Here is a 115,343-nt window from a genome sequence, read left to right on the forward strand (position 1 = left end):
AAGGTTCCCCGGTGATTCCAAGACTGTATGAATACGGAGATCGTTATATTGTGATGGAATATGTCCAAGGCACCTCTCTTGCCCGCCATATCAGAAAAGAAAAATCTCTGTCCGTCAAACTGACTGCTGATATTTTAAATATGCTGGATGAATTAAAAAGAATCGGTTTTACCAGATGGGATGCCGAAATCAGGCACATTCTGATTAACGAACACGGAAATCTTAAGGTCATCGACCATAAAAGAGCTTTTTCCGCCATTACCCGGTTTCCCGTAAAACTATTAAAAGGACTGGACAAATACGGCTTGGCAGATGAGTTTTTGAACACTATAAAAAAATTAAATCCGTCACGTTACCTGGAATGGCAGCCGCACATGTAAGTTTCTGAAAATCCGCATATGTAAGTTTCCTTTTTTTAGGGTCGTCATATGATATTTGTAACATTTGTTTGGTGGAGTGTGGAAAAAATGGCAGAATACATTATGGTTATCGGCGCTCATCCCGATGATGAACTATTGGGAGCAGCGGGCACCATAAAACGGCTGATCAATGAAGGATATAAAGTGATTTCCATTATTACGGCATTAGGAAGAAAAGAAGAAGCTCATCATATTAAACAATTAGGCGAACGCGCGAATCAAGAGCTTGGAATTGAGAAAGTCATCTTTTTGGAGCATACGAATTTAGAGCTGGAATGTATCCCTCTTCATAAGCTTGTCAAAGAATTAGAGCAGCTCATTCGCGTCTATCAGCCTGATAAAATCTTTACACATCATTACGGCGATATCAATATGGACCACCAGAGAACATTCCAAGCAGTTTTAACAGCCGCCAGACCGCTTCCGAATCAAAAACCTATCGAACTGCTTACGTTCGAAACGCTATCTTCAAGCGAGTGGGAGAGGAATACGGCTGATAAACTCTTCAAACCTAATTACTTCGTTAACATCACAGACACAATGGATGCTAAACTCGCGGCGCTTCACCACTATGACGTAGAAATGAGGGATTACCCTCATCCCCGTTCATATGAAGGCGTTAAACATTTAGGAAGAGTCAGAGGGATGACGGCGGGTGTGGAATACGCCGAAGCTTTTGAAGTCGTGCGGAGGATCTGGAAATGATCAAGACATTTTCCGTCCCGTATCCGTATATGGTCCAGACGCTTGACCGCTACTACGGGGTCAAAACGCGCCCTCAAAAAAAGGCGGCAGTAAAGACACAGTTGAAACATGAACATCATATTCCGCGGTTATACAGGAAAAAAAAGAAGTTATCCATTTTGATTGCCACGTTTTGGGACTACCCGCACACGGGCGGTTTATCAAACTATATTAAAACGCTTAGTGAAGGCCTGAAGAAGAGAGGTCATAAGGTCGATGTCATCTCCCCTAATCTGTTTCCGTCCGCACAGGTAAAAGAACTGCGGGCGGCTGTTGTTCCGAAGTTAAAAGATTTCTTTAAGGACAGATATGGGGATTATAACAATCATATTTTGAAAAATAATCGGCTGATGTTTATATACGAGCAAATGCTTCAAAAGATTCATTTGGAAAGATATGATGTGTTTCATGCTCAAGATTTATTTACAGCCAATATATTAGGCAGATTCAATCAAATCTATAAGAAACCTTTATTTTTCACACCGCATGGCATGTTTACTTTCAACAGACTTAAATTTCACATCTTTAAAAAAGGATCGGTAGAAGAGTTTTATTATAAAAAACTAGAGATGAAAGCCATTGAATACGCAGATCGCCTGATTATTATCAGCGATACGTTCCGCAGCCCGCTCATGAAGCTCGGAGCCGAACAGGAAGACATGACAACGGTAATCACAGGAATCGATTACGATGCAAAAACAGGCGGGAAAAGAAAAATCCCGCTGCCGAAAAATAAGATCATCATCTCGTGTATTGCAAGATTAGGCCCGAGAAAAGGACATAATCATTTGCTTGACGCACTTTCACGAATTCCGTCTGATGTGCTTGAACATGTTCAAGTGCTGATCGCGGGCGACGGAGAGATGAGGAGCGCCTTAGAGGAACAGGCTCGAAAACTGAATCTATCTATGGTCTCCTTTTTAGGAAAAAGAGATGATGTTCCCGCTATTTTGAATATGACGGATATATTCGTACTGCCGACCATTAATGATAGTCTGCCCATCTCGATTATTGAAGCGATGTTCAGCGGCTCGGCTATCATTGCGACCGATTGCGGGGGTATTCCGGATCTGATCCGCCATAACAAAACGGGACTTATTGTCGAGCCGGGAAATGCAAAGGTTCTTGCCCGGGCTTTAGCGTTTTTTATCACTAACAAATCTGCGCGGGAGAAGGCTGCTTCAAACGCAAAGGCCTACGCGGAGAAATATTTAAGCAGTGAGACGATGATAAAAAATATCGAATCGATTTATCAAAATACCAACAGCTCGGAGGGAGATCATGAAACATGAACATGCAGCCGTTGTACTTGATTTCAGTGCAAACGGGATTGGGATCATTCGCAGCCTGGCCCGAAGAGGAATCGATGTTTACGCGTTTGACACGGAGGGACCTTATCGTATCGGAAAATCAAGGTTGGCAGATTGCGGGATATGTCCCAGCCCTTTAACACAAGAAGAAGAACTGCTGACATTTCTGACTGATTTCGGGAAGCGATTCCAAGCAAAGCCGGTTCTGTACGCAGGATCTGATGATTATGCGGGATTTATATCTAAATTCCGCGAGACATTAGCCGGTTTTTTTTTATTTTTGCTCCCGAGCCGCTCTCTGTTAGAAACGGTCTTAGATAAAAGCAAAGCATATGAATTAGCGGTCAAGCATAACATCCCCTGCCCGAAAACCTTTTTTCCGAACAACCGGGATGAACTGGAAGAGGCCATCGCCAATATTGACTTCCCGTGTATTTTAAAACCGGTGGCCGGCCATGAATACAGAAAAAAAGTAAACAAAAAAGCAATTGTAATGAAGGATGCCGCACAATTGCGCAAGGAGTTCAGCTCCTACAGAGAAAATGGAGAACTGCTTGTGCAGGAGATCATCCCCGGAGACAACCAGTGTTTTTATAAAGTCGCCACTTTTTATGATGACCAAATGAAATTAATGGGCTTATTCTCTCTGCAAAAGAACCATCAATTCCCTGCTGATTTTGGCGCGGGGGCCCACGTCGTCAGCAAACGGCTTCCTGATTTAATCGAGAAGACCCTGCCGTTTTTTGAAGCGATTCAGCTGAAGGGAGTAGGCATGGCGGAATTTAAAAAGGATCCCCGGGACAATGTTTACAAGTTTATCGAAATTAATCCGCGCTTTTGGCTCAGCCATAGCCTGACAGAACCGGCAGGCATTCATTTCGTTTACATGTACTATCTGTATTTGACCGGACAACAGGTGAAGCCCCAGCTCGAACAAAAAGACGGAATCAATTGGATTTATGAGGTGCGTTACTTCTTAACGTTTTTGAAGAAACGAAAAAGAGGAGAAATGACGTTCCGGGATTTTTGGAAAGGATGTAAAGGAAAAAAAGAGTACGCTCTTTTTGCTTGGAATGACCCGATGCCATTTATCAGAAACACTTGGTCTCATCTCAAAAACAGCTGGAAACGGAAGCGGAAGGAAGATCGGCATGTATGAAAAGGATCTTTTGTATGACGCATTTCAAAAACTGAGAATTGACGAAAAACTGTCGTATTCGTTCGGTGAAAGGGCTGCGGTGAATCCGGTTGACATCACATGCCTGAAATCAACAGACAGAAGCGCCATTTATAAACTGTTTGTAAAGAAAAAATCCGGCACTGTTCCGCTGATATTGAAGGTGTATAAATCTTCCCGTGAAAAAAACAAGGTCGAGATTAATATATACGGGAAAGCCCGTTCTGTTTTAGGGGATTTGCTGCCGGACATCTATCTTATAGAGGAAAGTGACCATGAAACGTGGATATTTATGGAGTTTGTCAGCCAGATCAGAGGACAGCTTACATTTCACCCAAAGCATTTCAAGTATATTATTCCGTCTGTCGCGGAACTGCACAGCCGCACCTTTGAAAACAAGACTATTTCTGACGGTAAATGGCGGTCGTGGCTGCCGGTATACGAATCGGAAATCATGAGAAAAGGGCGTAAAAAGCAGATCAAAAAGACAGCGGAATTATTGGATAGAGCTCTTAAAGATGAGCGCACAAAGGATATCGTGAAGCCTCATTATCGGCAAATCACAAACTTGCTGGAGCAGGAGGAGCCGGATTTTTTCCCTGAATTGATACAAAACGGCTCAGCCATCACACACGGTGATCTTCATATGCAGAATATCTGCACCCACGATGCGTCCGGACATGAACCGTGGGATATTCAATTCATCGATTGGGAATCCGCAAAGTACGCGCCGGTTTGGTTTGATATGACGGTGCTGGTCGAAATTCTGCTCGGCTTCAGAAAAGATTGGAGCCGGCACGCAGAAGATATTCGGACGTATTGCGTAAAAGTGTATACGAAAGAAATGAAAAAGCGGAGCATGCATTTTCAGACCCCTCCTATGACGCTTTATAAAATGGCTTATTTGCAGAGAACACTTGAGAAAGGGCTTCATACCCAATTGCGGAGAATCTTCGACAATCGGGGAGGAGAACTGCTGCCGTATCATGTTGACAAAGTGTCAAAATGGGGACGGGAATTAGGATTATAAGTTTAAGAGAGGGGGAGCGGATTTGAAAGAAGAGATCGGCAAGCCGAACGGTCTGGTGCCTCTTGCCTTATTGCGCGTCATGGATCAATTTTACGGGATCGAACATCAAAGTGAGCCGGAGATGCTGTATTCGTTCTGTGCGGAAGGAAAAAGCTCCCCCAAACGAAAAAAGCCATTGCGTATTCTGTACGCAACCTTTCTCCGTTACCCGAATGTCGGAGGACTGGCGAGTTATATCACGTCAATTAAGACGGGTTTTGAGCGCATCGGTCATCAGGCGGATGTCATCTCGCCGCTCCAAATGCCGCCAGCTTTTTTTCAGGAAGATATCCCGCGGGCCGCTGACGAGATCAGAGCGTTTCTTGTTGGCAGATACGGCGCCGCAAACGAAAAGTTTGTGAAGAATCTCAGCTATTTACATGTCTTTCAAAGATTTTTGAAGGAGAAAGACTTAGAACAATATGACCTGTTTCACGCGCAGGATTTATTTGCGGTATTTTTGCTGGGATACCTTAATCAAACGTATCGGCGTCCGCTTTTTTTTACGCCGCACGGACATTTTACGAAAAGCCGGATGAAGTTTCATAAAATCCAAAAGGGTTCAATAGAAGAGGCATATTTCAGTGAAATAGAAAGGCAGGGTATTCGGGCTTCGGATAAAATCATTACAATCAGCGACTCCTTTCACGAGCCCTTGCTGGAGTACGGAGCGAAGGAGGCTCAGCTGACGACTGTTCATACCGGCATTGACATCCGGGATGCACCCGAGCCAAAACGTGCTGAAAAGCTCGTGATTGCGTGCGTTTCCCGTCTGACCGAGCGAAAAGGACATGATGTGCTGCTGGACGCCCTCGCCCGCATCCGGCACCATTTATCCGGAGTGGATATATGGATCATCGGAGACGGAAACATGAAAGGGTTTCTGGAAGAGAAGAGACGGAAACTGGGCCTCTCAAATGTGTTTTTCCTCGGAAAACGACATGATGTGCCGGCGCTTTTGGCTGAATCATCTATATTTGTCCTGCCGACATTGAATGATAATTTCCCCATAGCGATCATCGAAGCGTTGTTCTCAGGTCAAGCCATTGTCGCAACTGACTGCGGAGGAATCCCTGAGATGATCCGGCATGAGGACACAGGGCTTATCTGTCAGCCCGGCAACAGCCGCGAACTTGCTGATGCCCTCGTAATGCTGATTACGGATCAGTCTCTCAGGGAACGGCTTGGAAAAGAAGCGCGCTCCTATGCCGGCCGGCATCTGCGTCAGGAACTGATGGTTTCAAAAATAGAAAGGATTTATCAATCATTTTTCTGAATGATACCGGCGCCGCATGGCAGGTGCTTCAAGAGCAGAATAAAGAGGCCGGCGTTTAACTATCCAGCCTCTTTCCGAGCTGTTTTTTCATCTCACACAGAGTCTGCTGGCTTTGTCCGCCCGGGCCGCCTGTCATTCCTCGCCGGGCTGAGCGTGTTTTTCCGGTGCTGTATCGGTCAGCTGAGATTTTTGTGCCGTTCTTTTTAATTCATGAGACAAGCTTTGTGTTGCCTGAATTGTTTCCGGATTATAAGAAATAGTTCACTTTTCTTTCGTCAACAAGTTTTTTCAGCTGTGAGACGGTTTTACCGAAATTTTCTTCACGGAAAAAAGAGGCGGAAAGCCATCGCTTCCGCCTCCCGCACATATATATGAGAGAGCGGCCTTTATTTGTGATCGTTCTCTTTTTGGATTTCAGCTAATTTGGCAAGCAGAATGTGCTGAGGCATGTGCATGATTCTCTCAAGCGGCATATTCAGTGATTCTGCGAGCTTTTGCGCCGTTTCGGCGGAAATTTGCAGCGGTTTCATGTGATCACTCCTTCCGTTTCTTTATTGTACTAAAATCAGAAATCTATCGTAAGGGGATATGACAAAGGAATGGAGGTTTGAAAAGCGGGGCTTTATAACAGAATGGGGGAGGTTTTTTATGCAATCGCCATTGATGTTATTACAGCTGAAGCTGGCTGATTATCAGAAAAAAGCCGCAGAACTGCGGACAATTGACGAATTTATCATACTGAAACAGACATTGCAGGACATGATGAAAGTATTCGCCGCCTTTGAAGAATGGGAGCTGTATCAAAAAACGGCCGATCTCATGGCGCAGACGGTGCTGCACATCCGTTTCATCGAATAAGGAAAAGCCCTCGCTCGGGCGAAGGCTTTTCTTAAAAGGACCGTTCTTCTTCAATGTTTTTATGCTGATCATAAATGACAAGCTTAGACGGGCTGTTCTCTTTCGCCGTCTGCTCCGCTTTCTCGATCGCCGCGTCCTTTGATGTATAAAGAGCCGTCGGCGCCACATTTTCCACCTTCACAAACCATCCGTCCGCATCAACACTGGGTGTTACAGCATATGTTTTCATCCTTCTTACCTCCCGGTTTCGGTTTATTTATTTGTTTCCCGGCATTCGGAACGGCAAAACACATAACCCTCTCCTCCAAATACAGGGAAAGTGATATTTTTCTATTCTTTTTCATGAGAAATGGTAAAATGGAGTTTGGATATTTTTTAAGGAGAGGACGGTGCTTAGCATGACAGACCTTCTGAATGATCGGCTGCCGCCGCAAAACATAGAAGCTGAGCAGGCCGTGTTAGGTGCTGTTTTTTTACAGCCGTCTGCGTTGACACTGGCTTCTGAAGTGTTGATTCCGGATGATTTCTACAGAATGTCACATCAAAAAATTTACAATGCCATGCTCGTGCTCGGAGACCGCGGTGAACCGGTTGATTTGGTCACGGTAACGTCAGAGCTTGCGAATACCGATTTGTTAGAAGAGGTGGGCGGCGTTTCTTACCTGACGGATATCGCGAATTCCGTTCCGACAGCGGCTAATATAGAATATTACGCGAAAATCGTTGAGGAAAAATCCATTCTCCGCCGTTTAATCAGAACGGCGACCTCGATCGCTCAAGACGGGTATACGCGCGAGGATGAAGTTGAAGATTTATTAAGCGATGCGGAAAAAACGATTATGGAGGTCGCGCAGCGAAAAAATTCGGGCGCCTTCCAAAATATTAAAGACGTGCTTGTGCAAACATACGACAACATTGAGCAGCTTCACAACCGGAAAGGCGATATAACCGGGATTCCGACCGGCTTTATCGAGCTTGACCGGATGACGGCGGGTTTTCAGCGGAATGATTTGATCATTGTCGCAGCCCGTCCGTCCGTGGGGAAAACGGCGTTTGCCTTAAATATTGCGCAAAACGTGGCCACCAAAACGGATGAGAGCGTCGCGATATTCAGTCTTGAGATGGGTGCCGAGCAGCTTGTCATGCGTATGCTCTGCGCTGAAGGGAATATTAACGCCCAAAATCTCAGAACGGGTAATCTGACGGAAGAAGATTGGGGCAAGCTGACGATGGCGATGGGAAGCCTGTCAAACAGCGGTATCTTTATAGATGACACCCCCGGCATCCGCGTCAGCGAAATCCGTTCAAAATGCCGCAGGCTGAAGCAGGAGAACGGATTGGGCATGATTTTAATTGACTACCTGCAGCTCATTCAGGGAAGCGGCCGTTCGAGCGACAACCGTCAGCAAGAGGTATCGGAAATTTCACGGGCGCTAAAAGCGCTGGCGCGGGAGCTCGAAGTCCCGGTCATCGCCCTGTCTCAGCTCTCCCGGGGTGTTGAGCAGCGGCAGGATAAACGTCCGATGATGTCAGATATCCGTGAGTCGGGAAGTATTGAGCAGGATGCCGACATCGTCGCCTTCCTGTATCGTGATGATTACTATGATAAAGAATCCGAAAACAAAAACATCATCGAAATCATTATTGCCAAACAGCGTAACGGCCCGGTGGGCACCGTCTCACTGGCTTTTGTGAAAGAATACAATAAGTTCGTAAACCTGGAAAGGCGCTTTGATGACGGCGGTGTTCCGGCAGGTGCGTAAAGCCTCAAGCAATGTCTTGAGGCTTTTTTTCATCCGAAAGAATGAGAGAATGCCGTCCGTTCGGCAGACGAAAAAAAGAAAGCGCTTTTATATAATGGCATTAAGGGAGGGATGATGATGACAATTGAATTTCCGCAATTCCAAGCGGCGCAAATCCGGATTGCCCGGCCGACCGGACAGCTCAAAGAAATCATCAGGTTTTATGAAGAAGGCCTCGGATTGAAGAGAATCGGCAGTTTTTCCGGACATGAGGGCTACAGCGGCGTCATGTTCGGCCTGCCGCATACGCAATATCACTTAGAATTCACCGAAGAAACCGGCTCGTCTCAGCCGGCGCCCGTTCCGCACGGCGACAGCCTGCTTGTCTTTTACATCCCTGATCAGCAGGAGGTCATTCGCATCAGCACGAAATTAAAGCAGATGGGATATGAGGAGAAAGAATCCGAAAATCCGTACTGGGAAGAAAAAGGCGTGACCATCGAAGATCCTGACGGCTGGCGGATCGTCCTGATGAATACAAGCGGAATATAAATGACTGTCTGAAGAACCTGGGATACGGGTTCTTTTTCGTGTTAAAGTATGAAAGTTTCGGGAGTAATAGATAGCAAATGAAAGAGAAAACGCTTTTAATCAGGTTTAAGGCGAACAAATATAGAATAATAAGATTTTAATGTTCGGATTTACGATTGACTTTCTGTTTCGGCACTGATACACTTAATTTGTTTGAATGAGATATCGTTTTGAAAGGTTAACGGAGGTGCACGGATATATGTCTTCAGTAGTCGTAGTAGGTACGCAGTGGGGCGATGAAGGAAAAGGTAAAATTACAGATTTCCTATCAGAAAATGCAGAAGTGATCGCACGTTATCAAGGCGGAAACAATGCAGGACATACCATCAAGTTTGATGGCGTCACGTACAAGCTTCATTTAATCCCATCAGGAATTTTTTATAAAGAAAAAGCGTGTGTCATCGGGAACGGAATGGTTGTTGATCCGAAAGCGCTCGTAACGGAGCTTGCGTATCTTCATGAACGCAATGTGAGCACGGATAACTTGAGAATCAGCAACAGAGCCCACGTCATTCTTCCATACCATCTGAAACTGGATGAAGTAGAGGAAGAACGCAAAGGGGCCAACAAGATCGGCACAACGAAAAAAGGCATCGGACCTGCTTATATGGACAAAGCGGCGCGGATCGGCATCCGGATCGCAGACCTGCTAGATCGTGACGTGTTTGCAGAAAAGCTTGAACGGAACCTTGAAGAGAAAAACCGTCTGCTGGAAAAAATGTATGAAACGGAAGGCTTCAAAATTGAAGATATTCTGGATGAGTATTATGAATACGGCCAGCAGATTAAAAAGTATGTATGCGATACATCCGTCGTTCTGAATGACGCGCTGGATGAAGGCCGCCGCGTTTTATTTGAAGGCGCTCAAGGGGTTATGCTTGATATCGACCAAGGGACATACCCGTTTGTCACTTCATCCAACCCGGTCGCCGGAGGGGTGACGATCGGTTCAGGCGTAGGCCCGACAAAAATTCAGCACGTCGTCGGTGTATCGAAAGCGTACACAACCCGTGTCGGTGACGGTCCTTTCCCGACTGAGCTGAAAGACGAAATCGGGGATCAAATCCGTGAAGTCGGACGCGAATACGGCACAACGACAGGACGCCCTCGCCGTGTCGGCTGGTTTGACAGCGTTGTTGTCCGCCACGCCCGCCGCGTCAGCGGAATCACAGATCTTTCTTTGAACTCAATTGATGTGCTGACTGGCATTGAAACGCTGAAGATCTGTGTCGCTTACCGCTACAAAGGTGAAGTGATTGAAGAATTCCCGGCAAGCCTGAAAGCCCTCGCTGAGTGTGAACCGGTATATGAAGAAATGCCTGGCTGGACGGAAGATATCACAGGCGCAAAAACATTGAGCGATCTTCCTGAAAATGCGCGCCATTATCTGGAACGCGTATCTCAGCTGACAGGTATTCCGCTTTCTATTTTCTCTGTCGGTCCCGATCGTTCACAAACGAACGTCATCCGCAGTGTATACCGCGCTAACTAAGAATTTGCAGCAAACAAGCCTCCGGTCACGGAGGCTTGTTTTTTTATGTAGGAAAAAAATAATAGATTTTTTTCAAAAAAGTAGTTGCCACTTTCGAATGTTCTATGATATTATAAATCTCGTTGTTACGGAACAGCTTCAATAGAGTACTGCAAGAAAGCTTTTGTCTCAATGCTCTATGATACATAATCCGACACATCAAGAGCCATTAGCTCAGTTGGTAGAGCATCTGACTTTTAATCAGAGGGTCGAAGGTTCGAGTCCTTCATGGCTCACCACTTTTTATGGCCCGTTGGTCAAGCGGTTAAGACACCGCCCTTTCACGGCGGTAACACGGGTTCGAATCCCGTACGGGTCATTGATTTACTTTAGCGTTATTGCTAACTCCTTATTTGTCCTCGGAGGGCCGCCACGATACGGTTCTCCGGACAAATTACTGTAAGGTCCGGTAGTTCAGTTGGTTAGAATGCCTGCCTGTCACGCAGGAGGTCGCGGGTTCGAGTCCCGTCCGGACCGCCATTTTACTTTACTTTATAGTATAGAAAAGAAACATCTGGCTCGGTAGCTCAGTTGGTAGAGCAACGGACTGAAAATCCGTGTGTCGGCGGTTCGATTCCGTCCCGAGCCACTTACCCAAACGCATCTGCAATAGTAGGTGCGTTTTTTCTTTGTTATAAAAAAGGGAGAGCCGGCTTTTCAGCCGGCCCAGAAGAAGACGTCAAACAATAGACGGCGTTTATTTTCGTGAGGTTTCAAAAAAATATTATTTTTTAAAAGAAAATAAAAAACATGACAAAAGGATGGCAGTTCAATACGTTTTTGCGCTGTTCTCTTTAATTTTTTTATCTTTTGACCTGAAACCGTTATAATAGACGGGGAACGTTTTTCATGATCCGAATTGTGATCATCATGAAACATCAATAGATGAAATGAAGTCATTCTGGCAGGAGGAAAATCAAGATGATGGATAAGAAAATCCTTGTAGTCGATGATGAAAAACCGATTGCAGATATATTAGAGTTTAATTTAAGAAAAGAAGGCTATGACGTGCATTGTGCGTACGACGGAAACGAAGCCGTGGAAATGGTGGAGGAGCTTCAGCCTGATTTAATTCTTTTAGATATTATGCTTCCGAATAAAGACGGAGTTGAAGTGTGCCGGGAAGTCCGGAAAAAATATGATATGCCGATTATTATGCTGACGGCAAAAGACTCGGAGATTGACAAGGTCATCGGGCTTGAAATCGGAGCGGATGACTATGTCACGAAGCCTTTCAGCACGCGTGAGCTTCTGGCCCGCGTCAAAGCGAACCTGCGCCGCCAGCTTACGGTTGCGCCGGCTGAGGAAGAATCAGCTTCTAATGACATTCATATCGGTTCTCTCGTCATCTTCCCTGACGCTTATGTCGTATCAAAAAGAGAAGAAACGATCGAGCTGACTCATCGTGAGTTTGAATTGCTTCATTACTTAGCCAAACATATCGGACAGGTTATGACGCGTGAGCATCTGCTGCAGACTGTGTGGGGCTATGACTATTTCGGTGATGTGAGAACGGTGGATGTAACAGTGCGCCGTCTCCGTGAGAAAATCGAGGATAATCCGAGCCATCCGAACTGGATCGTCACAAGACGGGGTGTCGGTTATTACTTGAGAAATCCTGAACAGGACTAACCGGCGATGAATAAGGTTGGTTTTTTTCGGTCGATTCAGTTTAAGATCACGCTGATCTATGTGCTTCTCATTATCATCGCCATGCAGATTATCGGCGTGTACTTTGTGAAACAGGTGGAGAATTCTCTTCTCAAGTCCTATGAATTATCGTTAAATCAGCGGATTGACAATCTATCCTATTATATTGAGCAGGAATATAAAGGAGATAATGACAGCACCGTCATTAAAGATGACGTCAAACGGATTTTGAATGATTTTACGAAAAACAATGAAATACGGGAGATTACATTTGTTGATAAAAGCTATGAGGTCGTCGGTTCTTCGAGGCCTTATGGCGAGGAAATAGCGGGGAAACAGACGACTGACCCGATTTTTAAACGGATTTTCTCAACAAAACAGGCCTATTCAAAAAAATATTATGATCCTAAAAGCAAAAACAGAGTGCTGATTTCAGCAAAACCTGTCGTCACAGAGAATCAAGAAGTTGTCGGCGCGATTTATGTCGTGGCCAGTATGGAAGATACCTTTAACCAGATGAAAACCGTCAACTCGATTCTTGCTTCAGGAACAGGCTTAGCCCTTGTTCTGACGGCCCTTCTCGGTATTTTTCTCGCCCGCACCATCACCCATCCGCTGTCGGATATGCGGAAGCAGGCGATGGAACTGGCAAAAGGGAACTTCTCCAGAAAGGTGCGGAAATACGGGCATGATGAAATCGGTCAGCTCGCAACGACGTTCAACCATCTGACGAGAGAGCTTGAAGATGCCCAAGCCATGACGGAAGGGGAGAGAAGAAAGCTTTCTTCCGTTATCGCGTATATGACGGACGGTGTCATCGCTACGAATCGCAACGGGGCTATTATTCTTTTAAACAGCCCTGCGCTTGAGCTGCTGAATGTTTCACGTGAAACGGCTTTAGAGATGCCGATTACGTCTTTATTGGGCATAAAAGAGAACTTTACATTTGAGGATTTAGTAGAACAGCAGGATTCAATGCTGCTGGAGATCGAACGTGACGATGAAACGACTGTACTGCGGGTGAATTTTTCCGTTATTCAGAGAGAGCACGGAAAAATCGACGGTTTAATCGCGGTTCTTTATGATGTCACCGAACAGGAAAAACTCGATCGGGAACGCAGAGAGTTCGTTGCCAATGTGTCTCATGAGCTGCGGACACCGCTGACGACCATGCGAAGCTATTTAGAGGCGCTTGCGGAAGGCGCGTGGGAAAACAAAGATATCGCTCCGCGTTTCTTAATGGTGACCCAAAATGAGACTGAGCGCATGATCAGATTGGTGAACGACCTGCTTCAGCTTTCTAAATTCGACAGCAAAGATTATCAGTTTAATCGGGAGTGGATTCATATGATCCGCTTTATGTCACTGATTATCGATCGTTTTGAAATGACGAAAGAACAGCATGTCGAATTTATCCGCGAGCTTCCGGACAGAAATCTGTACGTGGAGATTGATCAGGATAAAGTGACGCAGGTTCTCGATAATATCATTTCTAACGCACTGAAATACTCACCGGAAGGCGGGCATGTCACTTTCTCAGTCGATGTGAACGAGAAAGAAGAGCTGCTTTATATCAGCGTAAAAGATGAAGGTATCGGCATTCCGAAAAAAGATGTGGAAAAAGTCTTTGACCGTTTCTACAGAGTGGATAAAGCGCGCACGAGAAAACTCGGCGGCACCGGGCTCGGCCTTGCGATTGCAAAAGAGATGGTTCAGGCGCACGGCGGAGACATTTGGGCCGACAGTGTAGAAGGCAAAGGAACGAAGATTACATTTACTCTTCCATATAAAGAAGAGCAAGAGGATGATTGGGATGAGGCGTGAAAATATAAAAACAGTCATACTGTCAGTGCTGGTCGTCATTAGTCTTGTTTTAACATGGGGAATTTGGACATTCCAGCCCAATTTTTCAGAAGGCACGGCCTCAACCAAATCGACTGTCCGGGAAAAGCATAAAATTGATAAAACGAGCCAAAAAGTGTCGCAAACGGTAAAACCCCGGGATATGTTTATTCATACAAACGGCTCTCATTATAAAGTGGATGATGAGACGCTCTTTAATGACCTGTGGGCGGATTTGCCGCAATGGGAAGTAAAAGGGATGAAGGATATTTCCGATCAATACGACAAGCTCGGTTTTAAAAATTGGCTTTACGGCAGAAACGGCAATTCGGCAAAGCTCGATCTGCAATTCAATGACACCATTCCGATTGATTTCTTCCAATCGATGTTTAAATGGTCAAATCCGTCAATGGAATACAGCTCATTTGACCATATTGTTATTCCGTTTAATGAGAATAAGACGAATAAGAAGATTTACATGGTCTCGTACAGCAAGCAGCTGATTTTAGAAGTGACTGTGGAATCGGCGAATTACCGCAATCTGATGAATGAGCTGTACAGCAAAAAGTCGAGTATGCCGTTATACCACCTCTATTCGGTCGGAAAAAGCAAAGAATTTCTCATGCCGAATGCGCGGTTTAATATGAAGGAAAAAGAATTTATCACTGAAACCATTAAGACGAACCTGTTTAAGCAGACGCTTTTTAATGATCCGAGCACGGTCAGAGAGGACCCGAATTACAATCGGAATGTGCTGACTGACGGAATCAGCCGTCTGGAAATCAATTCGACACAGCGGCAGATTCAATTCCAGCATCGGAACCTGGCACAAAGCGCTTCTTACCAAACGGGTGAGCTGATTAAGAAAAGCTATAAATATTTAGAGGATACGGGAAGCTGGACGGATCATTATCAATTTTTTAATGTGAGTGATAACCAGCAGCTGAGTTTCTACATGTTTAAAGACCAAATGCCTGTGATCAACAGCACGTCTAAGCCTTTCGGATCCGGACCTGTTTTGACCCTGCAATGGGCCAATGACGAGGTTCTCAGCTACAAGCGGCCGAACTATGTTCTCGGGCCGAATCCGATTAAAACAAAAGACGTAAAAATGATGAACGGCAATGAGGTTGTGTCTCTGCTGGAGCAGCAGGATAAATACGACGTGAACAAAATCGACCAGATCTTCCTGTCCTATCAAATGGTCTCTTCGTCAACGAATGATCTCGTTGAACTGGTACCCGTCTGGAGTATGAAAATCAACGGGAAGATCGTCCCGATTACGAAAGATCTGCTGGGGAAGGAGGAGGACGATAATGGAGTGGAATAAGACAAAAACGATCTTCATCATTGCCTTCCTCATCCTCGATATTTTTCTCGGCTATCAGTTTTTTGAAAAACGCTCGAGCAGTGAATACGAAGTGATTAAAAATTCAAACGTGGAAAAAGACATGGAGATGGATCATATCACATTTGGCAACCTGTCTTCTGATTCCGCGACGGGCTACCGGCTGACGGCGGGCCAAAAAGTATTTACCGCTGAAGATATTGATGCTTTGAAGGATCAAAAGCCGTTAATGGAAATGCCGGCGGATGATCACAAGGTCACAACGCTGAAAATGAAATTTACCGATCCGGTCGGTTTATCGAAGCAAAAACCGCAGGAGGATGCGGAATCGCTCGTCAGCTCTAAAGTAACCGGCGGTGAAAAATATAAACTGTGGAAAGTCGACAAGGATCAAAAACAGATCATTTTTTACCAGACGTATGACGGACAGTTTATTTATCAGGATTTTGACTCGTCCACGGATGCGATCGGACAGGTGATTCTGCATCTGAACGATAAAAACCAGGTCGTATCTTACGAGCAGACCATGCTGGAGTCATTCAAGCGAATCCAGACGGAGAGCCTGATTCCTGAGCTTGATGCGGTCGAATTATTGTATTCTCAAAATTACTTAAAAGCGAATTGCGCCGTTAAAAGCGTCAAGTTCGGCTATATTGCCCAATACCCGCTGACAAGTACGCAGGTGCTGGCGCCGGTATGGAGAATTACAATTGAAGATAAGTCAAAAGGGACGAAGAAAAAGACACAGCAAACGTACACTGTGAATGCATTGGAAAGCACAGTCATTGATAACAATCAAAATAAATAATGGAGTGAGACACAATGGGCTTGCAATTTAGCGTGCTTGCGAGCGGGAGTACCGGAAACGCGTTTTATCTGGAGACAGAGGAGCACTCTTTTCTGGTGGATGCCGGCCTGAGCGGTAAAGCGATGGACGGGCTGATGGAGAGAATCGGCCGTAAGATAGACGACGTCGACGGCATCTTTGTCACTCACGAGCACAGCGACCATATTAAAGGGCTCGGCGTCATTGCGAGAAAGTACGGTCTACCCGTCTACGCCAATGAAAAGACGTGGAAAGCGATGGAGAATCAGATCGGCAAGCTGGATACCGGACAAAAGTTTTTGTTCCCGATGGAAAGCGTGAAATCTTTCGGCGGGCTTGATGTTGAGTCATTCGGCGTCTCTCATGACGCGGCCGAGCCGATGTTTTACGTTTTCCACTACCAAGGCAGAAAGCTCGCGCTGATGACGGACACCGGATATGTGAGCGACAGAATGAAAGGCATCATCCGTTCGGCCAATGTGTTTGTGTTTGAAAGCAACCATGACGTCGGCATGCTGCAAATGGGCAGATACCCTTGGAGCATTAAGCGGCGGATTTTAAGCGATGTCGGCCACGTCTCGAATGAAGATGCGGCGCTCGCCATGACTGATGTCATCGGCGACGGCACATCGCGCATCTATTTGGCGCATCTGAGCCAAGACAACAATATGAAGGAACTGGCGAGAATGTCCGTGCAGCAGACATTGGCTGCGAAAGGATTTGTCGCCGGGGAAACGTTTCAGTTATTTGATACCGATCCGAAAATTCCGACGCCGCTGTGCGCCGTGTAATTTTTCCAAATGAATCATGATTATTAATCCGCGATCTGACCCACACTATAAGCAAATCGAGTACTCTTGAAAGGATTTGAGATAGGGTGGATTATAATCGCGATGATGAACAGTACGCCTCCGAACAGCCCCGCCGCAGCAAGAGAGGATACTTTCTATCAAGTCTGATCGGCGTCATCGTCGGGGCCGCGCTCATGGCTTTCCTGCTGCCGTACTGGACAGGCGGAGACCATGGAGACAGCAGCAAAAGCACCAGCCAGCGTCTCGGCAGCGAACAGGTGAAAACAGTCAACGTAAATGTCAATGACGCTGTCACGAATATGGTCAGCCGTGTATCGGATTCGGTAGTCGGCGTTCTCAATATCCAAAAGACCGATATTTGGGGAGAGGGCGGCGAAGCGGGAAGCGGTTCGGGCGTCATTTACAAAAAGAACGGAAACACATCTTATATCGTAACCAATCACCATGTCATTGAAGGTGCGACTGAGATTGAGATCAGCCTGAAGGATGGCTCGCGCGTGCCTGCTGAGCTGATCGGGAGCGACCGTCTGATGGATCTCGCGGTACTGAAGGTGAAGTCTGATAAAATCAAATCGGCCGCCCAGTTCGGCAATTCTGATCAAGTCAAAGTCGGAGAACCGGTCATTGCGATCGGAAATCCGCTCGGACTTGAATTTGCGGGATCAGTGACACAGGGGATCATTTCAGGCACGGAAAGAGCGGTGCCCGTTGACTCAAACGGCGACGGACATCCGGATTGGAATGCCGAAGTGCTGCAGACCGACGCCGCGATTAATCCCGGCAACAGCGGCGGCGCTTTGATGAATATATCGGGCAAGGTGGTCGGCATCAACTCAATGAAGATCGCTGAATCCGCCGTTGAAGGAATCGGCCTGTCCATCCCGTCAAAGCTTGTCATTCCCGTTATTCAGGATTTAGAAAAATACGGAGAAGTCCGACGGCCTTTCCTCGGTATTGAGATGAAATCCTTAACGGATATTGCGAGCTACCATTGGAGCCAGACGCTGAAACTTCCGAAAGGCGTTAAAACCGGGGCGGTCATTATGGGTGTCGACGCGTTTTCACCGGCCGGAAAAGCGGGTTTGAAAAAGCTCGACGTGATTACCGGGTTCGACGGACATAAGGTCAATGACGTTGTGGATCTCCGTGAGCGCCTGTATCGCAAAAAGATCGGCGACCGTGTGAACATCACGTTCTACCGTTCGGGAAAGAAAAAAACAGCGGAAGTCAAACTGACAGAAGCGGATCGATTACAGAAATAAAAAAGCAGCCCGGACATCCGGGCTGTTTTTTATTGATTTATTTGTTAATATTATACTATTGTGAAGCAGGGAGGTGAAACACATGAAAACGGCTGATGTGATCATCGTATTGAATGAAATCGAGGGTGAATGTGAAGGAAGAATTATCTTAGAATGCAGAATTTAAGAAAATGAAACATGACATATTAAACGTCCTTTTTCAGGGGCGCTTTTTTTATGCCTTTTTTCAGAAGCCATAAAAAGAACTGAACGCGGGTCACAACAGAACTTTGTGATTGAAACAGACTGGTGCTGCTGAATAGCGGCAGATGAAACTGCCGGCAGCTTATTTGCAGATGGCTCCGTTTTCAGCGTTTACTTTCACCAATTCAGCTTAGCTTCCGTTTTGTTTCAGATAAAAGCGAATAATAGAAGGGGAAGCGAAAAAAATAAACACAGGCTGATACATCTAAGGAGAGACTGCATCATGAATAAGTTGAAAGGCATCAAGCTGCTGAGTGCAGACGGCGAGTCTGCACTCATTGATTCTTTAACGATGGGGCTTCATCACGGAACGGTTCTCGGGGAAGACAATATCGTCGAGACATACATTCGTTCTTTGCGCGAAAAGCTGAAGGACAAAGAACACAAGGTGATTCGCACGGTTCGGGGCGCCGGGTACAGGGTGGACCTGGCATGAAACGGCTGTACAGAACCCTGCGGTTCCAGCTCCTGTTCAGGTCACTGGCGATTTTGACCTTGCTGTTATGTTTCATCGGCGGTACACAGTACATGTTTATGAGACGGACGATGTATGAAAATCAGGCGATCAGCATTCAGAGTGATATCAATTCAATGGATCAAAGTGTATGGAGGTCAATCAAAACCCCTGCCCGTTCCGAAACACCGGCTCATCCGAATGTGATTTATCCCGGGGTGACGGTTGCTTTTATCAATCAATCATACAAGATGTCAGTTTTATCAGAAGACCCGCACGCGGGAGCCGCTCCTTCTTTCCCGAAAAACGTGTATCGGGATGCGCTGACAGATACAATGGCGCTTCACTATCAGGTGGCTCACAATAAGGCGGGTGAGGAAATCATCGTCGTGTTTCAGGCGATTTCCGTTGACGGAAGGCAGGCGGGAGTTGTACAGATGAGCACGCTGACCCAGCCTCTGAATGATTCGCTTTTCCGCCAGATCAGCATTTTCGCGGTGCTTTCCTTTGCGGCTTTGGTTATCGGACTGTTTGTTTTTTTGCCGGTGATCCGGCTCACACTCAAGCCGATGTCCCGCATTGTGCATATGATGGGTGACATTCATGCCGGCAGTCTCGATAAACGGCTGCCGATTGATAGGAAGCAGGCCGAAATTGAGTCATTGGGCATCTCCATCAATCAGATGCTGGAACGGATTGAAACCGCGTTTCAGGCGGAAAAAGAAGCGAAGGAGCGCATCCGGCAGTTTGTATCAGACGCATCACATGAGCTGAGAACGCCGCTTACCTCCATTCACGGCTTTATCGAAATTTTAATGCGCGGAGCGGCGGAAAAGCCGGAGCAGAAAGAAAAAGCGCTTCAAAGCATGTACGCGGAATCCGTCAGGGCGAATAAGCTGATAGAGGATCTTTTGTTTCTCGCGAAGATTGACCGGGAGCCGAGCTTTGAAATGAAAAAAGGGGCATTGGGAGACGTCATTTTGGAAATGGAGGCTGAGCTGAAGCTGCTCGCGAGAAACCGGAAACTCGAGTTCTTTGTTGATCAAAAGATAGAAGCTGTTTTTGACAAAGACAAAATGAAGCAGGCCATTCTCAATCTCTTTTACAATGCGGTGCAGCATACGGATGAAGACACGGGTGTCATCACCGTCTCCCTGCAGAAAGACGGAGGAATCATGCTTATGATTGCGGATAACGGAACGGGAATCGCTCCGGAGCATGTGCCTCATGTGTTTGACCGGTTTTACAGGGCGGAAACCTCCCGATCCCGTCAATCCGGCGGCGCGGGGCTGGGTCTTGCCATTACAAAAACCATTATCGACAGCCATAACGGAACAATTGAAGTGAAAAGTGAGCAGGGAAAAGGCTCCGTGTTCATCATCCGGCTGCCGGGATAAACCGGGATAGCGGAAGAAATATCACAATTTATATATAAATTCTAAATTTTCAAAAAATAACTTGTCCTTTTCCAATATTGATGATAATATCTAGTTATTGGCAAAGGGGGTGTGTACTGATGAAGATTGAAGAACTTGATCTTGATACAGAAACAGCAAGCTTGGTGCATCGCTGCTAGTAAAGCCGTGACTCCCCTTTTTGGGGAGTTATTATCTTTCAGGGGGTATGTCATGATGTCAACGGACTGTAAGCGCTGGAAGTTTAAAGACAGCGTGCAGGTGCTGACCTACACGGGGCATATTATCATTCAATATCGAAAGGCGATTAAGCTTGCGCATACGAGTGAGATCAAAGAGGCGGTTGAACGGCTGATCACCGGCTGTGAAAAACAAGAGCTTTCTGATCTTCTGGGAGAGGAAGCGGGAAACCAGTTTTTCGATGCGTTAATGAAATTGGATGCTTTAATAGAGCCATGGCAAAACGGCCGTGAAGGCTGCATCACTGAAAAGCAGCTGTACCATTTTGAGAAATACAACCAAAACCCCAATCTGATCCAAAACAGATTAGACGGCAGCAGGGCAGCGATCGTGGGTCTGGGGGGCGTCGGAACGATCATTCTTCAAAACCTTTTGGCGGCGGGCATGCAGCATTTTATTCTCATTGATTTCGATGCCGTATCAGTACATAACCTGAACAGACAATTCGTCTATACTCAATCTTCTGTAGGCAAATTAAAGATCTCAGAATGCAGAGATTATATCGCGGGTATCAATCCCCATGCGGACGCAGCACTTTACCATCAGGAAATGACACAGCCGCAGGACCTGCGTGTGTTAGATCCGTACGAAATTGATATCGTCATAAATGCCGCTGACAAACCCCATAACATTTCTGAATGGGTTTATCAGTATTGTAAGGAGCGGAATATCGCGTTTATGACCGGGGGTGTCGGCAGCTTCAGCGGCCAATGGGGGCCTCTGCTCACGCCTGAATCCTATCAATCCGGCGTCACCTATGAAAAAAACATGCCGGCCGGACTTCTGAACTGTTACCCCGATGAACCGATCAAAGGTTCGTTAGGAGCGACAAACGGTATTATATCCTCGTTTATGTCTCATGACATTATCACATACCTTGCAGGCGGAAGCCCGAAATCCCTGAATACCCGCATCGGCCTGGACTTTGACGGACTTCATATTACAGAAACGAAGCTTTCTCAAAAGGAAAGCGCTTTATGAAGACGATGCATCGTACGGCGAGAAAACCGGGCGACCCTCTGAAAATAGAAATCGACACAAGCCCGATACGCTTGAACCCATTAGATACGCAGGATTACACAAGCAAGATGATTTGCAGCATTATGTATGAAAGCCTGCAGGACGGCTATAACTGCCGAATCATCCGCAAAGATCGCCGCACCTGTCAGGTGGACATTCACCCGGACTATTTAGGTGACGCCGAGGGTGTGGTTCAAACGATCATCTATCATCTGACAAAAGAAAACCAAAGTCCCCATCTCGGCAGTTTCCTGAACATAAAACAGGCCGTTCCGTATGTAAAAGGCCTCGTCTCATCCGATCAGCTCGGGGTGAACGTAACGGGCGAAAAACGCTTTGAAATCACCTTGGACGAGCCGTCTGATGAAATAGAAGCCGTTTTGCAGAGCAGCTTTCTGATTCCGGCGACCGCCGGGGGCGATGTGCCGGAAAACGGCCCGTACCGATTCAAGCGTACGTTTGAGAAGGGACTGGAATTTGAGCGGAATCCGCAATATAAAATGACGCCCGCGGATGACCGCACCGTTCAGATCATCCAATTTATTTTGAATGATGATCTGGAAAAAAGCATCGGGCTGTACGAAGCGAATCAGACCGATGTGACCTGCCACACCCAGTTTCATCATTCCAACATGAGGTATCGGCAATATGCTGATTTTAAAGAAAATCATTTGCCGATGTTATTTACCTTCAAGGTAAAGGATGACATGCTGAGAACTTTCATTCAGCATTATTTTGATAAACAAAAGCTGGCCGGGGATTTGGGGCATATCATCACACCGACTGATTCACTGATCGGTATATGGGAAAGCGGGCGGACACCGCAGAAAGATCCGCCCCTTTTGACAAAAGAAGAGCCGATCCGAATTGTTTATGCCGATTATTATCCCAACGGAGAGATCATTGAAAGGCTGGCTGAATTGTTTCGGAGGGCCGGAGCGGACGTATCCGTCTCCCGCGTCAGTCATTTCAATGATTATTACCATATGGATAAAAGCGGGTTTGATATTGAGCTCCATTTGTTTCTGCCGGGTTATATGCATGAGCTGAGCTATATCAAATATTTCATCCGCGACATCAGCGATTCGGAGAAGAAAAAAACGATCATTGATGCCATAGGATCTGAAAAAAAGAAGGAACTTTTTGGGTTATTCGAGAATACAACTCATTATTGCCCAATTTGTTTTGGGAAAAGTCTGTATCTGCAAGATCCATGTATAGAGGGTTTTAGTGTAAAGACTGACGGGCTCCTTTCTGTTCATGATGTTAAATGCAGATAGCTGGAAAGGGGTATTCATTTGCGGAATCGAAATTTGCTTTACTTCTCCGGTTTTTTCGGAAACTTCTTTTTCGAACGGGGAATTTGGATTTTATATTTAACAAGCATGAATTATTCATTGTTTCTAGTGGGCATCCTGCAATCGGTCCTGAATTTGGCGATGTTTCTGGCGGAAGTGCCGAGCGGCGTCATCTCGGACAGAATCGGGAGAAAAAAATCGCTCTTGCTCGGCCATTTTATGGTCATTGTCTATTTGGTAATGTTCCTGAGCTTCCATAACTTCATCGCCCTCTTCATCGCTCATATTATATACGGTATCGGGCTGACGTTTATATCAGGAACGGATCACGCCTTTTTGTTTGATTCACTGAAAGAACAAGGGAAAGAAAAGTGGTACGGCAAATCCATCGGAAATTATAACGGACTTGTCATACTCGGTCTTGCGATCGCCATGGGCATCGGCGGCTACTTGCAGGAAATATCATGGTCGTATGTGTTTATCGCCGGGATTGTGACTCAGCTGATTGCGATGGCGGTCATTACACAGCTGACGGAAATCAAATTTGAAAACAGTGAACACGAAACGCAGACGGTCGGGGACATCTTAAAAGAAGTCAAAGATTTCTTCAGGCTGAACAAAGCCTTTAAATATTTGGTGCTGTCACTCTCCGTTTTCTTTGCGATTACATCGGTTTTTTATATGTACGGACAAGATCTGTTAAGTCAGGAAGGGCTGTCCGTGCGCAATATATCCATTATTTTTGCGGGGCTGTCCATCTTGCAGGCGCTGTGCTCCATCTTTTCTTCAAAGCCGGCGGAAAAATTCACGCCGAGGCGCGTGCTTCTGCTGACATTCTGCATTATCGGGGCGGCCTATCTGTTTATACCTTCGGGCAGTCTGTACGTGACGATTGCAGCTTTTGTCGTCATCAACGCGCTCTATGATGTGATAGAACCCGTATCCAGTCAGGTGGTGAATAATGAGATTCCGTCCAGAACGAGAGCCACGCTGCTGTCCATTATCAGTTTGATGACCTCGCTCTTCATGTTCATTGCCTTTCCGTTTATCGGATTCTTAACGGACTATTTTGATTCAGCTTTGCTGTTGACCGCAATCGGGGTATTATCCATCTTATTGTCGCTGTTTATGATGCTCAGCTTTTACAAACTGAAAGCGAGCGTCGCCATCCAGAATAAAGTCGAGCTTTGAACCAATGACAAAGGGATGATGTGAGTTGCTGAATATTCATAATCTTACGGTAAATTTAGCGGGAGATACCATTTTCAAACAAGTTTCTTTCTTCATCAATGAAGGCGAAAAAGTGCTTGTGGCCGGGCCGAACGGGTCCGGCAAAAGCACGCTGTTCAGGGTGCTTTCAGGAGAGCTTGAGGCGGATGAAGGAACGATTGCGATCAACAAAGGGGCGAAGGTCGGTTTGCTGAAGCAGATCGCTGATCCCCATGAGGATCTGACGTTGTATCAATATCTGGAAAAATCGTTTGAAGCTCTCGCGGCGATCCAGAAGGAAATGAAGGCCATTGAGCTGAAGCTTTCGGAACCGATGAGTGATGACGAGCTGACTGCTTTATTGGAAAAGTACAGTCAATACACGGAAACATTTGAGCGGAACAACGGCTACCAGATGCACGCGATGATTGACGAGGTATGCAATGGGCTCAGCCTTAGTGAATTAAAGGATCAGCCGTTTTCAAAGCTGAGCGGCGGCGAAAAAACAAAAGCCGGCCTTGCCGAAATTTTAATCCGCAACGACGACATTATACTGCTGGACGAGCCGACCAACCATTTGGATGTTCATGCGATTGAGTGGCTTGAAGGGTTTATTAAAAAATCGAACAAAACCATTCTGTTTACGACCCACGATAAAACGTTTGCCGACCAAACGGCGATGAAGGTGCTCGAGATTGACGATACTGAGGTGAAGATTTGGCCTTACGGTTTCAGCGAATACCTGAAAAAACGGGAAGAATTCATCATCGCCCAGTTTGAGAAATATGAAGAACAGCAGAGAAAAATACAGAAGATGAAGGAATCCATCGCCCAGCTGAGAGATTGGGCCAACCGCTCGAATCCGCCGTCTGTCGGCCTGCACAGACGCGCGAATAATATGGAAAAGGCGCTGAAAAGGATTGAGCTGATCAATAAGCCGGTCCGGACGGAGCAAAAATTAAAAAACGCATTTCAGGAAGCGGGCGCCGGTTCAAAAGATATTGTGTTCATTGAAAACGGAAAGGTGACCAACGGATCTTCCCTTTTATATCAAAATGTGAACCTGCGCATAAAGCATAAAGACAGAATCGGCATCGTCGGCAGAAACGGCGTCGGCAAAACAACGCTGATCCGCTGCATCATTGGGGAAAGAGAACTGTCGGACGGCACCATTAAAGTGGGGGAAAATCTTAAGATAGGCTACATTGATCAAAAGAGCCAAGTCGGAGATTCGAGTCAGACGATTCTGCAATTCTTTAAAGAAAATCTGCTGACTGAAGAGGGCATGGCCCGGAATATGCTGGCCAAGTACGGATTTTACGGGTCGTCAGTCTTTAAAAAACTTTCCGTCCTGTCGGGCGGTGAGAGAATCAGGCTGAAGCTGTCCATCTTAATGGAAAAAAAGCTGAATGTCCTGATCCTGGATGAGCCGACCAACCACTTGGATATTGAATCTCAGGAAATTCTCGAAAACAGCCTGATGCAGTTTCAAGGCACCATCATCTGCGTTTCTCACGACAGAAACCTGCTGGAGAAGTTCAACAAGATTTTCTGGCTTGAGAATCAAAACGTCACCATCTTTTCAGGTCCATACAGTTACGCCAAACAAAAAAAACGGCAGATTGCCGAATAAAAGGGGAATGGATATGACCATTGACAGACTGACAATCAATGAGTTATCGTACGATCTTTTTGTAAGCGAGTATGCTGATAAGAAACCTTTTATTTTGACGGGGGCAATGGATCACTGGGAATGCAGGCCGTGGACGCTTGAATACATTGACGAACACTATGGAGACAGAATGGTCACCATCCGGAAATCAGATATCGAAGGGGTCAAAACGTTTAAACAAGTAAAGCTTTCCAACTATATCGAGTACATTGATCAGAATGATGACAAATGGTACTGTGACTGGAATTTTACGCAGCTGAACCAAAATGACTTAGACCTTGTCTATTCCGCACCCGAGTATTTTACAAAAGACACATTGAGAGCGGATGAAGAAACGGGACGGGACTGGAAATGGTTCTTTCTCGGTTCTAAGCAGACAGGCACGCCGCTGCATCAGGATTTTAACAGCACGCACGCGTGGAACGGCGTCATTTTCGGGGAGAAGGAATGGATTTTCTATCATCCGGACGACTCTCCGTATTTGTACGAAGGAAATATCAATGTCTTTGATGAAAAAGATATAGAGCAAAAACCGCTGGCGCAAAAGGCGTCTCCGATCCGCTTCAGGCAAAAGGCGGGAGAAATCATTTACGCGCCGCGCCATTGGTGGCATCAAGTCGAGAATACGGAACATACATTGGCAGTGAGTGAGAACTTTTGGTTTACCGGAGAGCGGCTTGCCAATCAGATATAAACGAAAGGCTGAGGAGCACCTCAGCCTTTTTTTGTATGGATTCATTTCATCCGGTCCAGACCGAATTTTTTCAGGCGGTATTGCAGGCTCTGCCTGCTGATTCCAAGCTCGTTTGCCGTTTTGGATATGTTATTGCCGTTTTTTCTCAGGGTTTTTTCGATCATGTATTTTTCGAAGTTTTCCATTTTGTCTTTTAAATCGGTGCCGGGCTGGGTGCTTGCGGCTGCTTTGCTTTCCGTGTCAGCGGGTTTGATTTTCATCCGGTATTGGTAAGGCAGGTGGGCCGCCGTAATCGTCGTTTCATCCGTCATAAAGTTCATGGCGCCTTCAATCATATGTTCAAGCTCGCGGATGTTGCCCGGCCAGTCATACTCCAGGAAAAATTGCTGCACATCGTCACTGATCGAATCGACATGCATTTGAAACAGGTGGTTGTTTTTCTGAATAAACACTTCGGCCAGAGGCAGAATGTCTTCCTTGCGCTCCCGGAGCGGGGGAATGATCAGCGTGACAACGCTTAAGCGGTAGTATAAATCTTTGCGCAGCCGCTCTTCTGAAATGGCGGTGATCGGGTCTTCATTCATCGTGGCGATGATACGGACGTCAATCGGTTTGTCCTGAGCTGATCCGATGCGCCTGATTTTCTTTTCCTGAAGGGCGCGGAGCAGTTTTGCCTGCAGGCTGAGATTGAGAGAGTTGATCTCATCGAGGAGCAGGGTGCCTCCCTGCGCCTGCTCAAATAAGCCGGGCTGGTCGATGGCTCCGGTAAAGGCGCCTTTTTTCGTGCCGAATAAAATACTTTCGACCAGACTGTCCGGCAGGGCGGCGCAGTTTTGTGAGATGAACGGGGCGCCTGAGCGCTGGCTGCCGTTGTGAATGCTTTGGGCGAACAGCTCCTTGCCTGTTCCCGTCTCGCCGGCCAAAAGCACGGACGATGACGTACGGGTTGCCCGTTTCGCGTTTTCGATGACTTCCCGAATGACCGGGCTGTTGCCGAGAATGCTGTCAAACGTGTAGCTGTTCTGTTCTTTTCTGTGCATGTTCTCCCTGATCAGCCGTTCGAGCTTGGTGACGTCCTTGGCGATTTCCACGGCGCCCTTGATCTCGCCGTTTTGCACAATCGGGAAGGTGTGGTTGATCGTCGTGATTTCCTGGCCTTTGTTATTGAAATAGCTCTGCTTTACATTTTTAATCGTTTTGCCTTCTTGAAGGGCCTGAACGAGCGTGCTGTCCTGCTGATTGGAAAACATAAATACATCAGTCAGGTTTTTATGCAGGACGTCCCGTTCATCCATATCTTCAATCTGCATCATTTTCTTATTGTAAATGACGGTGCTGCCCTTTTCGTCCACCACATGCAGCCCGACATCAATCTCTTCCAGAATGCTTTGTAACACGAGTGTGTAAAATTCGCTGGTTGTGTGCAGGTCAATTCCCCCTCTCAATCGTCTTAACATTCATTATTTTAAAATAAATCGAACAGGAAACGCAAAAAAATTTTGCGCTTGGCGATGTTTAAAAATAAATGGAAATTGAGGTAATAAAACCATTGACTTTTTTAGGGAAATGATTGATATTTAGATATATACTTAAATATCTAAATCATGTACGTATGAGAGGGGGAAAGTTTTTGAATAAAGCTTTTAAAGCACTGGCCGATCCTACAAGGAGAAGAATTTTGGATTTATTAAAGAAACAAGACATGACAGCTGGTGAAATTGCGAAACACTTCGACATGTCAAAACCCAGTATTTCTCATCACCTTACCATATTGAAAAATACTGATTTGGTTCACGATGAGAGGAAGGGCCAATTTATTATGTATTCATTAAATACCACTGTATTACAGGATCTTATAGGCTGGTTCTTTTCTCTGACTGATTCAGAACATGATAATAAGAAAGGCGGGGAATCATGAAAAAATATCTCTTTTCGGCAGGAATCATTGTTTTAACTGTTTTCACATGGGTTTGCACTTATTCATCTTTACCGGACAATTTGGCGACACACTGGGGATTAAACGGAAGTGCAAATGATTACCAAACGAAAGCTGATGCGATGATGATGCTTATTGGCATCATGATTATTGTATATATTTTAATGGTTATCATCCCTAAGATTGATCCTAAAAATAACTACAAAACATTTATCCGGCCATATATGGCTATATTTAATACAATGTTTGCGGTTCTGTTTGTCATTAATCTGATGACCATCTTGACCGGCCTGGGATATGATCTCCCTATATCTTATTTAGGAAACTTTATAGTGGGAGTCATTTTCATGGTGTTTGGAAACTTCATTCAGATCGTGAAGCCTAATTTCTTTTTAGGGATAAGAACACCTTGGACGCTGAGCAGTGAAAGAGTTTGGAAGGATACACACAGGGTTAGTTCGAAAATTTTTGTCGTAGCGGGCATACTCATGATGCTTGCAGCCTTTTTGCCGCCGGTATATAGAGTGTCAGTCATTTTCATTGCGGCAATCGGCTGTATCATATTATCTTTACTATATTCTTACATTGTATATCAGAGACAATTAAATAAATAATTGTTGAACAGGAGCAATCTAATCGGATTGCTCCTGTTTTGTCAGCGGGAAACGCAAAAAAATTTTGCGCTTGGCTGAAGTTTGCACGCAAACTGCCGGAATATTTTGCAGGAAAAGAAAGAATGCCGGCGAAACATCCCGTTTTTTCGGATTGGCACGGAACTTGCTTTATAAAAAGGGAAAGCAAGATCTAATGTTGAATGATTACAAAACAAGGGGGAATCAGATTATGTCAGCTTTCACAAAATCTCAAGAAATTATCAGCCAAACTTCACATTACGGCGCGAACAATTATCATCCTCTGCCGATTGTTATTTCCGAAGCGCAGGGTGTATGGGTAAAAGACCCTGAAGGCAATCAATATATGGATATGCTGAGTGCTTATTCTGCGGTGAACCAGGGGCACAGACATCCGAAGATCATTCAGGCGCTGAAGGATCAGGCGGATAAAATCACTCTGACGTCACGCGCGTTCCATAACGATCAGCTCGGCCCGTTTTATGAGAAAACAGCCAAGCTGACCGGAAAAGATATGATTCTGCCGATGAATACGGGAGCGGAAGCCGTTGAATCCGCTGTCAAAGCGGCGAGACGCTGGGCATATGAGGTCAAAGGAGTAGCCGATAACCAGGCGGAAATCATTGCGTGTATCGGCAACTTCCACGGCAGAACGATGCTTGCGGTATCCCTTTCTTCAGAAGATGAGTATAAACGCGGTTTCGGACCTATGCTTCCGGGTATAAAATTAATTCCATACGGAGACGCGGAAGCGCTGCGCCGGGCGATCACGCCGAACACAGCCGCTTTCTTATTCGAACCGATTCAGGGAGAAGCGGGCATCGTCATTCCGCCGGAAGGATTTTTACAAGAAGCGGCCGCTATTTGTAAGGAAGAAAATGTGCTTCTGATCGCTGATGAAATTCAGACGGGACTCGGCCGCACAGGGAAAACATTCGCGGTTGACTGGGAAAATATCGTACCGGATATGTTTATCTTAGGCAAAGCGCTCGGCGGGGGCGTCTTCCCGATTTCGTGCATCGCGGCGAACCGTGACATTCTCGGCGTGTTTAACCCGGGTTCCCACGGCTCGACATTCGGCGGAAACCCGCTCGCTTGCGCGGTATCGCTCGCATCTCTTGAAGTCCTTGAGGAAGAAGGGCTGGCAGAGCGTTCCCTTCAGCTTGGCCGTTATTTTAAAGAAGAGCTTGAGAAAATTGATAACCCGATCATAAAAGACGTGCGCGGACGCGGCCTGTTTATCGGTGTTGAACTGACAGAAGCGGCCCGCCCGTACTGTGAAAAGCTGAAAGGCGAAGGGCTTTTATGCAAAGAAACACATGATACCGTGATCCGTTTTGCACCGCCGTTAATGATTTCCAAGGAAGACTTGGACTGGGCGGTCCAAAAGATCACAAACGTGCTTCAAAACGCGTAAAACCTTGATGCGGCAATGCTTTCCCTCGGCTTGTATGGAATTTACAAATAAAAAATTCAGCACACTCTATTTGCGCGGAGACAGTATTTTAGTATAATGTATCTTTATGTACGAAAATGAATTTCATATAACATTCATATACAAATAGAGGCTCTTTGGACAGCAAATCGGTTTCAAAGCACCGGCTTGGTTCCAATACAAGTTGCTGAAGGGGTGCAGAATAGTGAATACAAATCAAAAAGAGAATCAGCTTCAGCGCACAATGAAATCGCGCCATTTGTTTATGATTTCATTAGGCGGAGTGATCGGCACCGGGTTTTTCCTGAGTACCGGATTTACAATTAACCAGGCGGGACCGCTGGGCGCGGTTCTGTCTTATCTGGTCGGCGGTTTTATTATGTTTTTGACAATGCTCTGCTTAGGCGAGCTTGCGGTTGCCCTTCCCGTATCAGGGTCGTTTCAGACGTACGCAACCAAATTCATCAGCCCCGCTTTCGGTTTCGCATTCGGCTGGCTGTACTGGCTCGGCTGGGCGGTGACATGCGCCATTGAGTTTTTATCTGCGGGACAATTGATGCTCCGCTGGTTTCCGCATGTTCCCGTATGGGTGTGGTGCCTCGTGTTTGTCGGACTGATGTTTCTTTTGAACGCGATTACCACAAAAGCGTTCGCTGAGTCGGAATTTTGGTTTTCCGGCATTAAAATTGTAGTCATTCTGCTGTTTATTATTTTGGGCGGCGCGGCCATGTTCGGCCTGATCGACATGAAACACGGCGAGCAGGCTCCTTTCTTCTCTCATTTTTATGAGGATGGATTGTTTCCGAACGGCATTAAGGCTATGCTTATTACGATGATTACCGTAAACTTCGCGTTCCAGGGAACGGAGCTGATCGGGGTTGCCGCGGGAGAAAGTGAAAATCCCGAGAAAACGATTCCGCGCTCTATCCGGCAGACGGTATGGAGAACGCTTGTCTTTTTCGTTCTCTCCATCATCGTCATTGCCGGCATGATTCCGTGGAAGCAGGCGGGAGTGGTCGAAAGCCCGTTTGTCGTGGTGTTTGAACAAATCGGTATTCCATATGCGGCCGATATTATGAACTTTGTTATCTTAATTGCGCTGCTCTCAGTGGCCAACTCAGGCCTGTTTGCATCGACGCGTATCTTATATGCCATGGCGAACGAAGGACAAGCCTTTAAATCGCTCGGCAAAACAACTAAACGCGGCGTGCCGATGAACGCTTTGATCGTGACGCTGGCCGTCGCCTGCCTGTCCCTGCTGTCTAAAGTGGCAGCGCCGGAAACCGTTTATATGTTTCTCTTATCATTAGCCGGACTAAGCGCGCAGGTCGGCTGGATTACGATTTCCCTGTCACAGCTGATGTTCAGACGGAAATATATCCGCGAAGGCGGCAAAGTGGAAGACCTGAAGTTTAAAACACCGCTGTACCCGGTGCTGCCTATTATCGGGCTGACGTTAAACACGGTCGTTCTGATCAGCCTCGCATTTGATTCAGAACAGCGGCTCGCCCTTTATTGCGGCATCCCGTTCATGGCGGTGTGCGTTATCGTCTATCATCTGTATGTAAAAAAGCATAAGCAGTCAGAAAAACAGATAGAGCTTTAAATCTTTTCGTGTCCAAGTCATCTTTGAGAAACCCGCACAGGACAACATACAACATGTTGAGGTGGAAAAACGGATGAACAAGAATATCTCAGTTATTGGAATGCCGATGGATTTAGGACAAGCACGACGCGGAGTGGACATGGGCCCGAGCGCCATCCGCTACGCGCATCTCATTGAACGGTTATCTGACATGGGGTATGCGGTGGAAGACTTAGGCGACATCCCCGTCAATCGTGAAAAACTCAAAAATGATGAAGAGCTGAAAAATTTGAACTCTGTGCTCTCAGGGAACGAGCAGCTCGCCCAAAAGGTGGACAGCGTCATTGAGAATGAGCGGTTCCCTCTCGTCTTGGGCGGCGATCACAGCATCGCGATCGGAACGCTGACAGGAACGGCAAAGCACTATAAACAGCTCGGCGTCATCTGGTACGACGCGCATGGCGACTTAAACACCCTGGAAACATCGCCGTCAGGCAATATTCACGGAATGCCGCTGGCCGTCAGCCTCGGCGTCGGGCACGACACGCTGGTGAATCTGGGCGGGTATGCCCCGAAAATCAAGCCGGAGAACGTCGTCATCATCGGCGCGAGATCGCTTGATGAAGGCGAGCGTGAATACATTAAGGAAACAGGCATGAAAGTCTATACGATGCATGAGATTGACCGCCTCGGCATGACAAAGGTCATTGAAGAAACCATTGACTACCTGTCAGACTGTGACGGCGTTCACCTCAGTCTTGATCTAGACGGCCTTGATCCGAGCGACGCACCCGGCGTAGGCACGCCTGTCGTCGGCGGCATCAGCTACCGTGAAAGCCACTTGGCAATGGAAATGCTGTATGATGCCGACATCATCACTTCAGCTGAATTTGTCGAAGTCAACCCGATCCTCGATCACAAAAACAAAACCGGCAAAACAGCGGTCGAGCTGGTAGAATCTTTGTTAGGAAAAAAACTATTATAAAATATGCGCCTCCGCACTTGCGGAGGTTTTTTTGTTGCCACGAGGAAACTAGCGGGCTGCCACCCTCTTTTCGGACCTGTAAATATGATATATTTATTACACAAAATGGGAAAGGGAGGTGTCCTGACAGATGGCTGAAGTGATGGCCCACGAAACAGTTGCGAAAAAAATCAGTGACTGGTATGAGGAAATCAAAAAGCACAACACCGAATCGGCTGAGGCGTTAAGAGAACAACTGCTTACGGATCTGCAAAATATGACACAAAATCAAACGGTGCTCCTTTATTTTAATTTAATTGATTCCCGCTATAAGCTTTTGATGGAAGAGTATGAGAAAACAGACGGCATTTTAAAAACGATCCAGCTGAACGCCGATAAAGAAAAAACAGACCAGATGATTCAATACTATTATTATTTCTTTTCCGGAATGCACGAGTTTTACCGTAAACGGTTTATGAACGCCATTAATTTTTACCGGATTGCTGAAAGCAGGCTCCGGCACATACCGAATGAGATTGAAAGAGCCGAGTTTAATTATCAAGTGGCGATTGCCTACTATGAAATCCGCCAAAACTACTTTGCGATGAACCACGCGGAAAAAGCGTTGGAGATCTACAAAGCCAATGAAATGTACGCGGTCAGAGAAGCACAGTGTTTAATGGTGATCGGCTGTAACAGAATGGACTTGTTTCACTATCAGAAAGCCGAAGAGCTCCTGCAGACGGCGGTTCATCAAGCCGCCAAAGCGGGCGATCCGCATATTGAGGCGCTCGCCCACTTTAACGCAGGCATTTGCTATGAAAGACAGGAAAAACTGGAGGAGGCGCGGGTCGAGTTTGAAACGGCTCTTGATCAAAAGGAGCATTTGCGATCAGCGTATTCGGTGCGGAGTCTCTACATGCTGGCCAGAGTGTTATTGAAGCAGGAAAAGACGGATGAGGGCCGGTTTTGGCTGCATAAAGCGCTGAATGCCGCTGAAGAAAAAAACGAGCCCGTATACACTCAAAAGCTGCGCATCTTACAGCATGTCTTTATTGACCGCAATGAAGAAGCGCTTGAATCAGCTTTCGCCGAGTTAAGAAGGAAAGAGCTGTGGAGTGACGTTTCCGATTTGTCGTATCAGGCCGCGGCGCATTTTAAAAAACAGGAGAAATACAAACCGGCGGCGAAGTATTTTCAGGAATCAATTGATGCCAATGACCAAATTTTGAGATTAACGGAGGGGATTCGTAATGAAAACATGTAAATTCATTGTACTCTCAGCAGCCTTGGCAAGTCTCATTTCGATTGGATTATTTGCGCAAACTGGTTCAACGGCACAAGCCGAACAAATCATAAAACCGGCGGAAAACGGAGCCTTCGGATAATACTTCATGATACCGCTTTCGTGTAAGGAGTGATTCAATGGCTATCACGCTGCAGCCGATGACAGGACAAGAATTTCAGTCCTATCTCGCTCATTCAACCAAGCATTACGCTGAAGAAAAGGTAAAAGCGGGAACGTGGCTGCCTGACGAAGCGCCGGAATTAGCGGAACTGGCGTTTGAAGACCTGCTTCCTGACGGCTTGGAGACGGCCGATCACTATTTATGGACGCTGACATTGGACGGAAAGGAAAATGCCGGCTGGCTGTGGCTGCACGCCGATCCGGACAACCCGCAGCAGGACGCATTTATTTATGATTTCGGCCTTCATCCGCCTTTCCGCGGCAAAGGCTATGCAAAAGAGGCGCTCGCAAGGCTGGAGGACAAAGCCAAAGACCTGGGTGTCCGCAAGATTTCTCTCCATGTGTTCGCTCATAACGAAACGGCGCGGAAGCTGTATGAGAAGACGGGATTTCTGGAGACGGATGTCATCATGAGCAAAAAGCTGTCATGAAAAGAGGCCCGCACGATGGGCCTCTTTTGTTATTCATCTAACAATGTCATCATTTGTTCCGGGTAACGCTCGCCGGCCGCCGTGCCGATCGGAAACATCTCATCCAACCGCGCCTTCACATCCTCCGGAAGCACAATGTCGAGAGCGGCGAGGTTCTCTTCCAAGTAGTGTTTCTTTTTTGTACCCGGAATCGGAATGAGGTCATCGCCGTTTGCGAGAACCCATGCGAGCGCAAGCTGAGGCGCGGTGATATTCATTTCCCGGGCAATGGCGGTAAGTTTTTGGACGAGCCCTATATTCACCGCCAAATTGTCTTCCTGGAATCTCGGCGTTCTTCTTCTGTAATCATCGGCATCCAGCTGATCTGTCGACGTCATCTTTCCGGAAAGAAAACCTCTGCCGAGCGGACTGTAAGGCACAAATGAGATGCCGAGCTCACGGCAGGCGGGCAGCACATGCTCCTCTGCTTCCCTGCTCCATAAAGAATATTCCGATTGAAGCGCGGCAATCGGGTGAATGCGGACGGCGCGCCTGATCGTTTCTGCGGAAGCCTCTGATAATCCGATATACCTCACTTTTCCTTCGTCAATCAGCTCCTTCATGGCGCCGACAGTTTCTTCAATCGGCACCCGCGGATCAACCCGGTGCAGATAATAAAGGTCGATATAATCCGTCCCAAGGCGTTTCAGACTGGCATCACACGCTTTTTTCACATAATCGGGCCGTCCGTTAATTTCGATAAACTCACCCTTTTCGCTTCGGACATAACCGAATTTCGTCGCGAGGCACAGCTCCTTTCTGAATGGGGCGAGCGCTCTGCCGACAAGTTCTTCATTCGCACCCAATCCATATTGATCAGCCGTATCAAACAAATTCACGCCGAGATGAACGGCATGATGCAGTGTGGAGATCGACTCTTCCTCACTCTGGCTGCCATAGTATTCCGACATGCCCATGCACCCTAACCCCATTGCGGAAACCCGCATCGAACCGATCGTTCTGTCCTTCATATGTCCTCCCCCTTTCTTGTATGATAACCAGATTTCCTGATATTTGAAAATGATTTATGTATATGATTTACATATTGTTATAAAATTTTTAAAAATCTGTAAATTGTATATTTTTTTATCGCAATTCCGTCATATAATGAAAATGTGGAAAAATTAACCTTAAAGAAAAGAGGCGAAGTCAATGTGTAAAAAGCTGTTCAAAGCCGTCCTCCCGTTTGCCCTGTCATTCACCATGGTTCTGTCATTCTCCGGTTTGAATGTAAAAGCGAAAGAAACAGAAACAGCCCGCTACGCAAAAGAAATCGCAGACCTTCAGCAGGGCACGACTCCTCAAGACGTTCTCCAATCCGCCAAAGAGCTTGCCAAACAGAAGCACGTTTCAACAGAAGCAATTCTCAAGCAGTTTCATCAAGAAATCACGGCAGACAAGGTGCAAGGAAATGTAATCGCTTCCAAAGAAGGACTCTCTGCAATGGGCGGATCGTCAGGAACCAAAAAACTTCCGAAAAGCACAAAAGGCAATATTTATTACACGAACTCATACACGGCTTATTACAACCACGGGCATGTCGGCATGTATTCATCCGCTGATAAAATTGTCGAATCCGTGCCGGGAGACGGCGTCCGCCAGATTGCTTATAACGGCAGAGAAGTCGAAGACAATTCAATCGTACAGACCGTGAAAGTTACCGATGCTCAAAAGCAAGCCGCCGCTGACTGGGCTGTATCAAGAGTGGGTGATGAGTACTCCTTCAACTTCGTCAATAACAGAAATACGGGCCATGAAGGCGCCAAAAACTGCTCAAAATTGCTGTGGTCGGCATTCCTCTTAAAAGCCGGGATTGATATCGATTCTAACGGCGGCTTAGGCGTATACCCGCGCGACATCACAAGCTCGTCCTACACAACCACGATTCTGACCATTCACTAAGGAAAACAACGTGAAAAAAATCATTTGGATACCCTTAGTGATCATCGCCGCCGCGGTCTTATGCTTCTTCTTTTTCCGCACGGAAGATCCTGCGGAGGTTGCGAGAGACACATTAAATGACCCTGATTTTCTGAAAGATAAAGAGGCGCTGCTGTATTTCTCCACTGCCGCTGACCAAGATACGTTCGGCGGCGGAAAAAGCTATGCCCTCTTCGCCGATGAAAAAGGACGGCTCTCTTCTTATCAAATGAAGGGGCTTGAGCTCGGATCGGCCAAAGTGCATGACGAAAGCGTCCTGCTGGAGGACAAAAAAGGAATCTACACCGTTCAGGACGGCCTTCACACGTATAAAAGAGCGTACCAGCATACGGGAGACAGCGCGGGATATATCGAACGGATGAAAGGCTTTTACACGCTGTATAATTCGGGCTACGACAAGAGCGGCGGCAGCTATCGCTCAGAGCTGTACCGCCAGATGGACGGCAGGTGGAAGCAAAACGTCATCCCGCACTATATCCGCGCTTCAGGCTTTTTTAAAGATCATCTTTTCGCACTCACGCCGACAGATGACGAAAAAGGCTATCACGTCCAAGACATTCAAGCCGATAAAGAAAAGCTCCATACAACATCAATCGCGACATGGACGTATAAAGAAGGCACGTCTGTCGAATCCCAGCTCGCCGCGGACGACAGCGCCGTCTGCTTTGTTACCAGAGGAGAAAAAGCCGATCACATCTATCAAATGGTGAAAGTCATGAAAAACAGCGGCGCCATCAAAACGTATGACATCGCCGCTTATAAAAATGACGAACAGACGATCTATGACTCCATGCCGTTCAGCTTCAAAAAAAGCTTTTTCATGGAGCATCGCAGCTTCTATTTCGTTGACGGCTTCGGAACCGTCTACCGCATCAACCCTGAGACCGGAAAAAGCAAAAAGGCCTTCACCCTCCCCGCATCAGGAATGAAGGCCGACTTCAAAGAACTGACCCATCAAAACGGAAAGCTGTATCTGTTCACGTACAGCTACAAAAAGCCCGCCAAAATCGAATCCTTCGACCTGAAAACGGGCAAAAAACTGAACGACCTGACCATCCCAAACTTAAAAAACATCGTCACGCCGAAAAGCCATCTCAAGCTGTATGATGTGCAGGTGATGGATGGGTTTGAGAAGGAAAAGCAGTCATCATAATGAAAACACAAACTTTGGATTATATAAACAAAAAAACCTTTTATTGGTTTACTTGTAATCGTTTGAGGATATAGAGTAGTAGACTGAATAAAAGGAGGATATATAGTGAAAAAACGTTTCAAATGGTTTGTGGGAGTAGTTATTTTTGTTTTTATGTTCAGTTTTTCAGGTGTGACAGAAGCTATTAGTACAAAGACAATAAAAGATGAAATCACATGCCCTGTCTGTGATAAAACGATTAAGTCTGAAGGAAGTAAAAAAGACAGACAAAAAGCTTTGGATATCGTCAAAGACAGAGATGATTTGGATATGGATAAAACAGAAGTCTTTGTTACTGTTTTAAATAATAAAGATCATAAGATTGCATTGGTTCATTATGAAGATCAACAAAATCATTCATTTGCGCAGAGGTATATTAATTTAAACACTGAGCAAATCGTTTTATCAGTAGAGGGTAAAGGAAAATGGGACAAAGAAAAAAAAGAAGGAAACTTCAAATTAAGAGTTGGAGATAAAGAAATTATTAATGAAGATTTTAATCAAGATGGATTAAAAGGCAAGGGGAATAATGCTTTATTGAACTCTGTCAAAAAAGCATCTCCGACAAAATCAAAATTGGAGTCCTGTAACGATTTAGTCACAAAAATGCTGGGGCTGGGATCTAGTATTGCTTGCGCAGGTGCTTGTATGGCTGTCGGAGGTGCTGTCGGCGCAGTAGTGTGCTCGCCCTTATGTTTAGCAATTGAAAATGGAGTTGGCGAAGCAGGTGCTAAAGAAATTTGTGAACAATTCTTTGGTTGAAATATGCAGATTTGAAAAGAGCTTGCCGCTTTTGGTAAGCTTTTTATAATGAAACGTTACTGCAAGAAAGAAGGTGTTCATATGAAATCATTCAGTATCTTCTTATTGTTGTCCGTCATTTGTATAACCATTGTTTTTGTCATAATGAATATGTTGATTGGATACCCTGATGTGAGTAACGGGGCATTGATTATGATTGTATATATCGTTGTGACCCTCTTGATAAGGCTATATAACAAGAAAAAAGCCGACCGAACATAGAGATAGAGGAATTTAGGAGGGAGCCGATGAAGAAAAAGCTTGCCGCGGTGGCCGTAACCATTCTCCTGGTTTCCGTGATAACCAACTCTTTTTTAAACGGCGGAAAGCCGGACTGGATTGATGTATGCTGTACGCTGCTGGCGTGTCTATTAGGAATTCTGTTCGTCCTTCGCTTAGAAAAAAGAGAAAACACGTAAAGAGCCGGATGCTGAAAACACCGGCTCTTTTTGCGCGTGATTTGCCGAATTGTGGATAAAACTCAGCCCGAAGCACTACTAACATGTGTATAAATAGGTTATATTGAAAAGAGAACAATTGCCGCGTGCAAAAGAAAACCGGAGGACGTAACGATGAAAACCGCTTATTATTCTTGTGAAGAACATATCGAAACCGTGCTGGACATGTACATAGATGATCATGAGCTTCCGCCCGAAATCAGAAAAATCGAACATACTAACAGTTTATCCACAGCCTGTGAATTATGTGGGGACACTGCAACATATCTAGTAGGGAACGAATGATCCTACACAAAATACAGAAAAGATATCCACAATTGTGGACAATATATATGAATAACTTGTTTCTAAAGTGGGGATGACCTGTGAATATCAATATTGTGACAATCGGAAAACTAAAAGAAAAATACCTTAAGCAAGGCATTGAAGAATACAAAAAACGACTCTCAGCCTACGCAAAAATCGACATCATCGAACTCCCGGACGAAAAAGCTCCGGAAAACCTGAGCGACCAAGACATGAAAATCGTCAAAGACAAAGAAGGCGAACGCATCCTGGCCAAAATCAGCCCGGACACCCACGTCATCGCCCTCGCCATCGAAGGAAAAATGAAAACATCCGAAGAACTGGCCGATACAATAGATAAGCTGGCGACTTATGGAAAAAGCAAAATCACCTTCGTCATCGGCGGCTCACTCGGCCTAAGCGACGCCGTCATGAAGCGCGCAGACGACAAACTGTCATTCTCAAAAATGACATTTCCTCATCAGCTCATGCGTCTGATTTTAGTGGAGCAAATTTATCGGGCGTTTCGGATTAATCGTGGGGAGCCTTATCATAAGTGAGAATGGTTTTGATTGTCAAATGAAATAGTTTAACACATGTGTTAAACTATATATATTTAACCATTAATGGGAAATAATATTATACTGTAGAATGGTGGAACACAAATGGTAAATGAGCTATATAGTAACATGGGTTTTTTATCTCATCCATTTTCTAGATATTCAGCAGAAGAAGAGGAAGAATATTTGAAGAAAATATTTAATAAACCGAATTATTTTTCTGCGCTATATGGAGATATTAAAGATGGAAATAGTAGGTTTATTTATGGCGAAAGAGGGATTGGAAAAACAGCTTTAGTATATAGTTTAAAAGATGAACTTGAAACAAATCAGTATTTTGTTGTGAATAATGAAAGTTATGATGGAATTGCTTTGATAAACAATAATGCAGATTTAATAAAAGAAGTATTACGACGAAGTGTTACGTTATATAGTATAGGACTTGAGAAAAATAGGCATTTATTAAAAAATCTAAATAAACATGAAAAAGAGAAACTTTCTTTTTTTATTGAATATTTTTTCACTTCTTTAAGTACTTCTGAATATGAAGAGATATATAATAAAGCTACTCGATATAAAACAAAAAATTTCATTAAAAATATTTTTAATACATTTCTTTTAAAGCCAACAAATATAGCTATATCAGGAATCTCGGACATTGCAAGTACAACAATAAGCAAATCACTTGGTCTGTCAACAAGCCCGGCCGATGATATTTATAGAAGTTATGTACCAGAAATACAAACCGTCAAGGTAACAAAAAGTCAAAAGGATTTGAGTAACTTTAAATATGAAGATTTAAAGAGAATGCTAAAAGACTTTTTTCAAATAGTAAAAAATAGTGGATTCAAAAATTCGGTTATATTTTTTGATAAAATTGATGAATTTTCTAGATTACAAGGTAATGTCAACAAAATTTCTGACTTTATACAAGGGTTAGTTGTTGATACAGACCTTTTGCAAATGAAAGGAATTTCTTTTGTGTTTTTGATTTGGAATAAGGTTAAAGGAGAGTTGAACGCGTCTGGTGGTAGATATGATAAATTTAAACCACAAGATATAAATTGGACTAAGGAACAGTTGAGAGAAATTTTAAATAAAAGAATTAGTCATTTTTCAAATGGTAAAGTTCTAATAGATAATTTATTTGAAGATGTAACGCAAATTAATGAATTGTTAGAGCTATCTAATAAATCACCAAGACATTTAATAGTGTTATTTTCCCGAATTTATGACGAACAGAGCAAAGAAAATACAAATGTAGCTGTATTTTCGAAAGAAAGTGTATCAAGAGGAATTGAAACTTTTATTCGTTATTTTGATTATCACTCGTTACATCCAGGAAAACCTCATACCCAAAATTACATTAAAAAAGTTGTAAATAGAATATTAAGAATGGGTAAAATTCAGTTTGAAGTTAAGGATATAGTAAGTGTGTTCAAGGTATCTAATGAAAAAGCAAATACTTATATTCAAGCAATGAAAAACTATGCTTTGATTAAAGATATCGATAGGATAAATGGTAAATTTAAAAGGTATGAAGTGAGTGATCCTAAATTAATCTACGCTATACAACATAATATACAAAAAATAAATGAGGATTAACTCTTCAATCTATAGATTATTATGGAAAATCATATTGGGAAAGAGATGAAAAAAAGCCACCGAAAATTATTCTTTACTTAATACATTATTTGTACTAATTTGTTTAAAGTGAAATACTTAAAATGCCTAGCCGTTAGAAAGTGTGATTAGTATGAATTATATGTATCTGAACAAATTTTTCAGCAAAAAAAACTTAAAAGATTTTATTTTTAACAATAACTTCAATCCTGAGTTATTTAAAAATGAGCTATCAAAAAATTACAACATATTAGAAAAAGAATATAGAAATGAATTTTTTTTTAAAAGCACATTGTTCAATAAGTATGTTTTGGGTAAATACAGTCTGAGTACTACTGCTGCATTAAGTGAAATTGTCATAGAAAGTTCAAAAGCTGATTTAGCAATAATAAATCATCAAAAAGGTACAGTGTATGAGATTAAAACTGATCTTGATAATCTTGATAGGCTTAAAGACCAATTAGATAATTATTACAATGTGTTTAGTGAAGTATATGTAGTTACTTCAGAAAAAAACTACTATCCTGTATATAGATATATAAAGGAATTCAAATCTTCGGTTGGCATTATAGTTCTTACAAAAAAAGTTAATCTTAGTTTAAAAAAACATGCCACCAAAGATTGTAGTAATTTAAACCACGAAAGTTTATTTAAGTTATTGAGGAAAAAAGAATATGAAGAATTATTAATTTCTAAATTTGGACATTTACCCCAGGTAAAGCCTGTACATTACTTCAAAAATTGTTTAGAATTATTTAAAAATATAGATGTTGAAGAAGCGCAAAAATTAGTTTTTATTAAATTGAGGGAAAGGATGGATATAAATGATAAAGAAAAATTTATGAGATTGCCTATACCTATTAGGTGGATTGTATATAGAAGTAATTTCACGGATAGGGAATTAAATGAAATATATGCAAGACTAAAATAGTTTAGGGGGATAATTTATGTACTTTCCATTTATTAGAGGGAGACAATATGACTTATTAGCTCTTAGGGAATTAAAGGGTGAGGATCGTTTAAGTAAAAAAATAATACCTATAATCGAACCAATCAAATTAAACTCCACTCTTTTATCAACAATAGGTATATTTGAAGAAAATGAAAGTGACTTAATTTTGATTTCTAATCCTAAAGTGGGGTCACTAAATGGAGAATTATCTTTACCTAGTACTTATCAACAGTATTCTGAAATAATGCAAAAAAAATGTGTAAGGATCGGACATCATATAAGTAAAAACTCCCCTTCTGAATTAAAGACTCTCATACAAGAATTCAATGTTACTTTAAAAGATTTAACAATAATTCATTCTGAAAAGAAAAATCTGAGATTTTATAAAGAGATTTTTGATGATTCAAAACCTTGGATAAATGTCATTCCTTCAGATACTTCTTTCAGAAGACAACTAAATGGTCAACGTCTAGTAGGTTTAACCGATCCATTTAATAAATTACCGAGAAATTCAGACTATCTAAAATTAGAAGGTGATTATGAAGTTTTTTCGGAAGAACATCTTTATTTTAATGATGAAGGTTATATTGGATTTTCTGATTATTCTATAGTTGGTCAAGAGTACAATGAAAGTGGTTTTGCCCCGTACGCAGTTGCTATTCATGTGGTTTATCCAAATTCTGATAATCACTTAGAAATAAAACATTTTGTTTCAAATTCTAATAAAGATATTAGTGACCCGGCAGGGAAGTTCTCTGAAGCACTAGAAAAATTAATAAAATGGTACCGATCTTACTCAAGTGATCAGAGAATGAACACTTTAGCTATGAAATGTTTTACAGATCATTATAATAATGGTACATACCCTGGTCTTCCTACTTTAAAAAAGTTATCAATTATGCATCACTTGGAGCTAATAGGAAATTTACTAGACTAGGAGGAAGGGAATGGTGAATTGTTGTGAGAAGTGTTTTATTTCTAAAGAGATCAAAAGTATTGTAATAAGTTATGCTAATATAGGGAACTGTGATTTTTGTAACAGTAATCATGTTCATGTTTATAACTTAAAAAAAGATGACGGATTAGGGGAGCTCTTCAATAATATTCTTAATATTTTTAAGTTAGGTTCTGATTTGATTTCCGATGGGTACCCCCCTTATAGGTTAATCAGTATAAAGGATGAATTTGAGAAAAAGTGGAAAATTTTTAATAGGCTTAATGGAAATCAAATTTACTTTTTTTTAGAAACGCTTCTAAAAGAAAAATATGCCGATAAAATCCCGTTTATAAATAACCAAGTAGGAATCGTAGAATGGATGAATGAGAATTACCTTAATGAGAACTCTGTGTTGAAAGGATCCTCATGGAAGGAATTTGTTGACTATATAAAACATGAAAATAGGTTCCATGCAAACCATATAAATAAAGAAATATTAAAAGATTATTTGAAAAAAATTACATCAACTATAGAGGATGATTTGTTTTTTAGGGCAAGAGTTTCCAATGAGCAAGAGTTAAGGAAAGAAGACATGGGAGCCCCTCCTCCAAAATATGCAACATCAGGACGCGCTAACTCCGAAGGGATAAGTCATTTATATCTTGGGAGTGATACAAATACAGTTGTAAGTGAAATTAGGCCTCGTCTAAGTGACACAATTTATATTGGGAGATTTCCTATTAGGGAAAAACTAAAAGTGATAGATTTTAGATTGCTAAAAGGTTTAGATGTATTTGAATTTAATGACCCCACAAGGTTCGCTATTAATCTGGAAATATTCAACGAAATGAGTAAAGATATATCTAAACCTGTAAGAAGTGGAGATAGTAAGTTAGACTATTTACCGACTCAATATATTGTTGATTATATTAAGAGTTTAAGTGAAACTGAATCAGATGAGTACAATTACGATGGTATTGTTTTTGATAGTACATTAAGTAATACTGGTTATAATTTAATGATATTTGATCCAGATACATTAAATTGCACTAATGTTGAACAACGCACAATACAATCTTTAAATTATAACCATGTACCGTGTTCTTAGCCCAAAGGAAATTTTAAGTTTCATTAAAGATCAACTACATTTGGAAAAATCACTATATAAATAAACCTACCTAAAAAGTCGCCAAACGACAATCAGTCAGAGTAACGACTTTTGTTTTATTTTAATTGCAGAAAAATCAATTAAAATTATGCTTACTCTGTACAATACTGTTGTTTTAATTTGCTATAGTGATTAATCTTTTATTCTAAATATTTAAAGAATGTTAATATAAACTACAGTTACTGACATAACATCTTTGTGTAAAGTTCTCTCTCGAAGCATTTACTTAATCAAATGATTACTAATTTGATAGAGCGAAAATTTTTTATATGCATTTTCAACAGTACAGATCTAGCATTAAATACTTCGGTTTACTCATTATCTAACCTACCTCCTCTTACAGAAACAATTAGAAAAAACAATCATTAATTCTCCATCCTTCCCGTATTGATAAAGATTGAAATGAGAAACATTACTTTATTCGCCATCATGGCTTTGTTTAATAGGATTTTTGAAGCATATTTTAACCATTTGTGTATTAAGCCAGTTTGACAAAAATAGTTCAGGGTTTGGTTTTTCTTGGCGTCTTTGATCAAGGTATTTATTATATAGTGAATAAAACACAAAAAAACCAGATTCCAATACAAATCTGGTTTCCCACAGCTATTGAAAGCAACCTACTGTTGCTTCTCTTTCACCATCTTTATAAAGAGAAAGAAGACAATGAATACGATAAAATAATTCAATGGATTCTTAACGATGCTTATCTCCAGTGAAATCTGTAAGAGTATCCAGAGAATGAAGATGGCTAGTATTGAAGGGATGATGATTTTGTACATGTCGACCACCTTCCATAGTTAGTAAAAGAAAGGGGCGCGGGCCCCTTTTTCTTCATGGTTAAAAGCAAGATGCGGCAGCTCCTGTCATTGCACCGCCAACAGCGCCCGTAATTGCTCCGACGGCACCCGCTCCTACTGTTCCGATGCCGGGTATTGTGACTGTTCCCACAGCAGCTCCGGCAAGACCCAGTGTGCCGCCGCCAGTTACCGCACCGCCGCCAGTACCTAGAATACATTTCCCGACTGATTGGGTGCTGATAGAACCGCTCGTTTTTCCAGAGTCTTTGTTCACGACTTTAACTAAAACGCCATTTTTGATTTTTTCGTATTTCAGTTTAACGGGGTCACCATTTTTGTCAGCAGAGCTTTTCGGAAGAGCCTGCTCCTCACCCGTTATGTTGTCTTTTAGGATTGCATTGCCTTTAGCGTCAATATGAACATCTGCATGATTGAACGTCATCTTCAGCTCACTGTCGTTGAGGTTTTCAACTTTGTATGTAGCTTGGGATTCTGCGGCAGCCGCAGCATGGGGTAAAACCGGGAGGGCAAAGGCACCTGCTAGGAATACCAAGGCTGCCAGTTTCACTGCGGCTAGCTTCATTTTGCTTTGCATAATTGATCCTCCTCCTTTGGTTGCCATACTAACAAAGGCATTCTGCTTGTTAAACCCTTACCATATAAAATGATAAAAAATTCACCCAATTTCATCACATTAACCAACAAGGTTTGTATGTTTCCCTTCGAAAGTCATAGGAGAGCAGGGTTCATATCTGATGCGAAGTTATCAAGGAGGATAGAAACTGTAAAGAAGAGCTCAGAGAAGCACCTTTTATTGCAAACAACAGCTTTTTCCGCATTTCCCATACAACAGTATAAATCCCTCTCCGTCACGGAAACCTAGTGGAAAAGGTTTCTGAAAGGAGGGGGACATGATGAAAAGTGAAAAAATTCAAAACAAAACATCTTTGGTTTGGAAGATGGCGATTGCCTCTGCGGTTGCTTGGGAAGCGGCAAAACTGGCGGGCTCTGATCATCCCTATTTAGCGCCTCTGTCTGTTATCTTATGTTTGCAGCCAACGATAGATCAGTCGATTCGTTTTTCTTTTCATCGTATTGCGGGAACTGCGATTGGGATCATGCTAACGTCCTTTCTTGTCAGTCACTTGCCAATGAATGGCTGGATGCTGGGGCTGTTCCTATTAGGCGGTACTTACATTGCGAAGTGGTTGCGAATAGATGTAACGGTTTTACATCAGGTAGCGCTCACCATTTTATTGGTCTTTACGTTTGAACGAAACTCTAAAGATTATGCATTCGACCGAATCATCGATACGGTGATCGGCGTCATCATCGCGATTCTGATTCACATGTTCCTGTTTCCGCCGGACTACACAAAAAAGGCAGCGGACTCTTTTCAAACATTGGCCCGTCAGCTTTCCGACGCACTTTCAGACCTTTCCAAATGGGTGCAATCAGAGTGGGGACAAGGAAAAGGGAACCTTATGGAATATAAAATGAACCATCTTCTGCAGGAGCTGCATACGGCAAAAGAGATGCTGCAAACAGCCTCTGACAGCTTAAAATTCAACCCCGTCAGAAAAAAACATAAAAATATCATTTCAAGCTATCAAATAGAGATGCAAAAGTTGAACGCCGGATTTGAGTATCTGTCAAATATAGTGAAAACGTTAAAAGAATGGGAAAAAGAAGGAGCTTTATCTTCAAGTGATAAAAGGGAGCTGGGGAATGATTTACAAGTGTTAAGTGAATACTTTTCGGGTTTTAAAGGCATACAGCAGGGTGAAACAGACAATCGGAAACAGAAGGAACAGAACGTGTTATTGGAATCTCTCCGCTCCGACATGCTGTCGCACCCGCCGCCCGGTCATAGGGTCTATAAAGACTCTTTTTTTTTAGAAACGAAGAAATTGCTGAAGCGTTTGTAATGTTTTCTGGAAAAAAAGAATACGGATATACAGATGCAGATATGATCAGGTAAAAGCGGGGGACATGAGATGGATGATATACACCGGATTTTGGATGTCATCGCTAATTCTAAGAAAGCTAAGGTACTGGCTACCATCATTAAAACAGAGGGGTCCGCTTATAAGAAAGAAGGGGCTTCGATGTTGATTTTAGGGGATAAAACAAGAGTCGGCATGTTATCCGCCGGTTGTCTGGAAGAAGATCTCGTTGAAAGGGCAGAGCAGGTCTGGTCTGCGGGAGAGCCGTTGATTGTCCGCTTTGATATGAGTGCGGAAGACGATTTATCCTGGGGACAGGGCGTTGGCTGTAATGGTGTTTTGACGGTGTTGCTTGAGCCTGTAAAAGAGGAATTGGAACGACATCTGATGACAGTCAAGACATGCTTAGATGAAAAAAAGTCTGTGACCCGACTGAAACGATTCACTGAAACGTTAGAGCCGAAGGAAGATCTGTATATCGCTGAAGACGGCAGCGTGTTTGGAACCGGGGATGTGATGGAACCGGGGTGTATTCAACAACTGAGACAGACGGAAAAGGGAATCAAAAGGGATGAACATACATCTGATTTGTTTTTTATCCATCAGATGGTGCCAAAACCTTGTTTATACGTCTTCGGAGCAGGAGAAGATGCGAGGCCGTTAGTTTCGTTGGCGGCTCGTGCGGGCTTTCATGTGACGGTGATTGACTGGCGTCCCGCCTTATGTCATCACGGCCATTTTCCTGAAGCCGGCCATTTGATAACGGGAGCGCCGGAAGAAGTCATGGAAGGCCTGAGCATGACAAAAAGGGATTTTGTTGTCATTATGACGCACAGCTTTCAAAAAGATCAGATCATTTTACATACAATAAAAAACGAAAATGTGTTTTATAAAGGCGTTTTAGGCCCCAGAAGGCGCACGGAGCGGCTGTTAGGCGGGGCAGAGATTCCGGCAGATATTCATTCTCCTATCGGCCTTCCCATCGGGGCACAAGGCCCTGAAGAGATTGCTGTAAGTATCGTCGGCGAGCTGATTAAAGAAATGCGAAAACAAAGGTCCCGCTTATGAAAACAGCAGCCATTTACCTGGCAGCCGGTACAAGCAGACGCATGGGGACGGATAAGCGAAGTTTAGTTCTCAATGGCGTCTCCCTCGGAAGTATGACGCTTAAACATGCCTTGTTATCTGAATTAGATCATATTTTCGTTATTACGAGAAAGGGAGATTCACTGCATTGGCTTTCGGATGTTTTCTTTTTATCCCCTATGTCAAACAAGTGGAGCCAGGCAGAATGTGAGCAGGCGGGTAAGGGCCAAGGCCATTCTATACAATGCGGTGTAAAAAAAGCGGCAGCGTACGAGGCTGACGCCGTTATCATTCTCCTTGCAGATCAGCCGTTTGTCACCGCAGATATCATCAATACGTTAATTGATTCCTATCAAAAAGAGCGCCGTTATTCATTTATCGCCGCTGAAAATCAGCATCTTCCTATGCCCCCCATTTTATTCTCCAATCAATGTTTTCCGGTATTGCATCAGTTAAAGGGAGATCGGGGCGCCCGGCATGTCATCCGTGAAAGTATGATCAATATGGGAAAAATGATCAGCTTTCAAGACCCTTTGCTTTTTTATGACGTCGATACAGTTGAAGATTATAGGCTGCTGCTGAATAAATTCGGGGAGTGAATGAGTTGGAGTATATCGGGAAGAGTATCATTCGGAAAGAGGCCCTTGAAAAAGTGACGGGTAAAGCGAAATATACGGATGATTTTCAAGAAACAGGGACGTTGCACGCAAAAATGCTGACCAGTCCATATGCTCATGCCGATATTGTGTTGATGGACTTTTCAGAAGCTTGGAAGATTCCCGGCGTGAGAGCGATATTGGGGGATGAACCTTTTCCGCTTGCAGGTGAAGAAATTAAAGACAGATCGCCGATTGCTTATAAAAGGGTCAGGTACCATGGTGAGCCGGTTGCTGTTGTTGTTGCGGAAAATCCGATTACAGCTAAAAAGGCCGCGGATGCCATCAAAGTATCCTATAAACCTCTTCCCGTCGTCAATTCCCCCCGTGAGGCTTTCCAAAAGGATGCGCCGCTCGTCCATGAACATGCGGACCGCTATGAGAAGACAAAAGGTGTATTCCCGGTTCCGAAGACAAATATCGCAAACCTGGATAAGGTTAGAAAAGGAAATATTGAAGACGGGTTTAGGGAAAGTGATGTGACAGCAGACTTCCAGATTTCCTTTAACCCTTCTGATCACGCTGCGATGGAGACAAGATGCTCGATCGCTGAAATTCGGGCAGATGAGGAGATTATCATTACCACATCCTCTCAAGCTCCTTTTGCCATTAAAAAATTAATGCAGTGGTACTTTGGGATTGAACCCGGAAAGGTTATCGTCAAAACCCCTTTAGTAGGAGGGGCGTACGGGGGAAAAGCAGCCGTTCAGTTAGAGGTCATTGCCTATTTGGCATCAAAAGCAGTCGGAGGCCGGCCCGTCAAATTATTTAATACGAGAGAAGAGGATATGATCACATCTCCTGGTCACATAGGATTGGATGCCATTGTCAAATTAGGGGCCACAAAGGATGGAATTTTAAAGGCGGCAGACATTCAGCTTTTATTTGATGGCGGAGCATACTCTGATAAAGGAGTGGACATCAGCCGGGCTGCGGTGGTTGATTGTACGGGTCCGTACGCTATCGACCATATATCGTGTGATTCATATTGTATGTATACGAATCATCCATATCCCAGTGCATTCAGAGGCTACAGCCATGCTGAAGTGTTATTTGCCTTTGAGCGGACGATGGATGTATTGGCGGAAAAGCTGAACATGGACCCGTTAGAACTTCGCTATAAAAATGCCATTCGCCCCGGTGACACCACACCGACTCAAGTTCTTCTCAATTCAAGCACGGTCGGAAATGTACCGAAATGTATTGAAAGATTGAAGGAATTAATGAATTGGGACGAGGGACAGCGAATTGAAATCGACGGCCGGAAGATACGGGCGAAGGGAATCAGCTGCATTTGGAAAACCTCAACATTTGATACAAATGCAACATCCGGGGTGATTTTAACCTTTAATCCTGATGGAAGCATTAATTTGATGTCAGGGGTAGTGGAAATTGGAACAGGGACAAAAACAGTGCTAGCCCAAATCTTAGCGGAACGAATGAAAATGGATATCAGTCAAATTCACGTAAAAATGCTTGTGGACACACAAACAACTCCCGAGCATTGGAAAACCGTGGGGAGCAGAGGGACGTTAATGGCCGGAAGAGCCGTACTGAATGCAGCGGAAGAAGCCATTCGAAAGCTGAAGGACGCGGCATCATGTGTGTTGCGGGTTCCTGTCGAGGAATTGGAAGTGGCCGACGGAAAGGTTTATTTTATAGATCATCCTTCTGTACATGTTGACATAAAAGACATTGCTTACGGATATACATTTCCGAATGGAAATACCATTGGCGGCCAAATCATTGCGAGCGGCAATTACACATTAACCCGGATGACGAATTTAGACCGGGAAACGGGAAGAGGAAAGCCGGGACCCGAGTGGGCTGTCGGTGCTCAGGGAATTGAAGTTGAGTTGGATAAACGGGATTATACGTATCGAATTACAAAAGCCTATTCTGTTGTGGATATAGGAACTGTACTGAATGAAAAAGCGGCAAGGGGTCAAGTGATGGGGGGGATGAGTATGGGAATCGCATTTGGAGGAAGAGAAACCTTTGTATTTGATCCGTATGGCAGAGTATTAAATCCTCAGCTTAGAACATACCGCCCCCTTCACTATGGAGAGCAGCCTGAATATATCATTGAATTTGTTGAAACCCCGCATGAGATTGCGCCTTATGGAGCGCGCGGCGGCGGGGAACACGGACTGTTGGGGATGCCGGCCGCATTGGGAAATTGCCTGTCCGCCGCTTTAGGTGTCCAATTGAATCAACTTCCTCTCATTCCCGAACAACTATGGAGAACGCAAGAGGGGTGGAAAGATGATACCGTTTGATTTCGACTATTTTAAACCGAAGACCATTCAAGAAACAACCCGCCTGTTTCACTCGCTTGCGGCCGAAAAGAAAACACCAATGTATTATTCCGGCGGCACGGAAATTATCACGTTAGGAAGGCTGAATATCATCTATACGGATGCGGTGATAGATATGAACGCGCTTCCGGAATTTCACGCCATCCGTTTTTATGAACGTTATCTGGTGATCGGAGCGGGCGTGTCATTAACGAAACTGGAGGAAGAAAATCCATTTCCGCTTTTAAGTAAAACGGTAAGTGAAATTGCGGATCGGACGACTCGAAATAAGATCAGCCTGGGCGGAAACATTTGCGGGGGCATCTATTACCGTGAGGCCGTGCTGCCGTTGCTGATTTCTGATAGTTTGCTAGGGATTGCAGGGAGAGCGGGGATTCATTACCGTCCCATAAATAAAGTATTTAACAAGGAAATACAATTGCAAAAAGGTGATTTTTTATTTCATATCGTTGTCGATCGAGCGTATGTTGACCTGCCGTTTGTCAGTATCAAAAGAAGACAGCAGTGGAATGTCGGATATCCATTGGTGACAGTCTGTGCGCTGAAAAAAGATGATGAGATCAGAATGGCCTTCAGCGGCGTATGTCCATTTCCGTTTCGTTCTGCTGAAATGGAGGCTGTGCTTAATGATCAAAGTTATTCATTAGAAGATAGAGCGCGCAGGTCTTTACAGTATGTACCCAAACCCGTTCTTGATGATGCGGAAGGCTCAAGTGAATACCGAATATTTGTCTTGCAACATACAATTTTAGATGCCTTACAGGAATTAGAAGGAGGTCCAAATGTCTGATCCTATTACGTTGAAAGTAAATGGCGAGGAAAGACAGATGACGGTCAGACCGGCTGATACTTTGTTATTTGCTCTTCGTCTTCGTCTCGGATTAACTGGTGCAAAACCGGGCTGCTTAAATGGGGATTGCGGCGCCTGTACGGTGTTAATGGACGGGGTGCCGATGAAGTCTTGCTTAATGCTTGCGGCAGAAGGGGAAGGAAAGGACATTACGACAATTGAAGGACTGATCAATACGCCGATTCAAAAGGCTTTTATTGAAAAATTCGCGTTTCAATGCGGTTATTGCACACCGGGTTTTCTCATGAATTGTCATGCTTTAGTGAATACTGAGCCGAATGCAAGTGATGACACGATAAAAAATTGGCTGGAGTCCAATATTTGCAGATGTACGGGTTACAGGGAGATTGAAGAAGCGGTTAAATCCGTTTTACATACAGGGAAAGGGACTTCTTAGTTCGCAACCGTAAAAAAAGAGCCCAGAGAATCATCTCTGAACTCCATATTCTTCACTTCATATACCGATACTCCCGCAGTTTCTCCAAAATCGCCACTTCTTTCAGCAGTTCTTCACCGACGTTTGTTTCTTTCACTTTCTTTCGCTCCAGCTCTTTGTCGACTAATCGTTTCACTGTTAAGACGTCGGTTCCGGTGTTCAGCACTTCGGCCTTGGAGTTAAAGTGTTTATGGGCGACGAGCTGCATGCCGTAGGAGTTGTATAAGAGCGTGTAGCCGGCGATGCCTGTTGTGGATTGGTAGGCTTTGGAGAAGCCGCCGTCGATGACGATCATTTTTCCGTTTGCCTTGATCGGATCTTCGCCTTCGATTTCTTTTACCGGTGTATGGCCGTTGATGATATGGCCGTGATCCGGATTGAGGCCGAATTCCTTCAGGATGTTTCGGCAGGTTGCCTCGTCTTCACGCAAATAGTAATACGGGTTTTTCTTTTCTTTATGCGTTTCCTTCTCTTTAATGAAATACCTCTCAAAGGTTGTCATGGCCCGTTTTCCGAAGAGGGAGGAGTATTCGCCTGTCCATAAGTACCACGTCATATCTGTCGCCAGATCATCGGTTTCTTCCGGATGGGCAAACGCTTCACGTAAGAACCGTTCAAATACATCGAGCAGCTCACGGCCCGCATAAGCTTTATCCTCTATCATCATCGTTTCCATGCTGCCGTTTTCATCGACGGGAATACAGCCGTGAATCAACAGGTTGCCGTTATATTTCAGATACAGGCTGCCTTTTTTCATCATAAAATTCATATGGCGGCCCAGCTTTTCGGAGTGCTGGACAGAAAACAGCAGCTTGTCCATGACTTCTGCTTCTTCTTCTAGCAGCTCGTCAGGCTGTTTAGGATTCACCGTCGCAAAGCAGGTGTTTTCCAGTTGATATGTTTTTCCGTTCAGCGTGATTTCATTGCGGTCATAATCAATCTTTTCCAGTAACAGCCGTTCTTCCATATTAAAGTTCGGCCGTCTCTTAATAATCGGGCTCTCAAGCTTGAATTGGATCATCGCGATCGCCTGATGAATTTTTGTGATTTGTTTAATCTCATCTTCCGGTCTGTTTTCGTCCGCTTTCGGGCGGAAAGCCGGGTTATCATCGTAATATTTTTCGGCAAGGTTCAATAGCGGTCTCAGATTGATGCCGTAAACGTCTTCAATAATATCCAGATTGTCATAGCGGGCACAGATGCGGATAATATTTGCCAGGCATACTTTTGAGCCGGAATAAGCGCCTATCCAGAGAACATCATGATTCCCCCATTGAATATCCACTGAATGATAGTTGATCAGTTCTTCCATGATTTTATCCGGCTGCGGTCCGCGGTCGTAAATATCGCCGACAACATGCAGATGGTCGACCACCAATCGCTGCGTGCTGTAGGCAAGACCGGTGATCAGCTTATCGGCCTGGCCGAGCGCAATGATCTGTTCTATGATTTCGGAGTAGTATTGTTCCTTGTTGGCGGCTTGTTCTGTTTTGTACAGCAGCTCTTCGGAAATATAAGCAAATTGGGCGGGCAGTGCTTTGCGCAATTTGGAGCGGGTGTACTTGGAAGAACAATAAGAAACGAGCTTAATCATCCGATGAATCGTTTCTTTATACCACTCGTTTAATGCCTCTTTCGTATCAAAGTTATGTTTGATCAGCTTCAGTTTGTCTTCCGGGTAATAGACCAAAGCCGCCAGTTCATCAATTTCTCTATCGTAAATGACGCCGCTGAAAATATCGCGGATCTTCTCTTTTACTCTTCCTGAACCGTTCCGCAGCACGTGCTGGAATGCCTGATACTCCCCGTGCAGATCACTGACGAAATGCTCGGTTCCTTTCGGCAGGTTCAGTATCGCTTTCAGATTAATGATTTCCGTGACCACTTTTTCTTCACAATCGTATTTTTGTGCGAGCAGATCTAAATATTTGGTTTCCAATCTCGTCCATCCCCTTTTTATTTACGAGCAATTGTATGGTAAGGCGAATTTAAAGTGTGACATAATGTTTACATCATTAGACCTTATATGATAGTACCGCATAACGCCTTTTTGAGACAATGAAAACGGAAAATACGGCGCTTCAGGCATCGAAAATTGGACCGGGATAACGCCGTGAGCACATCCCCCTATTGACAATGAATTCAACTTCCATTAAAATAAAAAGTTAGCTGATAGTTATTTCTATCGGAAACTTAATACGTAGCAGGCTATGATTGCTGTGGGTCGCACTACAGCAGGAGCGGCTTCTGGAGAGACCGCGGGTTTTCCGCGGCGCCGAAGGGTTCACAATCTCAGGCAAAAGGACAGAAGAGTACCGAATATGTATTTGTCATGCTGTTGATTGTCAGCGGCGCAAATATAATTTGATATTCTTATGACCATGAGATTGGAGGGCATCCAATCTCTTTTTTTATTGGCTTTTTTTGCTCGTCGTTCACTAGAGAGGTAAGGAGGAGTCAGATGTGGAGCAGCGAGAGCTAAAGAGGGACTTATCGAATCGGCACGTGCAACTGATCGCCATTGGCGGCACGATCGGCACCGGATTGTTTTTAGGGTCCGGTAAGGCGATTCAGCTGGCGGGTCCTTCTATCATCTTTGCGTATTTTATTGTAGGTATTGCGCTTTTTTTCGTCATGCGGGCGCTGGGAGAACTGCTGTTATCTAAAGCGGGGTACCAATCATTAACGGATATAGCCGAGGCGTATTTAGGGCCGCGTGCAGCGTTTGTCACCGGCTGGACTTATTGGTTTTGCTGGATTATGACGGCTATGGCGGATGTGATCGCCGTCGGTGTGTATGTGAAATATTGGTTTGATATTCCGCAGTGGATTCCGGCACTTATCTGTTTGCTCATTTTATTAGGGCTTAATCTGTTAACGGTTAAGATTTTTGGAGAATTGGAGTTTTGGTTCGCCTTAATTAAGGTAGTCACGATTCTCGCGTTAATTGTCATCGGGGTGGTTCTGCTGGTGATTGGGTTCAAAACGCATACCGGAACGGTTTCAGCGGCGAATCTGTGGGAGCACGGCGGCTTGTTTCCGAACGGATTTTCAGGCTTTTTGCTTTCGTTCCAGATGGTGATCTTCGCCTATGTCGGTGTGGAGTTAGTGGGTGTGTCAGCGGCGGAAACGTCAAATCCGAAAAAAAATATTCCGTCCGCTATCAATAAAATTCCTTTACGGATTTTATTTTTCTACGTCGGGGCATTGATCATTCTTTTATGTATTAATCCGTGGATGCAGCTGAATGCAACGGAAAGTCCATTTGTAAAGACCTTCAGTCTGGTCGGCATTCCGTTGGCCGCGGGAATTATTAATTTTGTCGTATTAACGTCTGCCGCTTCTGCTTGTAACAGCGGGATGTTTTCAACAAGCCGGATTTTGTATAACTTAAGCAAAACGAAACAGGCGCCGGCAAGTTTTGCGAAGCTGAATAAAAATCATGTGCCGAGCCGCGCATTATGGATATCGGTTATTGTGCTGTCAGCTGGCGCTCTTTTAAGCAAATTGATACCGGAAGCGGCCTTTGGCATCGTGACCACCATCAGCGCGATTTGTTTCATTTGGGTGTGGGGCGTGATTCTTGTCTGTCATATCAGATACAGGAAAACCCGTCCGGACTTACACGCAAGCTCGTCTTTCAAGGCGCCGTTTGCACCGTTTATCAATTACGCCGTGCTGTCGCTGTTTGCCGTCATTCTGGTGATTATGCTGTTTGCGGATGCGACGCGCCCGGCTTTGCTGCTGACGCCGCTGTGGTTTATTGGATTATTTCTCATCTATCGGGCGAGAGGGAGAAAGACAGATTGAATGGCTTCAGACGGTGTACTGCCATGCAGTATGCCGTTTTTTGTTTTGATTGGAAAGCAAGAATATTTGTTAGAAATCAGGCTATAATGATTGTATAATTTAAAAAAAGTGTATAATTTTAAATTAAGCGAGGTGATGATATGAAGTATGAGAAGTTATCTAAGCTTTTTTATAAAATGGATGCTGATTCATATGAGAAAGAATTTAAAAAGAGAACAAGCAGCTATGGCAGTTATTCAACATCATTAAACATACGGGGGTTCCGAAAAGGCCGACCCACGGACGATTCATTTGAGCTATTCTATGTAAATACACATAGTCTCATGAAGCTGAATAATGAAGTGTTGTTAAACAGTTCCAAAATTTCATCCCTTATCAGTCAGCTCCCCGAATTTGCCGTCAAACCTTATTTTGATAAATTAATTATTAATGAAGCACAGAGTAATAATGAAATTGAAGGAATTCGCAGTACAAAAAAAGAATTGAAAGAGGCTCTTAAAGCGTTAGAACAATCCGAGCCCTCACATAAGCGGTTTGTCGGATTGATGAAAACATATCAATTTATAGACCGAATTCCGTCGTTTACAAGCATTCATGACTTTAGGGAATTATACGACGAGCTGGTCGCAGATGAAATCGGAGCAGAAGATGCGCCGGATGGTGAGCTGTTCAGAAAAGGCTATGTTGAAGTGAACGATGGGAACATGACCACCCATATCGGCGTCAATTCTGAACAGAAGATCACAGAAGCGCTTGAGGCTTTAATTGCTTATCTTCATGATGAAACACATCCTCAGCTGTATCGTTACATGACAGCTCATTACTACTATGAATACATTCATCCTTTTTATGACGGCAATGGAAGAACAGGACGCCTTATCGTTGGGAGTTATTTGTCCCAATATTTAGAAAAATATTCAGCCATCACTTTTTCTTACGCAGTTAATAAGAACAAAGATAAGTATTATAAGGCATTAGAGGAAATTCCCGCACCTTTAAACCGGGGAGAGCTGACTTTTTATTTAATGGATATGCTGGAATTGCTTCTGTCAGGACAAAAAGGGATTATTGAGGATCTTGAATTTAATTTAATGAAACTGAAACGAATTAGGAACTATATTGATAGCGATCAATGGGCTGATTATAAAGATGAACGTGATATTTTTAATATCATTATCACGATTAATGTATTTGTAAATGATCAGGTTACGCTGTCGGTGCAAGATTTAATGGAGCTCTCAAATAAATCGAGACATAAAATTAACAGAGTAATGGATTATTTAGAACAGCAAGGATTTGTTGAGCTCGTAAGCAGAAGGCCAAAATCTTATAAAATCAGCGAGGATTGTTTAGAGGAGATACTGCCTTCTTAATTCATATTTAAAAAAGCCGCCATATGAATGGCGGCTTTCACATTAATTCCGGATCAAATAATCAAATGCGCCTAAAGCGGCAGTTGCACCTGATCCCATAGAGATAATGATTTGGTTGTACGGGCCGTCTGTGCAGTCCCCTGCGGCAAATAGGCCGGGAACGCTTGTCGCGCCGCTCTTATCGACGATGATTTCGCCGATGCGGTTGCGTTCGACGGTTTCGTCTAACCATTCTGTATTAGGCACGAGACCGATTTGGACGAATACACCTTGGAGTTCAACGTGTTTTTCTTCGCCTGTTTCACGGTCAACGAACGTAATGCCGTTTACGTTTTGGTCGCCTGTGATTTCTTTCGTTTGTGCATTTTTGTGCACAGTGACGTTTGGCAGGCTGTAAAGACGTTTTTGCAGGACTTCGTCTGCTTTCAGTTCAGGCGCGAATTCCAGCACAGTCACGTGATTGACGATACCTGCAAGGTCAATCGCCGCTTCGATTCCGGAGTTTCCGCCGCCGATAACGGCTACGTCTTTGCCTTCAAATAAAGGTCCGTCACAGTGCGGACAGTATGCAACACCTTTGTTTTTGAACTCTTGCTCACCAGGTACGTTGACATTGCGCCAGCGGGCACCTGTTGAAAGGATCACTGTTTTACTTTTCAGTACAGCGCCGTTTTCAAGTTCAAGTTCGAAGAGGTCTTTTTTCTCAAGGCGTTTCGCGCGCTGAAGGTTCATGACGTCAATATCATAATCTTTCACGTGCTCTTCAAGGCTTGCAGCGAGCTTCGGTCCTTCAGTCGCTTTGACGCTGATGAAGTTTTCGATGCTCATGGTGTCGAGTACCTGGCCGCCGAAGCGTTCAGCGACGACACCGGTGCGGATGCCTTTACGCGCCGTGTAGATCGCCGCGCTTGCGCCGGCAGGTCCGCCGCCGACAACAAGAACGTCAAACGGCTCTTTGTCGGCAAACTCAGACGCATCTGCGCCGCTGCCCATTTTCGCGAGAATCTCTTCGATGGTCATACGGCCGCTGCCGAAAGATTCATCGTTTAAGAAAACAGTCGGAACAGCCATGATGTTTTTGCTTTCTACTTCTTCTTTGAATGCCGCGCCGTCAATCATTGTATGTGTGATATTCGGGTTGAGCACGCTCATCATGTTTAATGCTTGGACGACATCAGGGCAGTTGTGGCACGTCAGGCTGATATAAGACTCAAAGCGGTATTCTCCGCTGATGTTCTTAATCTGGTCAATGACCTTTTGATCAGCCTTAGGAGCTCTGCCGCTGACTTGAAGCAATGCCAGCACTAATGATGTAAATTCGTGGCCGAGAGGAACACCGGCGAATGTAACGCCTGTGTCTTCTCCGGTACGATTAACGCTGAAGCTCGGTGTTCTGTTTAATTCAGTTTTTTCAACTGAAATTTTAGATGACATGGAAGCCAGTTCGTCAACGAGAGCCAGCATGTCCTTAGAAATGTCATCGTCACCGGCGCTTACTTTGAGAACAATGTCGTTCTCAATTAGCTGCATGTATTGATTTAATTGTGCTTTGATATTTGCATCAAGTACCAATGGAATGCACTCCTTAGATTTTACCTACCAAATCAAGGCTAGGTGTAAGTGTTTCGCCGCCTTCTTCCCATTTAGCCGGGCAGACTTCACCTGGGTTTTGACGAACGTATTGAGCTGCTTTTACTTTGTTTACTAGGTTGCTTGCGTCACGGCCGATACCGCCTGCATTGATTTCAACTGTTTGGATAACGCCATCAGGATCGATGATGAATGTTCCGCGGTCAGCAAGACCAGTTTCTTCGTCAAGAACGTCGAAGTTGCGGGAGATCGTTTGAGATGGGTCACCGATCATTGCGTAAGTGATTTTGCCGATTTTTTCAGAGCTGTCATGCCAGCCTTTGTGTACGAAGTGAGTATCTGTAGAAACAGAGTATACTTCAACACCTAATTCTTTCAGTGCAGCGTATTGTCCTTGAAGATCTTCAAGTTCAGTCGGGCAAACGAAAGAGAAATCCGCTGGGTAGAAGCAGAAAACGCTCCATTGACCTTTCAAATCTTCGTTTGTTACATCGATGAATTCACCGTTTTTGAAAGCTTTTGCTTCGAATGGCAGTACTTCTTTTCCGATTAAAGACATAATATCTTCCTCCTGAAATGTGATTTGAAATATATTAAAAAGACAAAGCATTCACTTTATCTTTCAATAATAATTCTAATTATATATAGATTATTAAATAACATTTATTTTTTGTCAAGCTATATGGGGTATTATTTTCTGCTTTTTTTGCTTTAGACATTTAATAACGCCTGGTATAAGCGGTTTGGCGCTGCTTGTCATGTGTAGCGCCGGGCGAAAGGGGGATTCTCAATTGGTGCAGAATAATATCAAGAATCCACCCTCTATATGGTAGTATAAACCAAAGAGGGGACGGTCATGCAAATAAAGTAACTTTGTTCAGGCACACTTTTATGAACGGGCGTTAGGTTTTAAAAAAATGATCAGTCCGGTGTCCAGAATTTAAAGTATATATTTGCGGATGTTCTTATACTAGCCTTACTCATATATCATCATGAGTGATTTTCTGAAAGAGATTTTAGGTGTGAAATGAAGATGGTTTTACGCAGGGGTGTTAGGGACGCAAAAATAATATAAATATCAAGCCAGTTTTAACAAAGACGTTAAATAGGAGTGTAGAAGTTGACCATACCAGGATATCAAGAATTTATGTACCCTTTTTTAAAGATTCTTTCAGATAAAAAGGAGCACAGATTACAAGAATTATACGTGAAATTAGCAAAAGAGTTAAACCTGTCAGAGGAAGATGCAGAAAAATTATTACCCAGCGGAAACCAAAAAGTACTTCATAATCGAATCGGTTGGGTAAGAACTTATTTAAGTAAAGCCGGTTTAATCGACATTGTCAGACGGGGTGTTTTTCAGATCACCAGCGAAGGCTTAGAAATCATTAATGACCCGAGTGTCGCTAGTATAGATAATAGATTTCTAATGAAGTATAAGAGCTTTCAGAGATTCAAACAGACGGGTAAAGACAGCAATCAACAGGAAAGTGAGCCGGCGGTTACTTCAGAGCCCAGAACTCCCAATGAAATCATTGAACATAATTATAATGCTGTTAAAAATGAGATTAAAGAAGAGTTACTGAACCAAATATACAAATGTTCTCCTGCTTTTTTTGAAAAACTAGTCGTAGAATTGCTTGTTGCTCTTGGATATGGCGGTTCGTTAACAGATGCAGGCACGGCTATAGGGAGATCTGGAGATGGCGGCATAGATGGAGTTATAAAAGAAGACATTTTAGGGCTGGATATGATTTATCTTCAAGCCAAGAGGTGGAAAGATTCTGTTTCAAGGCCGGAAATACAAAAATTTGCGGGCAGCCTGGATGGGAAAAAAGCGAAAAAGGGTGTGTTTATTACTACATCTGTATTTACTGATGGCGCAAAAGAATATGTTAAAGTGATCGATAAAAAAATTATATTAATTGATGGAGAGAGGCTAACTGATTTGATGTTCAACTATAATGTCGGCGTTAGTTTAGAGAATACTTTTGTTATCAAGAGAGTTGACCTGGATTATTTTGAAGAGTGATTAAAAAGAGGTGCTGTTAAAAACAGCACCTCTTTTTCGGGAAAAAATGGATAATCATCTTTACAATGCTATTTTCGAAACCGATAATAAAAAGACAGTTTAAGTAGCGGTAAATCATTCAAACATAATAAAAAAGGGTGATCAAAAATGGAAGTTAGAAAAACAAAGTTCAATTATTTATACATTGTTTGGTCTGGGCTGACAGTTTTGATTTCAATTATGATCTTCAGAAAATTATTTCCTTTGGCACTTTTTCCAACGGTTCTTCTTTTTTTATCCGTTTACGGATTGTTATTCTTTATGAATTATGGACTTTTTGGGGATTGGAGAAATAGAATCAGGGCTGGGTTAAGGCGCCCGGCAACCATTGGAGAAAAGGAGTACCTTGAAAGGTTAAACGATGAAGTTTTTGTAAGCGTACAAAGACATTACCCTCATGTGAAAAAAGCGGATCTTTTTTTAATAGATGATGAGGGTATTAATGCATTTGCACTGGGGTTTAAAACGATAGGACTGACTTCGGCGGCTATGAGAAATTTAAGTGATGGTGAGCTAAAAGCGGTACTGGCCCATGAGTATGCGCATCTTGCTTTTAAAGACACATTACACCTTGTGATGTTTAATTCCAGTTTTACTATTTTGAGTATCGCACTGTTGCCGCTGTATGTGATGGGATTCTTTATATGTTTTATTCTGGGGTGTATTGAAGGGCTTCTGAACGGCGGATCAAATCCTTCTGTGTCTGGGGGATTATTAAACATATTCTTCAGGCTGGTCGGATGGTGTTACATAACGTACTGCCGTTTGGGGTTTTATTTTGTGAATATCGGAAGCAGAGATTTTGAATATCGGGCAGATGAAGTAGCAGCGAAAGCGGGTTTCGGAGATGAGCTGTTAGAATTTTTCTATCGGCTTGAACGTGAAAATATTGACGTTCGAAAAGGTTTTATCGCTTTATTAGCTTCAACTCATCCCTATACTGCTTACCGAATTGAGAATATTGAATCATTTCTGAACGGAGTCAGACAAGAATATTGATGTATTCATTGTCTTTATAAAGTTAACTGCCATTTGAATAGATGGAAAAAATATAAAGGAGCTGAAAAGGTGGCAATAACAATACCAGAATCAATTAAAAGTACAGCCACATCAGGAGAACGAATTCTGTTTCGTACATTAAAAGATTGGCTTCCTGATGATTATATAGTGTATTACGAGCCGGAAATTCATGGTGTAAGACCCGATTTTATCATTATTGGTCCAGATTTAGGTCTGATCGTACTTGAAGTAAAAGATTATACTAAAAATACATTTTATCATTTTACTAGAGAACAATGGACAATACGAAGCACACAAGGTGATTTACATAGTGTGAAAAACCCTTTCAAACAAGCCCGAGATAATTCTTTTAAAGTTGTTGAGATGTTAGAAAAAGATAAGAATTTAATACAGACAGAAGGAAAATACCAGTTTAAGCTTAAGTTTCCTTATGGATACGGGGTGGTGTTTACACGTTTGAGTGAAATCCAACTGTTAGAAAGCAGAGTTTATGATGTAATTGATCCTGAATTTATTCTTTCACGGGATCAAATCGATCCTGACCATGAACATTTTTCAGGAGATGTAATGGTTGAGAAATTAGTTCAGATGTTCAAAGTTCCTTTCCGTCTTAAAGAGCCTTTAACACATGAGGAAATTAACACGATTCGTTATTATTTGTTTCCGGAAATCCGTCTTGGTGCTGAAGTGAAGGAAACCGTTCCGTATCGGGATCAGCTGCTGCTGTCACTGCGAGATATAAAAACGATGGACTTACATCAAGAAAACATGGCGAAGCAGATTGGTGACAAACATAGGCTGATCCGTGGTGTGGCGGGAAGCGGAAAAACATTAATATTAGCCAGTCGTGCAAAAATGCTTGCGAAGAAACATCCTGATTGGAACATTTTGATACTCTGCTTTAATATTTCTTTGTCTCGAAATATCATTCAAATGGTGCGGTCTATGTACGCGGAGCCGGAAAAAGTATGTGATACTTACTCAGAGGACCACGATGCTCTGCAAGCAGAAGTGCCGGATAATTTACATGTTCGAAATTTTCACCAATGGTTTAAACAAGATCTGCAAATTAATAATGTAGATGATTATATAGAGAATATTGAAATAGCGGAAAAAGTATTGCCAAAGTATGATGCAATATTGATAGATGAAGGTCAGGATTTTGAAGGGAACTGGCTTAAATTAGTCAGCCTTTGTTTAAATCCGGATACGCAGTCATTATTGTTGGTCGAAGATCGAGCGCAGTCGATCTATGGTAATAAGAGGAGTTATATCAAAGAAACAGGTTTTGATTTTAGAGGGAGATCAAAAATTCTGAATATCAATTATAGGAATACGGCACAAATTGTTTCACTTGCATGGGATTTTTATGAAACATTCGCCGATATGCAAAAAAAAGGACAGCAAGAAGGAGAACATATAGAAATTATCTCACCCAAAAGTACAAAACGTAAGGGTCCTGAAGCAGCTCTTATAAGGTGTGACAATATTGAAGATGAGATAAGGATTGTTGCGAAACAAATTTTGAACTTTCATGCGGAAAAGAAAATTCCTTATTCCGAAATTGCTATCTTGTATCGAGCGAATTTGAAGGGGGTAGTTGCATGTATTAAACATACGCTGGACGAGTATGGTATTCCTTTTTATTGGATTACAGAAAGTAAGGATTCGAAGCGGAATTTTAATCCTGAAGAACAAACAGTGAAAATAACTACAATCGACAGCAGTAAAGGACTTGATTTTCAGGCGGTTTTTATTGTTAAAGCAGATCTCATGCCATTAGAAAAAGAAAAAGATAAGGACCGTGAAGTGCCTCTTATGTATATCGGCATGACTCGATCAAAGCAATATCTTTGCATTACATATTCAGGTGAATCAGATTACACAAATTATTTCGATAAGAGAAGAGAGCTTATACCCCAAATAACTGCCACGATGAATCATTGAATTAAAGTTAATTAGATAAACCATTTAATATATGTAATCTGCTTAACTGTTAAATATTTAAGGAAGCAAACAGTAGGAATCAACCCCTCTATATGGCAGTATAAACCAAAGGGGGTATGATCATGCAAATAAATCACATTACTTTGTACAGTTGTGCGTTGGAGGAGACGAAACACTTCTATGAACGGGTGTTAGGTTTTCCTTTAATTGATGAGTCCGGTGATTCGTTTACCATCAAGGCGGGAGAAAGTGAGTTGGAATTCAGGCGCGCCGATTCTCACTCTCATCCGACGTATCATTTCGCGTTTAATATTCCGAATAATCGTTTTGATGAGGCGAAGGCGTGGATAAAGGATAAAGTCGTTTTTCAAACGGAAGATGGGGAGGATGAGGTGTATTTCACTCATATTCAGGCGCGTTCCTTTTATTTTAAAGATCCGTCCAACAATCTGGCGGAATTCATCGCGAGAGGCACATCGCCGGCAAGCGCGGAACGTTTTTCGATTGAGTCCGTCCTGAATATCGGCGAGGTGAATCTGACGGCTGCCGAGGTGGTATCGACGGGGAAGGAGCTGCAGCGTTTCGGTATACCGGTGAGAGACGGCGCGCCTCTTAAGGAAAACGGGTTTCATTTTATGGGTGATTACAATGATGGGGCGTTTTTGCTTTTAGGGCCGAGCGGCCGCCGCTGGATTTTTTCTGATCAGCATGCGGAGTTCCATCCGCTGTCTGTCAATGTGAACGGGACGATCCGCATTGAGGCTGACGGAGAAGGCGGCATTGACATCAGCCAGGCACAGCCGTCATAAAAAAGCCCGGGCTCAAAAGGCCCGGACTTGGGGACATTATTTATAAACAACCCGGGTGCTGCACATGATGTCGTGCAGCGTTTTTTTCTCTCCGAAGGCACCCATGATGAATCCGATATAAAGAATGAGCTTAGATATGATATATGCGAAAGCGCGTCCGAAGGCCTGGCCGATGGAAATGCGTCCGCCATCTTCATTGACGACCTTAAGGCCGAGCAATGCTTTTCCCAGGGTCCCCTGCATCTTTGAGGCCGTGAGCAGGCTGAAATATAAGATGCTGATCACAATAGAGCTCACAAGAATCGGGATGACGCCGAACACCAGAAAAGAGATGTTAAACTGATGTTCGGTCATGAAGGGGTCAGCCGCCGCAACGCCTGCCGCAAATAAAAAAGAGACCATAAATTGAATGATAAAAATCGGAATTCCTATGATGATTTGATCAATGACGTAAGCCAGAAACCGAATCCAAAATCCTGCCGGTCTTTCCATGTATCTTTTTCTCTCCCTTGCTTTAATCTGGAATATTATACGTAATCATTCCGGATTTTGCAACGGAGCTTAGGCTTCTGCGAGCAGCCTCTTTCCCCATGCCAAGCGTCCCATGATCAGCCCGAAAGCCAGAAGGGCAAACATGATGCCGCACCACATCAGCTGATGGATTCCCAAATGTGAAATAAACCAGCCGCCCGCCGCCGTTCCGATGGTGATGCCGAGGTTGGAAAAAGAGACAAACAGGCTGTTGCCGAATTCGGGCGCCTCCTTTGCTTCCGCAGTAAGCCATGTCTGGCTGACAATGAGACCGCCGGAATGAACGGCGCCCCATACGAAGACGAGGACAGCCATCGGCGCGAAAGACGTCCCAAACCCGTTTATGAGCAAGTAGGCGGCTGTATAAAGAAGCGGAAACAGGATGACGGTCTTTTTCATATTTTTATATAACAAAGCACCGAAGACGAAATTCCCGGCTATCATAATCACCCCGAAACTCATCAGCATGAAGCTGACCCATGTGCCGTTCATATGGGACACCCGCCCGAGGTACTCCGCAAAATAGCTGTAGACAGAAAACATGGCCGCAAAGAGACAGGTGACGGCAGCGATATTGAGCCACAAGGCCGGTTTGCGAAGAATGCCGAGCTGGCTACTGAAAGACATTTTTTCTGTGACCGGCATGGATGGCAAAAAGAGAAGAATGCCCGTGAACGCGATGAGACTGATGATAGCGCCGAATAAGAAGGCGGCTTCAAGGGAGAGACGCTCCGCCAGATAGGACGTGAAAGGCACGCCGAACGCAAAGCCGGCGGTGATGCCTGAAAAGACTTTCGTTACGGCTTTTCCGGATTGGCCGGCGGGGACAAGCCGGGCCGCGGCCGCAAGCGCTACAGAAAAGAACACCGGGTGGCATAAAGCCGGAATGATCCGAAACGCCATCATGACACTGAAATGCGCCGTATACGCGTAGACCGCATTTGAAACGGCAAACATCAGCACCGCTAAAAGCAGAATGTATTTCCGGTTTATACCTGAAGCAAGCAAGGTCAAAAACGGTCCCGACACAGCGACGATGAACGCGAAAATACTGACAAGCCATCCCGCTTTTGAAGCAGAAATATGAAATCTGTCCGCCACTTGCGGAAGAACCCCGATGATGCCCATCTCGGTCGTAATAATTCCGAAAACCCCTAATGCCAAAAATAGAATGAAGATGGAACTGCTTTTTTTCATTGTTATGTATGCCTCCTTTTATAACTACATATACAGAAAAATAGATATGTTAGAACAAAAAAAGCCCTCCTTTCATGGTTATAGCTGGTGCTGAACATAGTCAGCAAAGGCTTTAATTTGTTTTTCGTTCCTTCTGTAATAGGTCCACTTTCCGATTCGTTCAGATTCCAGCAGGCCGGCTTTTTGCATGGTCAGCAGGTAGCTGGAGATGACGGACTGCGCAAGCCCTGACTTTGCCTGAATATCACCGACGCAAATTCCGGTGCGGAAACTGAGTCCCTGCTCAAGATAAGGCCTTTCATCAAAATGGTCTTCCGGGTGTTTAAGCCACGTCATAATATCACTTCGTGTTTTGTTAGATAACGCTTTATGAATCAATATCGGTTCCATAACGTTTATTATATCTATTTTTCTGGATTTGTAAATTCGTTTTTAACAAAACATTCTCAAAATAACTAAATATCGTGCTAAAATATAACATATTATCAGATTACCGGTAAAAAAGCCGGGTTATTGTCAGGAGGATATTCACATGAATCAAAAGAAAAAAGGTGCGGTTGCGGTGACCTTGCTTTCCGCTCTGATGTTTTGTTTATTGCCGGTCCTCGTATCGCTTTCTCCGCTTGCAGAAACGGGGCCGAACGCGAATCGTTTTAATTCCGCGGGCATGTGGGCCGCCGTCGGTCAGATCCTTGTTATATATGCGGTCCCGCTCATTTTGTATATTCTCGGTGTTCGTGGCATGAAAATCATCATGGCCGTTTTTTGCGGAATCGGGCTTATCATTTGCGCGGCTGTCTTGTTGGTGGCGTTATTGACCGCAATTTCCTTAGAGCAAGAGCTGTCTCTTTATTACGGCCTTTTCGTTTGGTCAGGCGCGGCTTTCATCGTCAATGTGGTGTGGTATATTGCCGCGTTTCGATCCTCCCCGAAGCATCAGCAGGCTATGTGACATTTGTTCTATAAATCTACCGAAAATACAAATATTTCATAGGATGATTATGGTATGATGAAAGCGGTATAGCAGTTTTTAATAGAAACGGGAGGAACTGACATTGAAAAAAAAGACAGCTTCATTGCGAATGAAAACATTGGCGGCCGGCGCTGCGGTTGCTGCGGCTTTATCTGTGGGGGCGGTTTCTGATCTGCCGGGGGCAAAATGGCTGCATCCGGCGGCTGCTCAAGCTGCGGAAACGGTATTTAAACAAAATCATGCGGCATCCGGTTTCTTGGCGGGACGGTATGACGCGCAGGCGATGTCTCCGACGATGTTCAACTGGTCAAGAGAAAGCCGGTTTACAAGCACTGCCGATGGCGCGTTAAAATGGGAAAAGAATGTTCCGGCCACCCCTCAAAACGGTGCGGGAGCCGCGGTTGACGGGGACGGCACCGTATTTATTCAATCAAAGGACGGGAAGCTGACGGCGTATCATTCGGACGGTACTGTGAAATGGGTGACGGAAAACCTCGGGACGACCTATACGCTGACTCCGGTGCTCGGAACAAACGGTGTCATTTATCTTCCTTCTCACGATAAAAAACTGTATTTCATCGACAAAGAAACCGGAAACATTTTAACATCGGTTCCGCTGAGCGGAGCGCCGAGTTCCGATGCGGCTATCGGCTCTGACGGCACGCTGTATGTGTCGACGCTGGATAACTATATCTATGCGATTAAACCGACGTCGCCTTCGACATGGACGCAGAAGTGGAAGTTTAAAACAAACGGCGTGGTCGGTTCCGCTCCCGTGTTAGCATCAAACGGCACTCTGTATACGGCAACGTATAATAATATCTTTTACGCGATCAATTCCGGAACGGGCCAAGTGAAATGGTCAAAAACGACGTCCAACGGGTTTAAAGGTTATCCGGTTATTGATAGAGACGGCACCGTTTACGCCGGAAACCAGGACGGCAACTTATACGCCTATACATCAACGGGTGCTGTAAAGTGGACGTTCCCGTTAAACGGTTTCTCCAGCTCTTCATTAGCGATCGACCATAACGGCAATGTGTATATCGGTTCCGGAAGCGGCGAGCTGTTTTCCATCAGCAAAACCGGTAATATGAACTGGTCTTTCTATACGGACGGGCCTGTGAGAACAGCGCCGCTGATTGATGCGGACGGCAATGTGTACTTCGGTTCTGACGATAAAAACGTCTATGCGGTTGACGCTGACGGTAATGAAAAATGGCGCTATCAAACAGACAGTAATGTCATTTCCTCCCCGGTTCTGGCTGAAGACGGCACGCTTTATGTCGGCACTTATACGAAACTGCTCGCATTCGGGGCAAAAAAATAATAAAAAAGAATCCGCGCACGCGGATTCTTTTTTATTTAGAGGCTTGAATGAATACGCCTTTTTCATGAGAGAATTCTTTAAAGCCGTACACACCGTGATATGAACCGATCCCGCTCGTATTGACACCGCCGAACGGAAGGTTGACGTCAGTGAAATGGACGACGACATCATTGACAGAAGCATTGCCGGACGTCGTATGCTGCAGAACATAATCGATCAGATCCTGATTATGGCTGAATACATACAAGGCAAGCGGCTTGTCCCGTTCAGTGATGTAATCAATGGCTTCACTGATATCTTCGTAATTCATAATCGGCAGAATCGGTGCGAAGATTTCTTCCTGCATGATCTTCATATCAGGCGTGACGTTTGTCAGCACGGTCGGAGAAATCGTGCGGTCATGCGCATCAAATACACCGCCGAACGCCGTTTTCGCCCCTTTTTCAATGGCATCATCATACAGAGCTTTGACACGGTTAAAGTTGCGGTCGTTGACAATCTGCGTGAATTTGTTGCGGTCAACCGTATGATCATCCTCCATAAAACCTGCATTGACAATGGTCTGGAGAAGATCTGTAAAGGTGTCCTGTACATCTTCCTTCATAAGAAGATAGTCAGGAGCGATACATGTTTGCCCCGCATTGACAAATTTGCCGACGGCGATTTTTTTCGCCGCGTCCATCAAATCATAGCCGCTGTCGATGATCGTCGGGCTCTTTCCGCCAAGCTCAAGCGTGACGGACGACAAATGCTTCGCCGCTGCCGTCATGACGATTTTACCGACATTTGTGCTTCCGGTGAAGAAAATGTGGTCAAACGGCTGGTCGAGCAGTTCTGTCGCGACATCGACCTCACCTTCAAAAATGGCGACTTCTTCTTCGTGAAATGCCTCGCGAATAACTGTCGCGGCGATATGGCTCGTCTCCATCGTAAAATCGGACAGCTTCACAATCGCGCTGTTGCCGGCCGCAATGGCAGCCGCAAGCGGAGCCATCGTCAGCATAAACGGATAATTCCATGGGCCGAGAATTAAGGTAAGGCCTTTTGGCTCGTACATTAATACGCCGTCAGCGCCGGGGCTGACGGATGAGCCGACGCGTTTCGGCGCCATCCAGGTGTCGAGATTGTTCATATTATCTTTAATCGCCTTGATCGTTCCATGCGTTTCCGCTCTTTTCACCTCATGATAAGGCTTGCGGACGTCCCGTCTGATCGCCTCGATGATTTCTTCTTCATGTGCGGTGACGGCATCTAAAAAGCGCTGAAGCTTTTCTCTGCGCTGCCCGGCTGTTGAAGCACGCAGCGTTTTTTGATTTTTTTTCTGAAGCGCAAAGACGCGTTTGATGTCTGCTTTTATATGCTGATCCATCGGTCTTCCTCCTCTGGTTGCTTTTTTGTTTCTTCAGGGCCTATTATAATGTGATGTGATTTTGCGGCAAAGACAGCGTAAACGCATCTATACGTTACCGTACAAATTGCCGTGATCTGTCTAATGAAAGGAGTGTCTCTTATGCCGGATTCTGTGACAAATGACATCAAACAAGCGCTTTTGGCCATGCTTGGAGAGCGGGATATCCGCCGTGTGACCATGAAGGACATCGCCGGACGGGCGCACGTGAGCCGGGGGACACTGTACCTTTATTACGAAGATAAATATGCGATTTTAGAGGATATAGAGGAAGAAATGAAAGACGGGCTGAGCGAAGCGCTGTATGATTCGCTGAAGAATAAAGATGTGCTTCATTTACAGGGCGGATGGCAAAAAGTGCATCCGACACTGTCTTTTGTTGACCGGCATCGGGTGTTTTTTCAAACGATGATGGACCGTCATAAAATGCCGTATTTTCACTTTCATGCTTTTTTAAAAGATGTGTTCCGGCATGATGTGCTGCTGTCACCGGTCAATGCGGATTTCTCACCGACTGAACAGGATATGTACATTCATTACCGCGCGTTATACACGTATGCCATTGTGTTGTACTGGCTGAATGAGGAGCCCGGGGCATCCCCGGAAGAAATCAGCGGACAGGTGTGGGATTTGATTTCTCAAAAACGGTTTTACTGGCTGTTTGGCCGCCGGGTGCCGGAACAAGAAGAAAAAAAGCCCGCCGACCGCCGGGTGATCCGAACGAGGCAGGCCTTGCAAGAAGCCATGATCGGCTTAATGGCGGAAAAAAAAGAGTACGCGGCGATTACGATTTCCGATATTGCCCGTCAAAGCAACCTCCGCCGTGCCACTTTTTATGACCATTACGCCAACAAAGAAGCATTACTGAAAACGATCATCCATCAATCATGCCGGGATCTGATCGGATTATTGACGGTAAAAGGAGATCCTGCCGACTGCTCCGTGGAAGAAGCGGAAGCCGCGCTCGTCCGGCTCTTTTCGGCGCTGTCCGGCGGCCTTCCGCTCGTTCATTTTCTGAGAGAGGGTTCAGGAGTGCCTGACGTCATCCCGGAAATGTTCAGAGCGCTGCAATCGTTTTATCTTCATCAGCCTCTGCACATTCAGGCGGGCAAAAAGCTCTATGCATACTATGTCGCGTCCATGCTCGTCGGTCTGATTCAATATCGTCTTCATGAAGGAAAAGACCACGCGCCGGATATGCTGGCCCGGGAGTTTCTGCAGTTTTTGGATGTGAAGAAGTATCGGGTGATTTTGCTGTGAGGATGATGAAAAAGAACTCGGCCGGAAAACAGGCCGGGTTCTTTTTTGCTGTTTTCTTTGAGAAGTGCCGATATGAAAGATACCTTCCATATGGCGCCTGATCAGCATTCTGCCGCCAAACATGACAAATGTCATATTCGGGGCATGATGGCTGCTACTACAACCGCGTCGGGCGCCCCGTTATACTTGAGATCATAATGAAAAAGAAGGGACATGACATTCATGATCAATCACGCCGCAACTCAAAAACAAGCGTCTTTAAAAAAGCAGGTTGCCGCATTTTCCGGCGCCGATACAAAGCATAGTATCATTCAGCTTTTCAACACGTTTGTGCCGTTTTTTGCCCTTTGGTTTCTTGCTTACTTCAGCCTCAATATCTCCTATCTTCTGACCCTCGCCTGTACTGTTATAGCAGCGGGATTTTTGACAAGAATCTTTATTATTTTCCACGACTGCTGCCATCAATCCTTTTTCAAACAAAAGAAGCTGAACCGGCTGTTCGGGTTTATTTCAGGTGTTCTGACACTGTTTCCGTTCCTTCAATGGCAGCGAAGCCACTCCATTCATCATGCGACGAGCAGCAACTTAGATAAACGGGGCACCGGCGATATTTGGATGATGACCGTCAAGGAATACAACGAAGCGTCAGCCTGGACAAAAATACGCTACAGACTTTATCGCAATCCGTTTATTATGTTTATTCTCGGTCCGATTTACGTATTTCTGATTAAAAACCGTTTCAATGTAAAAGGCGCCCGCCGCAAGGAGCGCTGGAACACCTATTTCACGAACGCGGCGATTGTCTTATTGGCTGCTGCGACGTGCCTGCTTGTCGGCTGGGAAAACTTTTTGCTTGTTCAGGGTCCGATTTTCCTTATTTCGGGGTCAATCGGCGTCTGGCTCTTTTATGTTCAGCACACGTTTGAGGATTCTTATTTTGAAGCCGATGAGCATTGGGATTATGTGCAGGCCGCGGTAGAAGGAAGCTCCTTTTACAAGCTGCCGAAGCTTTTGCAATGGCTGACGGGCAATATCGGCTACCATCATGTCCACCACTTAAGCCCGAAAGTGCCGAACTACAAGCTGGAAGCGGCTCATGAGGGGCACGAGCCTTTAAAAAACGTACCGACCATTACGCTTAAAACAAGTCTTGAATCCATGAAATTCCGTCTGTGGGATGAGGACGAAAAGCAGTTTGTCACCTTTCGGGAGGCGCGGAAAACACCGGCGCCCCATCCGGTGCCGAAAGAACCTTTAAAGAAAAATGCCTGATACGGCGCACGGCTGGCTCTTTCTCTTATCAGAAAGAGCCTTCTCTTCATGCGTGAGGGTGCAATGAAGGCGGTGTTTTGATAAAGTGATGGTAGACACAAGCAGCAGAAGGTGGAACAAAGATGAAGAAGTATTTTAAATTTCAAAAACTGAACGGGATTTCTCCTTATATATGGACGATTTTTTTCATCCTGCCTTTTTATTTTATTTTTAAAAGCTCTTCTACCTTCGTCATCGTGGCCGGCATCATTTTCACGCTCGTTTTCTTTGGCGCATACCGCTTTGCATTTGTTGCAAAAGGCTGGCCGCTTTACTTATGGGCGCTTCTTCTGATCGGCATTTCGACCGGCTCAGCCATGCTGTTCAGTTATATTTATTTCGCTTTCTTTATCGCCTACTTCATCGGCCATATCCGAGACAAAGTTCCATTTTACATCTTATATTACATTCATATCATCAGTGCGGCGGTTGCCGTCAACTTCAGCCTTGTTCTGAAAAAAGAGTGGTTTTTGACACAAATTCCGTTTATCGTCATTACATTGATCAGTGCCATCCTGCTTCCGCTCAGCATTCGAAGCAGAAAGGCACGGGAGCGCCTTGAGGAGAAATTAGAATATGCAAATGAGCGAATTGCCGATCTTGTGAAGCTGGAAGAAAGGCAGCGTATCGCCCGGGACCTTCACGATACACTTGGACAAAAGCTCTCCTTAATCGGACTGAAAAGCGACCTTGCCCGAAAGCTGATATATAAGGATCCTGAACAGGCCCGCACTGAGCTGAAAAGCGTGCAGCAGACGGCCCGCACCTCCTTAAATGAGGTCAGACAAATCGTCTCATCGATGAAAGGCATCCGATTGAAGGATGAGCTCGGCAATGTTCGGCAAATTCTTGAAGCGGCAGGAATTGAATTTGTGTATGAAGAAAAAGAAGCGCCCAAACATATCTCTTTGCTGAACGAAAACATCGTCAGCATGTGCATTAAAGAAGCCGTCACCAATGTCGTGAAACACAGCGGCGCCAAAGTATGCCGCATCACCATTCAGCAGCTTTGGAAAGAGGTCGTCATTACGGTAGAAGACGACGGCAGCTTTCAATGCAGAGAAGACCGCTTTTTTTCAAAGGGGCACGGCCTGCTTGGAATGAGGGAACGTCTTGAATTCGCAAACGGCAGTTTAGCCATCGATACAGCCGCCGGAACAAAGCTGACCATGAGAATCCCGAATGATTCAAAATCAAAAGAAAAGGATGGTAGCAGATGATCAACATCTTCATTGCCGAGGATCAGCAAATGCTGCTCGGCGCACTCGGTTCGCTGTTGAATTTAGAAGAGGATATGACGGTTGTCGGCAAAGGCACAAGCGGCCAGGATGCCATCGATTTCGTGGAAAAACATGCGCCCGACATCTGTCTGATGGATATCGAAATGCCCGGGAAATCAGGTCTTGAAGCGGCAGAAGAACTCAAGGACAGCGGTGTGAAAATCATCATTTTGACGACCTTTGCCCGCTCCGGCTATTTTCAGCGGGCGCTAAAAGCAGGCGTCAGCGGGTACATGCTCAAGGACAGCCCGAGCGATGAGCTCGTCAGCGCCATCCGCAGTGTCATGAAAGGAAGACGCGTCTACGCACCTGAATTAATGGAGGACATCTATAGTGAAGAAAACCCGCTGACCGAACGGGAAAAAGAGGTGCTCGAGCTTGTCGCAGACGGAAAAAACACGAAAGAAATCGCAAACGCCCTCAGCATCAAAAGCGGCACAGTCCGCAATTACGTTTCGATGATTCTGGATAAACTAGAAGTGAAAAATCGAATTGAAGCCATTACCCGATCAAAGGAAAAGGGCTGGTTTAAGTAACCCGCCCTCAGCTTGTTCAGCCAGTGTTTTTTTTACACTGGCTTTTTTTATTATCTATCGTCACTCCGTCTCTTCCTTCCACTTCTTATCAATCAGCATTTTCCCCGGCCAAGTGTATGCCATGATGCCGCCGTCTGCGGTGATGTCTTCTCCCGTGACGTAAGAGCTGTCGTCTGAAGCGAGGAAGAGCGCGACAGCCGCCATTTCTTCCGGTTTTCCGAGCCGGCCGAGCGGCGTGATCCATTTGTTGGCTTCACGGAACGCCTCGCCCATTTCGTCTTCTTTCGTGCCTGCCAATTTATCAATGAGCGGCGTTTCAATTGTGCCCGGCGATAAGGAATTGACGCGGATTCCGCTTCTGGCGTAATCAATGGCCATCGCTCTCGTCAGGTTCGTGATTCCGCCTTTTGCGGCGTTATAGCCGGAGCGGTCAAGGTCTGCGGCCCGGCCGGACATGGAGGAGGTGTTGATGATGGAGCCTCCTTTTTCGAGCATGAGCGGAATCAGGTATTTGCTGCACAGAAATGTGCCGCGCAGATCGACGGCGATGATCCGGTCAAACAGGTCGACCGGGTATTCATGGACTTTTCCGCCCTCTTGGTCAACACCGGCATTGTTAAACAGAATATCAATTGTTCCGTACTTTTGCTGAATGCCGTCCGCAAAAGACTTTATGTTTTCTTCGTCTGATACATCAAGGTGAAAGGCTTCTGCTTCTCCGCCGTTTTTTCTGATGGCGCTGACGGTTTCATTCAGTTCGCTTTCATTGATGTCACCGCAGATCACGCGGGCGCCTTCATCGGCGAAAACCCGTGCCGTCGCTTGTCCGATGCCTGTCGCGGCCCCTGTGATGATTGCGGTTTTGTCTGTTAATCTTCCCATATTGCGATGCCTCCTTTTTTTATAACTGTTCCCGCTGAATAGGGGGATAAACATATGGAGGTTTGTTTCTAATTACCTAATAAATATGTTAATATTATGTATATACATCATTGGGAGGTTTACATATTTTGAAGATACAGCATAAGAAGGAGATAGCGTTTTATTGTTATGCCATTGTTCCTATGGGATTTGTGATTTACACCGTTATCTCTATTCTGTTTCAGGACATCACGTTTCCTCTCACTGTAAGAAATGTTCTGCATGAGTCTTTGCGAAACTTGGGATCTCTTATCTTATTTAGTTTGTTTTTCTACCCGTCATACATATGGATGAAGAAGGAATTCGGCCGCCGGAAAGAAGCAGAGAGGAGAGGATGATCAACATTCTCTCTTTTTTATTGATAAAATGGGTGAAATGAATCCATTAACATGTTAAATTTACAATATATGCATCTGCTAATCCTAGTTGACAATTGTCACTGTATATGATAAATAGATGCTGAAAAGATTTTACATAACATCAAAGCATAATTAAAGGAGAGATCTGAAGTGCGGAAAAAAAAGTTTAAAGCAGAATCCAAGCGATTGCTGGACATGATGATTAACTCCATTTACACGCAGAAGGAAATTTTTCTCCGCGAGTTAATTTCCAACGCGAGCGATGCGATTGACAAAATCTATTACAAGGCGTTAACCGATGATTCATTAACGTTTGATCAAGACAATTACTACATAAAAGTGACGGCAGATAAAGAAGCGAGAACGCTCACCGTCACAGATACCGGTATCGGGATGACAAAAGACGAGCTTGAACAGCATCTCGGCACGATTGCGAAAAGCGGTTCACTCGCTTTCAAGCAAGAAAATGACTCGAAAGACGGCCATGACATTATCGGCCAGTTCGGCGTCGGATTTTATGCGGCGTTTATGGTGGCTGATAAAGTCACGGTGAAAAGTAAGGCGCTCGGCAGTGACGAGGCGTATGTATGGGAGTCGGAAGGGGCCGCCGGCTACACGATCGCGCCGTGTGACAAGGAAACCGTCGGTACGGAAATCACCCTGAAAATAAAAGAAAACACAGAAGATGAAAGCTATGATGAGTTTTTAGAAAACTACCGCATCAAAGCGATCGTGAAAAAGTACTCTGATTTTATCCGCTACCCGATCAAAATGGAAGAGACGGTCAACAAGCCGAAAGAGGGCAGCGAGAACGAATTTGAAGAAGTTCAGGAAGAACAGACGGTCAACAGCATGGTGCCGATCTGGAGAAAAAACAAAAGCGAGCTGACGGATGAGGATTACGAGGCTTTTTACGCTGAAAAGCATTATGGCTTCGATAAACCGCTGACCCACGTGCACATCAGCGTCGATGGAGCGGTGCGCTACAATTCGATTTTGTTTATTCCGGAAAACATGCCGTTTGACTATTATACGAAGGAATTCGAAAAAGGATTGGAGCTGTATTCCAACGGCGTGCTGATCATGAACAAATGCGCCGACCTGCTTCCGGATCATTTCAGCTTTGTAAAAGGCATGGTGGACTCTGAGGATCTGTCGCTGAACATTTCCAGAGAGATGCTGCAGCACGACCGCCAGCTGAAGCTGATTGCGAAAAACATCAATAAAAAAATCAAAGCCGAGCTGAAGAGCCTGCTGAAGAACAAAAGAGAAAAATACGAATCTTTCTATGAATCTTTTGGCAGACAGCTGAAATTCGGCGTCTATAATGATTTCGGCGCGAATAAAGACGTCTTAAAAGATCTGCTTCTCTTCTATTCATCTAAGGAGAAAAAGCTCGTCACTCTGGACGAATATGTGTCCAGAATGCCTGAGGATCAAAAATATATCTATTACGCGTCCGGCGATTCATATGAGCGGATTGAAAAGCTGCCGCAAACTGAAATGGTGGCGGACAAAGGCTACGAGATTTTATATTTCACGGAAGATATTGATGAATTCGCGATCAAAATGCTGACAAGCTACGAGGAAAAAGAGTTCAAATCCGTCTCAAGCGCCGACTTAGGCATCGACAGTGACGAAGATGAAAAGCAGACTGAAGCCGAAGAAAACGAATATAAAGACCTGTTCGAAAGCATGAAAGAGATTCTTGCGGATAAAGTCAAGAACGTCAGAGCATCGAAACGCTTAAAATCCCATCCGGTCTGCTTTGCGACAGACGGCGAAGTGACGATCGAAATGGAGAAAGTATTAAACGCCATGCCTGACAGCCAGCAGGTCAAAGCGGAAAAAGTGCTGGAAATCAACCCGAACCACGAAGTGTTTGAGACGTTAAAGAACGCGCACGGGCAAGATCGGGAAAAGCTTGCTTTATACACAAACCTGCTGTACAATCAGGCGCTTCTGATTGAAGGACTGCCGATCCATGATCCAGTCGAGTTTACGAATGACATCTGCAAAGTTATGGTATGACGCCAAAAAGGAATCGCCCAGCGGGGGCGATTCCTTTTTTTATTACAGTGTGCGCTGTTTAAGAATTTGATTTTGTTTGCTGCGCTTCTTTAAGGAGAACCGTTTTTTCAAGTGCGTTTCGATTTCTTCTAAACTTCTGCCCTTCGTTTCAGGAACGATGTAAGCGGCGAAGAAGAAGGATGTAAGGCAGATGACTGAGAATATTCCGAACACCCAGCCGATGCCCATGGCGCTCAGCATAAGCGGGAATACCAGTGAAACGATCAGGTTTGTTGCCGACAGAATCAATGTCGTAAATCCGGTTGCGGCTCCGCGTGCGTTTGACGGGAACAGCTCCGGCATCAGGACCCATACCACGGGACCCCATGTCGCCTGATAAAAGACGATATAGATTCCGAGAAACAGCACGGTCAGCCAAGCTGTTGAAGCTGACAGGCCGGCCAGAAGGAGAATGGCTGATAGTGACGCCAGGCTCAAGGTAATGCCGACACTTCCCCACATCAGCAGTTTTTTCCGGCCGATCCGGTCAATTAAGATCATGGCGGTGATACACATGATGACGTTTAAGACACCGATGCCCATCGTGCCGAGAACGGACGCCGAAGTGCCGAGTCCGGCCTTTGTAAAGATGGTCGGCGCATAGTAAATCACGGTGTTGATCCCGACCGCCTGCTGGAAGATGGCGAGGCCGATCCCGATCAGCAGCATAGGGCGGATCCATTTTGCTTTCAGCAAGCCGAGCGTAGATTCTTTTTTCTCAGCTTCTCCTTGTTTCATTTCCGCTAATTCAACGGCGATATCCTCTTTGTCGTGAGTCATTTCCATGACTTGTCTGGCTTCCTGCTCACGGCCGCGTTTGACGAGCCATCTCGGAGATTCCGGCATAAACGCGATTCCGATTAATAAAAGCGCCGCCGGTACTGCCGCGAGACCGACCATCCAGCGCCAAGCTTCAAACGGGGTGAATATGTAATTCACAATATATGCGAGTAAAATTCCGGTCACAATCATTAAGTTATTCAATGTGCCGAGCGTTCCGCGTATTTTTGTCGGCGCCATCTCAGATAGATAAACGGGAACCAGCGCCGTTGAGCCTCCGACGGCTAACCCGAGAATGACACGGGAGATAATCAGCATAGTGACGGTTTGCGAAGCCGCACAGGCAAGCGCGCCGATAATAAAAATGAGTGAAAGGACGAAAACCACTTTTCTCCGGCCCCATCGGTCAGAGCATGTCCCGCTTAAGGCGGACCCGAAAATCGCACCGAGCAGCAGCATGCTGACGACCAATCCCTCGGTCAGCGTGTTTAAAGGAATATCATTGTTAATAAATAACAAAGCTCCTGAAATCACACCGGTGTCATAGCCGTAAAGCAGCCCGCCCAATGCTCCGAAAAAGTAAATCAGGTATTTTTTGGTGTTTTTCTTCACAGATGATCCTCCTCATCTTTTGGAACGCATAATAGTTTATTTAGATAACTATTTCATTCCCCGAAGAGAAAAATATAAACATAAAAAAACACGCCCTTTCAAAAAGGCGTGTTTTTTTTCTTAGGAAAACAGCTTGTCAATAAACGCGATTTCTTCAGCAGATAGCGTAATGGAGGCTGCTTTCACGTTGTCTTTTAATTGATCCGCGCGTTTGGCGCCCGGAATCAGGATATCGATTTCAGGTCTCGCCAAGTACCAGGCAAGCACGATATGCGCCGTATCGGCATTGTGCTTTTCAGCAATCGGTTTGAGCTGGTTGACTTTTTTGATGTTTTCTTTAAACTGCTCCCCTTGGAAATGCGCCTGATCATTGCGCAGGTCGCCTTCCGGGAAGGTTGTGTTCTCGTCGTATTTGCCGGCCAGCAGTCCGGATACGAGCGGGAAGTACGGAATGAATGAGATGCCGTGTTCTGTTGTATAAGGGAAGAAAGTCTTTTCCGCCTCACGGTTCAGCAGGTTGTATTCTCCTTGAACCACGTCGACTAAGCCGTCTTTATTGGCTTCTTTCAGCTGCTCCAAAGAGAAATTGGATACGCCGATGGAACGGATTTTTCCTTCTTTTTTCAGCTCATTCAATGCTTGAACGGCTTCGTCCTTCGGCGTGTGCTCATCCGGGAAATGGATGTAGAATAAATCGATGTAATCCGTCTGCAGGCGTTTCAGACTGTCTTCGACCGATTGTTTCAAAAAGGCCGGTGAGTTGTCGAAAACAAAGTCATCGCCTTCTTTTCTGTGAGCGGCTTTTGTGGCGATGAAGACATCCTCGCGGTTATATTCTTTCAGCACCTCGCCGATCAATTCTTCAGAACGGCCCACACCGTAAATATAGGCAGTATCTAACATGGTAACGCCGCTTTTAATCGCTTCCCGGACCAATTCTTTTCCCGTCTCTTCATTCAGATTCGGATAGAGATTGTGCCCGCCGACCGCATTTGTTCCCAAACCGATCGGAAATACCTTTAGGTCAGTTTTGCCGATTGTTACTTTGCTCATGTTTTCGCCCCCTGAAAAAATTGGATATCATAGCGCCTGCCGGGAAAATACGGCAGCATTCTCTATTAACTATAACGCTATGCCAAGTGAATGTCGATTTGGTGCTCTTGGCAATACTTCGTATATTCCTCATCGAGCTGCTGAGAAGTGACGATGCTGTGAAGCCGGTCGAAAGGCGCGTATGTCAAAAGCGTGGATTTGCCGAATTTGGAATGATCCGCGAGCAGATACACTTCGTTCGCCTTTTCGGAAATTTTCTTTTTCACCTCGTATTCCAGTAAGTCGGAATTCGTCAGGCCGTGGGTGATCGTTGTCCCGGTAGCGGACATGAACGCCTTGTTAATGTTGTATTTATTGAGTGTGCTCGGATCATCAATGCCGACAAACGACCTTGTCTTCCGTTTGTAGTTATTGCCGATGATGATCAGGTCGATATTTTTCATGGATGAAGCGGCGTTAATAATATCAAGGCTGTTCGTCAACACCGTTACATTCTTATCCGGGTCAAGCGTCTCCAGCATCGATTTGGTCGTCGTGCCGGAATCAATAAATACAAGATCGTGATCCTCGATAAACCGCGACGCATAGCGGGCGATTTTGATTTTTTCATCCTGATGTTGAATGGTGCGGTTCTCAAAAGGGACGAGCACAGATTTTTCTGCTGACGTCACGCCGCCGTACACCTTTTTGATCACCCCTTTTTCCGCAAGCTTATTAATATCGCGTCTGACCGTGTTTTTAGAGACGTTGAATACCTCGCACAGCTCATCCAGCGAAGTGGCTCCGTGTTTGAGAATGTATTCTTCCATCTCCTGAATCCGCATCAGTTTCATAAAAAAACTCCTTCTAGAATTCTTAAAGTAATTAAAATATATAATAAACACCAAGAGTTAATCAATAGTTACTTAACAAATGATAAAAAAGAGGGTTCCCACCGTACGATTCGACACGGTTCTCCAAGTTCCTGTTTTCCCGCTCAAAAAAAGTACGATAAAAATAATGAAAAAATTTTGATTTTTTAGATTGACTTGAAGGTGTGTTGGGCTTACAATGTAACCAAGAAATGACCAAAATATAACCTGTAAAATCAAAAGTGAAAGATGTAACCGTTTGCTTTATCCGGCACATGACCAACTTTTACATGAAAAGATTGGGAGTCACCATCATTTTAGCATTTGTAAGCGTTTAATTCATGTCTTTTATATGTAAAAGATGAATATATTCATCCGTTATTATCCAGCTGACAGGATGTTTACTATTTAAGGAGGCAATGAGAATGGCAGAGATCAGAAAACTGAAAAACTACATCAATGGTGAATGGGTTGAAAGTAAGACAGATCAATATGAAGACGTTGTCAATCCGGCGACAAAAGAAGTGATGTGCCAGGTTCCGATTTCTACACGGGAGGATGTGGAATACGCCGTCCGCTCAGCGTCAGAAGCGTTTAAAACATGGTCGAAGACGGCGGTGCCGCGCCGTGCGAGAATTCTATTTAACTATCAGCAGCTTCTCCAGCAGAACAAAGAAGAGCTTGCCCGTCTGATCACTTTGGAAAACGGTAAAAACACGACAGAAGCACTCGGTGAAGTGGGACGCGGAATTGAAAACGTCGAATTCGCAGCGGGAGCGCCGTCACTCATGATGGGCGATTCACTTGCCTCTATCGCGACGGATGTAGAGGCGGCGAATTACCGCTATCCGATCGGGGTGGTCGGCGGTATCGCACCGTTCAACTTCCCGATGATGGTCCCGTGCTGGATGTTTCCGATGGCGATTTCGTTAGGAAACACTTTCATTCTGAAGCCTTCTGAGCGCACGCCGCTGTTAACGGAAAAACTGGCAGAGCTGTTTGAACAGGCCGGTCTGCCGAAGGGTGTCTTCAATGTCGTGCACGGCGCGCATGACGTCGTAAACGGCATTCTTGAGCATCCGGAGATTAAAGCCATCTCATTCGTCGGTTCAAAACCTGTCGGCGAGTATGTTTTCAAAAAAGGCAGCGAACATTTGAAAAGCGTGCAGGCGTTAACGGGCGCAAAAAACCATACGATCGTGTTAAATGACGCCCACCTTGAAGATACGGTCACAAACATTATCGGCGCGGCATTCGGTTCGGCAGGAGAGCGCTGCATGGCATGCGCGGTCGTGACGGTTGAAGAGGGAATCGCCGATGAGTTTATGGCGAAATTACAGGAAAAAGCAGCGGACATCAAGATCGGAAACGGACTGGATGACGGCGTATTTTTGGGACCGGTCATCCGCGAGGACAACAAAAACCGCACGCACAGCTATATTGAAAAAGGCATCGAAGAAGGAGCGAAACTGCTTTGTGACGGCCGTGAACATGTAACGGAAGACGGCTATTTCGTCGGACCGACGATTTTTGACAACGTGACGACGGATATGACGATCTGGAAAGATGAGATCTTTGCGCCTGTTCTGTCGGTCATGCGTGTGAAAAATTTAAAAGAAGCGGTTGACATCGCCAACCAGTCTGAATTTGCGAACGGCGCCTGCCTGTTCACGTCAAATGCGAACGCGATCCGCTACTTCCGTGAGAATATTGACGCGGGAATGCTCGGCATCAACCTTGGCGTCCCGGCGCCGATGGCATTCTTCCCGTTCTCGGGCTGGAAGTCTTCTTTCTTCGGCACATTGCACGCAAACGGAAAAGACAGCGTCGACTTCTATACACGTAAAAAAGTCGTGACGGCACGATACCCGTCTCCTGACTTCAATTGATTAGACAGCCGGCCCGGACGGCTTTGTGATTCCGTCCGGGTTTTCTTTTACCATCCATTAAGGAGGAATAAACATGAGTCATTTGCTGCGCAAACCGCAGGCCGATGAGATTTCTCAAGGCGTGACCATCATACATGACGTCACTTCAGCCAATTCAGACCTCAAATATGTCGGATTTAAAGTCGTTGATCTCGCTCCCGGCTCAACATATACAGAAGATTTGAAAAAGACGGAGTGCTGCATCGTTGCGGTAACGGGAAAAGTTACCGTCACTGATTATGATCAGACATTTGAAAGCATCGGCACCCGTGAAAGCGTATTTGATAGAAAACCGACGGACAGCGTTTATGTGTCCAATGACCGCTCTTTTGGAATCACAGCCGTCAGCGGGGCGAGGGTCGCGCTGTGCTACTCTCCGTCCGAACACCAGCTTCCGACAAAGCTGATTAAAGCGGAAGACAACGGTGTGGAACATCGCGGCAAGCTGGCAAACAAACGAACCGTTCATAACATTCTCCCCGATTCAGATCCATCGGCAAACAGCCTTCTCGTTGTTGAAGTTTACACGGACAGCGGCAACTGGTCGAGCTACCCGCCTCATAAACATGACCAAGACAATCTGCCGGCTGAATCCTTTTTAGAAGAAACCTATTACCATGAAACGGACCCGCCGCAGGGATTTGTCTTCCAGCGTGTGTACACGGACGACCGCTCGATTGACGAGACGATGACCGCAGAAAATGAAAACGTTGTCATCGTGCCGGCGGGCTATCACCCGGTTGGTGTTCCGGACGGGTATACCTCTTACTACCTAAATGTAATGGCGGGACCGACACGAAAATGGAAGTTTCATAATGATCCGGACCATGAATGGATTCTGGAACGCTGACAAGTGAGGAGTGGCAGATAACGATGAAATATACGTTTAATGAAGAAAAAGAGTTTGATATTGTCGCGATCGGACGCGCGTGTATTGATTTGAACGCGGCGGAATACAACCGGCCGATGGAAGAAACGATGACGTTTTCTAAATATGTCGGCGGCTCCCCGGCAAATATTGCGATCGGCAGCGCCAAGCTCGGATTAAAAGCCGGTTTTATCGGCAAAATCCCGGATGACCAGCACGGCAGATTTATCGTTTCTTATATGCAGGAAAAGGGCGTTGATACGTCACAAATGACCGTTGACAGAGAAGGGCGCAAAGCGGGGCTCGCTTTTACGGAAATTCTCAGTCCTGAAGAGTGCAGCATTCTGATGTACCGGGATGACGTGGCGGATTTGTATCTAGAGCCGTCCGAAGTCAATGAAGGCTACATCGCAAACGCTAAAATGCTGCTCGTATCAGGTACGGCGCTTGCGAAAAGCCCGTCGCGCGAAGCCGTCTTAAAAGCGGTGCAAATCGCAAAAAAACATGACGTAAAAGTCGTGTTTGAGCTCGACTACCGTCCGTATACATGGCAATCGGCAGAAGAAACAGCCGTGTACTACACGCTGGCGGCGGAACAATCCGATATCGTCATCGGTACGCGTGACGAATTTGACGTAATGGAAAACCGCAGCGGCGGAAATAACGATGAAACCGTCCGCCATTTGTTTGCGCACTCCGCCGACCTTGTCGTCATTAAGCACGGCGTTGACGGATCATACGCATACAGCAGATCGGGAGAAGTTTTCCGGGCGCACGCCTATAAAACAAAGGTGCTGAAGACCTTCGGAGCGGGTGATTCCTATGCGTCAGCTTTCATCTACGGACTGGTCAGCGGCCGGGATATTGAAACGTCGTTAAAATACGGGAGCGCTTCCGCTTCCATCGTCGTCAGCAAACACAGCTCCTCAGAAGCAATGCCGGCTGCCGGTGAAATCATCGAACTGATTGAAGCGCAGCACAGTCTTAACGGTAAATAGAACGTATAAAAGGTGGGATCGTTTGTGGGTAAGACAATTCGCTTAACGACAGCACAAGCGCTGATTCAATTCTTGAACCGGCAGTACATTCATGTTGACGGAAAAGAAGAGCCGTTCGTTGAGGGCATCTTCACGATTTTCGGCCATGGAAATGTGTTGGGGATCGGGCAGGCGCTCGAGCAGGACGCCGGGCACCTGAAAGTCTATCAAGGCAAAAACGAACAAGGCATGGCGCATGCCGCGATGGCATACAGCAAGCAGATGCTGAGAAGAAAAATTTACGCGGTATCGACATCGGTCGGTCCGGGTGCCGCTAACTTGACGGCTGCCGCGGGTACGGCGCTGGCCAATCATATCCCGGTGCTGCTGCTTCCGGCCGATACCTTTGCGACGAGGCAGCCTGACCCGGTGCTTCAGCAGGTGGAGCAGGAATACAGCGCCGCCGTCACGACAAACGATGCGTTAAAGCCCGTGTCCCGCTATTGGGACCGCATCACCCGCCCCGAGCAGCTGATGAGCAGCTTAATCCGGGCATTTGAAGTGATGACAGATCCGGCAAAAGCGGGCCCGGCGACCATCTGCATTTCTCAGGATGTAGAGGGAGAAGCATTTGATTTTGATGAAAGCTTCTTTGAAAAACGTGTTCATTACATTGATCGGATGCAGCCGAGCGAGCGTGAGCTGAAAGGCGCCGCGGAGAGAATTAAGGAGAGCAGCCGTCCCGTCATTTTAGTGGGCGGCGGCGCGAAGTACTCCGGCGCGCGTGAGGAATTAATCGCGCTTTCTGAAACATACGGCATTCCGCTTGTCGAAACGCAGGCCGGCAAGTCAACGGTTGAAGCCGATTTTGCCAACAATCTGGGCGGCATGGGCATCACGGGCACACTTGCCGCAAACAAAGCCGCCCGCCAGGCTGATCTGATCATCGGTGTCGGCACACGGTACACGGACTTTGCGACATCCTCGAAAACGGCGTTTGATTTTGACAAAGCAAAATTTTTGAATATCAATGTCAGCCGCATGCAGGCATACAAACTTGACGCGTTTCAGGTCGTAGCCGATGCGAAAGTGACGCTCGGCAGGCTGCACGGCTTATTAGACGGATATAAAAGTGCATTCGGCACGGCGATTAAAGACTGGAAAGATGAATGGCTGGCTGAACGGGACCGGCTCGGCAAGGTCACTTTTACACGTGACGCGTTCAAGCCGGAAATTAAAAACCATTTCTCACAGGACGTGTTAAACGAGTATGCCGACGCGCTCGAGACTGAGCTGCCGCAAACAACGGCGCTGTTGACCATCAACGACACGATTCCTGAAGACAGCGTCGTCATCAGTTCGGCGGGATCTCTTCCGGGCGATCTGCAGCGGCTGTGGCATTCCAACGTCCCGAATACGTACCATCTGGAGTACGGCTATTCCTGCATGGGATATGAAGTATCGGGCACGCTCGGCCTCAAGCTGGCTCATCCCGACAAAGAAGTCTATTCACTCGTCGGCGACGGAAGCTTTCTGATGCTGCACTCAGAGCTGATTACCGCGCTTCAATATAACAAAAAAATCAATGTCCTGCTCTTTGACAACTCCGGGTTCGGCTGTATCAACAACCTGCAGATGGATCACGGGAGCGGCAGTTATTTCTGCGAGTTCCGCACAGAGGACAATCAGATTTTAAACGTTGATTACGCGAAGGTGGCAGAGGGCTACGGCGCTAAAACATACAGAGCCAATACGGTTGAAGAACTGAAAGCGGCGCTTGAAGATGCGAAAACGCAAGAGGTATCCACTTTAATTGAAATGAAGGTTCTGCCGAAAACGATGACGGACGGCTATGACAGCTGGTGGCATGTCGGCGTGGCGGAAGTGTCTGAGCAGGAAAGCGTTCAGCGGGCATACGAAGCGAAAGAGATGAAGCTGAAGTCTGCGAAGCAGTACTAGAGGGGAGGCATCACGATGGGCAAACAAAATATTCTGTGGGGCATCGCTCCCATTGGGTGGCGCAATGACGATATGCCGGAGATCGGAGCCGGGAATACGCTGCAGCATTTGTTAAGCGATATTGTTGTCGCCGGTTTTCAAGGTACGGAAGTGGGAGGGTTTTTCCCTGAACCCTCCGTCCTCAATAAGGAGCTGGCTCTCCGGAACTTGCGGATTGCGGGGAAATGGTTCAGCAGCTTTATCATTCAAGACGGTATTGAAAAAACGGCTGAACAATTTACAGAACACTGTGATTATTTGCAGAAAGTCGGAGCGGATGCCGCCATCGTTTCTGAACAGACGTACAGTGTCCAGGGCTTGGATATTGATGTATTTAAGAAAAAACCGCACTTCTCAAATGAAGAATGGGATACACTGTGCCAAGGCTTGAACCGTCTCGGGAAAATCGCTGACGAATACGGGCTGGAGCTCACGTTTCATCATCATCTCGGCACAGGCGTCCAGACGGCGGAAGAAGTTGACCGGCTGATGGATGGAACGGACCCGCGGTATGTCCATTTACTTTATGATACCGGCCATGCCTATATCTCAGACGGAGACTATATGACGATTCTCAACAAGCATATGGATCGGATCAGACACGTTCATTTCAAGGACGCGCGGTTTGACATTATGGAGCGGTGCAGACAGGAAGGCAAGTCATTCAGGCAGTCGTTTTTACAGGGCATTTTTACGGTTCCCGGAGATGGATGCATCGATTTTACCGAAGTGTACCAAACGCTCGTCCGTCATGATTATTCAGGCTGGATCGTCATTGAAGCCGAACAAGACCCGGCAGTCGCCAATCCGCTTGAGTACGCGCTGATTGCGAGAAAGTACATCGACAGTGAACTGCTTGATCCTGCAAATTAGAGGGGGACTTATATGAATAGTGCCAAGGCGGAATCAGCTTTCAGCAAACGGACCATCGCCGCAGCATTAGCAAATTACATTGATGCAGGTTCCATCGTGGCAGGATCAGCGGGTTTATCTATGTGGGTCAGCTACTTGAAGCTGTCCGACAGTCAGATCGGATTGCTCGGCGCCTTCAGCGCAAACGCGATATCAGCGGCCATCGGAGCGCTGCTCGGCGGGTATTTGGCTGATAAGGTCGGCCGAAAAGCTGTATACACAAACAGTATGCTCGTCTACGCTTTAGGAATTTGTTTGGTTTTGTTTGGATTCAACTTTCCCATGCTGTTATGCGGATACATGATTATCGGGATTTCTGTAGGCGCGGATATTACGGCTTCATGGACCATTATCGCGGAAAACGCCCCCGAAAAAAACCGGGCGAGGCATTGCGGAGTGGCGCAGGTGGCGTGGGCCGCCGGAGCCGTTGTGGTTCTGCTGTTATCCGTTTTGGTCGGTGACCTCGGGCTTTTAGGAAATAAAATTGTCTTTGCGCATCTATTGGTGATCGCCCTGATCACATATGTGATAAGAAAGCGTTTACCTGAGTCGGATGCCTGGAAAAACAGTGAAGAGCGGCCTGCCGCCGTGAAAAAAACATCTTATTTTGACTTGCTTCAGCCGAAATTTTTCAAGAACATTTTGTTTTTAATGGGTGTGTTTCTCGTATGGAATCTCGCCGCGGGCGTCATGGGATTCTTCATGCCGTACATCTACCAGCAGGTCGGCGGCGTATCCGCAAATACGGCCAACATTCTGCAGATGGCCCTGTTTATCTTCACCGGGCTCGGCGTCGCCTGTATCTTCATGCCTTTTGCAGATCAATATCGGAAAACGGTGTTCGGAATCTGCGCCTTTATGGCTGTTGTCGGCTGGTCGCTGTTTTTGCTGCCGTTTCAGGGACTCCCGATGCTGCTTTTGTTTGTTTTAGCGATCGGCATCAATAACGGAGCCGGCCAGCAGGCGAACTACCAACTGTGGGCAAGCGAGCTGTTCCCGACAGAACACAGAGCGTCAGCACAAGGGCTCATGTTCTTTCTCGTCCGTATTTCAATCGGCATTTGGAGTTTATTTGTGCCGGTCATCATGTCACAATTCGGCATCGGTTTTATGGCCGGTATTCTGCTCATATGTGTGACGGCCAGTATGATCATCGGGCTTGTTTTCGCACCGAATACGTCCGGCAAGTCGCTTGAACAGATACAGGAGGAACTGTACGGTGCTCCTCAGGACGGCAGAGAGAAAAGAAAGACGAGAACCATTATTTGATTATCAGAAGGAGTGGCGATCAATGAATTTACGTATAGGTGTTATCGGAACCGGTGCTATCGGAAAAGAGCACATCAACCGCATCACAAATAAGCTGTCGGGCGCGGAAATTACCGCTGTCACAGATGTGAATCAGGAGGCCGCGCAGCAGACCGTTCAGCATTTCAATTTGAACGCCTCGGTTTATCCTGATGACGACAGCCTTCTCGCTGCTGAAAATGTGGATGCCGTCTTAGTGACAAGCTGGGGCCCGGCTCACGAATCCAGCGTGTTGAAAGCGATTCAGCACGGCAAGCACGTGTTTTGTGAAAAGCCGCTTGCGACAACGGCAGAAGGCTGTATGCGCATTGTCGAGGAAGAAATGAAGACGGGAAAACGATTGGTGCAGGTAGGTTTCATGCGCAGATATGACAGCGGTTACGTTCAGCTGAAAGAAGCGATCGACAACCGTGCGGTCGGCGAGCCGCTGATGATTCACTGTGCGCACCGCAACCCGACAGTCGCATCGAATTATTCAACGGACATGGCCGTCGTCGATACGCTCGTTCATGAAATTGATGTCCTCCACTGGCTTGTCAATGACGACTATGAATCCGTACAAGTCATCTATCCGAAGAAATCAAAAAATGCGCTGCCGCATCTGAAAGATCCGCAGATGGTCATCATCGAAACAAAAGGCGGCATCGTCATCAATGCCGAAATCTACGTGAACTGTAAATACGGCTACGACATTCAATGTGAAATCGTCGGGGAAGACGGTGTCATTAAACTTCCGGAACCGTCAAGCATCAGCTTGAGAAAAGAAGGGAAATTCAGCACCGATATTCTGATGGACTGGCAGCGCCGATTTGTGGCTGCGTATGATGTGGAAATTCAGGACTTCATTGATTCGATCCGGAAAAAAGGCGAAGTCAGCGGTCCGACGGCATGGGACGGTTATATTGCCGCGGTGACAACAGACGCGTGCGTAAAAGCTCAGGAATCCGGACAGAAAGAGCCAGTGGTGTTGCAAGAGAAACCGGCATTCTATCAATCATTTACGACTGTGAACAAATAATAGATCGGGAGTGAAAAAATGAAACTGGCCTTAGATCCATCCATGTACCGCGATGATTTAACATTAGAGGAAATGGTCTATAAAACGGCGGAGCTCGGATACGAATATATCGAACTTTCCCCGCGTGAGGATTTTTGTCCTTTCTATAAATATCCGAAAGTCGATTCAGCAAAAATCAAACAATTGAAGCGCCTTTTAAAGGATACAGGCGTGAAGCTGTCCTCTCTTCTTCCGCTTTACCACTGGGCGGGTCCTGATGAAGACCGCCGCCAGGCCGCCGTGCGCAACTGGAAACGGGCGATCGAAATTGCGGTTGAACTTGAAGTGGATTTGATGAACAGTGAATTCAGCGGTTCAAAGTATGATCCGTTGACAAGTGAAGAAAAATTCATCAAATCCATGGATGAGCTGCTGCCCGTCTTTGAAAAAGAAGGCGTTAAACTCAACCTTCAAGCCCATCCATACGATTTTATCGAAACGCACAAAGGTGCGATGGATATGATCCGCGCGCTCGATAAGGATTGGATCAACCTTGTCTACTCGACTGCGCATACGTTCTTCTATGATGACGGCAAAGGCGATATCGAAACCATGTTTGATGAAGCCGGCGACCGCCTCACGCATGTTTTATTTGCAGATACTTTTAATCATAAAGCGGCGCACGGCCTGCGTTACATCGTCAATCCGCCTGACGCGAAAGTAACGGTGCACCAGCATTTGGATATCGGGCAAGGCGAGGTCGATTTTGAGACGATTTTCAGAAAGATGAGAGAGATGAAATTCGACGGAATTGCAACGAACGCCGTGTTTGCTTGGGTCGGCGAAAGAGCGGATGAATCAAGCCGGATCATGCTTAAGAAATTAAAAGAAGAACTGGGTATGGCATAAGCTGAGTATGGAGTTCGGCGGATCGGAGTAAAAATGCCCTCCAGCCGGACTCCCTTCATATCGAAAATGCGGATGGGAGAGGCTGACATGAAACTTTGCTTTAATGAAGCGACTACGCTGGAGAATTCAAACCTGAAACAGGATTTAGAACTGTGCGAAAAGCACGGCTATGATTATATTGAAATCCGCACAATGGATAAGCTGCCGGAATACTTAAAAGACCATTCACTGGCCGATCTGGCGGAATATTTTCGAACCCATCACATTAAACCGCTTGCCCTGAACGCACTGGTTTTCTTCAACAACCGTGATGAGAAGGGCTATAGGGAGATCATTTCGGAATTCAAAAGCATGATGGAAACCTGCAGGACGCTCGGCGTGAAATATGTGGTGGCCGTGCCGCTTGTGACAGAGCGGAAAATCTTGAAAGAAGAAATCAAAAAGAGCAGCGCAGAGGTGCTGACTGAGCTTTCGGACATCGCGGAGCCGTACGGCGTAAACATTGCCCTTGAATTTGTCGGCCACCCGCAATGCACGGTCAATACATTTGAACAGGCGTATGACATCGTGAACGCTGTCGGCCGCGATAATGTCGGACTGGTGTTTGACAGCTTCCATTTCCACGCGATGGGCTCCAATATTGAGAGCTTGAAGCAGGCGGACGGAAAGAAAATTTTCATCTATCATATCGACGATACAGAAGACTTTCCGATCGGCTTTTTAACGGATGAAGACCGCGTCTGGCCTGGGCAGGGTGCGATTGACTTAGACGCCCATCTGTCAGCGTTAAAAGAAATCGGATTCAATGATGTTGTCTCCGTAGAGCTGTTCAGACCTGAATATTATAAGCTGACTGCGGAGGAAACGATCAAAACGGCAAAGGAAACAACGGAAGCCGTCGTATCAAAATACTTCATGAAGGAGGCGTGAACATGGCTTTTGTCACCATGAAACATCTTCTTGCAGAAGCGAAACGGGAGCATTATGCAGTCGGCCAATTTAATATCAACGGCCTCCAATGGACGAAGGCGATTCTGCAAGCGGCGCAAAAGGAGCAATCGCCGGTCATCGCCGCGGCTTCCGATCGTCTGGTCGATTACTTAGGCGGGTTTAAAACGATTGCCGCCATGGTCGGCGCGTTAATGGAAGAAATGTCGATTACCGTTCCCGTCGTGCTCCATCTTGATCACGGAAGCAGTGCGGAACGCTGCAGACAGGCCATTGACGCCGGGTTCAGCTCAGTGATGATTGACGGCTCCCATCATCCGATTGATGAGAACATCGCGATGACAAAAGAAGTCGCCGATTATGCCGCAAAGCACGGCGTCTCAGTAGAAGCAGAAGTCGGCACGGTCGGCGGCATGGAAGACGGGCTGGTCGGCGGGGTCCGCTATGCCGATATCGCCGAATGTGAGCGGATCGTGAAAGAAACCAATATCGATGCGCTGGCCGCCGCCCTCGGCTCCGTCCACGGCAAATATCAAGGCGAGCCGAATCTCGGATTTAAAGAAATGGCGGCTATCGCCCGCATGACTGATATTCCCCTCGTTCTCCACGGAGCATCCGGGATTCCGCAGGATCAGATCAAAAAAGCCATCACGCTCGGCCACGCGAAAATCAATATCAACACGGAATGTATGGTAGCCTGGACAGACGAAACACGCCGCATGTTTCAGGAAAACGGCGATCTGTACGAACCGCGCGGCTACATGACACCCGGCATTGAAGCCGTGGAAGAGACGGTGCGAAGCAAAATGAGAGAGTTCGGATCAGCCGGTAAAGCCGTAAAACAGCAGGTCGGCTGAAGAAAAAGCACTCACAACATCGTGAGTGCTTTCGTCTTTCCGGTTATTTCGTTCTTGCGTTTCACCAAAGTATCACAATCAAATCAACCTGTTCAACCTTTACAGACCCTTTCAAGCCAAGCGAATTGTATACAGCTTTGCCCCCTCGTTTACTATAGTTATGAAAACTAGAATTCGTTCTTATCCTTTTCTTTATTGATGACCTCGGTAACTTTCTTTTTAGTTAAAATAATAATCTATAAGTCTTGTAGATTTGTCTTTCGTCCTGATTTAATTATTACCTTGTCTCGAATTCTCATAGTTTAGACCGTATATACCCTACGTAAGGTCTCGTTTAGTAAAACTTCTTATTCCGTAAACCAAGAGAACGAGGCAGGTTATTACCATAATTGAGTAAAACAGGAAATTTGATTGAATCGGTGATTCATCTGCGGGTGACATTGCTAACATAGGCTGTGTCCATGGATATACTTGACCTAATGGTGTACTGGCAATAATAATGGCCGGTAATGTAAAAACAATGCTAACAGCGAGTGGTATGCCAAATGTTTTAGACCTGATTGAAACAATAAGCTGCAATAAAATTAATGGTAAACAAGCTAAGATCCCTCTAATTCCATATCCTAGAATTGTAAGTAAAGGAAGACTCCCGCTTATGCCTAACATATAACCGAATCCAATAAATAAGAGGATTAAAATGAACATACTAATGAATATCATGCGGACCACTGTTAGAAACTTTCCCAGAAAGATATCTGAGTGTTTAACTGGTAAGGCTAGAAGCTGTTTCCAACCGCCTCCTACATGTTCCCCCCTGCAAACAAGGGCGGCGAAAATTCCCACTACGATAGGCAATACAAAAGGGCCCATAAATAAGGCCACTTGTGTCCAAGCCTCTACCCAGGGATTGTCTCCAGGATTCATAAAAAGGTTATAGTTTTTAATAAAGTTAGTGTATGCCAGGGATACACCTAACAAAGGCCCTAGTAAATAGATGATCCATAACTTTGATCGCCTAAGCTTTAAACGTTCTACAAATAAAATGTTTTTCAAGTATTTCGCCTCCTTTTTACAAAGCATCCCGTTTAGCAAAATGAATAGAGCCTAGAAATAATATAATTATCCCTAAGAAAAGGCTAATGCAAAGGTAAGATGAAAGATCTGGGTTATATCCTATACCTTCATACTGCAGAATGACTGTCGAAGATTGACTAGGATAAGCCAGCGGAAACCATCTCGTTGATTGAGCAGCAGCCAAAAACAAACCCATTATAGATGATACTGATCCTACAAGAATTGAGAATGCTTGGTTGCTAAACACCATAGATAACCATATCTGGGATGCCATTATAGGCAGTACTGTAACTAACATGCTGTAACTATCTCCAAACAAAAGTCCCCAAGGTACACTGCCTTCGAATCCTACCAGTTTGCCCAGCAGTACCATGCCGAGCAAGAAGATTGTTGACGAAATAAATAAACTGACTACTAAGCAAATAAATTTACTTACATAAATTCGCATTCTAGATACGGGAAAAGAAAGGGTTTGCTTCCATCCGTTTGCTTGATGCTCTATATTTGCTATTATTGACGCAGAAAGTGTGGCGGCTAATGGAAAACCTAGACCAAATAACAAACTGTTATCATACAGTAAATACATCCACATTGACCCAGCATGGAACATTTCAGCTTGTTTTTCCACGTATTCAGATCGATAAGTAAGATTCACCAACTCGTATGCTATAATGAGTAAGGGAACCAATAAGACTACAATCAATAACGACGAACGTTTCAGTTTTAATTGATCTGCCCATAATAACTTTTTCATAGACTTCCCTCTGTACCAGTTAATTCTAAAAAAATATCCTCAAGCGATCGTGTCTTTTCTTCAAGTCGAAATACAGACAGCCCTGAATGAAGAAGTATGGAATTGATTTCTGAAACAAATTCCGGTTCTGTTTGAGACAGCCACAAATAATTTTTTTGTAAATCAACCTTTAATCCTTTCCTGTTTAGTATTGTTTTTGCTTCGATTACGTCACTAACACCGACTTTTAATAGTGGTTTTCGTTTTTGATGTAAACTTGCAATTGAGTCCTGGAAAATCATCCTCCCATTGTTTATAATCCCCACTTGAGTAGCCATTTGATCTATTTCACTCAACAGGTGGCTGGATACAACGACACTCATTCCCGATTTAGGCAATTCTTTAATTAACTCTCTTATTTCTTGGATACCGGATGGATCTAAACCGTTTGTCGGTTCATCCAGAATTAATAAATCAGGACTGCTTAACAGGGCAACTGCAATTCCCAAACGTTGTTTCATTCCAAGGGAATACTCCTTAGTCAGTCGATTTGCTACTTTAGATAACCTTACAGTTTCCAATACTTCATTGACCCGTTGTTCCGGAAGCCCTCTTAACCTCCTAACAGCTTCTAAGTTTTCGTAACCGGTTAAATTACCATAATAAGTTGGAGATTCTACCAGTGACCCGATTCTTTGCAATATCTGCAAACGATTCTTGTTTAGGTTTTGGCCAAAGATTTCGATGTTTCCTTTTGTTGGTTTAATTAAACCTAATAACATTCGGATGGTTGTTGTTTTACCAGCACCATTCGGTCCAAGAAAACCATAAATTTCGCCGCGCCTAATCCTTAAGTTTAATCCATCAACTGAAGTATGCTTTTTATACTTTTTAGTTAGATCGTGTGTTACCACTATTTGATCATTCATTTGTCTCTCACCTCACTTTTATCATAAGCGATGTTCTTTAAACACAAACGAAACTCTTCCTAAACATTCACTTAACGACATCCATTGTTTATTTTCTGTATGTAGTTATATTGATCCCTGAATATCAAGGTTAAAATATTAAAAGAATATTCTGAACCCTTAACGAAAGTTAAATTCTTTCCTTTTCTGACCTTTATGTCCTTGATCTCATATAAAATAAGAAATAAAAAGGAGGATAACTTATGACTTTAGAAGAGAACAAAATCCTCATGGTGGATGATGACGAACATATCTTAAACTTATTAATAACTTGCTTTGAAAAGGAAGGTTTCAGCAATATTTCCACAGCTATGACAGGGAGCGAAACCCTTCTGAAAATCGATCAGGAACTTCCAAATATTATTTTATTAGATGTCATGCTTCCGGACACTGATGGCTTCACCTTATGCAGCAAAATACGCTCCCATACAAATGTGCCGATACTCTTCTTAACAGCAAAAACAACAGATTTAGATAAATTGCAAGGGTTTAGTTTTGGGGGAGATGACTATATTACTAAACCATTTAATCCACTGGAAATCGTAGCTCGTGTAAAAGCCCAATTAAAGAGAACGACTCAGCTCTCTTCTTCTTACCCTCTAAAACAGGTATACGATTATGAATACTTTAAAATAGATCCCAATACCGGAAGACTTGTTGTTAACGGGACAAGAATCGATTGCCCTGCTCAGGAAATGAAACTTCTGATTTATTTCTGTGAACATCCCAATCAAATTTTAAGTAAACACCAAATTTATAAAGATGTATGGGGGGAGTTTTATGGCGGAGATAGTACTGTAATGGTACATGTAAGACGATTACGTGAAAAATTAGAGGAAGACCCGAGCAGACCAAGATGGATTAAAACGGTTCGAGGACAGGGCTATATATTTGAAGCAGAGCCTATAGATGAGGATTTATTGTGAAGCTGAGAAATAGGATAGCATTTTACTTCGTATCGAGACTTTTTTTACTCATGTTTATTTGGGGTCTGCTCATGGTGGGCAGTATCATATTTTTCAGCCTCGTCTTAGGTCAAAATAAAATGGAAACGCCGCACTTATCCTTAAAAAAAATTGTTGCCCAAACAGTTGTTGCAGATAAACAATTTTCCATAAATACGAAAGCAAAAGAAGATTTATTAGAGAATCGGATGTGGATTCAAATTTTAGATGAACAAGGAGATGAGGTTTTTTCTTTTAATAAACCTAAAAATATACCTAAGCATTATATTCTTGGAGAATTAATATCAGATTACATGTATCCTGCCAAAAAAGGTTATCAATTATCTACGTGGTACGAAACGAAAAACAATCAGGATTTAACATGGGTATTGGGAAAGCCGATGGAAAAAAATAACCCTTTTTTCTATTGGGTGAATAACTTGTGGATTGTTTCTATTATTATGGCAGGAATTGTAATTGCAATATTTTACGGAAAAAAACTAGGTGCTCCCCTGCTGTTTATTGTATCTTGGATTGAGAATTTGTCTAAAGAAAAATATGAAGAACCTTATGATCGGAAGTTTCATTCAAGCAAATATAGACATAATAAATCTGGATATAAAACCTATCAAGAATTAATGCAGGCTCTGTCTGAACTTACCGCAACGCTTCAAAGGAATAAGGCTGAGCGAGAATTATTGGAAAAGACACGAGAAGAGTGGATGGCCGGTGTCTCACATGATTTAAAAACCCCTCTTTCGGTTATTAAGGGATATACGGTTCTTTTATCTTCAAATGAATATGAGTGGGAAAATCAGCAAGTGCGTGATTTTTCCTTAATAATGGAAGAACGTGTCGAATATATGGAAAAGCTGATTGAAGATTTCAACTTAACTTTTCAATTGAAAAATGAGTCGCTTCCAATCCATCTTGAAGAAAAAAACGTAGTGAAAGTAATTCATGACACTTTAGAAAAAATGAAGCTGCTACCGGAGTCAGAAAATAAGAGATTCGCTTTAGAATCCAGTCACAATAAGATACTTTTTAATATGGATGAAAGGTACCTAAAGCGCGCAGTTGAAAACTTGATTGCTAATTGTATTAAACATAATCCTCCGGGCACTAAAATAAAGGTCATATTATATCAGGACGTGGTACATGACAATGAAATACAAATTATAATAGAAGACGATGGGATAGGAATGGACGAAGAGACGGTTGAATGTTTATTTGATCGGTATTTCAGAGGGACAAGCGCTTCGTCAAATAACTCAGGGACTGGATTAGGGATGGCTATTGCTCAGCAAATTATCAAGGCGCATGGTGGAAATATTGATATATACAGTCAGCCGGGAGTTGGCACAAGATTTAAAATTACCTTTCCGAATCCGCCATCTAAGTATAACAATGTCAATTAGAAATAATCTATCTTACGTTGAGAAAGGGTGAAGCGGGTCTTTTATAAAGGCCCGCTTTCTCATGTTGCAGAGAAGCGATGAAAGCATTATGATGGGGGCATCAAATAATGATGGCTCCGAAAAGCCGTATCCTTTTGGAGGATGGTTGCATGAATAAAATCATGATTGTGGAAGATAGTGAAGACATTCGCGGACTATTGCAGAATTACCTTGAAAAATACGGATATCAAACCGTGGCCGCTGCGGATTTCACGGCTGTTCTTGATGTCTTTTTGCGGGAAAAGCCTGATGTGGTGCTGCTTGATATCAACCTGCCGTCTTATGACGGCTATTATTGGTGCCGCCAGATCCGCCAGCATTCTACAAGCCCGATCATTTTCATCTCAGCCAGAAGCGGGGAAATGGATCAGGTGATGGCGATTGAAAACGGCGGAGATGATTATATCGAAAAACCGTTTTCCTACGATATTGTGCTGGCGAAAATCAAAAGCCAGATCCGCAGGGCATACGGAGAGTATGCCGCCAAGCAGGGTGAGAAAGTGGTTGAATATGCCGGTGTGCAGCTCTTTGTGGAACGGTTTGAACTGCGCTTTCAGGACGAAAAAAGTGAGCTTTCTAAAAAAGAAAGCTCGCTTTTGGAAGTGCTGCTGGAGCGGGGAGAAAAGGTGACGGGAAGAGACCGGCTCATGGAAAAAACGTGGGACACCGACATTTTCGTCGATGATAATACGCTTAACGTGTATATCACGCGGCTCAGAAAAAAACTGCGGGAGCTGAACGCGCCTGTTTCCATTGAATCGGTGCGGGGCGAAGGCTACCAGCTGAGGGCGCTGTCATGAAGCTGTTTCTCCGGTCTCAAGCCGTGCTGATTCTGCTTTTTCTCCTTCAAGGGCTGTTTGTCTTCTTTTATTACTGGTTTGCGGGTCTCCATTCTTTTTCCCACCTGTTTTACATATTGGGCGTGCAGCTTCTTATTTTGGCGGGGTATCTTGCCTATCGCTGGTACAAAGACCGCGGTGTGTATCATTGGCTCAGCTCGGAGCAGGAAGGGACGGACATCCCGTATCTCGGTTCTTCAGTGTTCTGTTCAGAGCTGTATGAAAAGCAGATGGAGCTGACCCGGCTGCAGCACCAGAAGCTCTACGAGACCGAAGCCAAGCTCGACGCGCGGGTGACGTATATGAATCAATGGGTGCACCAAGTAAAAACGCCGCTGTCGGTCATTAATTTAATCATTCAGGAAGAGGATGAGCCCGTCTTTGAACAAATCAAAAAAGAGGTCCGGCAGATTGAATTCGGGCTGGAGACGCTCCTTTATTCATCAAGGCTTGACCTGTTTGAGCGGGATTTTAAAGTCGAAGCGGTTTCCTTATCAGAGCTTCTCCAATCGGTCATTCAAAGCTATAAACGATTTTTTATTCAATACCGCGTCTATCCGAAAATGGATATTCGCGATGATCATCAGATTTACACCGATGCCAAATGGCTCAAATTTGCGATCGGCCAAGTCGTCACAAATGCGGTCAAATATTCGGCACAAAAGTGTGACAGACTGGAGCTGAATGTCTTCCGCGATGAAGACAGGACGGTGCTTGAAGTCAAAGATTACGGTGTCGGCATTCCCTCGCAAGATATCAAGCGGGTGTTTGACCCTTATTACACCGGCGAAAACGGGCGGCGTTTCCAAGAATCTACGGGAATCGGCCTCCATCTCGTCAAAGAAATTACGGGCAAGCTCAATCATACGGTGGACATCAGCTCGTCCCCCGGTGAAGGGACATCGGTCCGATTTTCATTTCTTACAAAAATGTAAGACTGCGTTAAGAAAACCACATAGCTCATTCTGTTTCCCCTTGATAACATGGATTTACGTCAAGGGGATTTTTTATGCTGAATGCCCCGGCACTACATGAAAGCAGCCCAGATCAACAAGAATAAAACCATAAGGAGGATTCTCATGGCGAATATGCTTGAAGTCAAACATATAAATAAAACCTATAAAGGACAAGTATCCTATCAAGCTTTAAAACAAATTTCATTTTCAATAGAAGAAGGCGGGTTCACGGCGGTGATGGGACCGTCCGGCTCCGGAAAAACAACGCTTTTGAATATCATTTCAACGATCGACCGGCCGGATTCAGGCGATATCCTGATTCACGGAGAAAACCCGCACCGGCTGAAGCGGACAAAGCTCGCTCATTTCCGCCGCAAGCAGCTCGGATTTGTGTTTCAGGATTTCAACCTTCTGGACACGCTGACAATCGGTGAAAATATCATGCTGCCGTTAACGCTTGAAAAAGAAGCGCCGTCTGTCATGGAAGAAAAACTGCACGGCATCGCGAAAAAGCTCGGAATCGAAGACCTGCTCAATAAACGGACGTTTGAAGTATCCGGCGGACAGCGCCAGCGGGCCGCCATCGCAAGAGCGGTCATTCATAAGCCGTCACTTATTCTGGCCGATGAACCGACGGGAAACCTTGATTCCAAAGCGTCAAAAGATGTCATGGAAACGATGCAGAGCCTGAATCAGGATGATCATGTCACGGCTTTGATGGTGACCCACGATCCGGTTGCGGCAAGCTACTGCCGCCGCGTCATCTTTATAAAAGACGGCGAACTGTTTAATGAGATTTACCGCGGGGAAAACCGCCAAGTCTTTTATGAGCAGATTCTTGATGTGCTGTCTATGCTGGGGGGAAACGCAAATGACCTTTCTTCAGTTCGCTTATAAAAACGTCACGAGAAACAAAAGGGCCTATCTTGCATTCTTCTTGAGCAGCGCCTTTTCCGTTTTGATTTTCTTTACCTTTGCGATGTTCCTGTTTCATCCGGCACTAAAGGAAGGCTACCTGAATAACATCGCCAAAAAAGGCTTAACCGCCGCGGAATGGATGATCTTTGTTTTTTCTTTCTTATTTGTTCTGTATTCGGTTAACGCATTTTTGAAATCGAGAAATAAAGAATTCGGTATTCTGCTGATGCAGGGTATTACGCCGGTGCAGCTGAGAAAGCTCATTACGGCGGAAAACATGATCATCGGCGTCATGTCGATCGCAGCGGGGATTATCGGAGGCTTCATTTTTTCGAAAACGTTCTTTACGGTCGGCGCTTATATTTTAGAAATGGACGCGCTGCCTCTGTACATGCCTTGGAAAGCGCTCGGCATTACGGCCGGCGGATTTCTGCTCTTATTTTTCCTTTTATCGCAGTTCACGATCCTTTTTGTCAGATCAAATACGGTGATCAAATTAATAAAGGGCACTGACAAGATCAAGCCGGAGCCGAAGCCGTCCGTGCTTCTGTCCTTATTCGGCATCGCCTGCCTGTGCGGCGGGTACGGCATGGTTCTGAAAGGCAATGTCCACGGGACCGAGCCGTTCATCATTTTACTGCTTACCGTCATCGGCACGTATTTCTTTTTCAGCCAAAGCAGCATCTGGATTCTGCGCGCGCTGAAGAAGTGGAAAACCTTTTATCTGCGCGGGAAAAATGTTATTTGGGTTTCTGACCTTGTCTATCGTTTAAAAGACAACGCCCGCCTGTTCTTTATCGTCAGTATTATTTCCGCGGTTGCCTTTACGGCGACGGGCGTGCTCGCGATGTACAAATCGACCGTCGGGGCGGAAGAGTCCGCCTATGAGATGGAGTATTTATCTTTCAGCAATAACCCGAAAGAACAGACTCATTTGAAAGATATTGACCATGAACTGAAAACACACGGCTTTACGTATAAGAAAGACAAAATAAATGTTTCCTATGTTCGCTATCAGGAAGGAGAAACTGTTCCCCCTGTTTATATGATCAGCGAATCGGATGTATCAACATACTTCCATGTTAAGCTGAACGGCCTGAAACATAATGAGGCTGTCTATTTCCCGGGCACGTATGACCGCAATTTCAAAAACGACGCGCCGGATCAGCTGAAGCTGCTGAACCAAAAAGGCAAGCCGTCTGACCAAAAACTGACGGTAAAAGAAGTCAAAAAACCGCTGATTTCATTGAATGCCATCATCGCGGTGAACGATCAAACCTTTGATCAGCTGAAATCACTCGGTGAGAAAGCGTCATTATACGGCTACAGCTATGATCATTGGAAAGACAGTCTTGGGATCAGCCAATCCTTGAAAAATGAGATTTACGGCAACTATATCGACGTGCATTCTGATTTTATGGCAAAAGCCGGGACGTACTATGATACGGTGCAGCTGCCGAGCCTGAGTTTATTCATCGGCCTGTTTATCGCGATCGTTTTCTTTGTCGCGGCAGCGAGTTTCTTATATTTCAGGCTGTTCACCGATTTAGATGAGGACCGGGAGCGCTACCGTTCATTGGCCAAAATCGGTCTGAGTGAGCGTGAAATGGCACAAAGCGTGACGATACAATTGGCGATTCTCTTTTTCTTTCCTTTCGTCATTGCCGTCATGCATACGCTGTTTGCTTTGAGAACATTGGCGGTGGAAGGCTATTCCGATGTAGCGGGGCCGCTCAGTCTGACCATCGGAGGGTTTTTCATCTTTCAGCTTCTGTTCTTCCTCGCGGTGCGGACAAGCTATTTGAAAAAAATGAACAAGTAAGGGGAGTGCACAGATGAAAAAAGCATTGGCAATCCTGGCCGTCTTGGCGGCCGCTGCCGTCATATGCGGACTTCTCTTTTTTCATAATGATGTTACAGACAGATTTAATCCGTTTATTCACCAGCAAGATGTTTATGTACAGATTGATCGAGATGGCAAACATCTTAGCCCGGGCGGTACTGAGTATACATTAGACGGATATAACGCATCCGGGAAAAAAGAAGAAGTGACCTTTTTCGCCGGGAAAGACCTTCGGAAGAACGCGTATTTGAAGGTGAAGGCGAAAGGAAAGTATGTCGAGACCTGGGAAGAAGTCAGATTTGAAGATATGCCGGGCTCCGTACAGTCAAAATTAAAGTGAACATGAAAAACGGCACAGTGTCATGACTGTGCCGCTTTTTTTACTTTTTATTTTCTTCAGCCCGTTTGATCAGCATGTCGGTGATGATATCCATCTGTTTGCTGACGGCAATCGGGTCATACGGATAGAAGGTGTTGAAATCGTTGATAAAGACACGATTGTTCTTTACGGCATCGAGATTTTTCCAAACGGACGAATCTTTCAGACGCTCAAATGTTTTGCTTTCTCCATTCGGATTGTAATCGGTAATGAACATATAATCAGCCGCATATTGGGGAATGACCTCTTGGGAAACCTGTTTCATGGCGCCCGTTTTCATGATGTCTTTTTCGATTTTGGCCGGCGCTTTCAATCCGAGCGCGTTATAAACGGCTTGGCCGCCGCGGCCGGAATTGTCATTGAAAATCCAGATTTCGCCTTTATCTGTCGTTTCATAAAGGCCGACTGTCTCGTCTTTGCCGATCACGTTTTTGAGGCGCTTTTGATCGGCTTCGGCCTTTTTGTTGAAGTCTGCCATAAAGCTTTTGGCTTTATCCTTCGCCCCGGCAATGTCGCCGAATAGGCTGACCGTATCTTTCGTATTCTTTGCGGTGTTAAAAGGAATGACAATCGTCGGTGCGATTTTCGATAGTTTCTCGTATTGGTCATCCTTCATCAGCACGATTAAATCAGGCTTCAGCTGCATCACTTTCTCCACATTGACGGGATTGCCGATGTCCGTGGTGTTTTTCAGCTGTTTTTTGATAAACGGATTTTTGAAAGCCCATGAGCCCGCCCCGACGACATTTGCGTCAACGGACAGCAGCTCACCTGCATAAAAGTCAGTGACGATCCGTTTCGGATGTGCGGGTATGTCAATATTTCCTTTTGTTGATTCATATGTACGCATGTCTGTCTTTCCTTTGCCTGATGCCGATCCGTTGTTTTCCTTCGCGCCGCTGCAAGCGCTTAATGCGAAAACAAGCAGAAGTGCCAGGCCGATCAGCCATGATTGTTTCTTCATAATGATCCCCCTATTTCGGTGATAATGATTATCATTATTAATATAGCAGGAAGACGTCATTCCGTCTATGTTTTTTATAGAAAACCTTCCTTGATTATCCATGTTATAGTAGTAAAGGAGGAGGAATGAATGTTGATTACGAAAAGAGGGACTTGGTGGGAAGTGCTGCACAGCTGGTGGCTGCTGCTGACTTTCGCGCCGTTTGGGCTGACCGCTTTCTTGGCCTTTTTCTATATCGGCTACCGGGCCAAGAACAAAAAATGGCTGAAATACGGACTTATCTATTTTATTATTTTAGCAATTGCTTTTGTGCTGCCGAGCACGCCGGGCGTGTATATCGTGCTGCCTTTATGGGTCATCTCCATCATCCACGGGCTGAAAGTGCGGGCGGCTTATTTAATACAGCTTGATGTGTTTAAACAAAACGTCGAAGCAAGAGCGTTTGAAGCGGTAAGGCATGAGGCGGAGGAAAAATTCGGCGGAAAACCCGCTCAACGCATTGATCTGACAAAACAGAGATAAAAACAAATGACAAAGCCGGTATCTCGCGCTTTGTCATCTGCATGACCGGCCTATTGCTGGTATGAATGCTGCTGAAACGGTGTGTGATGCTGTGTTTGCGGGAATGAAGAAACATTAGCGTTTGCCATCGGTGCAGGCATGTGTCCGCTTACTTCCTGTTGAAGCTGATTGCATATTCACGATTTGCTGGCATTTCTGAATGGCCGCTTCATGCCCCTGCAGCGCTTGCTGAATGGTATGAACGGCATGCTGTTCATGGTTAAGCATCTGCTGAAGCATTTGAATGTTTTGCTGTTCCTGCTGGAGCATTTGCTTGTACTGCTGACTGCTTTGCTGTGTCTGCTGAATAAGCTGCTGTGCTGTTTGGCGGCATTGCTGCAGCTGATTTCCGCTGTATTGGTTTTGATACATCATGAAGACCTCCTGAAGGGATTGATTTTACACATTTATCATGTGAAAGAATAGGAGAGGCATTCATGCAAGAAGGGGATTCAAATATTTACCTGTTATGTACAGAGCGGAATACAAGGCTCGGGATGGCCTGTCGAGCTTTGTATTCCGGCCCTTTTTCTCAGAAGCCGCCTTCTGTAGCCTGAAAAGGAATATTGAGTCTGTTTTCGACTGCGCGAAGGCGCTGATTCAAACGGTTTAAGCGGCGGGTATGGATTTCAATGGACTGGCTCAGCCGTCTGATCTGCTCATTCATACGCGTGATTTCCCGGTTTTGGCGCTGGTCTTCTTGTGAGAGGCGGGTGAGCTCTCTCGTTTGCTGGGCGTTTTGTCTTTCAAGCTGGGCGACTCTCCGTTCTAAAGCCGTCGGCTGCCGCTCTTCAGACTGAGGGGGCGCATAATAATAGCTTTCCTGCTGCTGATACGGCTCATACTCAACGGGGCTCACTTCGTATTCCTGCTGCTGAGGGAAATAGGCAGATGGGGTGTAGTACTGATATGGGTTCATTCATCATTCTCCTTATCTAGTGAAGTCTTTATACACTATGTAGTCAATTGCACAGTGCCACGGCATCCGCCTAACTTACAGGCGTAAAAAAAGCTTCAAAAGAAGGTGATCATGTTGCGGAACATACGGATTTTCATCATGACGGTTCTTGTTATCGGATGCGTCATGATAACAGGCTGCTCGCAAAAGAAAGCAGACGAACCCCCTTTTTATTACGGGACATGGGATGCGGGGCTGAAACCGGGCCCGATGGACGGGGTCAGATCTGAAACCGTCACGTTTACGAAAGACAGCGTGCTGACAAAGCAGGTCATTAAAGGCCGCGGCGAGGTTCCCATGCCCTCAGATGTTTACAAGGTGATCTCACAAAACACGGACGGAACGATCGAGATTGAATACCTCGGACATCCGCACCCCGTCAAAAGCACGTTGAAAAGAGGAAAAAACGATACGCTCATTTGGAAGATATACGGAGAAACAAAGACAATGACAAGAATAAAAACCGGCGGGGAGGATGCACATGAGAAATAAGGCTGCCGACAGACTCGTTTTGACGGGTGTCATCGTACATATCATTCAATGGTTTTCACTGTTATGGTTATTTTTTATGCTTTTTGATCAGTTCGGGCGTTTTACCATTTATAATCCCAATGTCGTCAACGGCAGCATGCAGTCTTTTTCATTCTTTGATATGATGCGCGCTCTTCTGTTTTCCGGCACGCTGCGGAATACGCTCCTGCTGTTTCTGTTTGCGGCGATGCTCATTTACTTATGGGTGAACGCTCTGTTTATCCTGCTGGAAATCGTTTCTTATATCATGATCAGGCGGAACAGCCGTTCATTATGGGCATACTTTCCCGCAGCGATGGGAATAAAGCTTGCCCTTCTGGACATAGCGGCCGTCCCTTTCTTTGCGGCGGGGCTGATGCTCTTGAAGCAGAAAACAGATGACGGCGGCGAACAAGCTGACAAGGGGAAAAGACGGCCCCGCATCCGGAGGCAGGCCCGGTATACGAAGAGAAGGCGGAGAAACTTGTCCGTTTGATTTTTCATTGAAACGAAAAAACGATATGATGAAAGCATAAGCAGAAAAGGATACAAAGGAGATGCAGGATGTACAAGTTAATCGCAATAGATATGGACGGAACACTATTAAACGATCATCATGAAGTGACGGCTGAAGTCCGCGGGGCGCTTGATGCCGCCAAAGCGGAAGGGGTCAATATCGTCCTGTGCACGGGACGGCCGATCGGCGGCGTGCGTCGGTATTTGGAAGAGCTGAATTTACAGGAAGAAGGCGACTTTGTGATTGCCTATAACGGCGCACTCGTCCAAAATACGTATACAAACGGTGTCGTGGCCGAGCAGTCATTAGGCTTTGAAGATTTGGAGTCGCTTTACGAGCTGAGCTTACAGCTGGATACCCCGATGCATTACTTTGACACAGCCAATCTGTACACGCCGAACCGGGATATCAGTGAATACACGGTTTACGAATCATATATCACGAAAGTGCCGCTTCATTTCCGCACGATCGATGAAGTGCCGAAGGATATTCTGATTCCGAAAGTCATGTTCATTGACGATCCGGACAAGCTGGAGAAAGCGATCGCTTCCATTCCGGAATCATTCAGGGAAACATACACAATGGTCAAAAGCGCGCCATTCTTCCATGAGATTCTTCACCCGAAAGTCAGTAAAGGAAACGCGGTCAAGCTGCTGGCCGAAAAACTCGGCATTGAACAGAAAGACGTCATGGCAATCGGCGATAACGGCAACGACATGTCCATGATTCAGTGGGCCGGCTGCGGTGTGGCAATGGCCAATGCCATCCCGGAAGTAAGGGAGATTGCTGATTTAGAAACGAAATCAAATAACGAACACGGCGTGGCGCATGCGATTCAGGAGCTTGTGCTGAAAAAATAGGCACCCCATCAGAGGGTGCTTTTTTACCGCGTGTTTTGGTGATATGATAAGCGGAGAGGGGAGGCGCGACATGGATCGTGAAAAACAGCAGCTCAGCATAGAAGCGGCAAAACTATATTATCAATCAGATTACAGCCAGCAGCAGATCGCCGAACGGCTTAATCTGTCACGCCCCACCGTTTCAAGGCTGCTTCAGTACGCAAAGGAAAAAGGGTATGTGCAAATTCGCGTCATGGACCCGTTTGAGGATCTGGACGAACTCGGCGCAAAGCTGGAAGAAAAATACGGGCTGCTTGAGGCGCACGTCGTCTTTTCTCCAAGCGACGATTACCAGGCCATTACACATTACTTAAGCCGCTATGGCGCAGACTATATGCATAAAACCGTAAAGGACGGCGATATACTCGGCGTAAGCTGGGGGACGACGATGTACCAGATCGCAAGTCGCATGGAGCCGAAGCAGGTAAAGAGCGTTGAAGTCGTGCAGCTGAAAGGCGGCATCAGTCATTCCAATGTCAATACGTATTCGTCAGAAACGATTCAGCTGTTCGCCGAAGCATTTCAGACCATGCCGAGGTATTTGCCGCTGCCGGTTATATTTGACAGCGCCGATGTGAAACAGATGGTCGAGCGGGACAGACATATTAAGCGGATCATTGAAATGGGCAGACAAGCCAATATCGCCCTGTTTACGGTCGGAACCGTCCGGGATGAGGCGCTGCTTTTCAGACTCGGCTATTTCCGGGAAGAAGAGAAACAATTGCTGAAAGCACGCGGAGTCGGCGATATTTGTTCGCGCTTTTTTGACGAGGAAGGCAGGATTTGCAGCAGCAGCATTAACGGCAGGACGATCGGAGTTGAGCTCAGCGACTTGAAAATGAAAGAGCGTTCGATTCTGGTGGCGGGCGGCAGCAGAAAATGCAAGGCCATTCACGGTGCCCTGAAAGGAAAGTACGCCAACGTTTTGATTACCGATCAGCATACGGCCAAAAAACTCATTCAAGAATTGTGACAATTCATGAACATAATTTCAATTACCAATTTACATATGTTCAAAATTCGGTTATTCTAAACGTATCCTAGGAAAAAGGAAGTGCATACAATGTCAATTGCAAGTCAAATAGACCATACTGCTTTGAAACCGCATACACAAAAAGCGGATATTTTACAACTGATAAAAGAAGCAAAAGAATATAAATTCGCTTCCGTTTGTGTGAACCCGACTTGGGTCAAACTCGCAGCGGAGGAACTGAAGGGCACGGGAGTTGACGTTTGCACCGTTATCGGATTTCCTCTCGGCGCAACGACATCGGAAACAAAAGCATTTGAAACGAAGGATGCCATCTCAAAAGGAGCCACTGAGGTGGACATGGTCATCAATATCGGCGCATTAAAAGACGGCGATGATGAAGCGGTTGAAGCTGATATCCGCGCGGTAGTTGAAGCAGCTGATAAAAAAGCGCTCGTCAAAGTGATCATCGAAACATGCCTTTTGACAGATGAAGAAAAAGAGCGTGCATGCCGCTTGGCGGTATCCGCAGGCGCCGATTTCGTCAAAACGTCTACCGGTTTTTCTACAGGCGGGGCAACGGCTGAAGATATCGCTCTCATGAGAAAAACAGTCGGACCGGACATCGGGGTCAAAGCATCAGGCGGCATCAGAACAAAAGCTGATGTTGACAGCATGATCGCTGCGGGCGCGAGCCGGATCGGCGCAAGTGCGGGCGTCTCTATCGTGAGCGGCGGAGACAGCGGCAGCAGCGACTATTAATCAGCAGTGCGGAAGCCGAAAGCTTCCGCCATCCTCTTTCTTTGTTGATGCATAAAAAATTGTAAGCGAATACAAATAAAAGGAGAACACATATGAAGTATCTCATCGGAATTATCGGAATCATTGTGTTTTTAGGTCTTGCCTGGCTTGCCAGCAACGGCAAAAAAAGAATCAGAATCCGGCCGATCGCCGTCATGCTCGTGCTGCAGCTGATTCTCGGTTATATTCTCCTCAACACCGGTATCGGGAATTTTCTTGTCGGCGGTTTTGCAAAAGGATTTAACTACTTGCTGGAATATGCATCAGAAGGGATTAACTTTGTATTCGGCGGGCTTGTGAATGCGAAACAGACGACGTTCTTCATGAGCGTGCTTCTGCCGATCGTTTTTATATCTGCTTTAATCGGAATTCTGCAGCATTGGAAGGTCCTCCCCTTCATCACGAAGTATATCGGTCTTGCGTTAAGCAAGGTGAACGGAATGGGGAAAATCGAATCTTATAACGCTGTCGCATCCGCGATTTTAGGGCAATCAGAAGTCTTTATCAGTTTGAAAAAACAGCTCGGTTATCTTACTGAACAGCGCTTATACACGCTTTGCGCGTCCGCAATGTCGACGGTCTCAATGTCGATCGTCGGTTCTTACATGATGATGCTGAAGCCTGAATACGTCGTGACGGCGCTTGTGCTGAACTTATTCGGCGGATTTATCATCGCTTCTATCATCAACCCGTACACCGTCAGCAAAGAAGAGGATTTGATCGTCGTTCCTGAAGAAGAAAAGCAATCCTTTTTTGAAGTGCTCGGTGAGTATATAATGGATGGATTCAGAGTCGCCGTTGTCGTAGCGGCGATGCTGATCGGATTTGTCGCACTCATTGCCCTGGTCAACGGCGTTTTTAACGCGGTCTTCGGCATTACATTCCAGGCGCTGCTCGGATATGTATTCGCGCCGTTTGCGTTTTTAACCGGTATTCCGTGGAATGAAGCGGTGAGCGCCGGAAGCATTATGGCGACGAAAATGGTATCGAATGAATTTGTGGCGATGCAGACGCTTTCATCCGGCGATTTCCATTTCAGCGCGCATACACAGGCAGTGGTATCTGTATTCCTTGTCTCATTCGCGAATTTCTCCTCTATCGGGATCATTACCGGTGCGGTGAAAGGGCTGCATGAAAAACAAGGAAACGTCGTCGCGCGGTTCGGGCTGAAGCTGCTGTACGGCGCAACGCTCGTCAGCTTCCTGACAGCAGCGATCGTCGGATTGATTCACTGAACATAAATGAAGGACAGGTGATAGATCATGAGAATGGTAGATCTTATTGTAAAAAAACAAAATGGAAAAGAACTGACAACAGAAGAAATTCAATTTTTCGTAAAAGGATATACGGACGGAAGCATCCCTGATTACCAGGCAAGCGCCCTTGCTATGGCGATTTACTTTCAGGATATGACGGATCAGGAGCGCGCCGATCTGACAATGGCGATGGTCAATTCAGGGGAAACGATTGATCTCTCCGCCATTGAAGGCATTAAGGTCGACAAGCACTCTACGGGCGGGGTCGGCGACACGACAACTCTCGTACTCGCTCCGCTCGTCGCGGCGCTCGGCGTTCCCGTCGCTAAAATGTCCGGCCGCGGCCTTGGCCATACGGGGGGAACCATTGATAAGCTGGAAGCGATCGAAGGCTTCCACGTGGAATTGTCAAAAGATGAATTCATCAAGCTTGTGAACCGCGACAAGGTAGCCGTCATCGGACAAAGCGGGAACTTGACGCCTGCCGATAAAAAGCTGTATGCGCTGCGTGATGTAACGGGTACGGTGAATTCCATCCCGCTGATCGCAAGCTCAATTATGAGTAAAAAAATCGCCGCCGGAGCAGATGCCATCGTGCTTGACGTCAAAACGGGAGCCGGTGCGTTTATGAAAACGGATGAAGACGCCGTGAACCTCGCCAAAGCAATGGTCCGCATCGGAAACAACGTCGGCCGCCAGACGATGGCCGTGATTTCTGACATGTCGCAGCCGCTCGGTTTTGCGATCGGGAATGCCCTGGAAGTACAAGAAGCCATTGATACGTTAAGAGGGGAAGGGCCTGAAGACTTAAACGAACTCGTCCTCACGCTCGGCAGCCAAATGGTCGTATTGGCGAAAAAAGCTGAGACATTGGAAGAAGCGAGAACGAAGCTTCAGGAAGTCATGAAAAACGGCAAAGCGCTTGAAAAGTTCAAAGAGTTCCTGAGCAATCAGGGAGGAGACGCTTCCGTCGTTGACGAACCGTCCAAACTTCCGCAAGCGGCGTACAAAATTGACGTTCCGGCGAAAGAAGCGGGTGTCGTTTCAGAAATCGTCGCTGACGAAATCGGCGTCGCAGCGATGCTGTTAGGCGCGGGACGTGCGACAAAAGAGGACGAAATCGACCTTGCCGTCGGTATTATGCTCCGCAAAAAAGTCGGTGACAACGTTGAAAAAGGCGAGCCGCTCGTCACTCTTTACGCCAACCGCGAAAACGTTGACGACGTGACCGCCAAAGTCTATGACAACATCCGCATCTCAGAAAAAGCGGAAGCGCCGAAACTGATTCATACGCTGATTACGGAATAAGACAAAAAAGGCACATACCTCATCAGTATGTGCCTTTTTTTATGGCATGGTTTTATCCAAATGGATGTCACGGACGGATTGTTTCGGCTGTTTCTTTCTCAAAAAACGAATGAGATAGCACAGGATCATACAAGGAATTCCGCAGAAGAGGGCGATTCTTTGATTGGGATCAAATGCAAGGCCTACGCATGAAGCGAAACATAAGATCACAGCGGCGATCGGAACGAGAGGGTATAACGGCGTGCGGAAGGTCAGATCCGCGACGCGTCCGCCGTTTTTCACATAATGTTTTCGAAATAACAGCTGAGACAGGGCGATGCTCATCCACACCACGACGCCGGCAAATCCGGCTATTGCCACGAGCACTACGTAGACCGTGCCCGGGGCGGCGATGCTTGAGATCAAGGATATGCAGGAAACGGCCATGCTGGCGAGCAGGGCATTCAGCGGAATGCCTTTCGGCGTGACTTTTTTGAACCGGGCGCTGATCATGTTTTCATTCGCAAGAGACCACAGCATCCGGGTGGAAGCATACAGTCCGGAGTTGGCGACCGAAAGCAAAGCGGTTAAAATCACGAAGTTCATGATATCTGCGGCGTATGGAATTCCGATTTGGGAAAAGACCGCGACAAACGGACTTTCAATCACACCGGCTTCCTTCCAGGAGATCAGTCCGGACAGTACAAAAATGGCGCCGATAAAAAAGATGACCGTTCTCCAGGCGACATTTCGGATCGAACGCGGAATATCTTTTGCCGGATTGGCGGTTTCACCCGCTGTAATTCCGATCAGCTCCGTCCCTGAAAAGGCGAAGCTTACGGAAATCATTGCGATGAAAACCGCAAGAAAGCCGTTCGGAAACAGTCCGCCGTGTGAGGTGAAATTCGACAGCATCGGAGCTTCACCCGAACCGTGCAATGAAATCAAACCGAACATTGCGGCGCCGCCTAAGATGATAAATAAAAGGATGGTAACGATTTTGACGCTGGAAAACCAAAACTCCGTTTCTGCAAACAATTTAACGGAGAATGCATTGGCGGCAAAAAGGAGAGCCGCGAAAATCGCGCTCCACATCCAGACGCTGCTGTGGGGAAACCAGCGCTGCATGAGGATACCGGAAGCTGTAAACTCCGATCCTACCGTCACCACCCAATTCACCCAATACATGATACCGACCATAAAACCCGTGGACGGCCCGATAAACGTTGTCGCATACGTTTGAAATGAACCGGTCACAGGCATGGCTACTGACAATTCTCCGAGACACTGCATGACAAGATACATCATCAAGCCGCCGATCAGGTAAGCGGCGATCGTCCCGCCCGGCCCGGCCTGGCTCAATGTATACCCTGTGCTCAAAAACAGCCCCGTGCCGATGACCCCTCCCAATGAAATCATAAATAAGTGCCTGCTTTTCATCGTACGCTTTAGTTGATTGCCGCCTTGATCAACATCCATCGTGATCTCCCCCTTTTTGCGTGGCATGAGAATCTTCCGGCAGCCGAGAGCACGCGTGCCGGATTTGACTTTAACGTGACAATTTAAATCCCTTCAATGCATGTAAAATGACGTGTGCGGCTGCCCTGCTTGTCATATCGCGAAAATCAAGTGTCGGATCAACCTCAACGATCTCAATACCCGAGATGTCAGCCTCCTGGGCTAAATACCTGACAGCCTGAAGCAGTTCCTCGGTATACAGGCCTCCGGGGCCGATCGCAGGACAGCCGGGCGCATGAGCTTGATCCAGCACATCCATATCAACCGAAATAAAAATGGCGTCGGCTCTTTTTTGAACGGCCGGCAAAGTGTCTTGTATCGTTCGGAGAAGCCCTTTCTCCCGGATCATCTCCATTGTATGCACGTCTGCCTGACGTTCTTTTACATATTGTTCGTATGCCAAGCTGTTGCTGAACTCCCTGATTCCAAGCTGAATCAGGTTTTGTCCGCTTATGATGTTTTCATCTAACAGACGGCGGAACGGCGTGCCGTTTGTCGGCCCTCCGTCTTCTGTGTTGCGGACGTCGTGGTGGGCGTCGAATTGAAAGACGGCCGTTGTTCCTTTCGTTTCCGCAATGGCTTTAATGGTGGAATAACTGATGGAGTTGTCGCCGCCGAGAATGACGGGCACCCAGTCAGGCTGGTCCGTCAGAATATCATAAATGGTCCGATAAATGTGTTCATGAGATTTGACGACATCCGTGACGTGAATCTGAATATCGCCGATATCGTACAGATGGTCAATGACATGCTCCCGCAGCTCCGCGGAATATGCGGAAATGCCGCCGAGCGCCCGGCGGATCGCACCGGGTGCAAAGCAGGCGCCGGAATGGCTGATTGACGACTTAGAAAGCGGAACGCCGATCAAAGCCGGCCCTTTGATCGTTTGTCCCGCCCACGCTTCCGTCACATCGCCGATCCTTGTCACATGGCGGTCGTTGAAGAGGGAGCCGGCTTTTTGCAGAAACGGAAACTTATCCAAGAGCGGCTCCCTCCCTT

The 115,343-nt window shown here is 45.3% G+C and carries 111 protein-coding genes, 4 tRNA genes, 2 pseudogenes and 1 riboswitch (2 of these 118 only partly in view); of the genes and pseudogenes, 90 read left to right on the forward strand and 27 right to left on the reverse strand.

Annotated elements, in window-relative coordinates; translation table 11 throughout:
• The 6 genes from ACWJJX_RS05200 to ACWJJX_RS05225 form a co-directional block, all read left to right on the forward strand.
• Positions 1–380 carry the 3' portion of a protein kinase family protein gene (locus tag ACWJJX_RS05200; RefSeq protein WP_032858248.1) on the forward strand. 184 nt of this gene lie to the left of the window's left edge, so only the last 380 of its 564 coding nucleotides appear in the window; its start codon lies beyond the left edge, outside the window; it ends in the stop codon at positions 378–380.
• 87 nt (positions 381–467) lie between these two features.
• A complete protein-coding gene (locus ACWJJX_RS05205) occupies positions 468–1,124 on the forward strand; it encodes a PIG-L deacetylase family protein (RefSeq protein WP_004393067.1) in 657 nt (218 codons plus the stop codon).
• On the forward strand, positions 1,121–2,455 hold the full coding sequence (locus tag ACWJJX_RS05210; protein ID WP_172615118.1) for a glycosyltransferase family 4 protein: 1,335 nt from the start codon (positions 1,121–1,123) through the stop codon (positions 2,453–2,455). The genes ACWJJX_RS05205 and ACWJJX_RS05210 overlap by 4 nt, the downstream gene beginning before the upstream one ends.
• Positions 2,445–3,632 carry a carboxylate--amine ligase gene (locus ACWJJX_RS05215; protein WP_454022795.1) on the forward strand — a complete coding sequence of 396 codons (1,188 nt, stop codon included), beginning with the start codon at positions 2,445–2,447 and terminating at the stop codon, positions 3,630–3,632. Before ACWJJX_RS05210 ends, ACWJJX_RS05215 begins: the two co-directional genes overlap by 11 nt.
• Entirely contained in the window at positions 3,625–4,680 is a 1,056-nt protein-coding gene (locus ACWJJX_RS05220) for a phosphotransferase (RefSeq protein WP_454022796.1), read from the forward strand. Before ACWJJX_RS05215 ends, ACWJJX_RS05220 begins: the two co-directional genes overlap by 8 nt.
• A 22-nt stretch (positions 4,681–4,702) precedes the next feature.
• Positions 4,703–5,995, forward strand: coding sequence for a glycosyltransferase family 4 protein (locus ACWJJX_RS05225; protein WP_454022797.1), 1,293 nt, complete (start codon positions 4,703–4,705; stop codon positions 5,993–5,995).
• Between the two features lie 55 nt (positions 5,996–6,050).
• Here ACWJJX_RS05225 and ACWJJX_RS05230 read toward each other — a convergent pair.
• Together ACWJJX_RS05230 and ACWJJX_RS05235 are read right to left on the reverse strand one after the other, a co-directional pair.
• A pseudogene (locus ACWJJX_RS05230) lies at positions 6,051–6,299 on the reverse strand (hypothetical protein); the annotation flags it as partial.
• A gap of 82 nt (positions 6,300–6,381) precedes the next feature.
• Positions 6,382–6,525, reverse strand: a complete 144-nt coding sequence (locus ACWJJX_RS05235) for a YycC family protein (RefSeq protein WP_014306172.1) — start codon at positions 6,523–6,525, stop codon at positions 6,382–6,384.
• A 118-nt stretch (positions 6,526–6,643) separates the two neighbouring features.
• Here ACWJJX_RS05235 and ACWJJX_RS05240 point away from each other — a divergent pair, with 118 nt between their 5' ends.
• A complete protein-coding gene (locus ACWJJX_RS05240) occupies positions 6,644–6,853 on the forward strand; it encodes a hypothetical protein (RefSeq protein WP_014306171.1) in 210 nt (69 codons plus the stop codon).
• A gap of 31 nt (positions 6,854–6,884) precedes the next feature.
• On the opposite strand, the gene ACWJJX_RS05245 is transcribed toward ACWJJX_RS05240, so the two are convergent.
• A complete protein-coding gene (locus ACWJJX_RS05245) occupies positions 6,885–7,082 on the reverse strand; it encodes a DUF2188 domain-containing protein (RefSeq protein WP_007407900.1) in 198 nt (65 codons plus the stop codon).
• Positions 7,083–7,251: 169 nt separating this feature from the next.
• On the opposite strand from ACWJJX_RS05245, the gene dnaB reads away from it, so the two are divergent.
• The 20 genes from dnaB (at position 7,252) to ACWJJX_RS05345 (ending at position 26,702) form a co-directional block, all read left to right on the forward strand.
• The gene (dnaB, locus tag ACWJJX_RS05250) at positions 7,252–8,616 is read left to right on the forward strand and encodes a replicative DNA helicase (RefSeq protein ID WP_004393100.1); all 1,365 of its coding nucleotides are present in this window, start codon (positions 7,252–7,254) and stop codon (positions 8,614–8,616) included.
• Between the two features lie 117 nt (positions 8,617–8,733).
• Positions 8,734–9,147, forward strand: coding sequence for a VOC family protein (locus ACWJJX_RS05255; RefSeq protein ID WP_070082656.1), 414 nt, complete (start codon positions 8,734–8,736; stop codon positions 9,145–9,147).
• Between the two features lie 238 nt (positions 9,148–9,385).
• On the forward strand, positions 9,386–10,678 hold the full coding sequence (purA, locus tag ACWJJX_RS05260) for an adenylosuccinate synthase (RefSeq protein WP_004393102.1): 1,293 nt from the start codon (positions 9,386–9,388) through the stop codon (positions 10,676–10,678).
• Between the two features lie 202 nt (positions 10,679–10,880).
• Positions 10,881–10,956, forward strand: a tRNA-Lys gene (locus ACWJJX_RS05265).
• A gap of 8 nt (positions 10,957–10,964) precedes the next feature.
• A tRNA-Glu gene (locus tag ACWJJX_RS05270) sits at positions 10,965–11,036 on the forward strand.
• 84 nt (positions 11,037–11,120) lie between these two features.
• Positions 11,121–11,197, forward strand: a tRNA-Asp gene (locus tag ACWJJX_RS05275).
• Between the two features lie 36 nt (positions 11,198–11,233).
• Positions 11,234–11,306 (forward strand) — tRNA-Phe (locus ACWJJX_RS05280).
• Positions 11,307–11,641: 335 nt separating this feature from the next.
• Entirely contained in the window at positions 11,642–12,349 is a 708-nt protein-coding gene (walR, locus tag ACWJJX_RS05285; RefSeq protein ID WP_004393104.1) for a cell wall metabolism DNA-binding response regulator WalR, read from the forward strand.
• 6 nt (positions 12,350–12,355) lie between these two features.
• The gene (gene walK / locus ACWJJX_RS05290; protein ID WP_004393106.1) at positions 12,356–14,191 is read left to right on the forward strand and encodes a cell wall metabolism sensor histidine kinase WalK; all 1,836 of its coding nucleotides are present in this window, start codon (positions 12,356–12,358) and stop codon (positions 14,189–14,191) included.
• Positions 14,181–15,539, forward strand: a complete 1,359-nt coding sequence (gene yycH / locus ACWJJX_RS05295) for a two-component system activity regulator YycH (RefSeq protein ID WP_454022798.1) — start codon at positions 14,181–14,183, stop codon at positions 15,537–15,539. Before walK ends, yycH begins: the two co-directional genes overlap by 11 nt.
• The gene (locus ACWJJX_RS05300; RefSeq protein WP_004393108.1) at positions 15,526–16,365 is read left to right on the forward strand and encodes a two-component system regulatory protein YycI; all 840 of its coding nucleotides are present in this window, start codon (positions 15,526–15,528) and stop codon (positions 16,363–16,365) included. The genes yycH and ACWJJX_RS05300 overlap by 14 nt, the downstream gene beginning before the upstream one ends.
• 14 nt (positions 16,366–16,379) lie before the next feature.
• Positions 16,380–17,174 carry an MBL fold metallo-hydrolase gene (locus ACWJJX_RS05305; protein WP_004393110.1) on the forward strand — a complete coding sequence of 265 codons (795 nt, stop codon included), beginning with the start codon at positions 16,380–16,382 and terminating at the stop codon, positions 17,172–17,174.
• Between the two features lie 86 nt (positions 17,175–17,260).
• Positions 17,261–18,457 carry a S1C family serine protease gene (locus tag ACWJJX_RS05310; RefSeq protein ID WP_071392522.1) on the forward strand — a complete coding sequence of 399 codons (1,197 nt, stop codon included), beginning with the start codon at positions 17,261–17,263 and terminating at the stop codon, positions 18,455–18,457.
• A gap of 466 nt (positions 18,458–18,923) precedes the next feature.
• Positions 18,924–19,136, forward strand: a complete 213-nt coding sequence (locus tag ACWJJX_RS05315; protein ID WP_057080362.1) for a winged helix-turn-helix domain-containing protein — start codon at positions 18,924–18,926, stop codon at positions 19,134–19,136.
• The gene (locus ACWJJX_RS05320) at positions 19,133–20,551 is read left to right on the forward strand and encodes a sensor histidine kinase (protein WP_454022799.1); all 1,419 of its coding nucleotides are present in this window, start codon (positions 19,133–19,135) and stop codon (positions 20,549–20,551) included. The genes ACWJJX_RS05315 and ACWJJX_RS05320 overlap by 4 nt, the downstream gene beginning before the upstream one ends.
• Positions 20,552–20,782: 231 nt before the next feature.
• Positions 20,783–21,790, forward strand: coding sequence for a ThiF family adenylyltransferase (locus tag ACWJJX_RS05325; protein ID WP_014306163.1), 1,008 nt, complete (start codon positions 20,783–20,785; stop codon positions 21,788–21,790).
• The gene (locus tag ACWJJX_RS05330; protein WP_454022800.1) at positions 21,787–23,109 is read left to right on the forward strand and encodes an ABC transporter substrate-binding protein; all 1,323 of its coding nucleotides are present in this window, start codon (positions 21,787–21,789) and stop codon (positions 23,107–23,109) included. Before ACWJJX_RS05325 ends, ACWJJX_RS05330 begins: the two co-directional genes overlap by 4 nt.
• Positions 23,110–23,127: 18 nt before the next feature.
• Positions 23,128–24,318: an MFS transporter gene (locus tag ACWJJX_RS05335; protein WP_014306161.1), complete on the forward strand. Its 1,191-nt coding sequence runs from the start codon at positions 23,128–23,130 to the stop codon at positions 24,316–24,318.
• 25 nt (positions 24,319–24,343) lie between these two features.
• Positions 24,344–25,969: an ABC-F family ATP-binding cassette domain-containing protein gene (locus ACWJJX_RS05340; RefSeq protein WP_326374933.1), complete on the forward strand. Its 1,626-nt coding sequence runs from the start codon at positions 24,344–24,346 to the stop codon at positions 25,967–25,969.
• 13 nt (positions 25,970–25,982) lie between these two features.
• Positions 25,983–26,702 carry a cupin-like domain-containing protein gene (locus ACWJJX_RS05345; RefSeq protein WP_004393125.1) on the forward strand — a complete coding sequence of 240 codons (720 nt, stop codon included), beginning with the start codon at positions 25,983–25,985 and terminating at the stop codon, positions 26,700–26,702.
• Between the two features lie 41 nt (positions 26,703–26,743).
• On the opposite strand, the gene ACWJJX_RS05350 is transcribed toward ACWJJX_RS05345, so the two are convergent.
• Positions 26,744–28,159, reverse strand: a complete 1,416-nt coding sequence (locus ACWJJX_RS05350) for a sigma-54 interaction domain-containing protein (protein WP_050436855.1) — start codon at positions 28,157–28,159, stop codon at positions 26,744–26,746.
• Between the two features lie 173 nt (positions 28,160–28,332).
• Here ACWJJX_RS05350 and ACWJJX_RS05355 point away from each other — a divergent pair, with 173 nt between their 5' ends.
• The 8 genes from ACWJJX_RS05355 (at position 28,333) to ACWJJX_RS05390 (ending at position 35,153) form a co-directional block, all read left to right on the forward strand.
• The gene (locus ACWJJX_RS05355) at positions 28,333–28,620 is read left to right on the forward strand and encodes an autorepressor SdpR family transcription factor (RefSeq protein WP_058906481.1); all 288 of its coding nucleotides are present in this window, start codon (positions 28,333–28,335) and stop codon (positions 28,618–28,620) included.
• Positions 28,617–29,252, forward strand: coding sequence for an SdpI family protein (locus ACWJJX_RS05360; RefSeq protein WP_109567565.1), 636 nt, complete (start codon positions 28,617–28,619; stop codon positions 29,250–29,252). The genes ACWJJX_RS05355 and ACWJJX_RS05360 overlap by 4 nt, the downstream gene beginning before the upstream one ends.
• A 229-nt stretch (positions 29,253–29,481) precedes the next feature.
• On the forward strand, positions 29,482–30,687 hold the full coding sequence (locus ACWJJX_RS05365) for an ornithine--oxo-acid transaminase (RefSeq protein ID WP_025650081.1): 1,206 nt from the start codon (positions 29,482–29,484) through the stop codon (positions 30,685–30,687).
• Between the two features lie 223 nt (positions 30,688–30,910).
• Complete coding sequence (locus tag ACWJJX_RS05370; protein WP_017418506.1) at positions 30,911–32,311, forward strand: amino acid permease; 1,401 nt, start codon at positions 30,911–30,913, stop codon at positions 32,309–32,311.
• 73 nt (positions 32,312–32,384) lie between these two features.
• Positions 32,385–33,275 carry an arginase gene (rocF, locus tag ACWJJX_RS05375; RefSeq protein ID WP_007407883.1) on the forward strand — a complete coding sequence of 297 codons (891 nt, stop codon included), beginning with the start codon at positions 32,385–32,387 and terminating at the stop codon, positions 33,273–33,275.
• A gap of 130 nt (positions 33,276–33,405) precedes the next feature.
• On the forward strand, positions 33,406–34,521 hold the full coding sequence (locus ACWJJX_RS05380; protein ID WP_024086023.1) for a response regulator aspartate phosphatase: 1,116 nt from the start codon (positions 33,406–33,408) through the stop codon (positions 34,519–34,521).
• Positions 34,508–34,642 (forward strand): hypothetical protein, encoded by a 135-nt coding sequence (locus tag ACWJJX_RS05385; RefSeq protein ID WP_007407881.1) that lies wholly within the window; start codon positions 34,508–34,510, stop codon positions 34,640–34,642. The genes ACWJJX_RS05380 and ACWJJX_RS05385 overlap by 14 nt, the downstream gene beginning before the upstream one ends.
• A gap of 37 nt (positions 34,643–34,679) precedes the next feature.
• The gene (locus ACWJJX_RS05390; protein WP_017418509.1) at positions 34,680–35,153 is read left to right on the forward strand and encodes a GNAT family N-acetyltransferase; all 474 of its coding nucleotides are present in this window, start codon (positions 34,680–34,682) and stop codon (positions 35,151–35,153) included.
• A 29-nt stretch (positions 35,154–35,182) separates the two neighbouring features.
• Here ACWJJX_RS05390 and ACWJJX_RS05395 read toward each other — a convergent pair whose 3' ends face one another.
• Entirely contained in the window at positions 35,183–36,163 is a 981-nt protein-coding gene (locus ACWJJX_RS05395) for an aldo/keto reductase (protein WP_454022801.1), read from the reverse strand.
• A gap of 181 nt (positions 36,164–36,344) precedes the next feature.
• On the opposite strand from ACWJJX_RS05395, the gene ACWJJX_RS05400 reads away from it, so the two are divergent.
• The 10 genes from ACWJJX_RS05400 to ACWJJX_RS05445 all read left to right on the forward strand — a co-directional run bounded on the left by ACWJJX_RS05400 (position 36,345) and on the right by ACWJJX_RS05445 (position 45,049).
• A complete protein-coding gene (locus ACWJJX_RS05400) occupies positions 36,345–37,094 on the forward strand; it encodes a YiiX/YebB-like N1pC/P60 family cysteine hydrolase (RefSeq protein WP_015240940.1) in 750 nt (249 codons plus the stop codon).
• Positions 37,095–37,104: 10 nt separating this feature from the next.
• Positions 37,105–38,286 carry a hypothetical protein gene (locus ACWJJX_RS05405; RefSeq protein WP_369614507.1) on the forward strand — a complete coding sequence of 394 codons (1,182 nt, stop codon included), beginning with the start codon at positions 37,105–37,107 and terminating at the stop codon, positions 38,284–38,286.
• Positions 38,287–38,391: 105 nt separating this feature from the next.
• Complete coding sequence (locus ACWJJX_RS05410) at positions 38,392–39,087, forward strand: hypothetical protein (protein ID WP_052586950.1); 696 nt, start codon at positions 38,392–38,394, stop codon at positions 39,085–39,087.
• Positions 39,088–39,374: 287 nt separating this feature from the next.
• On the forward strand, positions 39,375–39,545 hold the full coding sequence (locus ACWJJX_RS05415) for a hypothetical protein (RefSeq protein WP_236837206.1): 171 nt from the start codon (positions 39,375–39,377) through the stop codon (positions 39,543–39,545).
• A gap of 153 nt (positions 39,546–39,698) precedes the next feature.
• The gene (locus ACWJJX_RS05420) at positions 39,699–39,869 is read left to right on the forward strand and encodes a CxxH/CxxC protein (protein ID WP_004393147.1); all 171 of its coding nucleotides are present in this window, start codon (positions 39,699–39,701) and stop codon (positions 39,867–39,869) included.
• Positions 39,870–39,949: 80 nt separating this feature from the next.
• Positions 39,950–40,429: a 23S rRNA (pseudouridine(1915)-N(3))-methyltransferase RlmH gene (gene rlmH, locus ACWJJX_RS05425; protein WP_013354196.1), complete on the forward strand. Its 480-nt coding sequence runs from the start codon at positions 39,950–39,952 to the stop codon at positions 40,427–40,429.
• A 105-nt stretch (positions 40,430–40,534) separates the two neighbouring features.
• Entirely contained in the window at positions 40,535–42,034 is a 1,500-nt protein-coding gene (locus tag ACWJJX_RS05430) for an ATP-binding protein (protein WP_202735196.1), read from the forward strand.
• Positions 42,035–42,185: 151 nt separating this feature from the next.
• Positions 42,186–42,983 carry a sce7726 family protein gene (locus tag ACWJJX_RS05435; RefSeq protein ID WP_202735195.1) on the forward strand — a complete coding sequence of 266 codons (798 nt, stop codon included), beginning with the start codon at positions 42,186–42,188 and terminating at the stop codon, positions 42,981–42,983.
• Positions 42,984–42,999: 16 nt separating this feature from the next.
• Positions 43,000–43,941 carry a sce7725 family protein gene (locus tag ACWJJX_RS05440; RefSeq protein ID WP_266138733.1) on the forward strand — a complete coding sequence of 314 codons (942 nt, stop codon included), beginning with the start codon at positions 43,000–43,002 and terminating at the stop codon, positions 43,939–43,941.
• Positions 43,942–43,951: 10 nt separating this feature from the next.
• Positions 43,952–45,049 carry an RES family NAD+ phosphorylase gene (locus ACWJJX_RS05445; RefSeq protein ID WP_202735193.1) on the forward strand — a complete coding sequence of 366 codons (1,098 nt, stop codon included), beginning with the start codon at positions 43,952–43,954 and terminating at the stop codon, positions 45,047–45,049.
• A gap of 677 nt (positions 45,050–45,726) precedes the next feature.
• Here ACWJJX_RS05445 and ACWJJX_RS05450 read toward each other — a convergent pair.
• Together ACWJJX_RS05450 and ACWJJX_RS05455 are read right to left on the reverse strand one after the other, a co-directional pair.
• Positions 45,727–45,888 (reverse strand): hypothetical protein, encoded by a 162-nt coding sequence (locus ACWJJX_RS05450; protein WP_004393168.1) that lies wholly within the window; start codon positions 45,886–45,888, stop codon positions 45,727–45,729.
• A gap of 58 nt (positions 45,889–45,946) precedes the next feature.
• The gene (locus ACWJJX_RS05455; protein ID WP_229154641.1) at positions 45,947–46,501 is read right to left on the reverse strand and encodes a Pathogenicity island protein; all 555 of its coding nucleotides are present in this window, start codon (positions 46,499–46,501) and stop codon (positions 45,947–45,949) included.
• A 316-nt stretch (positions 46,502–46,817) separates the two neighbouring features.
• Here ACWJJX_RS05455 and ACWJJX_RS05460 point away from each other — a divergent pair, with 316 nt between their 5' ends.
• The 6 genes from ACWJJX_RS05460 (at position 46,818) to ACWJJX_RS05485 (ending at position 53,159) form a co-directional block, all read left to right on the forward strand.
• Positions 46,818–47,834, forward strand: a complete 1,017-nt coding sequence (locus ACWJJX_RS05460; protein ID WP_454022802.1) for an FUSC family protein — start codon at positions 46,818–46,820, stop codon at positions 47,832–47,834.
• 69 nt (positions 47,835–47,903) lie between these two features.
• On the forward strand, positions 47,904–48,920 hold the full coding sequence (locus tag ACWJJX_RS05465) for an XdhC family protein (RefSeq protein WP_454022803.1): 1,017 nt from the start codon (positions 47,904–47,906) through the stop codon (positions 48,918–48,920).
• Complete coding sequence (locus ACWJJX_RS05470; RefSeq protein WP_454022804.1) at positions 48,917–49,537, forward strand: NTP transferase domain-containing protein; 621 nt, start codon at positions 48,917–48,919, stop codon at positions 49,535–49,537. Before ACWJJX_RS05465 ends, ACWJJX_RS05470 begins: the two co-directional genes overlap by 4 nt.
• A gap of 5 nt (positions 49,538–49,542) precedes the next feature.
• Positions 49,543–51,873 carry a xanthine dehydrogenase family protein molybdopterin-binding subunit gene (locus ACWJJX_RS05475; protein WP_454022805.1) on the forward strand — a complete coding sequence of 777 codons (2,331 nt, stop codon included), beginning with the start codon at positions 49,543–49,545 and terminating at the stop codon, positions 51,871–51,873.
• Positions 51,860–52,702 (forward strand): FAD binding domain-containing protein, encoded by an 843-nt coding sequence (locus ACWJJX_RS05480; protein WP_454022806.1) that lies wholly within the window; start codon positions 51,860–51,862, stop codon positions 52,700–52,702. Before ACWJJX_RS05475 ends, ACWJJX_RS05480 begins: the two co-directional genes overlap by 14 nt.
• Positions 52,695–53,159 (forward strand): (2Fe-2S)-binding protein, encoded by a 465-nt coding sequence (locus tag ACWJJX_RS05485; RefSeq protein WP_070082639.1) that lies wholly within the window; start codon positions 52,695–52,697, stop codon positions 53,157–53,159. Before ACWJJX_RS05480 ends, ACWJJX_RS05485 begins: the two co-directional genes overlap by 8 nt.
• A 52-nt stretch (positions 53,160–53,211) precedes the next feature.
• On the opposite strand, the gene fbp is transcribed toward ACWJJX_RS05485, so the two are convergent.
• Positions 53,212–55,137, reverse strand: a complete 1,926-nt coding sequence (gene fbp / locus ACWJJX_RS05490) for a fructose-1,6-bisphosphatase (RefSeq protein ID WP_454021351.1) — start codon at positions 55,135–55,137, stop codon at positions 53,212–53,214.
• A gap of 298 nt (positions 55,138–55,435) precedes the next feature.
• Positions 55,436–55,516: riboswitch (glycine riboswitch) on the forward strand.
• Between the two features lie 145 nt (positions 55,517–55,661).
• On the opposite strand from fbp, the gene ACWJJX_RS05495 reads away from it, so the two are divergent.
• A complete protein-coding gene (locus ACWJJX_RS05495) occupies positions 55,662–57,008 on the forward strand; it encodes an amino acid permease (RefSeq protein WP_165409164.1) in 1,347 nt (448 codons plus the stop codon).
• Positions 57,009–57,148: 140 nt separating this feature from the next.
• A complete protein-coding gene (locus tag ACWJJX_RS05500; RefSeq protein ID WP_070082636.1) occupies positions 57,149–58,381 on the forward strand; it encodes a Fic family protein in 1,233 nt (410 codons plus the stop codon).
• A 42-nt stretch (positions 58,382–58,423) separates the two neighbouring features.
• Here the strand turns inward: ACWJJX_RS05500 and ahpF are convergent, their stop codons facing one another.
• Entirely contained in the window at positions 58,424–59,953 is a 1,530-nt protein-coding gene (gene ahpF / locus ACWJJX_RS05505) for an alkyl hydroperoxide reductase subunit F (RefSeq protein ID WP_173612891.1), read from the reverse strand.
• A gap of 13 nt (positions 59,954–59,966) precedes the next feature.
• Positions 59,967–60,530, reverse strand: a complete 564-nt coding sequence (gene ahpC / locus ACWJJX_RS05510) for an alkyl hydroperoxide reductase subunit C (protein WP_004393188.1) — start codon at positions 60,528–60,530, stop codon at positions 59,967–59,969.
• Between the two features lie 561 nt (positions 60,531–61,091).
• Here ahpC and ACWJJX_RS05515 point away from each other — a divergent pair.
• From ACWJJX_RS05515 to ACWJJX_RS05530, 4 genes are all read left to right on the forward strand, one after another.
• Entirely contained in the window at positions 61,092–62,003 is a 912-nt protein-coding gene (locus ACWJJX_RS05515) for a restriction endonuclease (RefSeq protein WP_077723081.1), read from the forward strand.
• A 147-nt stretch (positions 62,004–62,150) separates the two neighbouring features.
• Positions 62,151–63,041, forward strand: a complete 891-nt coding sequence (locus ACWJJX_RS05520; RefSeq protein ID WP_102422105.1) for a M48 family metalloprotease — start codon at positions 62,151–62,153, stop codon at positions 63,039–63,041.
• Between the two features lie 69 nt (positions 63,042–63,110).
• Entirely contained in the window at positions 63,111–65,009 is a 1,899-nt protein-coding gene (locus ACWJJX_RS05525; RefSeq protein ID WP_077723079.1) for a 3'-5' exonuclease, read from the forward strand.
• Between the two features lie 122 nt (positions 65,010–65,131).
• Positions 65,132–65,818: a VOC family protein gene (locus ACWJJX_RS05530; protein WP_454022807.1), complete on the forward strand. Its 687-nt coding sequence runs from the start codon at positions 65,132–65,134 to the stop codon at positions 65,816–65,818.
• A 36-nt stretch (positions 65,819–65,854) separates the two neighbouring features.
• Here the strand turns inward: ACWJJX_RS05530 and ACWJJX_RS05535 are convergent, their stop codons facing one another.
• The 3 genes from ACWJJX_RS05535 to ACWJJX_RS05545 form a co-directional block, all read right to left on the reverse strand.
• The gene (locus tag ACWJJX_RS05535) at positions 65,855–66,310 is read right to left on the reverse strand and encodes an RDD family protein (RefSeq protein ID WP_102422103.1); all 456 of its coding nucleotides are present in this window, start codon (positions 66,308–66,310) and stop codon (positions 65,855–65,857) included.
• A 69-nt stretch (positions 66,311–66,379) separates the two neighbouring features.
• Complete coding sequence (locus ACWJJX_RS05540; protein WP_454022808.1) at positions 66,380–67,546, reverse strand: MFS transporter; 1,167 nt, start codon at positions 67,544–67,546, stop codon at positions 66,380–66,382.
• Positions 67,547–67,624: 78 nt separating this feature from the next.
• Positions 67,625–67,936 carry an ArsR/SmtB family transcription factor gene (locus ACWJJX_RS05545; protein ID WP_015240918.1) on the reverse strand — a complete coding sequence of 104 codons (312 nt, stop codon included), beginning with the start codon at positions 67,934–67,936 and terminating at the stop codon, positions 67,625–67,627.
• A 142-nt stretch (positions 67,937–68,078) separates the two neighbouring features.
• On the opposite strand from ACWJJX_RS05545, the gene ACWJJX_RS05550 reads away from it, so the two are divergent.
• On the forward strand, positions 68,079–68,498 hold the full coding sequence (locus ACWJJX_RS05550; protein ID WP_454022809.1) for a DUF5391 family protein: 420 nt from the start codon (positions 68,079–68,081) through the stop codon (positions 68,496–68,498).
• A gap of 130 nt (positions 68,499–68,628) precedes the next feature.
• Positions 68,629–69,849 (forward strand): outer membrane protein assembly factor BamB family protein, encoded by a 1,221-nt coding sequence (locus tag ACWJJX_RS05555; protein ID WP_109955233.1) that lies wholly within the window; start codon positions 68,629–68,631, stop codon positions 69,847–69,849.
• 31 nt (positions 69,850–69,880) lie between these two features.
• Here the strand turns inward: ACWJJX_RS05555 and ACWJJX_RS05560 are convergent, their stop codons facing one another.
• Positions 69,881–71,218, reverse strand: a complete 1,338-nt coding sequence (locus tag ACWJJX_RS05560) for an aldehyde dehydrogenase family protein (protein WP_454022810.1) — start codon at positions 71,216–71,218, stop codon at positions 69,881–69,883.
• Between the two features lie 141 nt (positions 71,219–71,359).
• Between ACWJJX_RS05560 and ACWJJX_RS05565 the strand changes: the two genes are divergently transcribed.
• The 4 genes from ACWJJX_RS05565 (at position 71,360) to ACWJJX_RS05580 (ending at position 75,644) form a co-directional block, all read left to right on the forward strand.
• The gene (locus ACWJJX_RS05565; protein WP_278071452.1) at positions 71,360–72,517 is read left to right on the forward strand and encodes a TetR/AcrR family transcriptional regulator; all 1,158 of its coding nucleotides are present in this window, start codon (positions 71,360–71,362) and stop codon (positions 72,515–72,517) included.
• Positions 72,518–72,739: 222 nt separating this feature from the next.
• A complete protein-coding gene (locus tag ACWJJX_RS05570) occupies positions 72,740–73,789 on the forward strand; it encodes a fatty acid desaturase (RefSeq protein ID WP_015418577.1) in 1,050 nt (349 codons plus the stop codon).
• Positions 73,790–73,911: 122 nt separating this feature from the next.
• Positions 73,912–75,048: a sensor histidine kinase gene (locus ACWJJX_RS05575; RefSeq protein WP_014306135.1), complete on the forward strand. Its 1,137-nt coding sequence runs from the start codon at positions 73,912–73,914 to the stop codon at positions 75,046–75,048.
• The gene (locus ACWJJX_RS05580; RefSeq protein WP_007407848.1) at positions 75,045–75,644 is read left to right on the forward strand and encodes a response regulator transcription factor; all 600 of its coding nucleotides are present in this window, start codon (positions 75,045–75,047) and stop codon (positions 75,642–75,644) included. Before ACWJJX_RS05575 ends, ACWJJX_RS05580 begins: the two co-directional genes overlap by 4 nt.
• Before the next feature lie 60 nt (positions 75,645–75,704).
• Here the strand turns inward: ACWJJX_RS05580 and ACWJJX_RS05585 are convergent, their stop codons facing one another.
• Positions 75,705–76,526: an SDR family oxidoreductase gene (locus ACWJJX_RS05585; protein WP_146283917.1), complete on the reverse strand. Its 822-nt coding sequence runs from the start codon at positions 76,524–76,526 to the stop codon at positions 75,705–75,707.
• A 128-nt stretch (positions 76,527–76,654) separates the two neighbouring features.
• Between ACWJJX_RS05585 and ACWJJX_RS05590 the strand changes: the two genes are divergently transcribed.
• Entirely contained in the window at positions 76,655–76,903 is a 249-nt protein-coding gene (locus ACWJJX_RS05590) for a hypothetical protein (protein WP_014306134.1), read from the forward strand.
• A gap of 171 nt (positions 76,904–77,074) precedes the next feature.
• The gene (gene htpG / locus ACWJJX_RS05595) at positions 77,075–78,955 is read left to right on the forward strand and encodes a molecular chaperone HtpG (RefSeq protein WP_007614881.1); all 1,881 of its coding nucleotides are present in this window, start codon (positions 77,075–77,077) and stop codon (positions 78,953–78,955) included.
• Positions 78,956–78,997: 42 nt separating this feature from the next.
• Here the strand turns inward: htpG and ACWJJX_RS05600 are convergent, their stop codons facing one another.
• The 3 genes from ACWJJX_RS05600 to ACWJJX_RS05610 all read right to left on the reverse strand — a co-directional run bounded on the left by ACWJJX_RS05600 (position 78,998) and on the right by ACWJJX_RS05610 (position 82,272).
• Positions 78,998–80,386: a sugar porter family MFS transporter gene (locus ACWJJX_RS05600; protein ID WP_038460470.1), complete on the reverse strand. Its 1,389-nt coding sequence runs from the start codon at positions 80,384–80,386 to the stop codon at positions 78,998–79,000.
• Between the two features lie 120 nt (positions 80,387–80,506).
• Positions 80,507–81,439 (reverse strand): aldo/keto reductase, encoded by a 933-nt coding sequence (locus tag ACWJJX_RS05605; RefSeq protein ID WP_077723075.1) that lies wholly within the window; start codon positions 81,437–81,439, stop codon positions 80,507–80,509.
• A gap of 77 nt (positions 81,440–81,516) precedes the next feature.
• A complete protein-coding gene (locus ACWJJX_RS05610) occupies positions 81,517–82,272 on the reverse strand; it encodes a DeoR/GlpR family DNA-binding transcription regulator (protein ID WP_004393223.1) in 756 nt (251 codons plus the stop codon).
• Between the two features lie 443 nt (positions 82,273–82,715).
• Between ACWJJX_RS05610 and iolA the strand changes: the two genes are divergently transcribed.
• From iolA to iolJ, 10 genes are all read left to right on the forward strand, one after another.
• Entirely contained in the window at positions 82,716–84,179 is a 1,464-nt protein-coding gene (iolA, locus tag ACWJJX_RS05615) for a methylmalonate-semialdehyde dehydrogenase (protein WP_454022811.1), read from the forward strand.
• Between the two features lie 73 nt (positions 84,180–84,252).
• On the forward strand, positions 84,253–85,068 hold the full coding sequence (gene iolB / locus ACWJJX_RS05620) for a 5-deoxy-glucuronate isomerase (protein ID WP_071392493.1): 816 nt from the start codon (positions 84,253–84,255) through the stop codon (positions 85,066–85,068).
• Positions 85,069–85,091: 23 nt separating this feature from the next.
• On the forward strand, positions 85,092–86,084 hold the full coding sequence (iolC, locus tag ACWJJX_RS05625) for a 5-dehydro-2-deoxygluconokinase (protein WP_014306131.1): 993 nt from the start codon (positions 85,092–85,094) through the stop codon (positions 86,082–86,084).
• A 24-nt stretch (positions 86,085–86,108) separates the two neighbouring features.
• Positions 86,109–88,022 (forward strand): 3D-(3,5/4)-trihydroxycyclohexane-1,2-dione acylhydrolase (decyclizing), encoded by a 1,914-nt coding sequence (gene iolD, locus ACWJJX_RS05630; protein ID WP_014306130.1) that lies wholly within the window; start codon positions 86,109–86,111, stop codon positions 88,020–88,022.
• Positions 88,023–88,037: 15 nt separating this feature from the next.
• Positions 88,038–88,934, forward strand: a complete 897-nt coding sequence (gene iolE, locus ACWJJX_RS05635; RefSeq protein WP_004393234.1) for a myo-inosose-2 dehydratase — start codon at positions 88,038–88,040, stop codon at positions 88,932–88,934.
• Between the two features lie 12 nt (positions 88,935–88,946).
• Entirely contained in the window at positions 88,947–90,242 is a 1,296-nt protein-coding gene (locus ACWJJX_RS05640; RefSeq protein ID WP_014306129.1) for an MFS transporter, read from the forward strand.
• 22 nt (positions 90,243–90,264) lie between these two features.
• Positions 90,265–91,299, forward strand: coding sequence for a Gfo/Idh/MocA family protein (locus ACWJJX_RS05645; RefSeq protein WP_454022812.1), 1,035 nt, complete (start codon positions 90,265–90,267; stop codon positions 91,297–91,299).
• A gap of 18 nt (positions 91,300–91,317) precedes the next feature.
• Positions 91,318–92,187, forward strand: a complete 870-nt coding sequence (locus ACWJJX_RS05650) for a sugar phosphate isomerase/epimerase family protein (protein ID WP_014306128.1) — start codon at positions 91,318–91,320, stop codon at positions 92,185–92,187.
• Positions 92,188–92,274: 87 nt separating this feature from the next.
• Complete coding sequence (gene iolI, locus ACWJJX_RS05655; protein WP_012118841.1) at positions 92,275–93,117, forward strand: 2-keto-myo-inositol isomerase; 843 nt, start codon at positions 92,275–92,277, stop codon at positions 93,115–93,117.
• Positions 93,118–93,119: 2 nt separating this feature from the next.
• The gene (gene iolJ / locus ACWJJX_RS05660; protein WP_454022813.1) at positions 93,120–93,992 is read left to right on the forward strand and encodes a 6-phospho-5-dehydro-2-deoxy-D-gluconate aldolase; all 873 of its coding nucleotides are present in this window, start codon (positions 93,120–93,122) and stop codon (positions 93,990–93,992) included.
• A gap of 318 nt (positions 93,993–94,310) precedes the next feature.
• Here the strand turns inward: iolJ and ACWJJX_RS05665 are convergent, their stop codons facing one another.
• Genes ACWJJX_RS05665 through ACWJJX_RS05675 form a run of 3 tightly spaced genes read right to left on the reverse strand, consistent with a single transcriptional unit; the run spans position 94,311 to position 96,728 of the window.
• Complete coding sequence (locus ACWJJX_RS05665) at positions 94,311–95,045, reverse strand: ABC transporter permease (RefSeq protein ID WP_229154627.1); 735 nt, start codon at positions 95,043–95,045, stop codon at positions 94,311–94,313.
• A 16-nt stretch (positions 95,046–95,061) separates the two neighbouring features.
• Positions 95,062–95,820, reverse strand: coding sequence for an ABC transporter permease (locus ACWJJX_RS05670; protein WP_172615094.1), 759 nt, complete (start codon positions 95,818–95,820; stop codon positions 95,062–95,064).
• On the reverse strand, positions 95,817–96,728 hold the full coding sequence (locus ACWJJX_RS05675; RefSeq protein ID WP_058906455.1) for an ABC transporter ATP-binding protein: 912 nt from the start codon (positions 96,726–96,728) through the stop codon (positions 95,817–95,819). The genes ACWJJX_RS05670 and ACWJJX_RS05675 overlap by 4 nt, the downstream gene beginning before the upstream one ends.
• A 242-nt stretch (positions 96,729–96,970) precedes the next feature.
• Here ACWJJX_RS05675 and ACWJJX_RS05680 point away from each other — a divergent pair, with 242 nt between their 5' ends.
• The 7 genes from ACWJJX_RS05680 to ACWJJX_RS05710 all read left to right on the forward strand — a co-directional run bounded on the left by ACWJJX_RS05680 (position 96,971) and on the right by ACWJJX_RS05710 (position 104,064).
• Positions 96,971–97,693, forward strand: a complete 723-nt coding sequence (locus tag ACWJJX_RS05680; RefSeq protein ID WP_165409184.1) for a response regulator transcription factor — start codon at positions 96,971–96,973, stop codon at positions 97,691–97,693.
• A complete protein-coding gene (locus tag ACWJJX_RS05685) occupies positions 97,690–99,129 on the forward strand; it encodes a sensor histidine kinase (RefSeq protein WP_165409185.1) in 1,440 nt (479 codons plus the stop codon). Before ACWJJX_RS05680 ends, ACWJJX_RS05685 begins: the two co-directional genes overlap by 4 nt.
• A gap of 149 nt (positions 99,130–99,278) precedes the next feature.
• Positions 99,279–99,968: a two-component system response regulator YxdJ gene (gene yxdJ / locus ACWJJX_RS05690; protein WP_070082609.1), complete on the forward strand. Its 690-nt coding sequence runs from the start codon at positions 99,279–99,281 to the stop codon at positions 99,966–99,968.
• A complete protein-coding gene (gene yxdK, locus ACWJJX_RS05695; protein ID WP_454022814.1) occupies positions 99,965–100,942 on the forward strand; it encodes a two-component system sensor histidine kinase YxdK in 978 nt (325 codons plus the stop codon). The genes yxdJ and yxdK overlap by 4 nt, the downstream gene beginning before the upstream one ends.
• Before the next feature lie 144 nt (positions 100,943–101,086).
• Positions 101,087–101,860 (forward strand): ABC transporter ATP-binding protein YxdL, encoded by a 774-nt coding sequence (gene yxdL / locus ACWJJX_RS05700; RefSeq protein WP_004393250.1) that lies wholly within the window; start codon positions 101,087–101,089, stop codon positions 101,858–101,860.
• Entirely contained in the window at positions 101,835–103,703 is a 1,869-nt protein-coding gene (yxdM, locus tag ACWJJX_RS05705; protein ID WP_052586924.1) for an ABC transporter permease YxdM, read from the forward strand. The genes yxdL and yxdM overlap by 26 nt, the downstream gene beginning before the upstream one ends.
• Positions 103,704–103,716: 13 nt before the next feature.
• Positions 103,717–104,064 (forward strand): YxeA family protein, encoded by a 348-nt coding sequence (locus tag ACWJJX_RS05710; protein ID WP_101562574.1) that lies wholly within the window; start codon positions 103,717–103,719, stop codon positions 104,062–104,064.
• Positions 104,065–104,104: 40 nt separating this feature from the next.
• Here ACWJJX_RS05710 and ACWJJX_RS05715 read toward each other — a convergent pair whose 3' ends face one another.
• Positions 104,105–105,067, reverse strand: coding sequence for an iron-hydroxamate ABC transporter substrate-binding protein (locus tag ACWJJX_RS05715; RefSeq protein WP_065180350.1), 963 nt, complete (start codon positions 105,065–105,067; stop codon positions 104,105–104,107).
• Positions 105,068–105,196: 129 nt separating this feature from the next.
• On the opposite strand from ACWJJX_RS05715, the gene ACWJJX_RS05720 reads away from it, so the two are divergent.
• On the forward strand, positions 105,197–105,589 hold the full coding sequence (locus ACWJJX_RS05720) for a hypothetical protein (RefSeq protein ID WP_004393261.1): 393 nt from the start codon (positions 105,197–105,199) through the stop codon (positions 105,587–105,589).
• Between the two features lie 50 nt (positions 105,590–105,639).
• On the opposite strand, the pseudogene ACWJJX_RS05725 reads toward ACWJJX_RS05720, so the two are convergent.
• Both ACWJJX_RS05725 and ACWJJX_RS05730 read right to left on the reverse strand, forming a co-directional pair.
• Positions 105,640–106,000, reverse strand: a pseudogene (locus ACWJJX_RS05725) (hypothetical protein).
• 160 nt (positions 106,001–106,160) lie between these two features.
• A complete protein-coding gene (locus tag ACWJJX_RS05730; RefSeq protein WP_454022815.1) occupies positions 106,161–106,547 on the reverse strand; it encodes a hypothetical protein in 387 nt (128 codons plus the stop codon).
• Between the two features lie 111 nt (positions 106,548–106,658).
• Between ACWJJX_RS05730 and ACWJJX_RS05735 the strand changes: the two genes are divergently transcribed.
• The 7 genes from ACWJJX_RS05735 to ACWJJX_RS05765 all read left to right on the forward strand — a co-directional run bounded on the left by ACWJJX_RS05735 (position 106,659) and on the right by ACWJJX_RS05765 (position 112,847).
• Positions 106,659–107,078 carry a lipocalin family protein gene (locus tag ACWJJX_RS05735; protein ID WP_060673806.1) on the forward strand — a complete coding sequence of 140 codons (420 nt, stop codon included), beginning with the start codon at positions 106,659–106,661 and terminating at the stop codon, positions 107,076–107,078.
• On the forward strand, positions 107,068–107,592 hold the full coding sequence (locus ACWJJX_RS05740) for a hypothetical protein (RefSeq protein WP_014306122.1): 525 nt from the start codon (positions 107,068–107,070) through the stop codon (positions 107,590–107,592). Before ACWJJX_RS05735 ends, ACWJJX_RS05740 begins: the two co-directional genes overlap by 11 nt.
• Before the next feature lie 68 nt (positions 107,593–107,660).
• The gene (gene yidA / locus ACWJJX_RS05745) at positions 107,661–108,473 is read left to right on the forward strand and encodes a sugar-phosphatase (protein ID WP_454022816.1); all 813 of its coding nucleotides are present in this window, start codon (positions 107,661–107,663) and stop codon (positions 108,471–108,473) included.
• Positions 108,474–108,543: 70 nt separating this feature from the next.
• Positions 108,544–109,485, forward strand: coding sequence for a sugar-binding transcriptional regulator (locus ACWJJX_RS05750; RefSeq protein WP_004393275.1), 942 nt, complete (start codon positions 108,544–108,546; stop codon positions 109,483–109,485).
• Between the two features lie 90 nt (positions 109,486–109,575).
• A complete protein-coding gene (deoC, locus tag ACWJJX_RS05755) occupies positions 109,576–110,244 on the forward strand; it encodes a deoxyribose-phosphate aldolase (RefSeq protein WP_004393277.1) in 669 nt (222 codons plus the stop codon).
• 92 nt (positions 110,245–110,336) lie between these two features.
• Complete coding sequence (locus tag ACWJJX_RS05760; protein ID WP_004393280.1) at positions 110,337–111,518, forward strand: NupC/NupG family nucleoside CNT transporter; 1,182 nt, start codon at positions 110,337–110,339, stop codon at positions 111,516–111,518.
• Positions 111,519–111,545: 27 nt separating this feature from the next.
• Positions 111,546–112,847 (forward strand): pyrimidine-nucleoside phosphorylase, encoded by a 1,302-nt coding sequence (locus ACWJJX_RS05765; protein WP_004393283.1) that lies wholly within the window; start codon positions 111,546–111,548, stop codon positions 112,845–112,847.
• 39 nt (positions 112,848–112,886) lie between these two features.
• On the opposite strand, the gene ACWJJX_RS05770 is transcribed toward ACWJJX_RS05765, so the two are convergent.
• From ACWJJX_RS05770 to hutI, 3 genes are all read right to left on the reverse strand, one after another.
• Positions 112,887–114,305, reverse strand: coding sequence for an amino acid permease (locus ACWJJX_RS05770; protein ID WP_004393284.1), 1,419 nt, complete (start codon positions 114,303–114,305; stop codon positions 112,887–112,889).
• Positions 114,306–114,375: 70 nt separating this feature from the next.
• Positions 114,376–115,326 carry a formimidoylglutamase gene (gene hutG / locus ACWJJX_RS05775; RefSeq protein WP_326360605.1) on the reverse strand — a complete coding sequence of 317 codons (951 nt, stop codon included), beginning with the start codon at positions 115,324–115,326 and terminating at the stop codon, positions 114,376–114,378.
• Positions 115,319–115,343: the final stretch of an imidazolonepropionase gene (gene hutI / locus ACWJJX_RS05780; protein WP_454022817.1), read on the reverse strand. It continues 1,241 nt past the right edge of the window; 25 of the gene's 1,266 nt are visible here — the last part of the coding sequence; its start codon lies beyond the right edge, outside the window — the gene reads right to left on this strand; its stop codon occupies positions 115,319–115,321. Before hutI ends, hutG begins: the two co-directional genes overlap by 8 nt.

The organism is Bacillus sp. YH3-2-B2 (genome assembly GCF_053663335.1).

Coding starts and splice junctions, on each gene's coding strand:
- ACWJJX_RS05730 (WP_454022815.1), bottom strand. CDS start 106,547: ATGAACCCATATCAGTACTACACCCCATCTGCCTATTTCCCTCAGCAG.
- ACWJJX_RS05240 (WP_014306171.1), top strand. CDS start 6,644: ATGCAATCGCCATTGATGTTATTACAGCTGAAGCTGGCTGATTATCAG.
- iolE (WP_004393234.1), top strand. CDS start 88,038: ATGGGCAAACAAAATATTCTGTGGGGCATCGCTCCCATTGGGTGGCGC.
- ACWJJX_RS05765 (WP_004393283.1), top strand. CDS start 111,546: ATGAGAATGGTAGATCTTATTGTAAAAAAACAAAATGGAAAAGAACTG.
- ACWJJX_RS05675 (WP_058906455.1), bottom strand. CDS start 96,728: ATGAATGATCAAATAGTGGTAACACACGATCTAACTAAAAAGTATAAA.
- ACWJJX_RS05435 (WP_202735195.1), top strand. CDS start 42,186: ATGAATTATATGTATCTGAACAAATTTTTCAGCAAAAAAAACTTAAAA.
- ACWJJX_RS05565 (WP_278071452.1), top strand. CDS start 71,360: ATGCCGGATTCTGTGACAAATGACATCAAACAAGCGCTTTTGGCCATG.
- yycH (WP_454022798.1), top strand. CDS start 14,181: ATGAGGCGTGAAAATATAAAAACAGTCATACTGTCAGTGCTGGTCGTC.
- ACWJJX_RS05715 (WP_065180350.1), bottom strand. CDS start 105,067: ATGAAGAAACAATCATGGCTGATCGGCCTGGCACTTCTGCTTGTTTTC.
- iolC (WP_014306131.1), top strand. CDS start 85,092: ATGAAATATACGTTTAATGAAGAAAAAGAGTTTGATATTGTCGCGATC.
- ACWJJX_RS05220 (WP_454022796.1), top strand. CDS start 3,625: ATGTATGAAAAGGATCTTTTGTATGACGCATTTCAAAAACTGAGAATT.
- ACWJJX_RS05585 (WP_146283917.1), bottom strand. CDS start 76,526: ATGGGAAGATTAACAGACAAAACCGCAATCATCACAGGGGCCGCGACA.
- ACWJJX_RS05650 (WP_014306128.1), top strand. CDS start 91,318: ATGAAACTGGCCTTAGATCCATCCATGTACCGCGATGATTTAACATTA.
- yidA (WP_454022816.1), top strand. CDS start 107,661: ATGTACAAGTTAATCGCAATAGATATGGACGGAACACTATTAAACGAT.
- ACWJJX_RS05215 (WP_454022795.1), top strand. CDS start 2,445: ATGAAACATGAACATGCAGCCGTTGTACTTGATTTCAGTGCAAACGGG.
- ACWJJX_RS05330 (WP_454022800.1), top strand. CDS start 21,787: ATGAAGACGATGCATCGTACGGCGAGAAAACCGGGCGACCCTCTGAAA.
- ACWJJX_RS05235 (WP_014306172.1), bottom strand. CDS start 6,525: ATGAAACCGCTGCAAATTTCCGCCGAAACGGCGCAAAAGCTCGCAGAA.
- ACWJJX_RS05760 (WP_004393280.1), top strand. CDS start 110,337: ATGAAGTATCTCATCGGAATTATCGGAATCATTGTGTTTTTAGGTCTT.
- ACWJJX_RS05350 (WP_050436855.1), bottom strand. CDS start 28,159: ATGTTAAGACGATTGAGAGGGGGAATTGACCTGCACACAACCAGCGAA.
- ACWJJX_RS05420 (WP_004393147.1), top strand. CDS start 39,699: ATGAAAACCGCTTATTATTCTTGTGAAGAACATATCGAAACCGTGCTG.
- ACWJJX_RS05455 (WP_229154641.1), bottom strand. CDS start 46,501: ATGCAAAGCAAAATGAAGCTAGCCGCAGTGAAACTGGCAGCCTTGGTA.
- ACWJJX_RS05315 (WP_057080362.1), top strand. CDS start 18,924: ATGAATAAGTTGAAAGGCATCAAGCTGCTGAGTGCAGACGGCGAGTCT.
- ACWJJX_RS05390 (WP_017418509.1), top strand. CDS start 34,680: ATGGCTATCACGCTGCAGCCGATGACAGGACAAGAATTTCAGTCCTAT.
- ACWJJX_RS05210 (WP_172615118.1), top strand. CDS start 1,121: ATGATCAAGACATTTTCCGTCCCGTATCCGTATATGGTCCAGACGCTT.
- ACWJJX_RS05740 (WP_014306122.1), top strand. CDS start 107,068: ATGAGAAATAAGGCTGCCGACAGACTCGTTTTGACGGGTGTCATCGTA.
- ACWJJX_RS05345 (WP_004393125.1), top strand. CDS start 25,983: ATGACCATTGACAGACTGACAATCAATGAGTTATCGTACGATCTTTTT.
- ACWJJX_RS05560 (WP_454022810.1), bottom strand. CDS start 71,218: ATGGATCAGCATATAAAAGCAGACATCAAACGCGTCTTTGCGCTTCAG.
- ACWJJX_RS05440 (WP_266138733.1), top strand. CDS start 43,000: ATGTACTTTCCATTTATTAGAGGGAGACAATATGACTTATTAGCTCTT.
- ACWJJX_RS05480 (WP_454022806.1), top strand. CDS start 51,860: ATGATACCGTTTGATTTCGACTATTTTAAACCGAAGACCATTCAAGAA.
- ACWJJX_RS05605 (WP_077723075.1), bottom strand. CDS start 81,439: ATGAGCAAAGTAACAATCGGCAAAACTGACCTAAAGGTATTTCCGATC.
- ACWJJX_RS05445 (WP_202735193.1), top strand. CDS start 43,952: ATGGTGAATTGTTGTGAGAAGTGTTTTATTTCTAAAGAGATCAAAAGT.
- yxdM (WP_052586924.1), top strand. CDS start 101,835: ATGACCTTTCTTCAGTTCGCTTATAAAAACGTCACGAGAAACAAAAGG.
- ACWJJX_RS05580 (WP_007407848.1), top strand. CDS start 75,045: ATGATCAACATCTTCATTGCCGAGGATCAGCAAATGCTGCTCGGCGCA.
- ACWJJX_RS05735 (WP_060673806.1), top strand. CDS start 106,659: ATGTTGCGGAACATACGGATTTTCATCATGACGGTTCTTGTTATCGGA.
- ACWJJX_RS05520 (WP_102422105.1), top strand. CDS start 62,151: ATGGAAGTTAGAAAAACAAAGTTCAATTATTTATACATTGTTTGGTCT.
- ACWJJX_RS05430 (WP_202735196.1), top strand. CDS start 40,535: ATGGTAAATGAGCTATATAGTAACATGGGTTTTTTATCTCATCCATTT.
- ACWJJX_RS05255 (WP_070082656.1), top strand. CDS start 8,734: ATGACAATTGAATTTCCGCAATTCCAAGCGGCGCAAATCCGGATTGCC.
- ACWJJX_RS05395 (WP_454022801.1), bottom strand. CDS start 36,163: ATGAAGGACAGAACGATCGGTTCGATGCGGGTTTCCGCAATGGGGTTA.
- purA (WP_004393102.1), top strand. CDS start 9,386: ATGTCTTCAGTAGTCGTAGTAGGTACGCAGTGGGGCGATGAAGGAAAA.
- ACWJJX_RS05645 (WP_454022812.1), top strand. CDS start 90,265: ATGAATTTACGTATAGGTGTTATCGGAACCGGTGCTATCGGAAAAGAG.
- ACWJJX_RS05365 (WP_025650081.1), top strand. CDS start 29,482: ATGTCAGCTTTCACAAAATCTCAAGAAATTATCAGCCAAACTTCACAT.
- ACWJJX_RS05710 (WP_101562574.1), top strand. CDS start 103,717: ATGAAAAAAGCATTGGCAATCCTGGCCGTCTTGGCGGCCGCTGCCGTC.
- ACWJJX_RS05385 (WP_007407881.1), top strand. CDS start 34,508: ATGAAAACATGTAAATTCATTGTACTCTCAGCAGCCTTGGCAAGTCTC.
- ACWJJX_RS05575 (WP_014306135.1), top strand. CDS start 73,912: ATGAAGAAGTATTTTAAATTTCAAAAACTGAACGGGATTTCTCCTTAT.
- deoC (WP_004393277.1), top strand. CDS start 109,576: ATGTCAATTGCAAGTCAAATAGACCATACTGCTTTGAAACCGCATACA.
- ACWJJX_RS05535 (WP_102422103.1), bottom strand. CDS start 66,310: ATGGAAAGACCGGCAGGATTTTGGATTCGGTTTCTGGCTTACGTCATT.
- ACWJJX_RS05485 (WP_070082639.1), top strand. CDS start 52,695: ATGTCTGATCCTATTACGTTGAAAGTAAATGGCGAGGAAAGACAGATG.
- ACWJJX_RS05300 (WP_004393108.1), top strand. CDS start 15,526: ATGGAGTGGAATAAGACAAAAACGATCTTCATCATTGCCTTCCTCATC.
- ACWJJX_RS05320 (WP_454022799.1), top strand. CDS start 19,133: ATGAAACGGCTGTACAGAACCCTGCGGTTCCAGCTCCTGTTCAGGTCA.
- ACWJJX_RS05325 (WP_014306163.1), top strand. CDS start 20,783: ATGATGTCAACGGACTGTAAGCGCTGGAAGTTTAAAGACAGCGTGCAG.
- ACWJJX_RS05570 (WP_015418577.1), top strand. CDS start 72,740: ATGATCAATCACGCCGCAACTCAAAAACAAGCGTCTTTAAAAAAGCAG.
- ACWJJX_RS05380 (WP_024086023.1), top strand. CDS start 33,406: ATGGCTGAAGTGATGGCCCACGAAACAGTTGCGAAAAAAATCAGTGAC.
- walR (WP_004393104.1), top strand. CDS start 11,642: ATGGATAAGAAAATCCTTGTAGTCGATGATGAAAAACCGATTGCAGAT.
- ACWJJX_RS05555 (WP_109955233.1), top strand. CDS start 68,629: ATGAAAACATTGGCGGCCGGCGCTGCGGTTGCTGCGGCTTTATCTGTG.
- ACWJJX_RS05720 (WP_004393261.1), top strand. CDS start 105,197: ATGTTGATTACGAAAAGAGGGACTTGGTGGGAAGTGCTGCACAGCTGG.
- iolI (WP_012118841.1), top strand. CDS start 92,275: ATGAAACTTTGCTTTAATGAAGCGACTACGCTGGAGAATTCAAACCTG.
- yxdJ (WP_070082609.1), top strand. CDS start 99,279: ATGAATAAAATCATGATTGTGGAAGATAGTGAAGACATTCGCGGACTA.
- ACWJJX_RS05470 (WP_454022804.1), top strand. CDS start 48,917: ATGAAAACAGCAGCCATTTACCTGGCAGCCGGTACAAGCAGACGCATG.
- ACWJJX_RS05610 (WP_004393223.1), bottom strand. CDS start 82,272: ATGAAACTGATGCGGATTCAGGAGATGGAAGAATACATTCTCAAACAC.
- ACWJJX_RS05305 (WP_004393110.1), top strand. CDS start 16,380: ATGGGCTTGCAATTTAGCGTGCTTGCGAGCGGGAGTACCGGAAACGCG.
- ACWJJX_RS05750 (WP_004393275.1), top strand. CDS start 108,544: ATGGATCGTGAAAAACAGCAGCTCAGCATAGAAGCGGCAAAACTATAT.
- ACWJJX_RS05670 (WP_172615094.1), bottom strand. CDS start 95,820: ATGAAAAAGTTATTATGGGCAGATCAATTAAAACTGAAACGTTCGTCG.
- ACWJJX_RS05540 (WP_454022808.1), bottom strand. CDS start 67,546: ATGAAAAAAAGCAGTTCCATCTTCATTCTATTTTTGGCATTAGGGGTT.
- ACWJJX_RS05770 (WP_004393284.1), bottom strand. CDS start 114,305: ATGGATGTTGATCAAGGCGGCAATCAACTAAAGCGTACGATGAAAAGC.
- walK (WP_004393106.1), top strand. CDS start 12,356: ATGAATAAGGTTGGTTTTTTTCGGTCGATTCAGTTTAAGATCACGCTG.
- ahpC (WP_004393188.1), bottom strand. CDS start 60,530: ATGTCTTTAATCGGAAAAGAAGTACTGCCATTCGAAGCAAAAGCTTTC.
- ACWJJX_RS05500 (WP_070082636.1), top strand. CDS start 57,149: ATGAAGTATGAGAAGTTATCTAAGCTTTTTTATAAAATGGATGCTGAT.
- ACWJJX_RS05550 (WP_454022809.1), top strand. CDS start 68,079: ATGAATCAAAAGAAAAAAGGTGCGGTTGCGGTGACCTTGCTTTCCGCT.
- dnaB (WP_004393100.1), top strand. CDS start 7,252: ATGACAGACCTTCTGAATGATCGGCTGCCGCCGCAAAACATAGAAGCT.
- ACWJJX_RS05400 (WP_015240940.1), top strand. CDS start 36,345: ATGTGTAAAAAGCTGTTCAAAGCCGTCCTCCCGTTTGCCCTGTCATTC.
- ACWJJX_RS05360 (WP_109567565.1), top strand. CDS start 28,617: ATGAAAAAATATCTCTTTTCGGCAGGAATCATTGTTTTAACTGTTTTC.
- yxdL (WP_004393250.1), top strand. CDS start 101,087: ATGGCGAATATGCTTGAAGTCAAACATATAAATAAAACCTATAAAGGA.
- ACWJJX_RS05465 (WP_454022803.1), top strand. CDS start 47,904: ATGGATGATATACACCGGATTTTGGATGTCATCGCTAATTCTAAGAAA.
- ACWJJX_RS05450 (WP_004393168.1), bottom strand. CDS start 45,888: ATGTACAAAATCATCATCCCTTCAATACTAGCCATCTTCATTCTCTGG.
- ACWJJX_RS05205 (WP_004393067.1), top strand. CDS start 468: ATGGCAGAATACATTATGGTTATCGGCGCTCATCCCGATGATGAACTA.
- ACWJJX_RS05460 (WP_454022802.1), top strand. CDS start 46,818: ATGATGAAAAGTGAAAAAATTCAAAACAAAACATCTTTGGTTTGGAAG.
- ACWJJX_RS05245 (WP_007407900.1), bottom strand. CDS start 7,082: ATGAAAACATATGCTGTAACACCCAGTGTTGATGCGGACGGATGGTTT.
- ACWJJX_RS05530 (WP_454022807.1), top strand. CDS start 65,132: ATGCAAATAAATCACATTACTTTGTACAGTTGTGCGTTGGAGGAGACG.
- yxdK (WP_454022814.1), top strand. CDS start 99,965: ATGAAGCTGTTTCTCCGGTCTCAAGCCGTGCTGATTCTGCTTTTTCTC.
- ACWJJX_RS05545 (WP_015240918.1), bottom strand. CDS start 67,936: ATGGAACCGATATTGATTCATAAAGCGTTATCTAACAAAACACGAAGT.
- iolA (WP_454022811.1), top strand. CDS start 82,716: ATGGCAGAGATCAGAAAACTGAAAAACTACATCAATGGTGAATGGGTT.
- ACWJJX_RS05640 (WP_014306129.1), top strand. CDS start 88,947: ATGAATAGTGCCAAGGCGGAATCAGCTTTCAGCAAACGGACCATCGCC.
- ACWJJX_RS05680 (WP_165409184.1), top strand. CDS start 96,971: ATGACTTTAGAAGAGAACAAAATCCTCATGGTGGATGATGACGAACAT.
- iolJ (WP_454022813.1), top strand. CDS start 93,120: ATGGCTTTTGTCACCATGAAACATCTTCTTGCAGAAGCGAAACGGGAG.
- ACWJJX_RS05415 (WP_236837206.1), top strand. CDS start 39,375: ATGAAGAAAAAGCTTGCCGCGGTGGCCGTAACCATTCTCCTGGTTTCC.
- iolB (WP_071392493.1), top strand. CDS start 84,253: ATGAGTCATTTGCTGCGCAAACCGCAGGCCGATGAGATTTCTCAAGGC.
- rocF (WP_007407883.1), top strand. CDS start 32,385: ATGAACAAGAATATCTCAGTTATTGGAATGCCGATGGATTTAGGACAA.